The organism is Streptomyces lydicamycinicus (assembly GCF_000829715.2).
GTDB lineage: Bacteria > Actinomycetota > Actinomycetes > Streptomycetales > Streptomycetaceae > Streptomyces > Streptomyces lydicamycinicus.
Map to the genome: position 1 here is coordinate 320,142 of NZ_BBNO01000001.1, position 112,194 is coordinate 432,335.

The 112,194-nt window shown below is 71.0% G+C and carries 106 protein-coding genes and 1 riboswitch (1 of these 107 cut by a window edge); of the genes, 60 read left to right on the forward strand and 46 right to left on the reverse strand.

Going from position 1 to position 112,194, the window contains the following annotated elements; all coding sequences use genetic code 11:
• The 4 genes from TU31_RS01380 to TU31_RS36365 all read left to right on the forward strand — a co-directional run.
• Window positions 1-1,540: beta strand repeat-containing protein (locus TU31_RS01380; protein WP_181018509.1), on the forward strand; the 1,540-nt coding region annotated here is incomplete at its 5' end.
• A 292-nt stretch (window positions 1,541-1,832) separates the two neighbouring features.
• Entirely contained in the window at window positions 1,833-2,240 is a 408-nt protein-coding gene (locus TU31_RS01385; RefSeq protein WP_042147594.1) for a hypothetical protein, read from the forward strand.
• A 16-nt stretch (window positions 2,241-2,256) separates the two neighbouring features.
• Window positions 2,257-3,447, forward strand: a complete 1,191-nt coding sequence (locus tag TU31_RS01390; RefSeq protein ID WP_042147596.1) for a glutathionylspermidine synthase family protein — start codon at window positions 2,257-2,259, stop codon at window positions 3,445-3,447.
• A 112-nt stretch (window positions 3,448-3,559) separates the two neighbouring features.
• Complete coding sequence (locus TU31_RS36365) at window positions 3,560-3,841, forward strand: DUF6332 family protein (RefSeq protein ID WP_078885497.1); 282 nt, start codon at window positions 3,560-3,562, stop codon at window positions 3,839-3,841.
• Between the two features lie 44 nt (window positions 3,842-3,885).
• On the opposite strand, the gene TU31_RS38440 is transcribed toward TU31_RS36365, so the two are convergent.
• Window positions 3,886-4,428 carry a hypothetical protein gene (locus TU31_RS38440; protein WP_158894212.1) on the reverse strand — a complete coding sequence of 181 codons (543 nt, stop codon included), beginning with the start codon at window positions 4,426-4,428 and terminating at the stop codon, window positions 3,886-3,888.
• Between the two features lie 439 nt (window positions 4,429-4,867).
• Window positions 4,868-5,227: a hypothetical protein gene (locus TU31_RS01400; RefSeq protein ID WP_042147603.1), complete on the reverse strand. Its 360-nt coding sequence runs from the start codon at window positions 5,225-5,227 to the stop codon at window positions 4,868-4,870.
• A gap of 191 nt (window positions 5,228-5,418) precedes the next feature.
• On the opposite strand from TU31_RS01400, the gene TU31_RS01405 reads away from it, so the two are divergent.
• Window positions 5,419-6,759 (forward strand): NsdA family TPR-like regulatory protein, encoded by a 1,341-nt coding sequence (locus TU31_RS01405; RefSeq protein ID WP_078885499.1) that lies wholly within the window; start codon window positions 5,419-5,421, stop codon window positions 6,757-6,759.
• 98 nt (window positions 6,760-6,857) lie between these two features.
• Here TU31_RS01405 and rocD read toward each other — a convergent pair whose 3' ends face one another.
• The gene (gene rocD / locus TU31_RS01410) at window positions 6,858-8,063 is read right to left on the reverse strand and encodes an ornithine--oxo-acid transaminase (RefSeq protein ID WP_042147607.1); all 1,206 of its coding nucleotides are present in this window, start codon (window positions 8,061-8,063) and stop codon (window positions 6,858-6,860) included.
• 129 nt (window positions 8,064-8,192) lie between these two features.
• Window positions 8,193-8,284: riboswitch (ZMP/ZTP riboswitch) on the forward strand.
• Between the two features lie 57 nt (window positions 8,285-8,341).
• Between rocD and glyA the strand changes: the two genes are divergently transcribed.
• Window positions 8,342-9,613, forward strand: a complete 1,272-nt coding sequence (gene glyA, locus TU31_RS01415; RefSeq protein WP_042147609.1) for a serine hydroxymethyltransferase — start codon at window positions 8,342-8,344, stop codon at window positions 9,611-9,613.
• A gap of 65 nt (window positions 9,614-9,678) precedes the next feature.
• On the opposite strand, the gene TU31_RS01420 is transcribed toward glyA, so the two are convergent.
• A complete protein-coding gene (locus tag TU31_RS01420; RefSeq protein ID WP_042147611.1) occupies window positions 9,679-10,992 on the reverse strand; it encodes a cytochrome P450 family protein in 1,314 nt (437 codons plus the stop codon).
• A 138-nt stretch (window positions 10,993-11,130) separates the two neighbouring features.
• Here TU31_RS01420 and trpS point away from each other — a divergent pair, with 138 nt between their 5' ends.
• From trpS to TU31_RS01435, 3 genes are all read left to right on the forward strand, one after another.
• On the forward strand, window positions 11,131-12,144 hold the full coding sequence (trpS, locus tag TU31_RS01425) for a tryptophan--tRNA ligase (RefSeq protein ID WP_042147615.1): 1,014 nt from the start codon (window positions 11,131-11,133) through the stop codon (window positions 12,142-12,144).
• Window positions 12,145-12,326: 182 nt separating this feature from the next.
• The gene (locus tag TU31_RS01430) at window positions 12,327-12,911 is read left to right on the forward strand and encodes a 2'-5' RNA ligase family protein (protein WP_042147618.1); all 585 of its coding nucleotides are present in this window, start codon (window positions 12,327-12,329) and stop codon (window positions 12,909-12,911) included.
• A gap of 194 nt (window positions 12,912-13,105) precedes the next feature.
• Complete coding sequence (locus tag TU31_RS01435) at window positions 13,106-14,077, forward strand: YihY/virulence factor BrkB family protein (protein ID WP_042147621.1); 972 nt, start codon at window positions 13,106-13,108, stop codon at window positions 14,075-14,077.
• 57 nt (window positions 14,078-14,134) lie between these two features.
• Here the strand turns inward: TU31_RS01435 and TU31_RS01440 are convergent, their stop codons facing one another.
• A complete protein-coding gene (locus TU31_RS01440; protein WP_042147624.1) occupies window positions 14,135-15,550 on the reverse strand; it encodes a D-alanyl-D-alanine carboxypeptidase family protein in 1,416 nt (471 codons plus the stop codon).
• A 10-nt stretch (window positions 15,551-15,560) separates the two neighbouring features.
• Here TU31_RS01440 and TU31_RS01445 point away from each other — a divergent pair, with 10 nt between their 5' ends.
• From TU31_RS01445 to TU31_RS01480, 8 genes are all read left to right on the forward strand, one after another.
• Window positions 15,561-15,848: an SCO4848 family membrane protein gene (locus tag TU31_RS01445; protein WP_042147628.1), complete on the forward strand. Its 288-nt coding sequence runs from the start codon at window positions 15,561-15,563 to the stop codon at window positions 15,846-15,848.
• A gap of 22 nt (window positions 15,849-15,870) precedes the next feature.
• The gene (locus tag TU31_RS01450; protein ID WP_042147631.1) at window positions 15,871-17,226 is read left to right on the forward strand and encodes a metallophosphoesterase; all 1,356 of its coding nucleotides are present in this window, start codon (window positions 15,871-15,873) and stop codon (window positions 17,224-17,226) included.
• Window positions 17,227-17,442: 216 nt separating this feature from the next.
• The gene (locus tag TU31_RS01455; RefSeq protein ID WP_042147634.1) at window positions 17,443-17,754 is read left to right on the forward strand and encodes a hypothetical protein; all 312 of its coding nucleotides are present in this window, start codon (window positions 17,443-17,445) and stop codon (window positions 17,752-17,754) included.
• A gap of 69 nt (window positions 17,755-17,823) precedes the next feature.
• Window positions 17,824-19,224, forward strand: a complete 1,401-nt coding sequence (locus tag TU31_RS01460) for a hypothetical protein (RefSeq protein WP_245698371.1) — start codon at window positions 17,824-17,826, stop codon at window positions 19,222-19,224.
• A 115-nt stretch (window positions 19,225-19,339) separates the two neighbouring features.
• The gene (locus TU31_RS01465) at window positions 19,340-20,521 is read left to right on the forward strand and encodes a S8 family serine peptidase (protein ID WP_042147642.1); all 1,182 of its coding nucleotides are present in this window, start codon (window positions 19,340-19,342) and stop codon (window positions 20,519-20,521) included.
• A gap of 108 nt (window positions 20,522-20,629) precedes the next feature.
• Window positions 20,630-21,226 carry a hypothetical protein gene (locus TU31_RS01470; protein WP_158894215.1) on the forward strand — a complete coding sequence of 199 codons (597 nt, stop codon included), beginning with the start codon at window positions 20,630-20,632 and terminating at the stop codon, window positions 21,224-21,226.
• Window positions 21,227-21,380: 154 nt separating this feature from the next.
• Complete coding sequence (locus TU31_RS01475) at window positions 21,381-21,887, forward strand: FBP domain-containing protein (protein ID WP_042147645.1); 507 nt, start codon at window positions 21,381-21,383, stop codon at window positions 21,885-21,887.
• Between the two features lie 167 nt (window positions 21,888-22,054).
• Complete coding sequence (locus TU31_RS01480) at window positions 22,055-22,924, forward strand: hypothetical protein (RefSeq protein ID WP_245698372.1); 870 nt, start codon at window positions 22,055-22,057, stop codon at window positions 22,922-22,924.
• Here TU31_RS01480 and TU31_RS01485 read toward each other — a convergent pair.
• From TU31_RS01485 to TU31_RS01505, 5 genes are all read right to left on the reverse strand, one after another.
• Window positions 22,908-23,681, reverse strand: coding sequence for a succinate dehydrogenase iron-sulfur subunit (locus TU31_RS01485; protein ID WP_042147647.1), 774 nt, complete (start codon window positions 23,679-23,681; stop codon window positions 22,908-22,910). The two genes, TU31_RS01480 and TU31_RS01485, sit on opposite strands and share 17 nt — an antisense overlap.
• On the reverse strand, window positions 23,681-25,435 hold the full coding sequence (gene sdhA, locus TU31_RS01490; RefSeq protein ID WP_042147650.1) for a succinate dehydrogenase flavoprotein subunit: 1,755 nt from the start codon (window positions 25,433-25,435) through the stop codon (window positions 23,681-23,683). The genes TU31_RS01485 and sdhA overlap by 1 nt, the downstream gene beginning before the upstream one ends.
• Window positions 25,436-25,455: 20 nt before the next feature.
• Entirely contained in the window at window positions 25,456-25,941 is a 486-nt protein-coding gene (locus TU31_RS01495) for a succinate dehydrogenase hydrophobic membrane anchor subunit (RefSeq protein ID WP_042147652.1), read from the reverse strand.
• Between the two features lie 6 nt (window positions 25,942-25,947).
• Entirely contained in the window at window positions 25,948-26,328 is a 381-nt protein-coding gene (gene sdhC / locus TU31_RS01500) for a succinate dehydrogenase, cytochrome b556 subunit (protein ID WP_078885501.1), read from the reverse strand.
• A 204-nt stretch (window positions 26,329-26,532) separates the two neighbouring features.
• The gene (locus TU31_RS01505) at window positions 26,533-27,231 is read right to left on the reverse strand and encodes a 2-oxo-4-hydroxy-4-carboxy-5-ureidoimidazoline decarboxylase (protein ID WP_370682687.1); all 699 of its coding nucleotides are present in this window, start codon (window positions 27,229-27,231) and stop codon (window positions 26,533-26,535) included.
• A 235-nt stretch (window positions 27,232-27,466) separates the two neighbouring features.
• Between TU31_RS01505 and TU31_RS01510 the strand changes: the two genes are divergently transcribed.
• From TU31_RS01510 to TU31_RS01520, 3 genes are all read left to right on the forward strand, one after another.
• Window positions 27,467-29,191, forward strand: a complete 1,725-nt coding sequence (locus tag TU31_RS01510) for a beta-N-acetylhexosaminidase (RefSeq protein ID WP_181018510.1) — start codon at window positions 27,467-27,469, stop codon at window positions 29,189-29,191.
• 577 nt (window positions 29,192-29,768) lie between these two features.
• Window positions 29,769-30,560: an RNA polymerase sigma factor gene (locus tag TU31_RS01515; RefSeq protein WP_042147659.1), complete on the forward strand. Its 792-nt coding sequence runs from the start codon at window positions 29,769-29,771 to the stop codon at window positions 30,558-30,560.
• Window positions 30,560-31,591: a hypothetical protein gene (locus TU31_RS01520; protein ID WP_042147663.1), complete on the forward strand. Its 1,032-nt coding sequence runs from the start codon at window positions 30,560-30,562 to the stop codon at window positions 31,589-31,591. The genes TU31_RS01515 and TU31_RS01520 overlap by 1 nt, the downstream gene beginning before the upstream one ends.
• 261 nt (window positions 31,592-31,852) lie before the next feature.
• Here TU31_RS01520 and TU31_RS01525 read toward each other — a convergent pair whose 3' ends face one another.
• Window positions 31,853-32,725 carry a L,D-transpeptidase family protein gene (locus TU31_RS01525; protein ID WP_042149763.1) on the reverse strand — a complete coding sequence of 291 codons (873 nt, stop codon included), beginning with the start codon at window positions 32,723-32,725 and terminating at the stop codon, window positions 31,853-31,855.
• A gap of 137 nt (window positions 32,726-32,862) precedes the next feature.
• On the opposite strand from TU31_RS01525, the gene TU31_RS01530 reads away from it, so the two are divergent.
• Window positions 32,863-34,461, forward strand: a complete 1,599-nt coding sequence (locus TU31_RS01530) for an acyl-CoA mutase large subunit family protein (protein ID WP_042147666.1) — start codon at window positions 32,863-32,865, stop codon at window positions 34,459-34,461.
• Window positions 34,462-34,574: 113 nt separating this feature from the next.
• Window positions 34,575-34,787 carry a hypothetical protein gene (locus TU31_RS01535; RefSeq protein WP_026169541.1) on the forward strand — a complete coding sequence of 71 codons (213 nt, stop codon included), beginning with the start codon at window positions 34,575-34,577 and terminating at the stop codon, window positions 34,785-34,787.
• Window positions 34,788-34,873: 86 nt separating this feature from the next.
• On the opposite strand, the gene TU31_RS01540 is transcribed toward TU31_RS01535, so the two are convergent.
• Complete coding sequence (locus tag TU31_RS01540; protein WP_042147670.1) at window positions 34,874-35,575, reverse strand: FadR/GntR family transcriptional regulator; 702 nt, start codon at window positions 35,573-35,575, stop codon at window positions 34,874-34,876.
• 131 nt (window positions 35,576-35,706) lie between these two features.
• Here TU31_RS01540 and TU31_RS01545 point away from each other — a divergent pair, with 131 nt between their 5' ends.
• Both TU31_RS01545 and TU31_RS01550 read left to right on the forward strand, forming a co-directional pair.
• Window positions 35,707-36,225, forward strand: coding sequence for a gluconokinase (locus tag TU31_RS01545; protein WP_042147674.1), 519 nt, complete (start codon window positions 35,707-35,709; stop codon window positions 36,223-36,225).
• A gap of 76 nt (window positions 36,226-36,301) precedes the next feature.
• On the forward strand, window positions 36,302-37,699 hold the full coding sequence (locus tag TU31_RS01550) for a GntT/GntP/DsdX family permease (protein ID WP_042147676.1): 1,398 nt from the start codon (window positions 36,302-36,304) through the stop codon (window positions 37,697-37,699).
• A gap of 148 nt (window positions 37,700-37,847) precedes the next feature.
• On the opposite strand, the gene TU31_RS01555 is transcribed toward TU31_RS01550, so the two are convergent.
• Complete coding sequence (locus TU31_RS01555; RefSeq protein ID WP_042149766.1) at window positions 37,848-39,410, reverse strand: FAD-dependent monooxygenase; 1,563 nt, start codon at window positions 39,408-39,410, stop codon at window positions 37,848-37,850.
• Between the two features lie 38 nt (window positions 39,411-39,448).
• Between TU31_RS01555 and TU31_RS01560 the strand changes: the two genes are divergently transcribed.
• The gene (locus TU31_RS01560) at window positions 39,449-40,123 is read left to right on the forward strand and encodes a TetR/AcrR family transcriptional regulator C-terminal domain-containing protein (RefSeq protein WP_042147679.1); all 675 of its coding nucleotides are present in this window, start codon (window positions 39,449-39,451) and stop codon (window positions 40,121-40,123) included.
• Between the two features lie 12 nt (window positions 40,124-40,135).
• Here the strand turns inward: TU31_RS01560 and TU31_RS01565 are convergent, their stop codons facing one another.
• Genes TU31_RS01565 through TU31_RS01575 form a run of 3 tightly spaced genes read right to left on the reverse strand, consistent with a single transcriptional unit; the run spans window position 40,136 to window position 43,622 of the window.
• A complete protein-coding gene (locus TU31_RS01565) occupies window positions 40,136-41,293 on the reverse strand; it encodes an acyltransferase family protein (RefSeq protein ID WP_042147683.1) in 1,158 nt (385 codons plus the stop codon).
• Window positions 41,290-42,645 carry an alpha-2,8-polysialyltransferase family protein gene (locus tag TU31_RS01570; protein ID WP_042147686.1) on the reverse strand — a complete coding sequence of 452 codons (1,356 nt, stop codon included), beginning with the start codon at window positions 42,643-42,645 and terminating at the stop codon, window positions 41,290-41,292. The genes TU31_RS01565 and TU31_RS01570 overlap by 4 nt, the downstream gene beginning before the upstream one ends.
• Complete coding sequence (locus tag TU31_RS01575) at window positions 42,645-43,622, reverse strand: glycosyltransferase family 2 protein (RefSeq protein WP_042147689.1); 978 nt, start codon at window positions 43,620-43,622, stop codon at window positions 42,645-42,647. The genes TU31_RS01570 and TU31_RS01575 overlap by 1 nt, the downstream gene beginning before the upstream one ends.
• A 187-nt stretch (window positions 43,623-43,809) precedes the next feature.
• Here TU31_RS01575 and TU31_RS01580 point away from each other — a divergent pair, with 187 nt between their 5' ends.
• The 10 genes from TU31_RS01580 (at window position 43,810) to TU31_RS01625 (ending at window position 56,047) form a co-directional block, all read left to right on the forward strand.
• On the forward strand, window positions 43,810-45,129 hold the full coding sequence (locus TU31_RS01580; protein WP_370682688.1) for a DUF6716 putative glycosyltransferase: 1,320 nt from the start codon (window positions 43,810-43,812) through the stop codon (window positions 45,127-45,129).
• Window positions 45,130-45,161: 32 nt separating this feature from the next.
• Entirely contained in the window at window positions 45,162-46,454 is a 1,293-nt protein-coding gene (locus TU31_RS01585; RefSeq protein ID WP_042147696.1) for an acylneuraminate cytidylyltransferase, read from the forward strand.
• A 54-nt stretch (window positions 46,455-46,508) separates the two neighbouring features.
• Entirely contained in the window at window positions 46,509-47,435 is a 927-nt protein-coding gene (locus TU31_RS01590) for an N-acetylneuraminate synthase family protein (RefSeq protein WP_042147699.1), read from the forward strand.
• A gap of 31 nt (window positions 47,436-47,466) precedes the next feature.
• Window positions 47,467-48,675 carry a hypothetical protein gene (locus tag TU31_RS01595; protein ID WP_245698373.1) on the forward strand — a complete coding sequence of 403 codons (1,209 nt, stop codon included), beginning with the start codon at window positions 47,467-47,469 and terminating at the stop codon, window positions 48,673-48,675.
• A 150-nt stretch (window positions 48,676-48,825) separates the two neighbouring features.
• On the forward strand, window positions 48,826-50,085 hold the full coding sequence (locus tag TU31_RS01600) for an amidohydrolase (protein WP_042149769.1): 1,260 nt from the start codon (window positions 48,826-48,828) through the stop codon (window positions 50,083-50,085).
• A 303-nt stretch (window positions 50,086-50,388) separates the two neighbouring features.
• A complete protein-coding gene (locus TU31_RS01605) occupies window positions 50,389-51,420 on the forward strand; it encodes a BMP family lipoprotein (RefSeq protein WP_042147705.1) in 1,032 nt (343 codons plus the stop codon).
• Between the two features lie 220 nt (window positions 51,421-51,640).
• A complete protein-coding gene (locus TU31_RS01610) occupies window positions 51,641-53,197 on the forward strand; it encodes an ABC transporter ATP-binding protein (protein ID WP_107070598.1) in 1,557 nt (518 codons plus the stop codon).
• The gene (locus TU31_RS01615) at window positions 53,194-54,354 is read left to right on the forward strand and encodes an ABC transporter permease (RefSeq protein ID WP_370682689.1); all 1,161 of its coding nucleotides are present in this window, start codon (window positions 53,194-53,196) and stop codon (window positions 54,352-54,354) included. The genes TU31_RS01610 and TU31_RS01615 overlap by 4 nt, the downstream gene beginning before the upstream one ends.
• The gene (locus tag TU31_RS01620) at window positions 54,351-55,631 is read left to right on the forward strand and encodes an ABC transporter permease (protein WP_042147711.1); all 1,281 of its coding nucleotides are present in this window, start codon (window positions 54,351-54,353) and stop codon (window positions 55,629-55,631) included. Before TU31_RS01615 ends, TU31_RS01620 begins: the two co-directional genes overlap by 4 nt.
• Window positions 55,628-56,047, forward strand: a complete 420-nt coding sequence (locus tag TU31_RS01625) for a cytidine deaminase (RefSeq protein ID WP_042147715.1) — start codon at window positions 55,628-55,630, stop codon at window positions 56,045-56,047. The genes TU31_RS01620 and TU31_RS01625 overlap by 4 nt, the downstream gene beginning before the upstream one ends.
• Window positions 56,048-56,109: 62 nt before the next feature.
• Here the strand turns inward: TU31_RS01625 and TU31_RS01630 are convergent, their stop codons facing one another.
• The 3 genes from TU31_RS01630 to TU31_RS40515 all read right to left on the reverse strand — a co-directional run bounded on the left by TU31_RS01630 (window position 56,110) and on the right by TU31_RS40515 (window position 57,912).
• On the reverse strand, window positions 56,110-56,553 hold the full coding sequence (locus TU31_RS01630) for a GNAT family N-acetyltransferase (RefSeq protein ID WP_042147718.1): 444 nt from the start codon (window positions 56,551-56,553) through the stop codon (window positions 56,110-56,112).
• 67 nt (window positions 56,554-56,620) lie between these two features.
• Window positions 56,621-57,679, reverse strand: coding sequence for a cytochrome P450 (locus TU31_RS01635; RefSeq protein WP_042147721.1), 1,059 nt, complete (start codon window positions 57,677-57,679; stop codon window positions 56,621-56,623).
• Window positions 57,680-57,756: 77 nt separating this feature from the next.
• Window positions 57,757-57,912 carry a tryptorubin family RiPP precursor gene (locus TU31_RS40515; RefSeq protein WP_370682690.1) on the reverse strand — a complete coding sequence of 52 codons (156 nt, stop codon included), beginning with the start codon at window positions 57,910-57,912 and terminating at the stop codon, window positions 57,757-57,759.
• Window positions 57,913-59,299: 1,387 nt separating this feature from the next.
• On the opposite strand from TU31_RS40515, the gene TU31_RS01645 reads away from it, so the two are divergent.
• Together TU31_RS01645 and TU31_RS38445 are read left to right on the forward strand one after the other, a co-directional pair.
• On the forward strand, window positions 59,300-60,577 hold the full coding sequence (locus TU31_RS01645) for a thymidine phosphorylase (protein ID WP_042147727.1): 1,278 nt from the start codon (window positions 59,300-59,302) through the stop codon (window positions 60,575-60,577).
• 100 nt (window positions 60,578-60,677) lie between these two features.
• Window positions 60,678-60,851 (forward strand): hypothetical protein, encoded by a 174-nt coding sequence (locus TU31_RS38445; protein ID WP_158894218.1) that lies wholly within the window; start codon window positions 60,678-60,680, stop codon window positions 60,849-60,851.
• A gap of 74 nt (window positions 60,852-60,925) precedes the next feature.
• Here the strand turns inward: TU31_RS38445 and TU31_RS01650 are convergent, their stop codons facing one another.
• On the reverse strand, window positions 60,926-62,242 hold the full coding sequence (locus TU31_RS01650) for an MFS transporter (RefSeq protein ID WP_042147730.1): 1,317 nt from the start codon (window positions 62,240-62,242) through the stop codon (window positions 60,926-60,928).
• Window positions 62,243-62,337: 95 nt separating this feature from the next.
• Between TU31_RS01650 and TU31_RS01655 the strand changes: the two genes are divergently transcribed.
• Window positions 62,338-63,321: a LysR family transcriptional regulator gene (locus TU31_RS01655; protein WP_370682691.1), complete on the forward strand. Its 984-nt coding sequence runs from the start codon at window positions 62,338-62,340 to the stop codon at window positions 63,319-63,321.
• A gap of 119 nt (window positions 63,322-63,440) precedes the next feature.
• On the opposite strand, the gene TU31_RS01660 is transcribed toward TU31_RS01655, so the two are convergent.
• Window positions 63,441-64,256 (reverse strand): alpha/beta hydrolase, encoded by an 816-nt coding sequence (locus tag TU31_RS01660; protein ID WP_042147735.1) that lies wholly within the window; start codon window positions 64,254-64,256, stop codon window positions 63,441-63,443.
• 103 nt (window positions 64,257-64,359) lie between these two features.
• Here TU31_RS01660 and TU31_RS01665 point away from each other — a divergent pair, with 103 nt between their 5' ends.
• Both TU31_RS01665 and TU31_RS01670 read left to right on the forward strand, forming a co-directional pair.
• The gene (locus TU31_RS01665; RefSeq protein WP_042147738.1) at window positions 64,360-65,520 is read left to right on the forward strand and encodes an adenosine deaminase; all 1,161 of its coding nucleotides are present in this window, start codon (window positions 64,360-64,362) and stop codon (window positions 65,518-65,520) included.
• Window positions 65,521-65,661: 141 nt separating this feature from the next.
• A complete protein-coding gene (locus tag TU31_RS01670; RefSeq protein WP_042147742.1) occupies window positions 65,662-65,937 on the forward strand; it encodes a hypothetical protein in 276 nt (91 codons plus the stop codon).
• Between the two features lie 157 nt (window positions 65,938-66,094).
• Here TU31_RS01670 and TU31_RS01675 read toward each other — a convergent pair whose 3' ends face one another.
• The 5 genes from TU31_RS01675 to afsQ1 all read right to left on the reverse strand — a co-directional run bounded on the left by TU31_RS01675 (window position 66,095) and on the right by afsQ1 (window position 70,060).
• The gene (locus tag TU31_RS01675) at window positions 66,095-66,307 is read right to left on the reverse strand and encodes a PspC domain-containing protein (protein WP_042147745.1); all 213 of its coding nucleotides are present in this window, start codon (window positions 66,305-66,307) and stop codon (window positions 66,095-66,097) included.
• 44 nt (window positions 66,308-66,351) lie between these two features.
• Window positions 66,352-66,867: a VanZ family protein gene (locus TU31_RS01680; protein WP_181018536.1), complete on the reverse strand. Its 516-nt coding sequence runs from the start codon at window positions 66,865-66,867 to the stop codon at window positions 66,352-66,354.
• 105 nt (window positions 66,868-66,972) lie between these two features.
• Complete coding sequence (locus TU31_RS01685) at window positions 66,973-67,599, reverse strand: hypothetical protein (RefSeq protein WP_042147751.1); 627 nt, start codon at window positions 67,597-67,599, stop codon at window positions 66,973-66,975.
• Complete coding sequence (locus tag TU31_RS01690; RefSeq protein ID WP_042147754.1) at window positions 67,596-69,386, reverse strand: ATP-binding protein; 1,791 nt, start codon at window positions 69,384-69,386, stop codon at window positions 67,596-67,598. Before TU31_RS01690 ends, TU31_RS01685 begins: the two co-directional genes overlap by 4 nt.
• Window positions 69,383-70,060, reverse strand: coding sequence for a two-component system response regulator AfsQ1 (gene afsQ1 / locus TU31_RS01695; RefSeq protein ID WP_026169550.1), 678 nt, complete (start codon window positions 70,058-70,060; stop codon window positions 69,383-69,385). The genes TU31_RS01690 and afsQ1 overlap by 4 nt, the downstream gene beginning before the upstream one ends.
• Before the next feature lie 226 nt (window positions 70,061-70,286).
• On the opposite strand from afsQ1, the gene TU31_RS01700 reads away from it, so the two are divergent.
• A complete protein-coding gene (locus TU31_RS01700) occupies window positions 70,287-71,084 on the forward strand; it encodes a SigE family RNA polymerase sigma factor (protein ID WP_042147762.1) in 798 nt (265 codons plus the stop codon).
• A gap of 236 nt (window positions 71,085-71,320) precedes the next feature.
• On the opposite strand, the gene TU31_RS01705 is transcribed toward TU31_RS01700, so the two are convergent.
• Entirely contained in the window at window positions 71,321-71,980 is a 660-nt protein-coding gene (locus TU31_RS01705) for a nucleoside/nucleotide kinase family protein (protein WP_042147765.1), read from the reverse strand.
• A 156-nt stretch (window positions 71,981-72,136) separates the two neighbouring features.
• On the opposite strand from TU31_RS01705, the gene TU31_RS01710 reads away from it, so the two are divergent.
• Window positions 72,137-72,538 (forward strand): hypothetical protein, encoded by a 402-nt coding sequence (locus TU31_RS01710; protein WP_042147768.1) that lies wholly within the window; start codon window positions 72,137-72,139, stop codon window positions 72,536-72,538.
• Between the two features lie 131 nt (window positions 72,539-72,669).
• On the opposite strand, the gene TU31_RS01715 is transcribed toward TU31_RS01710, so the two are convergent.
• Genes TU31_RS01715 through deoC form a run of 3 tightly spaced genes read right to left on the reverse strand, consistent with a single transcriptional unit; the run spans window position 72,670 to window position 75,965 of the window.
• On the reverse strand, window positions 72,670-73,539 hold the full coding sequence (locus TU31_RS01715) for an aldehyde dehydrogenase family protein (RefSeq protein WP_042147771.1): 870 nt from the start codon (window positions 73,537-73,539) through the stop codon (window positions 72,670-72,672).
• Complete coding sequence (locus TU31_RS01720) at window positions 73,532-74,962, reverse strand: aldehyde dehydrogenase family protein (RefSeq protein WP_042147775.1); 1,431 nt, start codon at window positions 74,960-74,962, stop codon at window positions 73,532-73,534. The genes TU31_RS01715 and TU31_RS01720 overlap by 8 nt, the downstream gene beginning before the upstream one ends.
• 7 nt (window positions 74,963-74,969) lie before the next feature.
• Window positions 74,970-75,965 (reverse strand): deoxyribose-phosphate aldolase, encoded by a 996-nt coding sequence (gene deoC, locus TU31_RS01725; RefSeq protein WP_181018537.1) that lies wholly within the window; start codon window positions 75,963-75,965, stop codon window positions 74,970-74,972.
• A 214-nt stretch (window positions 75,966-76,179) separates the two neighbouring features.
• On the opposite strand from deoC, the gene TU31_RS01730 reads away from it, so the two are divergent.
• Window positions 76,180-76,803, forward strand: coding sequence for a PH domain-containing protein (locus TU31_RS01730; RefSeq protein ID WP_042147784.1), 624 nt, complete (start codon window positions 76,180-76,182; stop codon window positions 76,801-76,803).
• A gap of 316 nt (window positions 76,804-77,119) precedes the next feature.
• On the opposite strand, the gene TU31_RS01735 is transcribed toward TU31_RS01730, so the two are convergent.
• The 3 genes from TU31_RS01735 to TU31_RS01745 all read right to left on the reverse strand — a co-directional run bounded on the left by TU31_RS01735 (window position 77,120) and on the right by TU31_RS01745 (window position 80,499).
• Window positions 77,120-78,802, reverse strand: a complete 1,683-nt coding sequence (locus TU31_RS01735; RefSeq protein WP_042147787.1) for a phospho-sugar mutase — start codon at window positions 78,800-78,802, stop codon at window positions 77,120-77,122.
• A gap of 281 nt (window positions 78,803-79,083) precedes the next feature.
• Complete coding sequence (locus TU31_RS01740) at window positions 79,084-79,905, reverse strand: purine-nucleoside phosphorylase (RefSeq protein WP_042147790.1); 822 nt, start codon at window positions 79,903-79,905, stop codon at window positions 79,084-79,086.
• A gap of 156 nt (window positions 79,906-80,061) precedes the next feature.
• Entirely contained in the window at window positions 80,062-80,499 is a 438-nt protein-coding gene (locus TU31_RS01745) for a gamma-glutamylcyclotransferase family protein (protein ID WP_042147793.1), read from the reverse strand.
• On the opposite strand from TU31_RS01745, the gene TU31_RS01750 reads away from it, so the two are divergent.
• Both TU31_RS01750 and TU31_RS01755 read left to right on the forward strand, forming a co-directional pair.
• Window positions 80,498-82,084: an NAD(P)H-quinone dehydrogenase gene (locus TU31_RS01750; protein ID WP_349632449.1), complete on the forward strand. Its 1,587-nt coding sequence runs from the start codon at window positions 80,498-80,500 to the stop codon at window positions 82,082-82,084. The genes TU31_RS01745 and TU31_RS01750 overlap by 2 nt on opposite strands.
• 324 nt (window positions 82,085-82,408) lie before the next feature.
• Window positions 82,409-83,368, forward strand: coding sequence for a DeoR/GlpR family DNA-binding transcription regulator (locus tag TU31_RS01755; RefSeq protein ID WP_042147798.1), 960 nt, complete (start codon window positions 82,409-82,411; stop codon window positions 83,366-83,368).
• Window positions 83,369-83,425: 57 nt separating this feature from the next.
• Here the strand turns inward: TU31_RS01755 and TU31_RS01760 are convergent, their stop codons facing one another.
• Window positions 83,426-84,061 (reverse strand): TetR/AcrR family transcriptional regulator, encoded by a 636-nt coding sequence (locus tag TU31_RS01760; protein ID WP_042147802.1) that lies wholly within the window; start codon window positions 84,059-84,061, stop codon window positions 83,426-83,428.
• Between the two features lie 349 nt (window positions 84,062-84,410).
• Between TU31_RS01760 and TU31_RS01765 the strand changes: the two genes are divergently transcribed.
• A complete protein-coding gene (locus TU31_RS01765) occupies window positions 84,411-85,595 on the forward strand; it encodes an alpha/beta hydrolase (RefSeq protein ID WP_042147805.1) in 1,185 nt (394 codons plus the stop codon).
• Window positions 85,596-85,735: 140 nt separating this feature from the next.
• On the opposite strand, the gene TU31_RS01770 is transcribed toward TU31_RS01765, so the two are convergent.
• On the reverse strand, window positions 85,736-87,505 hold the full coding sequence (locus TU31_RS01770; protein WP_042147810.1) for an acetyl/propionyl/methylcrotonyl-CoA carboxylase subunit alpha: 1,770 nt from the start codon (window positions 87,503-87,505) through the stop codon (window positions 85,736-85,738).
• A gap of 481 nt (window positions 87,506-87,986) precedes the next feature.
• Here TU31_RS01770 and TU31_RS01775 point away from each other — a divergent pair, with 481 nt between their 5' ends.
• Together TU31_RS01775 and TU31_RS39495 are read left to right on the forward strand one after the other, a co-directional pair.
• Window positions 87,987-88,451, forward strand: coding sequence for a hypothetical protein (locus TU31_RS01775; RefSeq protein WP_245698374.1), 465 nt, complete (start codon window positions 87,987-87,989; stop codon window positions 88,449-88,451).
• A 220-nt stretch (window positions 88,452-88,671) separates the two neighbouring features.
• Window positions 88,672-89,160: a hypothetical protein gene (locus TU31_RS39495; RefSeq protein ID WP_042147816.1), complete on the forward strand. Its 489-nt coding sequence runs from the start codon at window positions 88,672-88,674 to the stop codon at window positions 89,158-89,160.
• A gap of 37 nt (window positions 89,161-89,197) precedes the next feature.
• Here the strand turns inward: TU31_RS39495 and TU31_RS01785 are convergent, their stop codons facing one another.
• The 7 genes from TU31_RS01785 to TU31_RS01810 all read right to left on the reverse strand — a co-directional run bounded on the left by TU31_RS01785 (window position 89,198) and on the right by TU31_RS01810 (window position 95,136).
• Window positions 89,198-89,761, reverse strand: a complete 564-nt coding sequence (locus TU31_RS01785) for a DJ-1/PfpI family protein (RefSeq protein WP_042147818.1) — start codon at window positions 89,759-89,761, stop codon at window positions 89,198-89,200.
• Window positions 89,762-89,812: 51 nt separating this feature from the next.
• On the reverse strand, window positions 89,813-90,643 hold the full coding sequence (locus TU31_RS01790) for an MOSC domain-containing protein (RefSeq protein ID WP_042147822.1): 831 nt from the start codon (window positions 90,641-90,643) through the stop codon (window positions 89,813-89,815).
• Window positions 90,644-90,736: 93 nt separating this feature from the next.
• Window positions 90,737-91,348 carry a Maf family protein gene (locus TU31_RS01795; protein WP_042147825.1) on the reverse strand — a complete coding sequence of 204 codons (612 nt, stop codon included), beginning with the start codon at window positions 91,346-91,348 and terminating at the stop codon, window positions 90,737-90,739.
• 43 nt (window positions 91,349-91,391) lie between these two features.
• Window positions 91,392-92,876: a peptidoglycan D,D-transpeptidase FtsI family protein gene (locus TU31_RS01800; protein WP_042147828.1), complete on the reverse strand. Its 1,485-nt coding sequence runs from the start codon at window positions 92,874-92,876 to the stop codon at window positions 91,392-91,394.
• A 161-nt stretch (window positions 92,877-93,037) separates the two neighbouring features.
• Window positions 93,038-93,166, reverse strand: coding sequence for a morphogenic membrane protein MmpB (mmpB, locus tag TU31_RS40180; protein ID WP_275451766.1), 129 nt, complete (start codon window positions 93,164-93,166; stop codon window positions 93,038-93,040).
• Between the two features lie 127 nt (window positions 93,167-93,293).
• Window positions 93,294-93,506, reverse strand: a complete 213-nt coding sequence (locus TU31_RS01805; RefSeq protein WP_042147831.1) for an acyl-CoA carboxylase epsilon subunit — start codon at window positions 93,504-93,506, stop codon at window positions 93,294-93,296.
• 40 nt (window positions 93,507-93,546) lie between these two features.
• Window positions 93,547-95,136: an acyl-CoA carboxylase subunit beta gene (locus TU31_RS01810; protein WP_042147833.1), complete on the reverse strand. Its 1,590-nt coding sequence runs from the start codon at window positions 95,134-95,136 to the stop codon at window positions 93,547-93,549.
• A gap of 131 nt (window positions 95,137-95,267) precedes the next feature.
• On the opposite strand from TU31_RS01810, the gene TU31_RS01815 reads away from it, so the two are divergent.
• From TU31_RS01815 to hutH, 5 genes are all read left to right on the forward strand, one after another.
• Window positions 95,268-96,212 (forward strand): biotin--[acetyl-CoA-carboxylase] ligase, encoded by a 945-nt coding sequence (locus TU31_RS01815; protein ID WP_042147836.1) that lies wholly within the window; start codon window positions 95,268-95,270, stop codon window positions 96,210-96,212.
• A 211-nt stretch (window positions 96,213-96,423) separates the two neighbouring features.
• Complete coding sequence (locus tag TU31_RS01820) at window positions 96,424-97,578, forward strand: adenylate/guanylate cyclase domain-containing protein (protein WP_078885504.1); 1,155 nt, start codon at window positions 96,424-96,426, stop codon at window positions 97,576-97,578.
• Window positions 97,579-97,751: 173 nt separating this feature from the next.
• Window positions 97,752-98,558, forward strand: coding sequence for an enoyl-CoA hydratase/isomerase family protein (locus TU31_RS01825; RefSeq protein ID WP_042147840.1), 807 nt, complete (start codon window positions 97,752-97,754; stop codon window positions 98,556-98,558).
• A gap of 306 nt (window positions 98,559-98,864) precedes the next feature.
• On the forward strand, window positions 98,865-99,989 hold the full coding sequence (locus TU31_RS01830; RefSeq protein ID WP_042149779.1) for a GGDEF domain-containing protein: 1,125 nt from the start codon (window positions 98,865-98,867) through the stop codon (window positions 99,987-99,989).
• A gap of 106 nt (window positions 99,990-100,095) precedes the next feature.
• Window positions 100,096-101,640, forward strand: coding sequence for a histidine ammonia-lyase (hutH, locus tag TU31_RS01835; RefSeq protein ID WP_042147843.1), 1,545 nt, complete (start codon window positions 100,096-100,098; stop codon window positions 101,638-101,640).
• 38 nt (window positions 101,641-101,678) lie between these two features.
• Here the strand turns inward: hutH and TU31_RS01840 are convergent, their stop codons facing one another.
• Complete coding sequence (locus TU31_RS01840) at window positions 101,679-102,071, reverse strand: hypothetical protein (protein WP_042147845.1); 393 nt, start codon at window positions 102,069-102,071, stop codon at window positions 101,679-101,681.
• 108 nt (window positions 102,072-102,179) lie between these two features.
• Here TU31_RS01840 and TU31_RS01845 point away from each other — a divergent pair, with 108 nt between their 5' ends.
• The 4 genes from TU31_RS01845 (at window position 102,180) to TU31_RS01860 (ending at window position 106,478) form a co-directional block, all read left to right on the forward strand.
• Window positions 102,180-102,518 carry a hypothetical protein gene (locus tag TU31_RS01845; RefSeq protein ID WP_042147847.1) on the forward strand — a complete coding sequence of 113 codons (339 nt, stop codon included), beginning with the start codon at window positions 102,180-102,182 and terminating at the stop codon, window positions 102,516-102,518.
• 268 nt (window positions 102,519-102,786) lie between these two features.
• The gene (locus tag TU31_RS01850; RefSeq protein WP_107070622.1) at window positions 102,787-104,052 is read left to right on the forward strand and encodes a L,D-transpeptidase; all 1,266 of its coding nucleotides are present in this window, start codon (window positions 102,787-102,789) and stop codon (window positions 104,050-104,052) included.
• A gap of 134 nt (window positions 104,053-104,186) precedes the next feature.
• Window positions 104,187-105,143: a GNAT family N-acetyltransferase gene (locus tag TU31_RS01855; RefSeq protein WP_042147852.1), complete on the forward strand. Its 957-nt coding sequence runs from the start codon at window positions 104,187-104,189 to the stop codon at window positions 105,141-105,143.
• 126 nt (window positions 105,144-105,269) lie between these two features.
• A complete protein-coding gene (locus TU31_RS01860) occupies window positions 105,270-106,478 on the forward strand; it encodes a DUF2786 domain-containing protein (RefSeq protein ID WP_078885556.1) in 1,209 nt (402 codons plus the stop codon).
• 52 nt (window positions 106,479-106,530) lie between these two features.
• On the opposite strand, the gene TU31_RS01865 is transcribed toward TU31_RS01860, so the two are convergent.
• The gene (locus tag TU31_RS01865; protein ID WP_275451767.1) at window positions 106,531-107,400 is read right to left on the reverse strand and encodes an AraC family transcriptional regulator; all 870 of its coding nucleotides are present in this window, start codon (window positions 107,398-107,400) and stop codon (window positions 106,531-106,533) included.
• 25 nt (window positions 107,401-107,425) lie between these two features.
• Between TU31_RS01865 and TU31_RS01870 the strand changes: the two genes are divergently transcribed.
• Window positions 107,426-107,998: a class I SAM-dependent methyltransferase gene (locus tag TU31_RS01870; protein WP_181018511.1), complete on the forward strand. Its 573-nt coding sequence runs from the start codon at window positions 107,426-107,428 to the stop codon at window positions 107,996-107,998.
• Window positions 107,999-108,012: 14 nt separating this feature from the next.
• Here TU31_RS01870 and TU31_RS01875 read toward each other — a convergent pair whose 3' ends face one another.
• On the reverse strand, window positions 108,013-108,654 hold the full coding sequence (locus TU31_RS01875; protein WP_107070599.1) for a response regulator: 642 nt from the start codon (window positions 108,652-108,654) through the stop codon (window positions 108,013-108,015).
• Entirely contained in the window at window positions 108,641-109,972 is a 1,332-nt protein-coding gene (locus tag TU31_RS01880) for a sensor histidine kinase (RefSeq protein WP_042147860.1), read from the reverse strand. Before TU31_RS01880 ends, TU31_RS01875 begins: the two co-directional genes overlap by 14 nt.
• Window positions 109,973-110,217: 245 nt before the next feature.
• Here TU31_RS01880 and TU31_RS01885 point away from each other — a divergent pair, with 245 nt between their 5' ends.
• Both TU31_RS01885 and TU31_RS01890 read left to right on the forward strand, forming a co-directional pair.
• Complete coding sequence (locus tag TU31_RS01885; protein WP_042147862.1) at window positions 110,218-110,772, forward strand: hypothetical protein; 555 nt, start codon at window positions 110,218-110,220, stop codon at window positions 110,770-110,772.
• A 251-nt stretch (window positions 110,773-111,023) separates the two neighbouring features.
• A protein-coding gene (locus TU31_RS01890) for an alkaline phosphatase family protein (protein WP_245698376.1) crosses the window boundary here: on the forward strand, window positions 111,024-112,194 show its 5' portion. 833 nt of this gene lie beyond the right edge of the window; 1,171 of the gene's 2,004 nt are visible here — the first part of the coding sequence; the start codon lies at window positions 111,024-111,026; the stop codon falls past the right edge of the window.

Genomic DNA, 112,194 nt, shown 5'->3' on the forward strand with positions numbered 1-112,194 from the left:
CGACGCGAACTTCTCGTCGTCGGTCGGTACGGACACCCAGACGGTGACCCAGGCGTCGACGACCACGACGGTCACCTCGGCCCCCGACCCGTCGGTCGTGGGGGAGACGGTGACCTTCACCGCGACGGTCGCTCCGGTGGCCCCGGGGGCGGGTACGCCCACCGGCACGGTCACGTTCGTCGCGACGGACGGGGTGACCACGGTGACCCTCACCGGCACCCTCAGCGGCGGCACCACCAGTGTCAGCACCAACGGGCTGGTGACGGCGGGCACTTACTCCGTCACGGCGACCTACAGCGGCGACGGAAGCTTCACCGGCTCGGTCGGCACCGACACCCAGACCGTGGGCCAGGCGGCGACCACGACCGCTGTCTCCACGGCGCCGGACCCGTCGGTCGTGGGGGAGACGGCGACCTTCACCGCGACCGTCACGCCGGTCGGGCCGGGTGCGGGTACGCCGACCGGCACGGTCACGTTCGTGGCCACCGACGGGGTGACCACGGTGACGCTGACCGGCACCCTCAGCGGCGGCACCACCAGCGTCAGCACCAACGGGCTGGTGACCGCGGGGGCTTACACGGTCACGGCGACCTACGGCGGTGACGCCAACTTCACCGGTTCGGTGGGCGCGGACACCCACACCGTGACCCAAGGGGCGACGACCACCACGGTGACGTCGGCTCCGGACCCGTCGGTGTTCGGGGAGACGGTGACCTTCACGGCCGTCGTTGCTCCGGTCGCACCGGCCACCGGTACCCCGACCGGCACGGTGACCTTCGTGGTCACCGGTGGCCCGACGCTGACCGCCACCCTGTCCGGCGGCACGGCGACCGCCACCACCAGTGCGGTGGGGGTGGGGACCTCCCCGGTCACGGCCACGTACAGCGGTGACGCCGGCTTCAGCGGTTCCACTGGCTCCGACACCCAGACGGTGACCCAGGCGTCGACGACCACCACGGTCACCTCGTCGCCCGACCCGTCGGTGTTCGGGGAGACGGTCACGATCACCGCCACGGTCGCCCCGGTGGCGCCCGGTTCCGGCACGGTGACCGGAACGGTGACCTTCACCATCGACGGTGCGGGAGGCGGGACGCAGACCGCCACCGTCTCCGGCGGCGTGGCCACCATCACCACCAGCACCCTCGAAGCCGGTCCGCACAACGTCTTCGCCATTTACAGCGGAGACGCCAACTTCACCGGTTCCACCGGCACCGACATCCACACGGTCAGCCAGAGCGCGACCACCACGACCGTGACCTCGTTCCCCGACCCGTCCAACGCCGGTGACACGGTGGCGTTCCTGGCCTTCGTACAGCCCGTGGCGCCCGGCAGTGGAACCCCGACCGGCACGGTGACCTTCACCGTCACCGACGGGGTGACCACCGTGACGCTGACCGGCACGCTCGACAACGACGGGGTCGCCTCCGCCAGCTCGCCGCTGGCCACGGCCGGCACCTACACCGTCACGGGCGTCTACGCCGGTGACACCAACTTCACCGGCTCCTCCGACACCGACACCCAGACCGTCCTCGGCGCCTGACGCGCCGCTCCCTGCCCGCCGCGCCGGGTCGTCCTCATCCGAGGGCGGCCCGGCGCCCGACTGTCGCCTTCCGACTGTCGCCTTCCGACTGTCGCCTTCCGGCTGCCGCCGTCCCCGGCCGCCGTCCGGTCCTGACCGCCGCCCGCCTCGCCCGTCCGCCCCCTTCGTCCGGGACCGTCGCGGATGCCCGGGGCCTCGTCGCGGAGCGGACCGCACCGCATTGCCATCGGTCCGCGGGCGCCGTCTACGCTGTCCGTGCTCAGACAAATGTTCCACGGGGGAAAGGTGAATCATGGCCGAGAAGGCACGCCGGAGGCTGCGGTCCAGCACGGTGATCCTGGGAGGCATGGGCACGCTCGCCGCCGCCCTGACGTCCTGCGGCTCCGAGCCCGACAAGCGCTGCGTCGACCGCAACAGCTACGACGCCATCAAGGGCTACCGCATCGTCGACTCCAAGAACTGCTCGGCGAGCGGCAGTTCGTCGTCCGGAAGCAGCGGTTCCAGCAGCGGCGGATACGGCAGCGCCGGCCGCGGCAAGCAGCGCGTCGACGGCCAGTGGTACTACGACCCGAGCAACAAGGGCGGCTCGTACGCCGACAGCGGCACGTTCAGCAAGAGCACGGCCGTCAACCGCGGCGGCTTCGGCTGCTCGGGATCGCACAGCAGCGGCGGCGGCCGGCACGGCTCCTTCGGCGGCTGAGCGGACACGGCACGGTATGCGACGCCACACCATCGAGCCGCGCCCCGGCTGGCAGCAGACCGTCGAGGCGCAGGGCCTGATCTACCCGCTGACCCGCTACCCGGACGATTCGCTACGCCCCTACTGGGACGAGAGCGCGTACTACTCCTTCACCCTCCCCGAGGTCGAGGCCCTGGAGGAGGTCGTCGAGGAGCTGCACGGCATGTGCCTGGCCGCGGCCGCGCACCTCGTCGACCAGAACCGCTTCGCCGACCTCGGCATCGACGACCCGCGACTGGCCGAGCTGATCGCCGAGTCCTGGCGCCGCCGCGCGGAACTGCCCTCCCTCTACGGGCGGTTCGACCTGCACTACGACGGCAGCGGCCCGGCCAAGATGCTGGAGTACAACGCCGACACCCCGACCTCGCTGGTCGAGGCCGCCAGCCCGCAGTGGTTCTGGATGGAGGAGCGCTTTCCCGGCGCCGACCAGTGGAACTCGCTGCACGAGAGGCTGGTGGCGGCTTGGAAGCGGCAGGCCCCGCTGCTGCCGCCCGGCGCACCGCTGCACTTCGCGCACTCCGCGGGCGACGAGCTCGGCGAGGATCTGATGACCGTCGCCTATCTGGAGGAGACGGCCCAGCAGGCGGGCCTGGAGACCGTCGCCATCTCCATGGAGGACATCGGCTGGGACCGGCTCTCGGGCCGCTTCGTCGACCAGCGGCTGCGCTTCATGCGGGCCTGCTTCAAGCTCTACCCGTGGGAGTGGCTGGCCACCGACGACTTCGGCCCGTACGTCCTGGACACCCTCGACAACGGCGGCGGCACCGGCTCCACCCTCTGGATCGAACCCGCCTGGAAGATGCTGCTTTCCAACAAGGCGCTGCTGGCGATCCTGTGGGAGCTCTACCCCGGCCACCCGAACCTGCTGCCCGCCTACCTCGACGGTCCGCGCGAGCTGGCGCACACACGGGGCTACGTCGCCAAGCCGCTGCTCGGCCGGGAGGGCGCCGGGGTCACCCTGCACGAGCCGGGCGCCGAACCGGCACTGCGGGCGCCCGACGACCCCTGCTGCTACCAGGAGCTGGCCCCGCTGCCGGACTTCGACGGCAACCGCGTCGTCCTCGGCGCCTGGGTCGTCGAGGACGAGGCGGCCGGGCTCGGCATCCGGGAGTCGGCGGGGCCGGTCACCGATGAGTACGCGCGGTTCTTGCCGCATGTGATCCGCTGAATCAGAGGTTGCGGGTCGCGGGGTGTGCGACTGAAGTGCCTCATGTTGGCCGGTGAGGACAACGTTTGCGTTGCCCGGTACGGGCAGCCAAGGACCGTGAAACACTGTGAGTATGCGTTTCACCAATGAAGATGGGACGGGGGGCCTAAGCTCGGAGGCTTCGTCCCGGCAGGCATCACGTGACACCGTAACAGTGGAGATCGTCTATTCCGTTTTCACCGGGGCGATCATTGCCGCACTGCTATTTTTTGCAGTTGCCTCTCCAGCATTCATCTGGGAATTAAGTAGAGGGTGGAATTCGGCTGTGATGGGGATGGCGTCGGCGCTTGCGGCGGCGGGTTTCGTCTACAGGGTGGTGTCGGTGCTTGTGCGGCTGAGGAAAGTGGCAGAGTGAAAGGCGCGGAGGCTCCAGTGAATGGAGCGCTCCGCGCCTCTTTGCTACGCTACGCCATTCCTGTTGATCCCACAGTATTCCAGTGCGCCGTTGGCTCCACTCTTCAGGCAGGTCTTGAGTATGACCTTGGTGCCCTCCGGGAGATCCACGTTCTCGCGGACCATGCAATCGCCGTTTGCGCCGTTCGTGTCTTCGATCGTCGACCAGCGGTTTTGGTTGCCGGAGTTCCAGTAGATGTACGTGATGACGCGCTTGCCATCCGCCTGGGTGTCGCAGGCGAGCGGCTTGTCCCCCTGGTTGACGAAGTGGCCTCGACCGCCTTTCGCCCCACTGTCCGTAGTGTTCACGGAGACGGTGATTCCTCGCATTAACGTGGACTGCGGGGTGCCTTCTGCTACAAGGCGGTCGGCTTCTTCGCTGGTGATTGACCGCTCGCTGCTGTCAACGATCATGCGGCTCGCTTGACGTGTGCTGATCGAGTGAGTCTTGTTGGAATCGGCAGATGCCGCGCCTGCCCCTATACCTAATGAAAGTGAGAGCGAAGCAATCCCCGCGATGATTCCCCCGGCGCGTCGCGCAATCTTCATCTATTCCCCCTGTGATGATCTCGTCGAGCAACGAAGGATCATGCTGTCGCACTCGGGATAGCGCAGCAAGGTGTTTTTTTGAGTCACCAGTTCCCGCCTGTGCGGTGGAGGATATTCCGGATTCAGATTCGGGACGGGAGGTTCCGGTTCCCTGCGCTTTATGGGCGTGTGACTTCTGGTTGGCCGGAATGGCCGTGGCGGAACTTAGGAACGGCGTGAGCAGCTCAGGGCCGTCATCAAGGTCCGTCCCCTGTAAGTTGATTTGCGGTGAGTGGGCTTCGCGGTCGGCGGGCTGTCGTTCCGGTGACTCAGATGGCCATGGCTTCGACGTCGTCCCGGTGGCGGAGGCCGCAATCGTGTACGACCCGGCACGCGGCGTCCCTCATGTGGTCGACGAACTCGCCTATGACGGCCCCGATTGCGTGGACAGGTGACTGCTTCATCCGAACGCCTCCGCCGGAAGCCGTGGCCCTTCGCCATCGGCATCGTCCGGGGCATCCTGGCCGAGGGCGGTCAAGCGCCCGCCCCGGCTCTTGGCCACCCGGCGGACATCGGCAAGGGCCGCGGTCAATTCAACGGCCAGCAGGTGCAGTTCCCCGGGCGTCCACGCCCGTGCGGCAAGCAGTTGGCGGGCTTCGTCGATGAGATCGTCGGCCGAACTGAGCTGCTGCTCCTCCTCCATCTGGTCGGCGATGCGGGAGACATATCCGGTCCCGTCGCCTGCCAGGAAGCACGGTTTGCCGTCCGGGCTGGTCCACGGCAGCAGCCGGACGAAGACCCGCGCTGTAGCGTTGGGCATGTCGTCAACTCCCTTGTAGTTGAGGGCCACGCCCCCGGGCCGTCCACCACGGTCGCGGGGGTCCTCTTCGTCTCGCGAGGAGGGCCTTCCTCGCTCTAGGCAACCGCTCCGCTACACCCAGCGGTACGGTGGCAGTGGAACCGGCTTTTAAGAGCTTTAAGCGCTCGTGCACACCGGGGAGTTGAGGGCTAGTGGGCACTCGGGAACCGAACCGGCACCTTGAACGGCTTTACCGGCAGACCGGCTGGACGCTGCGGCAGTTCGTCCAGGCCGTGAACCGCATCGGCACCGAGCGAGGAACCCCGCTCAAGTACCGCGAGCCGTCGGCCCATCAGTGGTGTCAGGGACACCTGCCGAAGGAGCAGGCCAGACCGCTGATCGTGGAGGCCCTGGCGCGGAAGCTGGGACGGCCGGTTACGCATGCCGAGGCCGGATTCCCCGCACCGGCCAATAGCTCCGATGCCCCACCGGGCACGGTTGAAGGACTGATCGATCTCGGTAGGGGAGATATGGACCCCTCGCGCCGTGGTGTTCTCGGTATAGGGCTCTTTTCCGTTGCGCTGACGGTGCCCAATTGGCCGGATGTGGTGGGACGGATGGAAGCCGTTCGAAGTGCTCGCCCCCGGCGCATTGGCATGCCGGAGGTCGACATGGTCATTGCCATGACCGAACGAGTGTCAGAACTGGACGACCAATTCGGCGGGCGCCACGCCCGTCCGATGGCAGCGGCTTTCTTGGTGAACACAGTAGCCCCGTATCTACGGGCTGACGCCTCCGAGCCGGTACGCAAAGCGATGATGTCGGCTGCTGCCGATTTGTGCTATCTCACGGGGTACATGGCGGTGGACGAAGGCGTTCACGGCCTTGCGCAACAGTATTACCTCAAGGCGTTGGAACTTGCCGGAGCGGCAGAGGATCACTTGACGTACTGCACAACGCTTCGGGGGATGAGTGTGCAGGCTGTTGACCTACGGCACGGCCGGCAGGCAATGCGGCTCGCTGACGCTGCGGCTGCCGCGTCTCCACAAGCCGGCCCGCGAATGCGAGCCTTCCTTGCCGGGCAGCAGGCGCACACCTCCGCGCAAATCGGCGACCACAGCAATGCGCTGATGTATCTACGAGAGGCCGAGGTGGCCATGGAGAGGGCTGAGTCCAGGGGAAAGGCGTTCGGCTCGTACGATCCGGCAGCCCTGAATTACCACACCAGCCAGGTCCGGTACGAACTCGGCGACGTTCCCGGCTCCATCAAGGCCATGCAGGAATCGGACAAGGTGCGCTACAGCGTTTACCGTCGCGCTCGCGTACGCCACCGTGCCACCTTGGCCGAGCGGCAACTGGAAATCGGCCACCTCGAAGCAGCATGCGCGACATGGCAGCTCGCCCTGGACGATTACCCTCTGGTGCAGTCGGGGCGGGCAGATCAGCGCATGCAAACAATGTTCAAACTCATCCGCCCCCACCTCAAGAACCCCGCCGCCCGCGAACTCCACGAACGCGCCCGGCTCGTCACCCCGGCCTCACTCTCTGCCTGAGGGCTGTCGCGTGCGACGGCGGCCGAGCAAGGTGCTTCCCACAATCAAACGTTCCCTGCCGGAGCCGACATCCTGAGGAGGACGGCAGGCGTCCCGCCTCATCCCTCCAGCACGCCCCGCAGTTGGTCGAGCCCCCAGTCCAGGTCCTCCTTGCTGATGACCAGCGGGGGCGCGATCCGGATCGTCGAGCCATGGGTGTCCTTGACCAGCACCCCGCGGGCCAGCAGCTGCTCGGAGATCTCCCGCCCCGTGCCGCGCGAGGGGTTGATGTCCACACCGGCCCACAGTCCGCGGCCGCGCACCGCGTCCACCGCGCCGCCGCCCACCAGCAGCCCCAGCTCACTGTGCAGATGTTCGCCCAGCTCCATGGCCTGCTGCTGGAATTCACCGGTCCGCAGCATCGCGATGACCTCCAGCGCCACCGCGCAGGCGAGCGGGTTCCCGCCGAACGTCGAGCCGTGCTCGCCCGGCGCGTACACCCCGAGCACCTCACGGGACGACACCACCGCCGACACCGGAACCACCCCGCCGCCCAGCGCCTTGCCGAGCACATACATGTCGGGCACCACGCCCTCGTGCTCGCACGCGAAGGTCCGGCCCGTACGCCCCAGGCCGGACTGGATCTCGTCGGCGATGAACAGCACGTTCCGGCTGCGGGTCAGCTCCCGTACGCCCGCCAGATAGCCCGGCGGCGGCACCAGCACCCCCGCCTCGCCCTGGATCGGCTCCAGCAGCACCGCGACCGTGTCGGCGTCGACGGCGGCCTCCAGCGCGTCGAGATCGCCGTACGGGACGATCTCGAAGCCGGGGGTGTACGGGCCGAAGTCGGCGCGCGCCTCGGGGTCGGTGGAGAAGGAGACGATCGTGGTCGTCCGGCCGTGGAAGTTGTTGTCCGCCACGATGATCTTCGCCCGGCCGTCCGGGACGCCCTTGACCTTGTAGCCCCATTTACGGGCCGTCTTCACCGCCGTCTCGACGGCCTCGGCGCCGGTGTTCATCGGCAGGACGAGTTCCATGCCGCACAGCTCGGCCAGCTGTGTGCAGAAGTCCGCGAAACGGTCGTGATGGAAGGCGCGCGAGGTGAGCGTGACCCGCTCCAGCTGTGCCTTCGCCGCGTCGAGCAGCCGGCGGTTGCCGTGCCCGAAGTTCAGGGCGGAGTACCCGGCGAGCATGTCCAGGTATCGGCGGCCCTCGACATCCGTCACCCAGGCGCCCTCGGCGGTGGCCACGACGACGGGCAGCGGGTGGTAGTTGTGCGCGCTGTGGGCTTCGGCGGCCGCGATGCCGCGTTCCGTGGACGTCACCGGTGACTCCGTTCGGTAGGCCGTGCGGGCGCGGGCACTGCCGCGTCCCTCTCCATTGTTGCGCCCGCCCGGGGCCGTGGGCCTGCGAGGATCCGCCGGACAGGGGCCCGGGGGTGTTTTAGACTCTGCGATGCGCACCGCGACTGGCGTACGGGGAAGCAACCTCGAGGAAGCGGTGTGCGGCAACCATCACGAGGTGCCGCCCCGCCTGGGCACCCCGGGACCACGACCGGCAACACCGATCGACCGCCCCGGAGGACGCCATGTCACAGCCCCGCATGTCCCAGTCCCTTTCGCATCCCGCGCTGAGCGCCGCCGACCCCGAACTGGCCGCGCTGGTCGGCGCCGAGGAGCAGCTCCAGGCCGACACGCTGCGGCTGATCCCCAGCGAGAACTACGTCTCCGCCGCCGTCCTGGAAGCCACCGGCACCGTCCTTCAGAACAAGTACAGCGAGGGGTACGCGGGCCGTCGCTACTACGAAGGCCAGCAGAACATCGACCAGGTCGAAACGCTGGCCGTCGAGCGCGCCAAGGCCGTCTTCGGCGTGGAGCACGCCAACGTCCAGCCCTACTCCGGCTCGCCCGCCAACCTCGCCGCCTACCTCGCCTTCGCCGAGCCCGGCGACACCGTGCTGGGCATGGCGCTGCCGATGGGCGGCCACCTCACGCACGGCTGGGGCGTCTCCGCGACCGGTACGTGGTTCCGCGGGGTGCAGTACGGCGTACGCCCGGAAAGCGCGCTGATCGACTTCGACGAGGTGCGCGACCTCGCCCGCAAGGAACGCCCGAAGATCATCTTCTGTGGCGGCACCGCCGTCCCCCGCACCATCGACTTCGCCGCCTTCGGCGAGATCGCCCGCGAGGTCGATGCCGTCCTCGTCGCCGATATCGCGCATATCGCCGGCCTGATCGCGGGCGGCGCCCACCCCTCGCCCGTGCCGCACGCGGACGTCATCTCCACCACCACCCACAAGACCCTGCGCGGCCCGCGCGGCGCGATGCTGATGTCCCGGGCGAGCCACGCGAAGGCCGTCGACAAGGCCGTCTTCCCCGGCCTTCAGGGCGGCCCGCACAACCACACCACCGCCGCCATCGCGGTGGCGCTGCGCGAGGCGGCCGCCCCGTCCTTCCGCGACTACGCGCATGCCGTCGTCGCCAACGCCAAGGCGCTCGCCGAGGCGCTGCTGGCCCGCGGCTACGACCTGGTCTCCGGCGGCACCGACAACCACCTGGTGCTGATCGACCTCACCTCGAAGGAGGTCCCCGGCAAGGTCGCCGCGAAGGCGCTGGACCGCGCCGGCATCGTCGTCAACTACAACACCGTCCCCTTCGACCCGCGTAAGCCCTTCGACCCCTCCGGCATCCGCATCGGCACCCCGTCCCTCACCTCCCGCGGGCTGGGCACGGACCGGATGCCGCTGGTCGCCGAGTGGATCGACCGCGGCGTCCAGGCGGCGGCGAAGGGCGACGAGGACGCGCTGACGGTGATCCGTGGTGAGGTCGCGGAGCTGATGGCCGCCTACCCGGCGCCGGGGCTGCCGACGGCCTGAACGGGCGCGTAACGGCGCCCCGTCCGGCGCCCCGTCCCGCACCCCGACCGGCTCACCGGCCGCGCTCAGCCGGTGAGCCGGACCGGCAGGATGTCGGTGCTGTTGCCGATGAAGCTCCGGTGCGGCGGCAGCTCCGCGTCCGGGACGGCGAGGTCCAGCGCCGGATAGCGGGTGAAGAGCGCCTCCAGGGCCACGGTCGCCTCCAGTCGGGCCAGTGGCGCGCCCAGGCAGTAGTGCGGCCCGTGGCCGAAGGAGAGGTGCCGGGTGGCGGGCCGCCGGGTGACATCGAAGCGGTCCGCGTCGGGCCCGTACGCCTCCGGGTCCCGGCCGGCCGCCGAGTAGGAGGCCAGCATCGGGGTGCCACGCGGTACGACCGTGCCGCCGAGCTCCAGGTCCCGGACCGGGTAGCGGAACGGGAAGTGGGCGACCGGGCTGTCGTGGCGCAGCGTCTCCTCGACCACGTCGTCCCAGGTCGCCCGCCCGGCCCGGACCAGCTCCAGCTGCTCGCGGTCGGTGCACAGGGCCCGCACCGCGTTGGTGATCAGATTGAGCGTGGTCTCATGCCCGGCGATGATCATCAGCAGCAGGGTGCCGACCAGCTCGCGTGCGCTCAGCCGGTCGCCGTCCTCCTCCTGGGCGGCGATCAGCGCGCTGGTCAGATCGTCGCCGGGGTCCGCCCGCCGGGCCTCGGCGACCTGCCCGAGGACGGCCGTGATCTCCCGGTTGGCCGCCTGCACCTCGGCCGCCGTACCGGTCGTGCCCACGATCAAATTCGACAGCTCGTGCAGCCGGTCGCGTAACGCGGCCTCCACGCCCAGCAGTTCGCAGATCACGCTCATCGGCAGCGGATAGGCGAAGTGCCGGCGCAGCTCCACCGTGCCGTCGGCCGCGGCGACGCCCGGCAACCGGTCCAGCAGCCCGGCCGTCAGCGCCACGACCCGGGGCCGCAGGGCCGACACCCGCCGGGCGGTGAACACCTTGGTCACCAGGCCGCGCAGCCGCCGGTGGTCCGCGCCGTCGGCCGTGGTCATCCCGTCGACGGTGGCGAAGGTGGTGAGCGGCCAGCCGGGCGGCACGGTGCCGTCGTGCAGGGCCGTGAAATGGCAGGCGCTCTTGGCGACTTCGGGGTGCGCGAGGACCTCCCGCAGCACCGCGTGGTGGGTGACGGCGACCGCGGGCACCTCCCCGGGCAGGACGACGGGGACCACCGCTCCGGCCTCCCGCAGCAGCGCGTCGGCCGCGGCCCGGCCGGCACCGCCGGGGGCGAGCCGGTGCGGCGCCGCGCCGCGGGGGTGTGCGGGGCAGGAGGTGCCGGGCGGGGTGAGGGGCGCGGGGCCGGGGAGGCGGGCGTCCCCGGAGATCGGCTGTCCGTCCGTCATCCGACCCACGATTCCAGCTGTCGCCCGCCCCGAACAGACCGCCGCGAACAGGCGCCGCGGCGCCGAGGGCCGACGGGTCCCGTCGCCGCATGGGCCACCACGCGCCGACTCCCCTCCCCGACCTGAGACAATCGAGGCATGGCTCTCCAGCGTCCACGTGTGCTCTCCGGCATTCAGCCCACCGCCGGCTCCTTCCACCTCGGCAATTACCTCGGTGCGGTACGCCAGTGGGTGGCGCTCCAGGAGTCCCACGACGCCTTCTACATGGTGGTCGACCTGCATGCGATCACCGTTCCGCAGGACCCGGCGGAGCTGCGCAGCAACACCCGGATCGCGGCCGCCCAACTGCTGGCCGCCGGTCTCGACCCGGAGCGCTGCACGCTCTTCGTCCAGAGCCATGTGCCCGAGCACGCCCAGCTCGGCTGGGTCATGAACTGCCTCACCGGCTTCGGCGAGGCGTCCCGTATGACCCAGTTCAAGGACAAGTCCGCCAAGCAGGGCGCCGACCGCACCTCCGTCGGCCTGTTCACGTACCCGATCCTCCAGATCGCCGACATCCTGCTCTACCAGGCCCACCAGGTCCCGGTCGGCGAGGACCAGCGCCAGCACATCGAGCTGACCCGCGACCTCGCCGAGCGCTTCAACAGCCGCTACGGCGACACCTTCACGATGCCGGCGCCGTACATCCTCAAGGAGACGGCGAAGATCTACGATCTCCAGGACCCGTCGGCCAAGATGAGCAAGTCGGCCGCCAGCCCCAAGGGCCTGATCAACCTCCTGGACGAGCCGAAGGTCTCCGCGAAGAAGGTCAAGAGCGCGGTCACGGACACCGACACGGTGATCCGTTACGACGCCGAGAACAAGCCCGGCGTCTCCAACCTCCTCACCATCTACTCCACCCTCACCGGCCTCTCGATCCCGGAGCTGGAGCAGAAGTACGAGGGCAAGATGTACGGCGCCCTCAAGACCGACCTCGCCGAGGTGATGGTCGATTTCGTCACACCGTTCCGGGACCGTACGCAGGAATATCTGGACGACCCCGAGACGCTGGACGCGATCCTGGCCAAGGGTGCGGAGAAGGCCCGCGCGGTAGCCGCCGAGACCCTCGCCACCACCTATGACCGGCTCGGATTCCTGCCGGCCAAGCACTGACGCCACCCCCTCGCGCGGCCGGCCACGGCCGGCCGTGCGGACCCCGCCGAGCCAGGGGGCCCCGCCCGTGGGCCCCTTGTCCGCTCGCAACAGGACCGAGGGCGCTCCCCGATATGGGCGCGCACCCGGCACACTAAGAGGGTGCGCGAGCGCGCCGCACACACGTCAGGAGGGAGAACGCAGTGGGGACCGTAACGCTGGGCGTTTCGATCGCGGTCCCGGAGCCTTACGGCAGCTTCCTCCAGCGGAAGCGCGAGAGCTTCGGGGACCCTGCCGCACCCGGCATCCCCACGCATATCACCCTGCTCCCGCCGACGGAGGTACGTGCCGAGGCGCTGCCCGGCATCGAACGCCACCTCGCCGAGGTCGCGGCCGGCTGCCGCCCCTTCCCGCTCCGCCTGGAAGGCACCGGGACCTTCCGCCCGCTCTCCCCGGTCGTCTACGTCCAGGTCACCGACGGGGTCGCGGGCTGCACCGCCCTCCAGGCCCGGATCCGCGCCGCCTCCGGTCCCTGCGCCCGCGAGCTCCAGTTCCCGTACCACCCGCATGTGACCATCGCCCACGGCATCACCGAAGAGGCCATGGACCGCGCCCAGGCCGGGCTCCGGGACTTCACCGCGACCTGGACCATCGGCGGCTTCGCGCTCTACGAGCAGGGCGCGGACGAGGTGTGGCGCCTGGAGCGGGAGTACCCCTTCGGGCCCCAGACGGCCGCCGTCCCCCGCCAGGCCGCCGATCTCTCCCGCCCGCCGGCGCCCTCCTGCTGACGGCCGCCGCCCGCCGCGGGGTGCGCACCCGCCCGCCCCGGCCCGCGATGGCCTGTACGGCACGTATGAGCGTGCGCGTTTCCGGGGTACCCGGACGCTAGTGTTCCGGGACTGCCGGAACCGCCGGAACACCCGGAGCGCCGGCCGCCAACCCCTGCCCGACCCGGCGGCCGACCGGGCACGAGGGGACTGCCATGAACTGGTTGAGCACACTCCCGGTCATCGGACCGGCCGTCCGCCGGCTGATGACCACACACCTCTGGCGCGCCTACGAACGCATGCTCCGGGTGCACTGGACCAGGCTCTCCGCCGCGATCACCTTCACCAGCTTCGTCGCGCTCTTCCCGCTGCTCACCGTCGCCGCCGCGATCGGCGCCGCGCTGCTCAGCGACGCCCGGCTGCACTCGCTGGAGAACAAGCTCGCCGAGCAGCTCCCCGGCCTCTCGGACCGGCTCGACATCGCCGGACTCGTCGACCACGCGACCACCGTCGGCCTGGTGGCCGGTGCCGCGCTGCTGCTGACCGGCATCGGCTGGGTCGAATCGCTGCGCGACTGCCTGCGCGCCGTATGGGAGAAGCCCGACGAGGACATCAACTTCTTCCTCGGCAAGCTCCGGGACGGCGCGCTGCTGCTCGGCGTGGGTGGCGTCGCCGTGCTCTCCCTGGCCTGTTCGACGTTCGCGTCCGCCGCGGTGGGCAAGGTGGCGGAGGCGACCGGCCTCCCGGAGGGCGGCATCGGCAGTGTGCTGCTCTCCGTCGCCGGATTCGTCATCGCCGTCCTCGCGGACTTCCTGCTGCTCGCCTACATACTGACCAGGCTGCCCGGCGTCCATCCGCCGCGGCGCGCCGTCGTCGTCGCCGGCCTGCTCGGCGCGATCGGCTTCGAGCTGCTGAAGCTGCTGCTCAGCGGCTATCTCCAGGGCGTCGCCTCGCGCAGCATGTACGGCGCCTTCGGCACCCCGGTCGCCCTGCTGCTGTGGATCAACTTCACCGCGAAGCTGCTCGTCTACTGCGCTTCCTGGACGGCCACGGACGGGGAGCGGCACGGGGAGGGCGAGGAGCTCAAGGTGCCGGAGGGGCCGGACGGGCAGCAGGGGCCGGAGGGGTCGGACGGGCCGGACGAGCCGGAGGGGGAAGACGGCCAACACCGGCCCCGGGCTGCCTAGCCGTAGCCGTGGCCCCGGCCCCGCCTCCTCCCCGTCCCAGCTCCCGCCCGCCGGCGGTCACTTGCGGGGCCGACGCCCTCGTACCAGCTCCGGCAGCGGCCAGCGGCGGTGCACGGCGAACGCCACGACGCCGAGCAGCGCCAGCGCCCCGGTGGTGAGGCCCAGCGCCGTCCAGGCGCCGCTCTTGGCGCCGGCACCGTCCAGCGCGGCCTGGGCGCTCCGGTCCCCGTTCTTGCCCTTGCCCTTGGCACTCACCGCGCCGGTGCCGTCGTCCTCGCTCCGGGGGCCGACGAGCCGGCCGACCGGCTCCACCTTGTCGGCCGCCGCGAAGCCCCAGTCGAGCAGCTTGGCGGCCTCCCGGTAGGCCTCGTTGTGCTCCTTCTTCTCCGGGTTCATGACCGTGACCAGGAGCTTGCGGTCGCCGCGCTGGGCGACGCCGGTGAACGTCGACCCGGCGTTCGTCGTCGAGCCGTTCTTCACCCCCGCGATGCCCGGATACGGCTTGATGTCGTAATCGCCGCTCAGCAGCCGGTTGGTGTTCTGGATGCCGAACGTCGCCCGCTTGCCGTCCTTGCCCTTGTCGCCGGGGAACTGCGCACTGGCCGTCGAGCAGTACTCGCGGAAGTCGGCGTTCTGGAGCCCCGACCGGGCGAACAGGCTCAGGTCGTACGCGCTGGAGACCTGGCCCGGCGCGTCATAGCCGTCCGGGGTCACCACATGCGTGTCGCGGGCGTTGAGCTCCTTCGCGTGCCGCTGCATCTGCGTGACGGTGGCCTTGGTCCCGCCGTTCATCGCCGACAGCGTGTGCACCGCGTCGTTGCCGGACCGCAGGAAGACCCCCAGCCACAGGTCGTGGACCGTATAGCTCAGGTTCTCCCTTATCCCGACGAGGCTGCTGCCGGCGCCCATCCCCGCGAGGTCGGCGGGCTTGACCGTGTGCTTCTGGTCCTTGGGGAACTTCGGCAGGACCGTGTCGGCGAACAGCATCTTCAGCGTGCTGGCCGGCGCCAGCTGCCAGTGGGCGTTCTTGGCGGCCAGCACCTTGCCGGACTCGGCGTCCGACACGATCCACGAACGGGCGGTGAGGGTGTCCGGGCCCGGGAGCTTCGGCGCGCCGGGCCTCAGGGCCACCTGGACGCCGGGCGTACCCAGCCGGTCCCCGCCGATCTGCGACATCTTCGCCGGCGGCTTGGGCGCCTTGGGGTCGGCGTGGGCGGTGCCGGCCAGGAGCGGGGTGGCCAGCAGCCCGGAGGAGGCCAGTGCGGCGACGGTGCGCAGGGGGAAGCCGTGTCGCGCCGCACGTCCGGCGTTGCCGGTCGTGGCCGAGGCATTCGGGGCGGTCGGGTCGGTGGAAGCCGTGGGAGCACAGAAGGTCGTCGGCACGTCGGTGAACGTACCCGGCTTTGCCCGGGACGCCGACAGCACCCCACGGAAGAGTGCCCCTGCCGACCGCCGGATGGAGCCGCTGCCCATACTGGGACGTATGAAGCTCTCGCGCCCCGTGTCCTGGTTCCTGCTCGCCTTCGGGGTGTGGAGCTGGTTCATCTGGATCACTTTCGTCAAAAACCTCTGGAAGGACGGGAGCGGTCTCGCCTTCGACGACGCGGGTGACCCGACCGCCTACTTCTGGGTCCATCTGCTGCTCGCGGTGGCTTCCTTTCTTTTGGGGACGGTGATCGGGGTGATCGGGTTCCGTGGTGTACGGGCCTTGCGCCGCGAGGCCGCGCACCGCACGCCCGAGCCGCCTTCCTCCTCCTCGTCCGCCTCCTGAATCACAGGCACGGGGAGACGCCGTGATCTTCGCGCTGATCGTGGTCCCGGTCCTCGGACTGTTCTTCGGCGTGCACCGCTATCTGTGGTGCCGACTCGTCCGTGACACCACCACCCCCGGCAGCCGGCCCCGCCGTACGGGCACCGTCGCCGCCTTCGTCCTCCCCCTGACCACCCTCGCCGCCCTGCTGGCCGGCCGCGGCGGCGCCCCCTTCCCCCTCCAGCAGGCACTGGCCTGGCCCGGCTATCTCTGGCTGGCCCTGGTGCTCTATCTCACACTCGCGCTGCTGGTGGGGGAAGTGGTCCGGGCGATCGCGCTACGGGCACTCCCCGACCGTGAGTCCACGCAACGCACCCCCTCACCCACCGGCCCGGCCCACGGGCCCGTCCCCCAGCCCCCACCCCCGTCCCCCGACCCGCCCCCTGCCTTTTCCGCGGAACTGCCCCCCAAGCCGTCCTCCACTCCATCCCCCGCTCCATCCCCCACCCCCTCCCCTTCCTCGACCCCCACGCTCCTCCCGCCCCGCACCCCCGCCCTGCCGCCGGTGGCCACCCCGCCCCGCCGCCTCTTCCTCGCGCGGGCGGTCGCCGCCGGCGCCTCCCTTGCCGCCGCGGGCGCTGTCGGCTACGGCACCGCCACCACCCTCCGCGGCCCCGTGGTCAAGCGCGTCACGATCCCCCTGGCCAAACTGCCGCGCACCGCCCACGGCTTCCGGATCGCCGTCGTCAGCGATATCCATCTCGGCCCGGTCCTCGGCCGCGCCCACACCCGGCGCGTCGTCGAGACCATCAACCGCACCCACCCCGACCTGATCGCCATCGTCGGTGACCTGGTCGACGGCAACGTCACCGACCTCGCCCCGGCCGCCGAGCCACTGCGCGAACTGCGGTCCCGGCACGGCGCGTTCTTCGTCACGGGAAACCACGAGTACTACTCCGGCGCCGACCAATGGGTCGACCACGTACGGGAGTTGGGCATCCACCCGCTGGAGAACGCGCGCACCGAACTCCCCGGCTTCGACCTCGCCGGCATCAACGACGTAGCGGGCCAGACCGAACACGCCGGCCCCGACTACGACCAGGCCCTCGGCGACCGGGACCCCGCCCGCGCCGTGGTCCTGATGGCGCACCAGCCGGTCACCATCCACGACACCGTCCGATACGGCGTGGACCTCCAGCTCTCCGGCCACACCCACGGCGGCCAGATGTGGCCCTTCACCTACATCGCCGACGCCACCAACCCCACCATCGCCGGCCTGGAGCGCTACGGCGACACCCAGCTCTACGTCTCCCGCGGCGCAGGCACCTGGGGCCCACCGGTACGCCTCGGCGCACCGCCCGACGTCACCGTGGTCGAACTCGCCTCCCTGCGCGCCTAGATCGCTACGCTGATCACCGCGCGGAGGGGTTGCGCCGTGAAGGTAACAACCCCTCTACAAAGTGCGGCACAATCCTGCGCTAAATCGGACAGATCCCGACTTTCGATCTTGCAACACAGGGGTGCAACTCCCTAGAATTTATTGACTTTACGTTGTCCTTACCGTGACGGCTGTGCGGGCGCGCGAGGGGGACGAGCGGGGAACGGGGAGAGCGTCATGGGCAAGCACTTCAAGGTTGATCTGGACGAGCTGGACGGCGTCGTACGTCAGCTTCGGCACCTTCAGCACGACATGAATGAAACCGGCCAGAACGTCGAGTACGGCACGAACATTCCGAAGTCGGCGTTCGGGATCAACTTCGGTGAAGCGGAGGAAGTCTCCAAGGCCCATGACCGCATGCAGACGTACCTGAAGGACGTCGTCAAGGCACTCCAGGACCTCACCCACAAGTTCGGCGAGAAGACAGAGGCGAGCCGCGGTGCCTATGAGGACCAGGATCACGAGACCAAGGTCTCGATGAACGGCTGACCTTCCACGGCGACGCAGGGATGAGGACGAGAGGGATGACGATGAACGGGGGTCGCTGTGGTTAGCGCCATGGAGGAGCGCGAGAGCGCCAAGACGGTTGAGAAGCAGCGGGACGAGGAAGATCGGGCGAACAAGCTGAAGTCCTTCAAGGGCGAGCGCTTGACCCCGCACTCTCCTTCCGACTTTCATCACCACGGCATCAACGAGCTCCGGCAGATGATCGAGAACGCCAAGCCGGAGACGCTCGAGGCCGCCGGCGACCACTGGCGCAAGTCCGCCGATCTGCTCGGTGGGCAGGACGGACACGGTGGCGTCCGCAAGAAGTTCATGGATGCCGTCGATCACGCGACGGCGCACTGGGAGGGCTCGGCCGCCGAGGCGTTCCGCAAGGAAGCCATCAAGGTGCTCGGCAAAATCGACAGGACGTATCAGCACGCCCGGAAGGCCGAGGCGTCGCTGATCGGCTCGCGTGAGTCGGGCCCGCAAGTCGGCCTCGCTCACAACCTGCGCGAGGCCATGACCGCCATGTCGAAGATCCACGACCCGGGCAAGTGGGATCGCTTCAAGGACGAGAGCGGCGACGACGCCCAGTTCCATCGGGACATGGCGAACCCGAAGATGGACGCCCGCCAGGCGCTGGAGCTCAACCGGGACAAGCTGTCCTTGACGAAGGAGCGCCAGGTCGAGGCGGTCATCGTGATGGATGAGCTGGCGTCTCACTACTCGGGGCGCGCGGAGATCTGGGTTGATGACGGCGACGACGGCCTCCACGGCGACTGGCCGAAGGAGCCCTCGAACACCCCGCACCCGCCTGCGGTACGGATGCCTGACACGGCCGACAGGTACCACCCGGATCCGTCGTCGGTCACACCGCACCAGCCCAATGGCGCGGGCGGCGGAGCGGTTCCGCCCGGTTTCGACGGTCCCAAGGTCAGCCGTCCGGAACTCCCGGTCCAGACCGGACTCGACAGCGTGCAGGGCGGCATCATGAATCCGCCCACGGCCTCCGGCGGACACAGCGGAATACCGTCCGGCGGCGGGCATGGCGTGGTCGGCGGTCCGGGCGGCGGGATGCCTCCTGGCCCCTTCGGCATGCCCGGGGGTATGCGGTCCGGTGGCGGCCGCGGTGCGCCGGGTGCCGGCGGTCTGCGTAGTGGCATGCCGGGTGCGGGCGGCGCAGGCGGAGCCAAGGGCGGCAAGGCGGCCGCGGCCGGACGCGGCGGTGCGCAGGCGCGTACACGTGGCGGCTTGGTCGGCAAGCCGGGTGGCCCGGCCGGCGGCGCCAAGCAGGGCGGTGCGGGTCTGCACCGCAGCCGTGGCGGCAACCAGGCAGCTATGGGTGCTGCCGGAGCCAAGGGCAAGGACAAGAAGGAGAAGGAGCGCACCACTGGTCAGCGCCCCGACTACCTGGTCGAGGACGAAGAGACGTGGACGCCGGAACGTAATGTGGCGCCCCGAGTCATCGAGTAGGACGCCGGCGCCGTCATACGGCGGCTGGTAAGGAGTGGCCCCGCGCCCGAGGGTGCGGGGCCTTCTCTTCTGATGGAACACTGCCGCCGGACAGCACAGCGAGAAGGAGCCAAGCATGAGGGTCACCCGAACACTGCGTGCGACGGTGGGTGCCGCGCTGACCGGCGCGCTGCTCATCACCGCGAGCGGTACCGCCTCCGCAGATCAAACACGCAAGGATCTGTGGCCGTTGGAGGCGTTCGGGGCCGAGCAGCTGTGGAAGGAGGCCACCGGTAAGGGTGTGACAGTGGCCGTGCTCGACACCGGATTTCGGCAGACCCATCAAGACCTGAAGGGACAGTTCCTTCCCGGGCCGGACTTCGGGAAGGCGACCCAGGAGGAAGGGGCCAAACACCTCAAGCCGGGTGAGAACGTCCTTGACCACGGCACCGGCATGGCAGCGATCATCGCGGGCCACGGCCACGGTCCGGGGGGCTCCGAGGGCGTCAAGGGACTGGCGCCCGACGCCAAAATCCTTCCTGTTCCGGAGTACAAGAACTCCGGGCTGGCCACGCGCTGGGCCGCCGACCACGGTGCTGACGTCATCAACATGTCCTATACCGAGAGTCGTTCCGCTGACACGTGCGATTCCATCCATTACGCGATTTCCAAGGGCGCCGTGGTGGTGGCCGGTATGGGTAATGAGTCTGCGACCGATAAAAACTATCCGGTGGGCTGCCCAGGGGTGATCGGTGTCGGCGCGGTCGATGAGTACGGGAAATCGGCCGAGTTCAACAACTACAACTCCGACATGGACCTGCTCGCGCCCGGGGTGAAGATCCCAGCCGCGACGGGCAAGAGCGACTCGAGCTACCACACCGAGAACGGCAACTCGGGTTCGACCGCCTACGTCTCCGCCGCAGCCGCCCTTCTCAAGGAGAAGTACCCCTCCCTCACTCCCGGCCAGATCGCCAACCGTCTGGTGAAGACGGCCGGTCTGCCCCAGGACCAGAAGGGCCTCAAGCTCCCGGACGCGCACTACGGCTACGGCTTCATCCAGCCCGGCCCCGCCCTGCGGAAGAACATCCCCGCGGGCGCCAAGGAGGGCCCCCTGCCGATGCCGAAGGGCAAGGCGTCCTCGCAACTGGACGCCGGCGCGCAGGACGCCGACCCGCCGATGGGCGGCAAGGAGATGTTGAACAGGGCCCTGCTCTACGGCGGCATCGGCGTCGGCGCTCTGGTGGTCATCGGGGCCGTCGTCACCATCGTCCTGAAGTCCCGTCGCCGTAAGAGCGCCGCCGGTCAGACCTGGAGCTGACCCCCAGCCCACACCGCGAAGACCCCGTTCGGCCGGTCGTGGCCGGATCGGAAGGAGAAGGCCGTGGTCCACGGCTCGCAGGCTTCGGCGCCACCCGAGGCTCCCGACGTGGCGCAGATACTGCGGGCCAATCGGCTTGCCCTGGCCCGGCTCATGGCGGTGCGTCTGCTGGTCGCCGGCCTTCTTGTGGCGGTTCCGGTGGTGATAGGCCGTCTCACCGGGACGAACTCGTTCTTCCTGGTTCTGCCCATTCCTTTCGGTGTGGGCGTCTTCATTCTCACGGTGTACCGCGCCCTTTACGGAATCCGTGTCTCCCAGTGCGCCAGAGTGCTCCGGGATTACCCGCTGGAGTTCCATCCCCGGGTGCTCAAGAAGCGTGAGCGGTGGACCGAGTACGGCAATGTCTTCGAGGTCCGGGTGACGACGCGCGGGCAGCACGGTGCGCCGCTGATGCGGGCGGTCAATGCGGCGGGGCGCCGTCGTTGGCCGGAGGGGGTGGAAGAACGTGGCGCGTGGCTTGCGGGGGACCTGCTCTTCGGTGGGGTCCTGGTGGAGCCGGGGAGTAACGCCATGCTGTTCCTGAAGCCGGCGGACTGGGACAAGACCGCGCGGAAGCGGGAAGAGGCCGGCGCCGAACGCCTCGCGAGGGCGCAGCGGGCGAAGCTCACGCACAGGACGAAGTACGCGGTGATGAAGCGGTCGTGACGCTAGGAGTCTCGTTGGCGCGCCCCCCTTCGTCCCTGCGCTCCACCCCGCTCCACCCCGCCCGTGCCCCGCTCCGCCCGCCCCCGCCCCTCCGACCCTGCGGGCGGAAAAAATCCGGCGACGCACTCGCCGCACCCTGTTAGCGTCCCAGGTCATGGACCCCGTAGGTGATAAAGCGATACGTGCCTCCTTTGTGAATTGCTCGAAGGGGGAGGCGAGCCGGATGAATTTGCCCGTGGGGCTGGCTGAACTCCCTTGGGAGGATCTGGACTTCTTGGGGTGGCGTGATCCGGGGGCGCCGGACCGGAGTTATCTGGTCGCGCCGCGGGGGGACGGCATCATCGGAGTGACGCTGCGGGTGCCGCAAGGGGTGCGGCGGAGCTTCACCAAGACGACGGTGTGTTCGGTGTGTGTGACCGGGCACCCCGGGTCCGGGGTCAGCCTGCTCGCCGCGCGGCGGGCCGGGGCGCCGGGGCGGCAGGGGAACACCGTCGGGACGTATTTGTGCGCCGACCTCGCGTGTTCTCTCTACGTCCGCGGGCGCAAGCGGTCCCAGCTCGCCGGGCGGCATGAGGAGACGCTGCCGCTGGAGGAGCGGATCGCCCGTACGGTGCGCAACCTGGATGCCTTCCTGGACAAGGTTCTTGAGGGCGAGCGTTAGCGGGATCGGGGGAATGGAGGGGGAGCGGGCCGCCGTTCCCCCTTTTTCATGGGCGCGAGCTGACGTCCCGCGCCGGCCCCAACGCCCCGGCGGACGCCTTTCGCCGGTCGACCGGAGGCTACCCGTGGGTTTCGGTTGCGGCGATCCACTGTGCGGACAGATCCTCGGTGCACGTCGCAGGGGAGGCGGCGGAGAAGCAGGGGGACGATGTGCTGCGAGTGCACTTCACCGCGCAGGATCTGGCGCGTACGCGAGTGGCCGAAGGGGCCGACCCGTTATGGGAGACGGTGCTGAGCCTGCATGCCCTACGGGAGAGCCGGACCGAACCGGCGCTGGCCGCCTGGCGGCAGCATGCCGTACGGCACGGTCCCGGGCCGCTGCGGACCTTGCTGCCGCTGGTGCCGCGGCACGGCTACTTCCCGGACTTCCTCACGCCGTTCGCGGGCCTGGACGGGGTCGAGCCGGGACTGGAGGCCGTGATGAGCACCCCGCGGCAGCGGCTGCGGTCCGAGCTGGTGCTGCTGTCCGGGCACCGGGCGCTGCCGGGCTGGGCGCGCGGGATCGCGGACGGGGAGCCGGCCGCGCTGCGCCATCTCGCGCGCAGTCTGCGGACGTACCACCACCGGGCGGTGGCGCCGAGCTGGCCGCGGATCGCCGAACGGGTCGGCGCTGACCGGGCGTTGCGCAGGCATGCGCTGGCGCAGGCCGGGGCGGAGGCGATGCTGCGGACCTTCGGGCCGGTGATGCGCTGGCGGCCGCCGGTGCTGGAGGTCGGCTATCCGGTGGAGCGGGACCTGTTCCTGGAAGGGCGGGGGCTGGTCTTCGTCCCGTCGTATTTCTGTCGTGAGGTGCCGGTGGCGCTGGTGGATGAGGCGCTGCCGCCGGTGCTCGTGTATCCGGCGAAGGAACGGGAGAGCGCGCACGCCGAAGGGCCCCGCCCCCGGGGATACGGAGGCGAGGCCCTTCGGGAGGTGCCGGCTCTGCTCGGCGGCCGGGTCGGGACCCGGATCGCCGCAGGGCTCAGAAGCGGCGGGTGATCAGCGCCCGCTTGACTTCCTGGATGGCCTTGGTGACCTCGATACCGCGCGGGCAGGCGTCCGTGCAGTTGAAGGTCGTCCGGCAGCGCCAGACGCCGTCCTTGTCGTTGAGGATTTCGAGCCGCTGCTCGCCGCCCTCGTCACGCGAGTCGAAGATGAAGCGGTGCGCGTTGACGATCGCCGCCGGGCCGAAGTACTGGCCGTCGTTCCAGAACACCGGGCAGGAGCTGGTGCAGGCGGCGCAGAGGATGCACTTCGTCGTGTCGTCGAAGCGCTCGCGGTCCTCGGCGGACTGCCGGCGCTCACGGGTCGGCTCGTTGCCGGTCGTGATCAGGAACGGCATCACATCGCGGTACGCCTGGAAGAAGGGCTCCATGTCGACGACAAGGTCCTTCAGCACCGTGAGGCCCTTGATGGCCTCGACGGTGATCGGCTTCTCCGGGTTGATGTCCTTGATCAGCGTCTTGCAGGCGAGACGGTTGCGGCCGTTGATGCGCATGGCGTCCGAGCCACAGATGCCGTGGGCGCAGGAACGACGGAAGGTCAGCGACCCGTCCAGCTCCCACTTGATCTTGTGGAGGGCGTCCAGGACGCGCTCCTTGGGATCGATCTGGAGCTGGAAGTCCTCCCAGCTGGCGTCCTCCGAGATCTCCGGGTTGAACCGGCGGATCCGGAAGGTGACCGTGATCAGGTGCGATGCGCCGGTCTCGGCCGCGTCCGCAGCCGCGGAGTCCTTGTCGAGAGTCGGGGTGCTCATCAGTACTTACGCTCCATCGGCTGGTAGCGGGTCTGCACGACCGGCTTGTAGTCGAGGCGGATCGACTCGACGCCGTCTGCGCCCACCTCGCGGTACGCCATGGTGTGCCGCATGAAGTTGACGTCGTCGCGGTTGGGGTAGTCCTCGCGGTAGTGACCGCCGCGGGACTCCTTGCGGGCCAGCGCGGACACCGCCATGACCTCGGCCAGGTCGAGGAGGTTGCCCAGCTCGATGGCCTCCAGCAGGTCGGTGTTGAACCGCTTGCCCTTGTCCTGGATGGACACGTTCAGGTAGCGCTCGCGCAGCTCGCCGATCTTCTCGACCGCGGACTTGATCGTCTGCTCGGTGCGGAACACCATCACATTGGCGTCCATGGTCTCCTGGAGCTCCTTGCGGATCTCGGTGACCCGCTCGCTGCCCGTGGAGTTGCGCAGTCGCTCGACCTGTTCGGCGACCTGCTTCGCCGGGTCCTCGGGGAGCTCGACGAACTCGGCCGTGGCCGAGTACTCCGCCGCCGCGATACCGGCCCGGCGCCCGAAGACGTTGATGTCCAGCAGCGAGTTGGTGCCCAGGCGGTTGGCGCCGTGCACGGAGACACAGGCCACCTCGCCGGCGGCGTACAGGCCCGGCACGACGGTGGTGTTGTCGGCCAGCACCTCACCCTCGACGTTCGTCGGGATGCCGCCCATGGCGTAGTGCGCGGTCGGCTGGATCGGAATCGGGTCCGTGTAGGGCTCGATACCGAGGTAGGTCCGCGCGAACTCGGTGATGTCCGGGAGCTTGGCGTCCAGCTGCTCCGGCGGCAGGTGGGTCAGGTCCAGGAAGACGTGGTCGCCCTCCGGACCGCAGCCGCGGCCCTCACGGATCTCCGTGTAGATGGAGCGCGAGACGACGTCACGCGAGGCGAGGTCCTTCATGACGGGCGCGTACTTCTCCATGAAGCGCTCGCCGTCCTTGTTGCGAAGGATGCCGCCCTCGCCGCGCGCACCCTCGGTCAGGAGGATGCCCATGCGCCAGATGCCCGTCGGGTGGAACTGGAAGAACTCCATGTCCTCCAGCGGAAGCCCGCGGCGGTAGGCCGCGGCCTGGCCGTCACCGGTCAGGGTGTGCGCGTTGGAGGTCACCTTGAAGAACTTGCCGGTGCCGCCGGACGCGAAGATGATCGCCTTCGCCTGGAAGACGTGGATCTCGCCGGTGGCCAGCTCGTACGCGACGACGCCCGCGGACTTCTTGACGCCGTCGACGTCCTGGAGCAGCAGGTCGAGCACGTAGAACTCGTTGAAGAACTCCACGCCCTCCTTGACGCAGTTCTGATACAGCGTCTGGAGGATCATGTGGCCGGTGCGGTCCGAGGCGTAGCAGGACCGGCGGACCGGGGCCTCACCGTGGTTACGGGAGTGACCGCCGAAGCGGCGCTGGTCGATCGTGCCGTCCGGCGTGCGGTTGAACGGCAGGCCCATCTTCTCCAGGTCGAGGACCGAGTCGATGGCCTCCTTCGCGAGGATCTCGGCGGCGTCCTGGTCGACCAGGTAGTCGCCACCCTTGATCGTGTCGAAGGTGTGCCACTCCCAGTTGTCTTCCTCGACGTTCGCGAGGGCCGCGGCCATGCCGCCCTGGGCGGCGCCGGTGTGGGAGCGGGTCGGGTAGAGCTTCGTCAGGACCGCGGTGCGGCTGCGCTTCGTCGACTCGATGGCCGCGCGCATGCCCGCGCCGCCGGCGCCGACGATGACGGTGTCGTACTTGTGGATCTTCATGGTTCCAGTCAGCCCCGGCTTCAGGAGATGTTCGGGTCGAAGGTGAAGATCACCAGCGTGCCCAGAAGGACGGTGAACACCGTCGCGGTGTACAGCAGCATCTTCAGCCAGAAGCGGGTGTTGTCCCGCTGTGCGTAGTCGTTGATGACCGTACGCAGGCCGTTGGCGCCGTGCAGCATGGCCAGCCACAGCATCAGCAGGTCCCAGACCTGCCAGAACGGCGAGGCCCAGCGGCCGGCCACGAACGCGAAGCCGATCTTGGAGACGCCGCCGTCGAGGACCAGCTGGATCAGCAGGTGGCCCAGGACCAGGACGACCAGCACGATGCCGGACAGCCGCATGAACAGCCAGGCCTGCATCTCGAAGTTGCCACGGGAGGCGCGCCCGGTCTTCTTGGTGCGCTTGCGCGGCGGCTCGATGACCGGGGCCGGGTGGTCCACGTCGTAGAGCGAGACGCCCTCCGTCCCGCCCGCCGCCGTGGTCTCTGCGGAGGTGGTTTCAGACATCTCGCGTCAGCTCCCGAACAGCGTGCGCAGGGTGTGCTGCAACACGGGGTAGAAGGCACCGGCCATCAGGACGACCCAGATACCGACAACGGTCCACAGCAGCTGCTTCTGGTACTTCGGGCCCTTGGACCAGAAGTCCACCGCGACGACCCGCAGGCCGTTGAGCGCGTGGAAGAGGATGGCGGCCACCAGGCCGTACTCCATCACGTTGACGATCGGCGTCTTGTAGGTCGCTACGACGTCGTCATACGCCTCGGGGGAGACGCGGACGAGTGCGGTGTCGAGGACGTGAACGAACAGGAAGAAGAAGATGAGGACGCCGGTGACTCGATGAGCCACCCAGGACCACATGCCTTCCCGGCCGCGGTACAGCGTTCCAGCCGGCACGGAAAAACCCTCCGGGAGCGGGGATTGGGGCCAGCCGGCTTCTCTGTCGGTCGGGCCCGGCCGGGTACGGTCCACCGGCCCTGGCCATCGTAGCGACGTGTTGTCGGTTCCTTGCGCCGGGGTCCTTAGGTGTGATCAAACAGGCACCAACGGGCTATCACACAAGCACGAACCGGAACGTTCCAGGTCACAAGCCACGATCCGTCACGGGCCGGAGGCCGTGAGCCGGGCCAGCCGCCCACGGGCCAGCCGGCGCAGTTCGTCCGCGGCGACCGCCCGCTCCTCGTCCGGCTCATTGCCCAGCCGGGTGCGGATCCCGGACAGCACCTGGTCGAGCAGCTCCTCGTCGCGGTAGCCGTCCAGGCAGATGACGAAGACATGGCGGAAGCGCCGCTCGTACTCGGCGTGCGCGGCGCGCAGCGCGGTGTGGGCGGCCAGTGTGCCGGGGCCACGGGCGCCGACGAGCGGCTGCGGCGAGAGCGACTCCTCGGCGAGCGCCTCGTCCAGCTCGGCCGCCGTCAGGTCGTAACAGGCCTCGTCGGCAGCGGCGAGCAGGGACTCCGGATCCGGGTACGGGCGGTGCGCGGCGACCCGCTCGGCCCAGCGGCGGCTGCCGCAGCAGCTCAGGAGCGCGGCCAGGGCGTCCTCACGGGGCAGGGTGTTGAAGCGGACGAGCCCGATGGCCTCGGTGCGGGGGTGCGGCAGCGCGGCGCCGCTGACCCGTGAAGATATGCCGCGCCGCGGGGGCTGCGGCGGGCGCAGCGTCGTCGGCCGGGCGGCCGGGGTGTCACCGGACAGCGTGGGCCTCCTCGGACGGGTGCGAATAGGTCGGTTCGACAGGTGCGGGACGGGCGACTGAAGGAAGCTGGGGGAGAAGCGGACCGAAGCCGGGATGCGTACCAAGCGGCGGCGGGTAGGGCGGTGGTGCGTGTGCGACGTCCCCCCGGCGGTATCCGGCGGATCCGGGAGTGCCCTGTGAAGGGGGTGACGAACGGAGACGCCACGCTAACGACGCTTGGCGACCACTGTCCGACGGATGCGCGAATTTCACCCGGATGGGAGAGCTTTCGCGCGTTCCATGGACGACCCGCTCCGCACACCTGGCAATGCCTTCGCCCCGAAAAGTGAGGATTGCACGATGTCGAACCCGATGCGGCCGCCGCGCGCCCCGCGGCCCTCGGCCTCCCTGCGCCCCGCGATGACGCCGATGAGGCGCACGGGCCCGGCGGCCCGGTCCGCGCTGCCGGCCGCGGCGCTCGCCGGCGCCCTGCTGCTCGCCGGCTGCTCCGGCACCGCGGACACCGAGCCGCCCGGGAGCACCAGCGCCAAGGTCAACCCCACGTCCGCCCGAGCCACCCCGACCTGGGCGCCGGTGACCGGGACGCCACAGGTCATCCCCGCCGTCCGTGACTTCCGCCGGGCCGACGGCCGGGGCTGGCGGCCCTCCAAGGGGGCCCGGGTGGTCGTCCCGGCCGGGGAGAAGAGCAATGTCGCCGACGAGGCCCAGCGGATGGCCCAGGACCTCGGACTGGCCGTCGTCTACGGCGACCAGACCGTCCAGCCGGGCGACATCGAGGTGAAGATCACGGGCAAGAACGGTGCGCAGCAGGCGAACAATGTGCCCGTCCAGAGCGCCGCCGACGAGGCCTACACCCTCACCGCCGACGGCACCCGGCTCACTCTCACGGCCCCCACCGACGCCGGAATCTTCTACGGCACCCGCACCGTCAAACAGGCCGTGCACGCGGCCGGCGGCCTTCCCGAGGGCACCATCGAGGACCGGCCGGGCCGTCCGCAGCGCGGCATGTCACTGGACAACGCCCGCAAGCCCTTCACCCAGGACTGGATCGAGGCCCGGATCCGGGAGATCGCCGATCTCAAGCTCAACCAGTTCCAGCTGCACTTCTCCGACGACCAGGGCTTCCGCATCCAGAGCGACACCCACCCCGAGATCGTCTCCGCCGACCATCTCACCAAGGCCCAGATCCGCCAGATCGTCGCGCTCGCCCGCAGCCTGCACATCTCCGTCGTCCCGGAACTCGACTCGCCCGGCCACCTGGGCGCCGTGCTGAAGCACTACCCCGACCTGCAGCTGCGCCGCGCATCGGGCAGCGTGGTCCCCGGTGCGATCGATATCTCCAACCCCAAGGCGGCCCCGCTGATCGACTCGCTGCTGAAGGAAATGAGCGAGCTGTTCACCAACCCCGAGGGCGCGCCCGCCTACTGGCACCTGGGCGGCGATGAGTACCAGGCCCTGCTGTCGTCCACCCCGGCAACCACCTATCCGCAGCTCACCCGGGCCGCACGGCAGAAGTACGGACCCAACGGCACCCTCCGGGACCTGGCGACCGGCTGGCTCAACGACCGGCAGAAGACCGTGGAGGCGAAGGGCAAGAACCGTATCGAGGCATGGAACGACGGATTCTTCTCCAGCCCGCGGGTGTCCGCCGACAAGAACCGGATGGTCGACTACTGGACCGGCAAGGAGGCCGGGCACCGTGACCCCGCGGAGTTCCTGCGCGAGGGCCGCAACGTCATGAACTTCAACGACGAGTACCTCTACTACGTCCTCGGCGAGCCCAACCAGTTCGTCTACCCGACCGGCCAGCGGATCTACGAGAGCTGGACTCCGCTGGTGATCCGCGGGACCCAGCCGGTGGCGGTGCCCGCGAACCTGACCGGCCCGGACCGGATTCCCGGAGCGCGCTTCGCGATCTGGTGCGACCGGTCGCAGGCACAGACGGCCGCGCAGGTGGCGGCCGGCATCCGGCTGCCGCTGGCGGCACTGGCGCAGAAGACCTGGGACCCGCGGACGCCCGCACTGTCCTGGACGGGCTTCAAGGCGCTGGCCGACCGCGTGTGAGCGGTGGCCCGGTAAGAAACGGGTGAGAGAACGAGGACGGCCGGGGCCGCCACCCCCCACAGGAGAGGCCCCGGCCGTCGTTCGCGAAGGGCCGGTGACGACCCTCTATCCGATACAGCGCCAGGCGGCGCGAAAGCGTCACACGGGGTACGGGCAGGCGTACGGCCAGTGGTCTGGACGCGGGCCAGGACAGGCCCGTAACGTGCGGATCCGCGCTGGTAGGCGCACTGTTCGCGCCGCTTGCCGCGGTCCGGAAAGCCGTCCTCCCCAGGAGTGCCCGATGGATCCGTGCACGCACGTCGCCGGGGTACCGGCGCTGCCGTGCGAGCCCGCCTTCCCGGGCCCGCCGGAGCGGGCGGTGCGCCCCTCCCGAGTACGGAGCGCGGCGGCGCACGGGTTACGGTCAGCAGGAACAATCCGGGTTACCGGGGGTTTTCCGGCCGACCGTGGCCGGCGGCAGGCAGTGGCCGGCGCAGCTCCGGTCACCGGGCCGAGCCGGGCCGGTGACGTGGCCGGGTGAAGCGAGAAAGCAGCAAGGACCGGGCGGCGGACATTCCGCGTGCGACAGGATGGACCCGTGCGAGGGGACGACATTCAGCCGGACGACCGTCGGCTGACGGTGGCCGTGCAGGCGGCGCAGGACGGCGACGAGGCGGCGTTCCGTACCGTCTATCGCGCCGTACATCCCCGACTTCTCGGATATGTACGGACCTTGGTGAGTGAACCGGACGTAGAGGACGTCACCTCCGAAGCCTGGCTCCAGATCACCCGTGACCTCGCCCGCTTCAGCGGCGACGCCGACCGCTTCCGGGGCTGGGCCGCCCGCATCGCCCGCAACCGCGCCCTCGACCACATCAGGATGCGCGGCCGCCGCCCGGCGATCGGCGGCGACGAAAGCGAACTGGCCGACACCCCCGGCGCGTCCGACACCGCGGGCGAGGCACTCGAAGCCCTGGGCACCGGCCGCACCATGCGGCTGATAGCCCGGCTGCCGCAGGACCAGGCCGAGGCCGTGGTGCTCCGGGTGGTGGTCGGGCTCGACGCCAAGAGCGCCGCGGAGGTGCTCGGCAAACGGGCCGGGGCGGTGCGCACCGCCGCACACCGCGGGCTGAAACGGCTCGCCGAGCTCCTCGGCGAGGAACCGGGCGGCGGCCGGGACACCCGGCAGGACAGCAGTCAGGACGGCGGCGAAGGCGGCGTCGGCCGGCAAGAAGGTGCCCCCACCGGCCGGCCCGCGGCGGGCTCGCGCCGAGGTGGTGGAACGGTGAGTGGGGTGCCCGTACAGGGCAGAAGGCGCCGCGACGGCATGACGGAATCGTACGTACCAGGTGTGACGGAAACGGCCGCACGAACGCAGAAGGACATGTGATGGCCGACGACCGGTACAACTGGCTCGACAAGGACACCGCGGAGCGATTGCTGCGCGGTGAACAGGTCAGTGCCCGGCACGGTGACGGCGCAGACGAGCTGGAGCAGCTCCTCAAGGCCGCCGCCGCGGTCGGCGCCAAGGCGCCCGGCACCGCCGAACTCCCCGGCGAGGAAGCCGCCGTCGCCGCGTTCCGGCAGGCCGCCCGCCGCGGCGCCCACCGCGCCGCAGGCGAACCGTCCCCGAGCGGCCGCACCGCACGCGCCACCGACTCCGTCGAACGCACCCGCCTCGGCCGCCCCTTCCGGCGCGGCTTCGCCGTGGCCCTCGCCGCCTGCGCCATCGGCGGCGTCGCGGTCGGAGCCGGCACCGGCGTGCTGCCCAGCCCCTTCCGCGGTGCCGAACCCGACCCCGCCTCCAGCGTCTCCGCCGCCGAGACCCCCGGGCCGTTCGACACCCGCGAACCCGGCGCCCAGACCGACGGCACCACGGGACACACTCCCGACCCCACCCCCGGCGGCAAGTCCGCCGGACCCACCGACACCCCCGCACCCGGCAGCAGTTCCGGCGCCACCAGGAACCCCGGCCGCGGCACCACCGGCGGCGGCAACGGGCGCGACGAGAGACCCGGCCACCAGGGCACCGCGCAGCCCGGCAGCGGCGACCGGAAGAACGTGCTGCTCGCCGTCTGCCAGGCCTATGAGTCCGGCAAACGGGACGGCATGGACCGCGACACGCTGCGCCGCCTCGAACGCAAGGCCGGCGGCCCCGACAAGGTGCACCTCTTCTGCCGTACCTACCTGGCGCGCTACCAGGACGGCGGCAGCTCGGGCAGCGACGACGGCTTCGGTGGCGGCACCGGTGACGCCGGCCAGAGCGGCGGCGGCTCGGGTGGCGACGAGGACGACGACGAACACCCCTCCCAGACACCCGGCACCACGCCCGGCTCCGGCACGTCCACCCCGGCCCCGACGCCCTCGGTGACCACCACGGACCCCGGAAACGCCGCCCCGAGTGACACCGCCACCCCGTAGGTGTGACGTTTTTCGAGCCGGTGACGCAGTACTGAATGAGCCGACTGGTCATCGGCTGCGCGAAGAGCCGGGGTTCCCCCCGTACCCACGGCTCAGCGCATCTGGCGCGGGCGGGGCACGTTCCCCCGGCCCTGCCCGCGCCGTCCCCCTCCTTTTGCGCCTAAGCCGGCGTTGCTCTCGCGGAGGTGGTTGCGCGGGGTGGGGGTGGAGCAATTTTCGCTTCGGTCAAAGCGTGGGCCGGGCCCGTGGACAGCGTGCGGCTCAGTGGTAGACGATCACCTTCGTGCCGCCCTTCACCGCCTGGAAGAGGGCGGCGATTTTTTGTTTGTCGCGGACGTTGACGCAGCCGTGGGAGGCGCCGCGGTAGCCGTGGGCGGCGAAATCCGCGGAGTAGTGGACGGCCTGGCCGCCGCTGAAGAACATCGCGTAGGGCATGGCCGTGTGGTAGAGCGTCGAGATGTGATGGCGGCTCTTGAAGGTGATGTGGAAGGTGCCCTCGCGGGTGGGGGTGTACTGCGAGCCGAAGCGGACATCCATCGCCGAGACGATGCGGCCGTCGACCACCCAGGCGAGGGTGTTGCTCCGCTTGCTGATGCAGATCACCCTGCCCCTCATGCAGCGCGGATCGGGGGCGCCGACCGGCCGGGCGGTGGGCGGGTGGAGCTGTGTCCGCGACGGCCGGTGGGTCCGTGAGCGCAGGGCGCGCCAGGTCGCGGGCTGCACGGAGCCCGTACGGGACAGGCCCTGCCGACGCTGGAAGGCGCGGACCGCGGTGGTGGTGACCGGGCCGTAGTAGCCCGTCGGGGTGCGGCCGAACAGGCCCAGCTGGGCCAGTCGCGCCTGGAGTTCGCGGACCTGCGCGCCGCGGGAGCCCGGCGCCATCAGTGGTCTGGGGGCCGACGGCCGGGGGTGGGCGGTCCGGGGGTGTGGCTTGGTGGCGTGCCGGGCGGGGGCGGACGGCGTGTGACGGCCGAGTGGCGGGGGAGCGGGAGTGGTCGGGGCGTAGCGGACGCCCTTGCTGTCCGGTGAACCGGCCCCGGTGACCGTCACCGGGCGGCAGCCCACCGCGACCGCCGCCACCACCAGCACCGCGGCCACCGCCGGCGCCGTACGTCTTCCACTGCTCCGCTGCATGCGCAACCCCCGGATCTCGGCGGCCCGACCGGCCACCGGTGACTCTTCCCAGTGCTGCGCGGCGGCGAACCTGCGGGCATGCTGTGAGCAAGGCGTAAACCCGGACGAACCGGTCACCCACTGGGAGGCGTACCCCCATGGCGCACGAGTCGGGCAGTGTGCGGCACAACGAGAGCGGTCTGCCCATCGAGCCTGTGTACGGGCCGGCGGCGCTGGACGGCTGGGACCCGGAGCGCCGGCTCGGTGCGCCCGGCGCCTACCCCTTCACCCGGGGGGTGTATCCGTCGATGTACACCGGGCGGCCCTGGACGATGCGGCAGTACGCCGGCTTCGGCACCGCGCGCGAATCCAACGCCCGCTACCGGCAGCTGATCGCCCACGGCACGACAGGGCTGTCGGTCGCCTTCGACCTGCCGACGCAGATGGGGCACGACTCGGACACCCCGATCGCCTCCGGTGAGGTCGGCAAGGTCGGGGTGGCCATCGACTCCGTCGAGGACATGCGGGTGCTGCTCGGCGGTATCCCGCTGGACAGGGTGTCGACGTCGATGACGATCAACGCACCCGCCGCGCTGCTGCTGCTCCTCTACCAACTGGTGGGGGAGGAGGAAGGGGTGGCGGCCGGTCAGCTGAAGGGGACCATCCAGAACGATGTGCTCAAGGAGTACATCGCACGGGGCACCTATATCTTCCCGCCGCAGCCGTCCCTGCGGCTGACCGCCGACATCTTCCAGTACTGCCGGGCCGAGATCCCCCGGTGGAACACCATCTCCATCTCCGGCTACCACATGGCCGAGGCGGGTGCCTCGCCCGCGCAGGAGATCGCCTTCACGCTCGCCAACGGCATCGCCTATGTACGGACGGCCGTTGCCGCCGGAATGGACGTGGACGACTTCGCACCCCGGCTGTCGTTCTTCTTCGTCTCGCGCACCACGCTGCTCGAAGAGGTCGCCAAGTTCCGTGCCGCGCGCCGGATCTGGGCCCGGGTGATGCGGGAGGAGTTCGGGGCGACGAACCCCAAGTCGATGATGCTGCGCTTCCACACCCAGACCGCGGGGGTGCAGCTCACCGCCCAGCAGCCGGAGGTGAACCTCGCCCGGGTCACCGTCCAGGGGCTCGCCGCCGTACTCGGCGGTACCCAGTCGCTGCACACCAACTCCTTCGACGAGGCCATCGCGCTGCCCACGGACAAGTCGGCTCGGCTCGCGCTGCGGACCCAGCAGGTGCTCGCGTACGAGACCGATGTGACCGCTACCGTCGACCCGTTCGCCGGGTCCTACGCCGTCGAGTCCATGACCGACGACGTGGAGGAGGCCGCCGTGGCGCTGATGCGGCGGGTCGAGGACATGGGCGGTGCGGTGGCCGCCATCGAGCGGGGCTTCCAGAAGGACGAGATCGAGCGCAATGCCTACCGCATCGCGCAGGAGACGGACGCCGGCGAGCGCGTCGTGGTCGGTGTCAACCGCTTCCAGCTGGACGAGGAGGAGCCCTACGAGCCGCTGCGGGTCGACCCCGCGATCGAGGCCCAGCAGGTCGAACGGCTCGCCACCCTGCGGACCCGCCGCAACCAGCGCACGGTCTCCGCGGCCCTCGGCGATCTCCAGAAGGCCGCCGAGGGCACGGACAACGTCCTCTACCCCATGCGCGAGGCACTGCGCGCACGGGCGACGGTGGGGGAGGTGTGCGAGGCGCTGCGGGGGGTGTGGGGGACTTATGTGCCGACGGATGCGTTCTGAGGGGGGAGTTGGGGCCGGTGGTGGGTGGGGTGGGGCAATGTTGCCGACGGGCGGGCCCGGTGGCGGGGGCAGGAGCTTGTGACCGGCGAGCCCGCCTGCGTCACACTGGTGCCATGTCGTCACCCCGCCGCGCGTGCCCCATCTGCACCCGAGAGATCGCCGTTGTCGGCGGCCGCTTCGCCCGTCATGACCCGCCCGGCCGGCGGACCGTGCTGGAGCTGATCTCCTGCCCGGGGTCGCGCAGGATGGCGCCGATGATGGCGCCCGCGGAGAAGCTGTTCGACCCGGAGGAGCCGCCGATCCCGGGGCAGCAGCCGCTGTTCTGAGCCGGGGGCGCCGGGCGGACGGCCGGTGACGGCCTGCCGGTACGCGGCGGGTGGTGTCGCCGCCGTACCGCCTGCCCTGCGCCCAACTACGGTGCCAGGACGTCCAGTTCGGCCATCGCGCCGGCGGTGATCTCGCGGGTCAGTGCCTCCGCCCGTGCCGCGTCGCCGGTCCGTACGGCCTCCGCGACCTGCACATGGAGGGTGACCGCGGCCGGGTCGGGGTCGGTGAACATCACCCGGTGCTGGGTGCGGCCGGTCAGGACGGCGGCGACCACATCGCCGAGCCGGGCGAACATCTCATTGCCGGAGGCGGTCAGTACCACCCGGTGAAACGCCATGTCGTGGACGAGATAGGCGTCGAGTTGCTGGCCGCGTGAGGTGGCGACCATGCCCATCGCTTCTTCGGTGAGCCGGGCGCACTGTTCGGGGGTGGCGTGCTGGGCGGCCAGGCCCGCGGCGACCGGCTCGATCGCCGAGCGCAGCACGGTCAGGGAGCGCAGCTGCCGGGGGCGGTCCCGGCCGGCCAGCCGCCAGCCGATCACCCGCGGGTCGTAGACGTTCCACTCCTCGGTGGGGCGGACGGTCACCCCCACCCGGCGCCGGGAAGCGACCAGCTGCATGGATTCCAGTACCCGGATCGCCTCGCGGATGACCGTGCGTGAGACGTCGAAGCGCTGCTCCAGCTCGTCCGTGCGCAGGATCGTGCCCGGAGGGTAGTCGCCCGCGGTGATCGCGGGACCGAGGGACTCCAGCACGCGGGCGTGCAGTCCCTTCCCCTCGTTTTCCATGGGGCAAGCCTACGTTCCCGGGCTCGGCGAATTAAGTATGACGTTTGCATCACAGGCTCTTGAATACGTCGTACCTAATGGGTTTCAGTGGGGGCCGCACGAGGTCGATGAAGACAGCGAGGTACCACGGGATGAGCACCCCCGACGTGATCGTCGTGATGGGCGTGGCCGGCACCGGCAAGACCACGATCGGCCCGCTGGTCGCCGACGCACTGGGCGTCCCGTACGCCGAGGGTGACGACTTCCATCCGCCGGCCAACATCGCCAAGATGTCGGCGGGCCGCCCGCTGGACGACGCCGACCGGGGACCCTGGCTGGACGCCATCGGAGCCTGGGCGCGCGAGCGGGCCGGGCGCGGCGGGGTGGTCAGCAGCTCGGCGCTCAAGCGCGCCTACCGCGACCGGCTGCGTGCCGCCGCCCCCGGCATCGTCTTTCTGCATCTCACCGGCGAGCGCGCGCTGATCGAGGAGCGGATGGCCGGGCGCACGGGCCACTTCATGCCGACCGCGCTGCTGGATTCCCAGTTCGCCACCCTCGAACCGCTCGGGCCCGACGAGGCCGGCGTCCTCGTCGAGGTGTCCGGCCGCCCGGAGGAGATCGCCGGGCGGGCGGTGGCCGCACTGCGCGCGAGGGACGCGGCGGACGACTAGGCCGCACCCTCCCCCCAACTCCCCCCACAGGTAACGCAGCACCCCCTTCCCCCTCCGTCGAACCAAGGGAATCGCCGTGACACATCTCAGCGTCGAGATGCTCGCAGCGGACGCGGCCGAGCCGATCACCACGGCCGGTCACGCACAGCTGGGCATCGCCGTCCTGGCCGGCATCGCCGTCATCGTCCTGCTCATCACCAAGTTCAAGCTGCATGCCTTTCTGTCGCTGATCATCGGCTCGCTGGTGCTCGGCGCGGTGGCCGGTGCACCGCTCGACAAGACCGTCACCAGCTTCTCGGCGGGCCTGGGCACGACGGTCGCGGGCACCGGCGTACTCATCGCGCTCGGTGCGGTGCTCGGGCGGCTGCTCGCCGACTCCGGCGGTGCGGACCAGATCGTCGACACGATCCTGGCGAAGGCGAGCCGGAAGGCGATGCCCTGGGCGATGGTGCTGATCGCCGGGATCGTCGGACTGCCGATCTTCTTCGAGGTCGGCATCGTGCTGCTGATCCCGGTGGTGCTGCTGGTCGCCAAGCGCGGCAACTTCTCGCTGATGCGGATCGGCATCCCGGCGCTGGCCGGACTGTCCGTCATGCACGGGCTGATACCCCCGCACCCCGGGCCGCTCGTGGCGATCGACGCGGTCGGCGCGAACCTCGGTGTGACGCTCGCGCTCGGCGTGGTCGTCGCCATCCCGACCGCGATCATCGCCGGACCGGTCTTCTCCCGTTACGCGGCCCGCTGGGTCGACATCCAGCCGCCGGAGAACCTGGTGCCCGAGCGCGCCTCCGACGACCTGGAGAAGCGGCCCGGCTTCGGGATCACCGTCGCGACGGTCCTGCTGCCGGTGGTGATGATGCTCGCCAAGGCACTCGTGGACATCGTCGTCGACAACCCCGAGCACCAGGTCCAGAAGGTCTTCGACGTCATCGGCTCGCCGCTGATCGCCCTGCTCACGGCTGTCATCGTCGCGATGTTCACGCTGGGCCGGGCGGCCGGGTTCACCCGGGGCCGGATCGCCGCCACCGTCGAGAAGTCGCTCGCCCCGATCGCCGGCGTGCTGCTGATCGTCGGCGCGGGCGGCGGCTTCAAGCAGACGCTGGTGGACGCCGGCGTCGGCCAGATGATCATGGACATCTCCAAGGGCTGGCACCTCTCCACGCTGCTGCTGGCCTGGCTGATCGCGGTCACCATCCGGCTCGCGACCGGCTCCGCGACCGTCGCCACGATCTCCGCCGCCGGACTGGTCGCCCCGCTCGCCGCGGAGATGAGCACCCCGCACGCCGCGTTGCTGGTGCTGGCCATCGGTTCCGGGTCGCTGTTCTTCAGCCATGTCAACGACGCCGGATTCTGGCTGGTCAAGGAGTACTTCGGGATGAACGTCGGCCAGACGCTGAAGACCTGGTCGGTGATGGAGACGCTGATCTCGGTGGTCGGGATCGTCTGCGTGCTGCTGCTGTCGCTGGTCCTTTAGGGCGGAACCCGTCAGGGACCCGGTCCGTCGGACCACTGCTCTTTCCGGGCGGATCACCGCCCCGGGCGCCCCACCCCCCTCAGGCGCCTGTCCCCGGCACGAGGCCGTATCGGCGGAGATCCGCTGGTACGGCCTCGTGCGCATGCGGTCAGCCGGCCGGCTGCGGTACGGCGGTGCCGACGCAGGCCGCGAGGGCGGCGGCCGTGGGGGCCGTGGCGTCCTCGGCCGGTGCGGCGAGGGCGAGATAGCCGTCGGGGCGGATGAGGAGGACGGCCGGGGCGCTGCCGTAGGCGTCGCGGACATGGCCGTCGGTGTCGAGCAGGTCGGGGGCCGGGCCGCCGACGCGGACGATACGCAGCAGCGCCGGATCGGCCGGCAGCGCACCGGTGTCGAGGTCGGTCGCACCGAGGGTGAGCAGGGTGAAGTGCGGGCCCCGGAAGGCGTCGAAGAGCCGGGTGGGGGTGCCGTCGGCCGTGGTGCACGGGGCGTCGGGGGCCCGGTCGCCCGCGCGGGGCACGCCCTCGGGGACGTCCGTGCGCAGCTCCCGGGTCAGCGGGCTGTCCGGGTAGCCGATGTCGAGCTGGTGCAGCTCGCGGCCGCGGTGCAGTGAGCCGGAGCGGTGCAGCCGGGTGCTGGTGTCGAGGATGTGCTCGGCGATCGGCCGCCGTTCGGTCTCGTAGCTGTCGAGGAGGCTGTCGGGGGCGCCGTACCGCAGCACCTGGCCGAGCTTCCAGCCGAGGTTGTAGGCGTCCTGGACGCTGGTGTTGAGGCCCTGGCCGCCCGCCGGGGAGTGGATGTGCGCGGCATCGCCCGCCAGGAAGACCCGGCCATCGCGGTAGGTGTCGGCCAGGCCCGCGTTCGGGCGGTAGAGGGAGGACCACAGGACCTCGCGGATCTGCCCGGCGTCGAGGTGGGTGTGGGCCGCGAGTTCGGCGCGGACCGCCTCGGGCGAGGTGTCGGTCGCGTTGGTCACCATGAGGGTCTGGAAGTAGTCGGTGCCGGTGAGCGGGAGCAGGGAGACGAACCGGTGGTCCGGCTGGATCCAGCGGTGCCAGTGGTCCCGGTCCAGGCCGTCCACCCGGACATCGGCGAGCACCGCGGCGCCCGGGGGCAGCGACGGTCCGCTCATCCCGATGCCCAGCGCCCGGCGTACGGTGCTGCGCCCGCCGTCGGCGGCGACCAGATAGGCGGTGCGCACGCTGCGCTCCACCCCGTCGGCGCCGCGCAGAGCGGCCGTCACCCCCTCCGCATCCTGGGCGAATCCGGTGAGTTCGGTGCCGAGGAGCACCGTGCCGCCGAGCTCCCGCAGCCGTGCGTGCAGCACCTCCTGGTTGCGGAACTGCGGCACCATCAGGGCGTTCGAGTACGGCCTGGCGGGTGTCGGGTCGACCCGCTCGATCATCTCGGCCGTCCGGGCGATCCGGCCGTCCTCCCAGAAGCCCAGCTTCGGGTAGAGCCCGCCGACCGCGTGGATCGCGTCCAGCACCCCGAGGTCGTCGTAGACCTCCTGGGTGCGCGGCTGCAATCCGGTGCCGCGGGCACCGGGCGAGAGGCGCTCCTGCCGCTCGACGAGCAGGGCGCGCAGACCGCGCCGGGTGAGGTCGACGGCGAGGGCGAGGCCGGTCGGGCCGGCGCCGGCGATCAGTACATCGACGGTCGTGGGGAGGTCGCCCGTAACACCGACGGACTCCTTAACGTTGTTAAGTTCCATGTTTCCGAGCATGGCTTTAACGGTGTTAAGTTGTCAACATGGTTTCCCGCATCGACCGGCGACAGGTTGTCGACACCGCCCTGCGGCTGCTGAACGAGGTCGGCCTCGACGGGCTGACCCTGCGCCGCATCGCCAAGGAGCTGGACGTCCAGGCGCCCGCGCTCTACTGGCATTTCAAGAACAAGCAGGAGCTGCTCGACGAGATGGCCACCGAGATGTTCCGGCGGATGGCCGAGTCGCTGACGGGGGAGGGCGAGGCGGCCGGCTCCGGACGGACCTGGCAGGAGACCCTCCGCGACGCCTGCCGGGGCATGCGCCGCGAACTCCTCGGCTACCGCGACGGCGGCAAGGTCTTCAGCGGCACCCGGATGACCGACGCGAGCTATTCCGGGCCGCTGGAAAGCCTCCTCACCCTGCTCACCGGCGCGGGCTTCACGCTGAGACAGGCGACGCAGGCATGGTGGACGGTCTACAGCTTCACCATGGGCCTGGTGATCGAGGAGCAGTCGGTCCACCCGGACCCCGGCGCGCCGCAGCACCGCGATCCGGCCTACGACGTGGAACTGCGCGCGCAGCAGATCGGCACGGGCTATCCGCTGGCGGCGGCCGCCGGCGAGGAGATGTTCGGCGACATCGAGCGGAACTTCGAGGCCGGGCTGCGCCTCATCATCGCCGGGATCGAGGCGACGGCCCGGCCGGAACAGCGGAGTTGAGCCGGCCGGCGGTCAGCGGCGCGGGTCGATCGACCGCTTCAGCACCGGCGTGAGCGGGCGCTCTATGAAGCGGTGCAGGACCCAGGCGAGCAGCAGCATCAGGCCCACGGTCAGCGGCAGCGTCGCGTACGAGGGCAGCCCGGCGCCGAGGTGCAGCGCCCGCACCACGACCCAGCCCAGGTGTTCGTGCACGAGGTAGAAGGGGTAGGTCAGCGCGCCCGCCACGGTCAGCCAGCGCCAGTCCGCCCATTGCAGCTTGCCCAGGGCGACGGCGGCGACCAGGGCGAAGCCCAGGGTGACGAGGGCGATGATGACCGCCGTCGAGCGGTAGGAGAACGCGGTGGCCGACGGCGCGTGCCACAGCCCGGCGACCGCGTAATGCTGGCCGATCAGCCAGCTGACCAGCACTATCGCCCAGGCGATCGGATCGCGGGCGCCATAGCGGTGCAGCAGATAAAGCCCGATGCCGCCGATGAAGAACGGGGCGTACTCGGGCATCAGGACGGTGTCGAGGAAGGGCTCGTGGGCGGCCTGGGCGAGCGCGGCGGCCAGCGTCCAGCCCGCGCAGAAGAGGACCACGCGGCCGCGGGTGGCGCCGGGCAGGACGACACAGAGCGCGAAGAGCGCATAGAAACGCATCTCCGCCCAGAGGGTCCAGCACACTCCCAGCACCCGGTCCACGCCCAGCGGCTGCTGAAGCATGGTCAGGTTGGTCAGCACCTCACTGGGCGGCAGCGCCTTGTAGGCGACCCAGGGGAGCGCGAAGACCGCGGTGATCAGCAGGATCGCGGCCCAGTAGGCGGGGTAGAGACGGGAGATCCGGGAGGCGATGAAGGCCCGGAGGGTGCGGCCCCAGCCGCTGAGGCAGATCACGAAGCCGCTGATCACGAAGAAGATCTGGACGCCCAGACAGCCGTACGCGAACAGCGGTGCGGCGGTGGGGAATTGCTGGGCGGGCGAACCGCCCCAGGCCTGCGCTATCTCGCCGCCGCGCCCCCCGAGGTGGTACGCGGCGACCATCAGGGCGGCGAGCAGCCGCAGCCCGTCGAGGGCGCGCAGCCGCGACGGACCGTTGCGGCTGCGCCCCCGTATCGCGGGCTGCGGTGCGGGTGTGACGAGGTCCGGCGCGGCGGGCGGCGCACCGGCCGTCAGCTGGGGGGCGGCGGTCATCCGAACGCGGCCCGCTTCTTCAGCCGCCGCTGGACCGCACGCGCCCGGCGCGCGACCCGGCGGACGGTGGCGTTGCGCGGAATGAACGACAGCTGCGACGGGATCGCCCCGGGCAGCGCCAGCGCGGTCAGCCGGCGGCGCTTGAAGTAGCGCCGGGTGAACGGATCGAGGTGGGCCGCGAGATAGCGCTCGGCGGACGGCCGCAGCTGCGGATAGATCTGGTGCTGCATCGCATAGCCGACCGCGGTGACCAGGCCCTCGATGCTCTCGGCGGTGGTATGCGCCCGCGGGCGCTCGCTGCGGTCGCCCAGGTCCGGCACCAGCGCGTCCACGATCGTGACCGGCATCCGGTTGCTGTTCTGATACGGCGTCAGCCGCTCCAGCAGCAGCCCGGTCCCGGTCCGCGCCGTCGGCAGCCCGTAGAAGGTGGCGGCCGTCAGCAGTGCGGTGGAGAAGCAGCCGACGACCAGCGCGGGCCGCATCCGCTGGTAGAGCACCTCGGCCAGCACCGGGCTGTCCAGCACGGTCAGCGCGATGTCCAGCTTCTCGGCCTCCCGCTCCAGCAGCCGCGACCAGCGGGCCGGCGCGGACGGATGTGGCTTGAAGACGATCTCGCGGTGGCCGCGCTCGACGGCGCCGCGCACCATCCGCACATGCAGCTCCTCTTCCTCCTCGGGAGTGAGGATGCCCAGCGCGGAGAGGTACTGGCCGAGCAGCAGCGCGCCGCCCTCCGGGACGGCCACCTCGCCACTGGCGTCCGAGAGTTCGGCCAGCACCTTGGTGAAGGCGTCGGTCGGCACGGTCTGCGGGGCGACATCGAACTCGGTGAGCAGCAGCGGTGTCAGGCCCGGCACCAGGTCCAGATGCAGCAGCCGGCTGATCCGGGTGCCGATCAGCGGATCGAGCTTGTTGCGGGTCGGGCCGTAGCTCATCAGGCCGTCGGCGTAGACATCGATCGGCGCGTCGGGGAACAGCTGGGCGAGCGCCAGCGCCGGGTTGACCTGGATGGACTCCACGACCAGCTCGACGCGGTCGTCGCCCAGGCCCCACAGCAGCCGCAGATGCCGCTCCCACAGCGGGACGTCGTCCGAACGCGGCGACCAGCCGCCCGGGTGGAACGGGCTGATCGTCTCGTTCCACGACAGCACCCGGTCGAAGCGGCCGCGCAGCCGCTCGAAGCCGGGCATGGTGTCCAGCGACGCGGTGGTCTCCGGGGTCGTCGCGTTGTTGCTGAGCAGCAGCAGCCGGCGCTCGGCCGGGGCGAAGCAGTCGGCGTCCAGCGCCGCGGCGAGGGTCGCCGCGCCGTAGAGCGTGGACGCCATGAAGATCTGGGTACGGGGTCGGGTGGACATCAGGCGGCGACCTCCGCCGGGACGGGGCGACGGCGCAGCCGCCGCAGCCGGGACGCGCGCTGCACATCCATCGAATCCAGGGCTTCCTTCAGTACGTCCTGCGGCATGCGTTTCATGGCCGCGGCGCTCATGGTGCGCAATTTACGGGCGACCTGCGGTTCGAACCGTTCGATCGAACCGAGGTGGTGAGAAATGATCGCGCAATAGGTGCGCACCGCTTTCGGCAGCAGACGATCCGCATCGCGGTCCTGTGCGGTTTCTTCGATCACCTGGTCGAAGGCGCGAATAAAGTCCAATTGCCGCACGTCACCGATCTGGGTCAGGGAAGAGGCCACACCGCGCCGGTAGAAAACACCGAGCAGTCCGACCACCGCCATGGACTTCGCCTCGCGGTGCAGCCGCCAGATCCACGGGCGGTCCTCAGCGGTACGCAGTCCGTCCTTGAAATGCAGTACCCCGTCGTCCAGCAGCCGCCGGTGGTACATCCCGGCCCAGGCGAACGCGTAGTCGACGGAGGTGGAGCGGTCGGCGGGCAGGATCACCTCGCGCGGGTCCATCACCACCCCGCGCCGGCCGTGCGGGACCCGGTGGACGGTGCGCGCGCGGGCGGTGCACTGGACATGGTCGGTACGGACGAAGTCACATCCCAACTCCTCGATGGTGGAGAGGAGTTCGGGGTAGTAGCCGGGGGCGAGCCAGTCGTCGCCGTCCAGGAAGGCGATGTATTCGCCGCGGGCCTCGTCCAGGCCGGTGTTCCGGGCGGTGGCCAGGCCGCCGTTCTGTTCGTGCCGCAGCAGTCTGGCACCCGGCAGCTCGCGCTCGGCGCGCGCGAGAATCTCCGGGGTCTCGTCGCGGGAACAGTCGTCGACGAGCAGGAATTCAAAGTCCTCGCGGGCATTGGCCGCCAGGCTTTTCAGGGTGTCGGGCGCGTATGTCTGCACGTTGTAGAACGGCACGATGACGGAGAGCTTAACCACCCGGGTGACGTTAGGTGCGGAGGCGGCATTCGTCTTTACCGGGTGCGGACCTCAAGGTGAACGAAGAATGGCGGGATGGTTAACCAGGCCGACTATCGGGCCGGTTCGCCATTCGTCGACCCGCTGTTAACCCTTTGTTGCGGCCCAGTTGGCCCGTCCAACGGAATGCCTTCCTAGCGTCTTGGACGTGCCATCACGTACCTACTCTTCGCCGCGGGTCGCCGTACTCGCCGACTCGGATACCCGGTGGAAATGGGGCGCTTTGACAGCGTACCGAATCCAATCGGACATCCGGCTCGACGGTTACCTCCTCCGCGGCCGCGCCACTCCCACGGTCCGCCAGCTCGACGAGGTCGGCGCCCGTGCGGACTCGCTGCGCGAAATCAGGGGCGTAGATTTCGTCCGGTCCATCGACCGTACGCGCTACGACGTCATCGTGCTGGCCTGCGTCGGCGGAGCGGTGCAGGCGATGCTGCACGGCCTCGCGCACGCCTGGCGAGGCGCGGAAACCCGCCCCGTCGTCGTCACCGGCTATGTCGGTGTCGTCTACGAGAAGCTCGCCGACGGGCTGCTGTTGCGGCACGGCGCGGATGTCGTTCTCGCCAACTCCCGGCACGACGCGGACCGGTTCCGCGAGGTGTACCGCGGGGTCGGCGCCGACGACAGCGGTGTCGTCGAATGCGCCCTGCCGTTCCTCGGTGGCGCGCGCTACACCGGCGAGCACACCCCCTACACCGTGGTGTTCGCCGCCCAGCCGTCCGTCCCGGAGAGCCGCGCCGACCGCACCTACCTGCTGCGCAGAGCGGTCGAGCACGCCCGTCGGCACCCGGACCGGGAGGTGCTGATCAAGCTCCGCAGCAAGCCGGGCGAGCACACCACCCATATCGAGGAACTGCCCTACCAGAAGCTCGCCGCCAAGGCCCCCGGCGGACTCCCCGCCAACTGCCGCCTGGTGTACGGCAACATGGGCGAGGTCCTGGACCGCACCGACCTGCTGGTGACGGTCAGCTCGACCGCCGCCCTGGAATCGCTGCACCGCGGCATCCCCACCGCCGTCCTCACCGACCTCGGCATCCGCGAGGTCCTCGGCAACCACCACTTCCTCGGCTCCGGCTGCCTGGCCTCCTGGGACGAGCTGGACGCCGGACACCGCCCGGAGCCGGACCCGCGGTGGCTCGCCCGCCAGGGCGTCGCCGCGGACGGCGACTACGAGCAGGCCTTCGACGTGGCCCGCGCCCGGGTCAGCGCGCTGCGCACCGCCGACCGGCTGCCGCCGGTCACCCCCTACTACACAGCCCGCACCGCCCCCGGCTACCTCCCCGGCATCCTCGCCCGGCACGGCCTGGACCCGCACGGCGAGCCGATCGCCGGCCACGTGGACGCCCCCGAGGAGACCGGCGGACTGCGCCGGGTCGCCCGCGAGACGGTCCGCGAGGCCGCCCGCGGCGCCTATCGCCACGGCGTCCAGCGCGTCGCCCCCGCCATCCGCCGCTGGGGACAGCTGTGACCACCCCGGCCAGCTCCCGGAAGGAGCCCGACATGCCGCCGAACCCGCAGAGCAGCCCCCCGACCGTGGTGGCCGTGATACCCGCCCGCGGCGGATCCAAGGGCGTGCCCGCCAAGAACCTCGCCGCCGTCGGGGGAGTGCCCCTGGTGGCCCGCGCGGTCCGGGAATGCCGTGCCGCCCGCCTGGTCACCGATGTCGTGGTGTCCACCGACGACGCCGGGATCGCGGCCGCGGCCCGCGGCGCCGGAGCGGTCGTCGTACGGCGCCCCGGCGACATCGCGGGTGACACCGCCACCAGCGAGGCCGCCGTCCTGCACGCCATGGACGCCTACGAGGCCGAGCAGGGCGCGTCGGTCGACGCGGTGCTGCTGGTCCAGTGCACCAGCCCCTTCATCGTCCGCGAGGACATCGACGGGGTGGCCGCCGCGGTCGTCGAGGGCGGCGCCGACAGCGCCCTGACCGTGGCGCCGTTCCACGGCTTCGTCTGGCGGGACGCGGCCGACGACGCGGGCATGGACACGGCGGACACCGGCAGCCCGGCCGCCGCCACGCTCCCCGCGCAGTCCACCGCCACCGCCCCGGCCACCGTCACCACCGAAGGCGGCTACGGCGTCAACCACGACAAGTCCTTCCGGCCGCGCCGCCAGGACCGCCCCCAGGACCTGCTGGAGACCGGCGCCGCCTACGGCATGGACGCGGCCGGCTTCCGCGCCGCCGGCCACCGGTTCTTCGGCCGCACCGAACTCGTGCGCACCGACCCGGCCCGGGTGCTGGAGATCGACGACCCGCACGACCTGGCCCGCGCCCGCGCCCTGGCACCGCTGCTGGACGCACCGCGGCCCGGCGCCCTGCCGACCCGCGACGACATCGACGCCGTCGTCCTCGACTTCGACGGCACCCAGACGGACGACCGGGTGCTGATCGACGCCGACGGACGGGAGATCGTCGCCGTCCACCGCGGCGACGGCCTCGGCATCGCCGCGCTGCGCAAGGCGGAGCTGAAGCTGCTGATCCTGTCCACCGAGACCAACCCGGTCGTCGCCGCACGGGCCCGCAAGCTCCAGGTCCCCGTGCTGCACGGCATCGACCGCAAGGACCTCGCCCTCAAGCAGTGGTGCGAGGAAGCGGGCATCGCGCCCGAGCGCGTGCTCTACGTCGGCAACGACGTCAATGACCTCCCGTGCTTCGACCTCGTCGGCTGGCCCGTGGCGGTCGCCGGGGCGCACGACGTGGTGCGCGGCGCGGCCCGCGCCGTCACCGCGACGCCCGGAGGCAGCGGCGCGATCCGAGAGATCGCCGCCTGGCTCCTGGGCCCGTCCCTGTAACCCACCCAGACCCCACCCCCACACACCCCCGTATCAACGCGAAGGAACCTCCCCATGAGCACCAACTCCCGCCTCCGCACCCTCGGCAACCGCGAGGCCGGCCCCGGCCGCCCCGTCTACGTCACCGGTGAGATCGGCATCAACCACAACGGCGACCTGGAGAACGCGTTCGCGCTGATCGACGCCGCCGCCGACGCCGGCTGTGACGCGGTGAAGTTCCAGAAGCGCACCCCCGAGGTCTGCACCCCGCGCGACCAGTGGGAGATCGAGCGCGACACCCCCTGGGGCCGGATGACCTACATCGACTACCGCCACCGCGTGGAGTTCGACGAGGAGGGCTACCGCGCCATCGACGAGTACTGCAAGAAGCGCGGCATCGCCTGGTTCGCCTCCCCGTGGGACGTCGAGTCCGTCGCCTTCCTGGAGAAGTTCGACGTGCCCTGCTACAAGGTCGCCTCCGCCTCGCTCACCGACGACGAGCTGCTGCGCGCCATGCGCGCCACCGGCCGCACCGTCATCCTCTCGACGGGCATGTCCACCCCCAAGCAGATCAGGCACGCCGTCGAGGTCCTGGGCAGCGAGAACATCCTGCTCTGCCACGCCACGAGCACCTACCCGGCCAAGGCCGAGGAGCTCAACCTCCGCATGATCAACACCCTTCAGGACGAGTACCCGAACGTCCCGATCGGCTACAGCGGCCACGAGACCGGTCTCCAGACCACCCTCGCCGCGGTCGCCCTCGGCGCCACCTTCGTCGAGCGCCACATCACCCTCGACCGCGCCATGTGGGGCTCCGACCAGGCCGCCTCCGTCGAGCCCGGCGGCCTGTCCCGCCTGGTCCGCGACATCCGCACCATCGAGGAGTCCCTCGGTGACGGCGTCAAGAAGGTCTACGAGAGCGAGCTCGGCCCGATGAAGAAGCTGCGCCGCGTCACCGGCGTGGTGGCCGAGGCCGAGGCCGCCGAGCCGGCCGCCGTCTGACCGCCCGGCCGACGAACCGACGGGAGCCAAGGTGACCTCACCTGAGGGGACCCGCGCCGTGCCCGGCACGCCCGGCGCCGAGGTTCCGCCCCCGGAGACGACGGATACTCCCGCCCGTCGTCTCCGGGGGGTGCCGCGGCAGCGTCACCGGACCGCACGCTCCGGTGAGCCGCGAGCGGCCGCCCGGGACACCGGCACCCTCGCGTTCGTCGAGAGCCCGGTGCAGCTGCTGAACGTCCTGGAGTGGGCGCACACCGCACAGGCCACCGGGCTCACCGTCGTCGTGCTCTCCCCGCAGGATCCGATGACCCGCGGCCAGCTGCGGCGGATGGCCGAACTCGCCCGCGACGAAGGCCATACGGTGCGCTGGGAGGAGGCCCGCGGTGGTCCGACCGCGCCGATGCGCACCATCGGCGGCCTCACCCCGCTGCTGCGCCGCGCCCACCGCGTCGTCATCGGCGACCCGTTCTCCCGCTACGTCCAGCTGCTGCTCTCCCTCGCCAGGGCGCGCGATCTGGTCGTGGTCGACGACGGCACCGCCACCATGGAGTTCATCTCCCAACTCGCCCGCGGGGAACAGCTGGTGCGCTGGCACCGCAACGGCAGCGGCCGCGGCCCGCGGGACCTGATCTTCGCCCCGTTCTCGGCCACCGCCCGGCGCCGGCTCACCCCGGCTCCCGAGGGCGGGCGGCGCACCGTCGGCCTGTTCAGCTCGATGCCCGTCGAGGCGCCGCCGGGCGTCGAGGTCACCACCAACGAGTTCGCCTGGACCCGGAGCCGCTTCGGCCCGCCCCGGCTCACCCGCGCCGCCGACATCGTCGGCACCTCGCTGGTGGAGACCGGGGTCGTGGACGCCGAGCGCTACCTGGCGGCGGTCGCCGGCCTGGCCCGTACGCACGGCGCCACCCGCTACTTCGCGCACCGCAAGGAGAGCACCGAGAAGCTGCGCCGGCTCGTGGGCGAGACCGGGCTGGAGATCGTCCGGCCCGATCTGCCGCTCGAACTGATCGCCCGGCGCGGGCCCATCGGACGGCTGATCGTCAGCTTCCCCTCCACCGTGGTCCACACCCTGCCGCTGGCGCTGAAGGGGACGGAGGTCAAGGTCGCGGTCTGCGACATCGATCCGGAGTGGCTGACGGCCAACGCCTCACCGCGGGCCCAGGGTTTCCTCGACGGGGTCACCGGCACCGCCCGCGACGTGCAGCGACTGCCCTTCACCCAGCCGATGGCCGCCGGATGAAGGAGCGCGGGAAGCCTTACTGCATACCCGTCGCATAAACCGTCCATGCGCCGAGCGGCCTGATTTTCTTCCCCTAACGGGCTGAACTTTTGTTGATCGAAGGACAGTTGCCCCCTTCGGGCCCGTAACCTTCCACAGGTGAACCACGTGATGTCCCGAGAGGTCAGTGCCGCCCGTACCCCCGCCGGGGATCAGCTCCCCGGCGCCCTTCCCGAGGCCCTGCGCGCCGAACTCAGCGCCTTCCGGCGCGACTTGCACCGGCACCCGGAACTCGGCAACCAGGAGTTCCGGACCACCGCGACGCTCAAGGAACGGCTGGAGCGGGCCGGACTGCGGCCCCGGGTGCTGGCCACCGGCACCGGCCTGATCTGTGACATCGGCACCCGGGACGCCACGGCCGACGGGCGGGCCGTAGCGGCCGCCCCCGACCGCCCCCTGCTGGCGCTGCGGGCGGACATCGACGCGCTGCCGATCCCGGACACCAAGACCGTCGACTACGCCTCGACGGTCGCCGGCCGCGCCCACGCCTGCGGCCATGATGTGCACACCACCGTCGTCCTCGGCGCCGGTCTGGTCCTGGCCGAGCTGGCCCGCACCGGCGCCCTGCCGCGCCCCGTGCGCCTGCTCTTCCAGCCCGCCGAGGAGATCCTGCCCGGCGGCGCCTCCGACGCGATCGAGTCCGGCGCCCTGGAGGGCGTCGGCCGGATCCTCGCCGTCCACTGCGACCCGCGGGTCGACGCCGGCCGGATCGGGCTCCGTACGGGAGCGATCACCTCGGCCTGTGACCGGCTGGAGGTCGAGCTGGACGGCCCCGGCGGCCACACCGCCCGCCCGCACCTGACCACCGACATGGTCACCGCCGCCTCCCGGGTCGCCCTGGACGTACCGGCGCTGCTGGCCCGCCGGGTCGACGCCCGCGCCGGTATGGCCGTCACCTGGGGCCGGCTGGCGTCCGGGCACGCCTGCAACGTCATCCCGCAGCACGCCGAACTCTCCGGCACCGTCCGCTGTCTTGATCTCGACGCCTGGCGGCGGGCCCCGGACCTGGTCCATGCGGCGATCGACGAGATCGCCGCGCTGCACGGCGCGAAGTCCCAGATCACCTACGTCCGCGGGGTGCCGCCGGTGGTCAACGAGCCGGTCACCGTCCAGCTGCTGCACTCCGCGATGGCCGCCCGCCGCGGCGAGGGCGCCATCGAGGACACCGAGCAGTCCCTCGGCGGCGAGGACTTCTCCTGGTACCTCGAAGACGTCCCCGGCGCCATGGTCCGCCTCGGCGTCCACCCGCCCGCCGACCCCACGCACCGGGACCTGCACCGCGGCGATTTCGACGTGGACGAGCAGGCGATCAAGGTGGGCGTGGAGCTCTTCACCGGCTGCGCGCTCCTCGACGGGGACCTCGCGGACTGAGGACGGACTGAGCACGGGCTGAGCGCAGTGGGTCCGGGCGGCGTCGCACGGCGACCGGCCCGGCCAGTCCCCCGCCCGACCCGTCCCCTATAGCGGGACACTGTCCGTAATGACTCCATAACGACCCGTTCCGGCAGCTTGCCGGGACGGGCCGCGCGGCCCGTCCCCCCGTGTTTCGTTCAGGTGCCCTACGCCTCGAATCGATAACGTCCACGCAGTGGAGGGTTTTGCGCCAGGTCTACGCGCGTTAATCTCCCGACAAGCCAGCGCCAATGGGGGCGCTTAGAGCGAAGGGAAGGCCCCGTGCGTCGGGTCATCAGGATTGCCGCCGCGGCCACCGCCACCGCGGGCCTCGCGCTCACCGCCACCGCGTGCGGTCAGAGCTTTGCCGAGGCCAACCGCGCCAAACACGCGGGGGTCGGGTTGGCCTTCGACATCGGCGGCCGGGACGACCACTCGTTCAACGAAGCGGCCGCCCGCGGTGCGGACAACGCGACCAAGAAGCTGGGCGTCAACGTCAAGATGCTCACCGCCAAGAACGGCGAGACCGAGGCGGACCGCGAGCAGCGGCTCACCTCCTTCGCCGAGGCCGGCTACAACCCGGTCATCGGCGTCGGCTTCGCCTACAGCCAGGCCGTGCAGAACGTGGCCAAGGACTTCCCCGCCACCACCTTCGGTGTCGTGGACGCCGTGCCCGAGGGCAAGAACGTCGATGCGATGGTCTTCGCCGAGCACGAGGGCTCGTATCTGGCCGGGGTCGCGGCCGCGCTGAAGAGCAAGAACCACAAGGTGGGCTTCATCGGCGGCGTGAACAACGCGCTGATCCAGAAGTTCCAGGCCGGCTTCGAGCAGGGGGTCCGTGACACCGACCCGAAGGCCAAGGTCACCTCGCAGTACCTGTACCCCAACAACGACAAGGGGTTCAACGACCCGGCGGCCGCCAAGGCCAAGGCCGGCGGCATGCTCGACAGCGGGATCGACGTGATCTACACGGCGGCCGGGCAGTCGGGCGCCGGGACCATCGAGGCGATCAGCAGGGTCAAGGGCGCCTGGGCGATCGGCGTGGACTCGGACCAGTACCAGCAGCCGGGTCTGGCCCGCTACAAGAACCGGATCCTCACCTCGGTCGTGAAGAACGTCGATGTGGCCGTGTTCGACCTGATCAAGAGCGCCGAGGACGGGAAGCCGCTGACCGGCATCCACTCCTACGACCTCAAGCACAGCGGGGTGTCGCTCGCCACCTCGGGCGGGTTCATCAAGGACATCCAGCCGCAGATCGATGCGGCCCGGAAGAAGATCATCGAGGGCAAGGTGAAGGTCAAGGAGACGCCGTAGCCCGGGACCACCGCCGCCCCGGGTCTCCGCAGCGCCGGACCCCGGGGGCGAGCCCCACGTCCCCCCTTGTGACCTTCCGGTCCCTGACTTTCCGTCCTTTCCGCTCCTTCATCCCTGAGGGGAGTGCGCCATCAACGCAGCATCCACGAGCAGCGGCCCCGCCGTCCCGGACGCCCCCGCTGTAGAACTCCGCGGAATCACCAAAAGGTTCCCCGGCGTCGTGGCCAACCACGACATCCATCTCACCGTGCGCCGCGGCACCGTCCACGCCCTGTGCGGCGAGAACGGTGCCGGCAAGTCCACCCTGATGAAGATCCTCTACGGCATGCAGAAGCCGGACGAGGGCACCATCGCGCTGGGCGGCGAGCAGGTCACCCTGCACACCCCGGGCGACGCCATCGCGCGCGGCATCGGCATGGTGCACCAGCACTTCATGCTCGCCGACAACCTCACCGTCCTGGAGAACACCGTCCTCGGCGCGGAAAAGCTGCACGGCATCGGCGCCGGCGCCCGCGCGAAGATAAAGGAACTCTCCGACGCGTACGGGCTGAACATCCGGCCCGACGTCCTGGTCGAGGACCTCGGTGTCGCCGACCGCCAGCGGGTGGAGATCCTCAAGGTCCTCTACCGCGGCGCCCGCACGCTCATCCTCGACGAGCCGACTGCCGTCCTGGTCCCGCAGGAGGTCGACGCGCTCTTCGACAACCTGCGTGAGCTCAAGTCCGAGGGCCTGACCGTCATCTTCATCTCGCACAAGCTGGGCGAGGTGCTCTCGGTCGCCGACGACATCACCGTCATACGGCGCGGCACCACCGTGGCCTCGGTCGAACCGTCCGAGACCACCCCCAAGCAGCTGGCCGAGCTGATGGTCGGCAGCGAACTGCCGTCACCCGAGACCCGCGAATCGACCGTCACCGACGAGGAGATGCTCCGCGTCAGCGACGTCCACCTCTCCGCGACCGACTCCGACGGCGTGGTCCGCACCGTCCTGGACGGCATCTCCTTCACCATCCACAAGGGCGAGGTGCTGGGCGTCGCCGGTGTCGAGGGCAACGGCCAGGCCGAGCTCGTCGAGGCCGTCATGGGCACCCGCCGCCCCGACCACGGCACGATCACCCTGGACGGCACGGACCTGTCCGGCGCCTCCACCCGCGCCCGGCGCGAGGGCGGCATCGGCTACATCCCCGAGGACCGCCACCGCCACGGCCTGCTGCTGGAAGCCCCGCTGTGGGAGAACCGCATCCTGGGCCATGTCACCGAGCGCCCCAACAGCAAGGGCAAGCTCCTCGACATCCCCGGCGCCCGTAAGGACACCGAGCGCATCGTCGAGCAGTACGACGTGCGCACCCCCGGCATCGAGGTCACCGCGTCCTCGCTCTCCGGCGGCAACCAGCAGAAGCTGATCGTCGGGCGCGAGATGAGCCACCACCCCAAGCTGCTGATCGCCGCGCACCCCACCCGCGGGGTCGATGTCGGTGCGCAGGCGCAGATCTGGGAACAGATCCGCGAGGCGCGCCGCGAGGGCCTGGCGGTGCTGCTGATCTCTGCCGACCTGGACGAGCTGATCGGGCTGTCCGACACCCTGCGGGTGATGTACCGGGGCCGGCTGGTCGCGGACGCGGACCCCGCCGTCATCACCCCGGAGGAGTTGGGCTCCGCCATGACCGGTGCCGCCAGAGGCCACCTCAGTGCTTCGGAAGACGGTGCGTCGCAAGAGGGCACACCAGAAGACGGTGCGTCGCACGACGCCGGTGAGCAGGAGGGCGACGAGCAGTGAGCACCTCCACCAAGAACCCCACCGTGGACGCCATTGCCAAGAGCGCCACCCGCGACAAGGTGATCCTCGCGATCGCCGCGCCCGTCCTGGCCATCGTCGCCGCGATAGTGATCTCGTCCCTGGTGTTCCTCGCCTCGGGCGAGAACCCCTTCCGGGCCTACGGGATCATGGCCGATTACGGCCACTACAGCGACAGCCAGGTCTGGATCATCAACAAGGCGGTGCCGTACTACCTTTCGGCGCTGGCGGTCGCCATCGGCTTCCGCATGAACCTCTTCAACATCGGCGTCGACGGCCAGTACCGCCTCGCGGCCTTCGCCGCCGCGGCCGTGGGCGGCGCCATCGCCCTCCCCGGCGCGCTCCAGATCATCCTGCTCATCGTCATCGCGATGCTGGTGGGCGCCATCTGGTCGGGCATCGCGGGTCTGCTGAAGACCACCCGCGGCGTCAGCGAGGTGATCACCACGATCATGCTGAACGCCATCGCCGCGTCGATCATCGGCTACTTCCTCCAGGACGGCCGCCTCGCCATCAAGGACGGCAACCTCCTGCACACCAGGTTCCTGCCGGAGTCCAGCCACTTCTTCTCCTTCCCGACCCACCCCAAGCCGGTCCTCGGCTTCGTGGTGATCGCGGTCCTGGCCGGGGCGCTCTACTGGTTCGGGATCAACCGCACCCGCTTCGGCTTCGACCTGCGCGCCGTGGGCGCCTCCGAGCCGGCCGCCGAGGCCAGCGGGGTCAGCGTCAAGCGGATGGTCCTGTGCAGCATGCTGCTGTCGGGCGCCGCGGCCGGTCTGGTCGGTATGCCCACCCTGCTCGGTGAGTCCTTCCAGTACGGCACGGACTTCCCGGCCGGTATCGGCTTCACCGGTATCGCCATCGCGCTGCTCGGCCGCAACCACCCCATCGGCATGGCCTTCGGTGCCCTGCTGTGGGCGTTCCTCGACCGCACCGGCTCCCGGCTGGAGTTCGAGGGCTACGCCCAGGAGATCGTCGGCGTCATGCAGGGCGTCATCGTCCTCTGCGTGGTCATCGCCTACGAGATCGTGCGCCGCTACGGGCTGAGCCTTCAGCAGCGCAAGGTCGGCGAGGAGCTGGCCGCCCTGTCCCGCACGACAAACTCTGACAAGAGCGACAAGCCGGAGGTGTCGGCGTGAGTACGGACCTCAAGACCGCGACGAAGCTCGCGGTCCCCGGGAAGGGCGGCCGGCGCAAGCTGACCTACCCCTGGATCCTGCTGATCATCGCCGTCGGGCTGGTCGCCGTCTCTGTCCTCCGGGCCGTCACCGGTGCCGGTGACCTCACCTCCACCGGCCAGTTCGGCGCCGCACTGAGCGCCGCCGTGCCGATCGGCCTGGCGGGTCTGGGCGGACTGTGGTCCGAGCGGGCCGGCGTGGTCAACATCGGCCTCGAAGGCATGATGATGCTCGGCTCGTTCGCGGCCGGCTGGGTCGGCTGGCAGCACGGCCCCTGGGCGGCGGCCGCGGCCGGCGTCATCGGCGGCGCGCTCGGCGGCCTCATCCACGCCATCGCCACCGTCACCTTCGGTGTCGACCACATCGTCTCCGGTGTCGCGGTCAACATCCTGGCGCTCGGTGCCACCCAGTACCTGGCCACGCTGTGGTTCGGCCAGGAGGGCAGCGCGGCCATGCTGGCCGGCGGCAACGACAAGCAGTCGCCGCCGATGCCCGACATGCCGACGTTCACCGTCCCCGGCCTGTCGGACGCGCTGAACACCCTGGAGGGCCACCACTGGTTCCTGGTCTCCGACGTCGCCGGCATCCTCGGTGCCGCGGTCACCAACGTCTCCTGGCTGACCCTGCTCACCGTCGGCCTGTTCATCGGCACCTTCTACGTACTCTGGCGCTCCTCGTTCGGACTGCGGCTGCGCTCCTGCGGCGAGGCCCCGATCTCGGCCGAGACCCTGGGCGTCAACGTCTACTCGTACAAGTACGCGGCGGTGCTGGTCTCCGGCGCCCTGGCCGGCCTCGGCGGTGCCTTCCTCTCCATCGGAGTGCACTTCTTCCAGGACGGCCAGACCGGCGGCCGTGGCTACATCGGTCTCGCCACGATGATCTTCGGCAACTGGCGGCCGGGCGGCGTCGCGATGGGCGCGGGCCTGTTCGGCTTCATGGACGCCATGCAGCTGCGCAGCGGCGGCCCGACCGTCCACGCACTGCTGCTGGGCCTGGCCGCCCTCCTCGCGGTGCTCGCCCTGCTCCGGCTGCGCGCCCTCAAGCGCACCCAGGCCGTGGTCGCCGGCATAGCCGCCGCCGTCCTGGTCATCTGGTACTTCCTGGCCGACACCGTTCCGCTCGAACTGGTCGAGGCGAGCCCGTACATCGCCACCCTGCTGGTACTCGCCCTCTTCTCCCAGCGGCTGCGGCCGCCGAAGGCGAACGGCAAGCCCTACCGCCGAGGACAAGGCACATGACACCACCGGTGCCGGTCGACTGGACCGCACTGCGCGCGCAGGCCCGGGACGCGATGTCCCGGGCCTACGCCCCGTATTCCGGCTACCCCGTAGGCGCCGCCGCCCTCGTGGACGACGGCCGCACCATCACCGGCTGCAACGTGGAGAACGCCTCCTACGGCCTGGCCCTCTGCGCCGAATGCGGCCTGATCTCAGAACTGTTCGCCGGCCGCCCCGACAGCACCGGCCCGGCCCCCCGGCTGACCGCCTTCACCTGCGTGGACGGGGCGGGCGAACTGCTCGTCCCCTGCGGCCGCTGCCGCCAGCTCCTGTGGGAACACGGCGGCCCGGAGCTTCTGGTGGACACGGCGGCGGGCATCCGCCCGCTGTCGGAGCTGCTGCCGGATGCGTTCGGGGCGGGGCATTTGAGGGGGTGAACGGGGGCGGGTGGGTGCCAGTGACTCCATCCCCGCCACCCACCGCCCCCGGCACCACCCGCTCACCGGGCAAGACGCAGGTCGATCCAGGGAATGCTGTCCCCCGGCAGCAGATAGCGCTCGATCTCGACAAACCCGTGCTTGCGCGCGAACCGCAGCCCGTCCTCGTTGGAGGACAGCACCACGGTCTCGATCACTTCGGCGCCCAACTCCCGCGCCCTGCTGAGCCCGCGCGCATACAGCTCCTCCCCGAACCCCTGACCACGATGAGCTTCCAGCACACGAGCGATCACGGTCACCGTCAGCGCGTCATCGGCGGGCGGGCGCACCGTGCTGCATCCGATGAGCTCGTCACCGGCATACGCGACCTCCAAGTGGTGACGCTGCGCCCGCTCCCGCACATCCTCCAGCGAAAGGAGGTGGGTAGGGATGATCGTGTTGTGGACGAACTGCCAGTCCTTGAGGGCGTCGTCGCCATCCGGCCGCTGAATACGAAGATCAGACATCGCAGCAGAACAGCCGAGTCCCTCCCGCACGTCAACTCCGTTTCAGGTGGGACGAATGGTCAGGCCGTCACGGTCGAGCCCTCGGTCGAGTCATCTGCACTTCGGACACTTCGAGCAATCCGTCGAGTTCGACCTTCCCCCTGGTCTGGCTCGGACTCACCACCAGGCCGTCCCGTCGCACGATGTCCAGGAGCCGTTCGGCCAGGGGCAGGACCATATGCCGGCCCCAGCATCGTTCGCTTACGTGGCCGAAGGGGAGATATCCGGGGTGGTTGTCTCCGTCCAGCTCTTCCCAGCGGTCGGGATGAAACGCGTCGGGCTCGTCCCAGAGCTTGGGGTCGCGGTGGCTCAGCAGGGGGAGCAACAGGACATCGTCTTTCGGGCCGATCCGTGCGTCCACGTCCGAGAACTCCGGAGAAGCCATTCGCAAGATGTTCCATGAGGGGGGAAGCAGTCGGAGTGCCTCAAGGAGGATGTTCCGATTCGATACGTCATCGCTGAACGGAGCCCCGAGCCACAGGGCGTTGGTGACCAGCGCGGATACGGTGAAGCACACCGGTGCTGCCACCCGCCGGTACAGGTACATGGCATAGCGCCGGTCACTGTAGGTCGTGGAATCGAGCACGAGAGCGGCAAGTTTTGACAGCGGCACGCCCTGCCCGGGCCTGCCCAGCAAAGCGGCACCGGAGGCGACGGCCGACCAGGTCAGTTTCGGTGTCAACTCCAGCCTGCGGTCGACCAGAACCCGGAATCGCAGACGTTCGTTCCCGAAAACGAGATTCCGCAGGTAAACATGCGCCACATGCGGCCAGCGGCCGGTCAGGTCGACCGCCTCATCGAGGGGACGTTGCAGCGCGTTCCGCACGTCCGAGCCCACGGCTTGCATAAAGGTGGACGCATCCGTACGGGTAACGAGCCGCCCCTGGACGGGTTTGAAGGTGGGCCTCTCCTCCGCGTTGGCCGGCCTGCTACGGAGTAAGCGGTCCATCAGCTCGGCGCCGGACACCCCGATCGTGTCGGGCTCCAGACGAAAAAGCGACGCACCACGATAACGACTTAACAGTTCGTCGATTCTCGGCGCGAACTCGATGACCCGATCGCTCCCGCCGACGCGGTGCACAGGCATAGGTGAACTCCGTGGGTAGGCAGCTCGCGCCGGCCAGAATTCCTGACCGACGCGATCCCGGCAGGGAAACTGTCTGGTTAAATCCAGCCGTACCAGGCGTATGCCTTGAGGCTCTTTTCCGGGCGGAACTTCTTGACGATGCGAACGAGTTTCATGAGCACCTCCATTTGCGTGGCGAACGAGATACTTATGCGACGGCAGAAGATGTAGAGACCGGGTGGAATTCCCGGCATTCATTTCAACTGCTGTGGAAAGTGAAGACCTATTCAGTGAATGTGTCAAGTGATCCACATCACTACCTGAATTGCCTCATTCACGTTTCGAATTCATCCGTATTCGCATCTCGGCAAATCGCCACTAATCCATCTATTGACACCCAATGTGGGCATCGAAAGGGGGTGGATGGCGTCGAATGGGGTGGTTTGGTCATGGATTATGTGACATGGACATGTTCTGTAGGGCGGGTCGAGGGCCTCCGGTCCCCGCTCCGGCGCGATGGCTCTCCCACACGGAGAATCGCGAAGCGGCGGTGAAGCCGGCGCAGTCGGTCGTCTCGGCACGGCTCGCAGCAGCCGGGGCGCAGATCGTCGGGCCCGGCGGGGTCGGTGCGCCGGCATCAGGGCGAGTTCGGCTCGGGCGAGGAATGGCACCTCGTCCTCAGGTCTGGGCGAGTTCCAGTACCTCGGCCACTGCGGGCAGTTCACGATGAGAGCCGTGAACCATCGACCGTCGAGCACGACCCGGGGGACCGGTACCGCGGTAAACCCGGTGCCTGCCCTGCCCGGACGTTGCTAGCTTCGACGCGTCGGAGACCGCGGGATCTCGTCCGAAACAGGGGTGCCGGCGACATGTCCGTAGCAGCTCCGTCCGGGGGAACGTCACCGGTACGTGACTACCTGGAGGCGGTCCTGGATCTGCTGGAGGAACACGCGCTCAACCGCGACCGGATGGACTGGGCGCGGGTACAGCGGGCAGCGGAGGCGCAGATCGCGGACGCGACCGCGACGGAACAGACCTACGGGGTCATCGACGCTGTGCTCGACCTGCTGGGGGATCCGCACACCTTCTTCCTCCGCCCTCAGGACGCCGAGAAGATGTGCGACCAACAGGCCACGCGGGCCGAGCCGGTGCCCACCGGACGGCTGATCGACGGGGGGGGGGCGCGCACCTCACCGTCCCGGAGGCCGAGGGGGTCACGGAGGCGGAGCGGCGGTGCTCGGCAGGCCGCGGGTACGGACCTTCGGGGCGCCCACTGCCGGACTGGCGACCGGGAACGTCGCCATCGACCTGACCGATGGCGCCGTTCTCGTTCTCACAGTGGCCCGCGAGGCCGATCGGACCGGCCGTCTCTACGGCAACACTCCCATCGCTCCGGACCAGCCCACGCCCGGGGATGCCGATGCGCTCACCGACGCCGTGGCGTGGCTCCGGTCCGTCCGGTCCCCGTCCGCAGGGGGAGCCGGGCGAACGGATGAGGCCGTCAGCTGCCGAAGCCGCGGTCTCCGGCCGGTGGCGGTGCCCAGCGCAGTCGCCCGCGGGCGACTGCCCCTCCCGGCCCTCCCTGGCCACCCCGGCATCTATGCGTGTAGAACGTACCTACCCGTTCGAAAGGAACCGTCCATGGACGCCATCTCCGTCATCCGCACCAAGCGCGACCGCGGTGAGCTGACCCCTGATCAGATCGACTGGGTCATCGACGCCTACACTCGCGGCGAGGTCGCCCACGAGCAGATGTCGTCGCTGGCGATGGCGATCTTCCTCAACGGTATGAACCGCACGGAGATCGCCCGCTGGACGGCCGCGATGATCGCCTCCGGCGAGCGCATGGACTTCTCCTCCCTGCCCCGCCCCACCGCCGACAAGCACTCCACCGGCGGCGTCGGCGACAAGATCACCCTCCCGCTCGCCCCGCTCGTCGCCGCCTGCGGCGCGGCCGTCCCGCAGCTCTCCGGCCGGGGCCTCGGCCACACCGGTGGCACCCTCGACAAGCTCGAAGCCATCCCCGGCTGGCGCGCGACCCTCTCCAACGACGAGATGCTGAACGTCCTCCGCGACGTCGGCTCCGTCATCTGCGCCGCCGGTGACGGCCTCGCCCCCGCTGACAAGAAGCTCTACGCGCTGCGCGATGTCACCGGCACCGTCGAGTCCATCCCCCTCATCGCCTCCTCGATCATGTCCAAGAAGATCGCCGAGGGCACCGGCTCCCTCGTCCTGGACGTCAAGGTCGGCTCCGGTGCCTTCATGAAGGACCTCGACAACGCCCGTGAACTGGCCTCCACCATGGTCGAGTTGGGCACCGACCACGGGGTGAAGACCGTCGCCCTGCTCACCGACATGGCCACCCCGCTCGGCCTGACCGCCGGCAACGCCCTCGAAGTCCGGGAATCCGTCGAGGTGTTGGCCGGTGGCGGCCCCCAGGACGTCGTCGAGCTGACCCTGGCGCTGGCCCGCGAGATGCTCGACGCGGCCGGTCTCAAGGACGCCGACCCGGCCAAGGCGCTGGCCGACGGCTCCGCCATGGACCACTGGCGCCGCATGATCGCGGCCCAGGGCGGCGACCCCGACGCGGCCCTCCCCGTGGCCCGCGAACAGCATGTCGTCACCGCCTCGTCCTCCGGCATCCTCACCACCCTCGATGCCTACGCCGTGGGTCTCGCCGCCTGGCGCCTCGGCGCCGGCCGCGCCCGTAAGGAGGACCCGGTCCAGGCCGGCGCGGGCGTGGAACTGCACGCCAAGCCGGGCGACACCGTCACCGCGGGCCAGCCCCTGCTGACCCTGCACACCGACACCCCGGAGAAGTTCCCCTACGCCTTGGAGGCCCTCGACGGCGGCGTCCTCGTCGGCCCCGAGGACGCGGCCTTCGCCGCCACCCCGGTGGTGCTGGAACGTATCGCCTGACCTGGGCCCGCGGCCGGAGGCCGCTGATGACACGGCTCGGATGGGTGAACGGGATCGGCGGACCGGCGCCGGTCCCGTTCGGCGTGGTGCAGTCGGGTGTGTGCTGAAGAGGAGGAGCCCGAAGTGGGCCCCGCGCGGCCCGGCGGTCACTCTCCACGGCGACCCCGAGGGCGATGCCTATCGGACGCTGAGCGCCGTCAGGTTCGGCGAACCGATGTATCTTCCCGCCCCCTTCGACGTCACCGTCGACACCGCACTCTTCCCCGCGGACTGAGGAACCGACGCCGAAGGCGAAAGGCCCGCCCCACCAGGACAGGTGGCAGGACGGGCCCTTCGGACTGCGGGTGGCTACGCGGCCTTCTCCAGGTGGAGGAGGCGGCGTTCGGCCACGGCCTTGCGGGTGGCGTAGAGGGTGATCGAGGCGGCGCCGAGCATCGCGGCGAGGCCGAGGAGGACGGTGCCCTCCCAGCCGACGGCGTGGAAGGCGGCGGCGCCGAGCGCGCCGCCCAGGCTGCTGCCGACGTAGTACGCGCACTGGTACAGCGCCGACGCCTGGGCGCGCGCCGTCTTGGCGGTGCGGCTGACCGAGGACGAGGCCACCGCATGGCCCGCGAAGAAACCGGCGGTGATCAGGATCAGGCCCGCCAGCACCGCGCCCACCGAAGCGGAGAGCGTCAGCAGCAGACCCGTGGAGGTGGTGCCGACGGCCAGGTACAGGGCGCCGCGGCGGCCCACCCGGGCGACCAGCTTTCCGGCCGCGGCCGAGGAGACCGTACCGACCAGGTAGACCACGAAGATCGAACCGACGATGCCCTGCGGGAGGTTGAACGGCTCGGAGACCAGGCGGTAGCCGATGACCGTGTAGACCGCGCCGAAGACCGTCATGAACAGCCCGCCGATGGCGTAGAGACGGCGCAGCAGCGGGTCGGCGAGGTGGCTGCCGAGCGTACGGGCCAGCGCCCGCGGGCCCACCGAACGGGACACGAAGTGCCGGGCCTTGGGGACCAGCAGCCGGAAGGCCACCGCGCACACCACGGCCAGCACACCCACCGCGGCGAGCGCCGCCCGCCAGCCCCACGCCTGGGCGACCCAGCCCGTCACGATCCGGCCGGACATCCCGCCGATGCTGTTGCCCGCCACGAACAGCCCGATGGCCGCCACCAGAGCCTTGGCCCGTACCTCCTCGGCCAGGAACGCCATCGCCGAGGCCGGCAGCCCGGCCAGTGCGACGCCCTGAATGCCGCGCAGCGCGATCAGCACACCGAGCGACGGGGCGAACGGCACCAGCATCGCGAGCAGCGCGGCCACCGCGAGGGACCACATCATCAGCGTGCGCCGGCCGAAGCGCTCGGAGACCGCGCTCAGCGGGATCACGCCGAGCGCCAGGCCGAAGGTCGCCGCCGACACGGTCCAGCTCGCCTGGTCCGGGCTCACCCCGAGGTCGGCGGAGATCGCGGGCAGCAGCGCCTGCGTGGAGTAGAGGAGGGCGAAGGTGGCCACGCCGGCGGCGAAGAGGGCGAAGCTCATCCGGCGGTAGCCGGGGCCGCCCGGCCGCAGCTTGCCCGCTTCGGGGTCGAGCGCGGCGGCGGTGGAGGAGTCAGGGGACGACTGGGGAGAGGCGGCCGCACGGTCGGTGACGGACGCCCCGGTATCAGCGGGAGGCATGTTTCGAAAGTAGGCCTCTGAGTTTCATGCGTCCAATGCATGGAAACGGCATAATCGATGCTGTGGCACATAATCACAGCTCACAAGGGCCTCTGTTGCAAGGTCGCAACAGAAAAGACACCGCCGGTTCGGGTCGCGCCGGGGTGGACACGGGGGAGGTGGCCGAACTCGGCGCCGATTCGTGGGCGGTGACGCTCGCCCCGCGGCTCGCCCAGTTCACCGCCGTCGCCCGGCACGAACACGTCACCCGCGCCGCGCAGGAGCTCGGCATGCCGCAGCCGACGCTCAGCCGGGCCATCGTCCGACTGGAAGAGGACCTCGGCGTCGCCCTCTTCGCCCGGCACGGCCGCACCCTCTCCCTCACCCCGGCCGGCCGGGCCTTTCTCGCCGCCACCGAGCGGGCGTTGACGGACCTGGAGCGGGCGACGGAGTCCGTACGGGCCGATGTCGATCCCGCGGCCGGGAAGGTGGCGTTCGGCTTTCTGCACACCCTCGGGTCGGAGACCGTGCCCGGCCTGATCCGCAGCTTCCGCGCCGACCACCCGCGCGTCCGCTTCCAACTCGTCCAGAACTACGGCGAGGCCATGATCGAGCGGCTGCGCGCCGGCGACCTCGATCTGTGCCTGACCTCGCCGGTGCCCGACTATCCGGACCTGGTCGCCCGCCGGCTCGACGAGCAGAAGCTGCGCCTGGTCGTGCCGGACGACCATCCGCTGGCCGCCCGTAAGCGGATCCGGCTCGCGGAGGCGGCCGGCGAGCTGTTCGTGACCCTCGAACCGGGCTACGGGCTGCGCCGGATCACCGACGCGCTGTGCGCCGAGGCGGGCTTCACCCCGCGGGTCGCGTTCGAGGGGGAGGAGGCCGAGACGCTGCGCGGGCTGGTCGCGGCCGGGCTGGGCGTGGCCCTGCTCCCCCCGCCGGCCGTCCCCCGCCCCGGCGTCGCCGAGCTCACGGTGACGGCACCGCGCGCGGTCCGCGAGATCGGCGTCGCCTGGCTCGACGGCCACCCGGACACCCCACCGGTGGCCGCGTTCAAGAAGTTCCTGCTGAGCCGACGGGGGCGGTTGTTGCCCAGGTGAGGGGCGCGGCCCTGGGGAGTTGTGGGGGGTGGGCTGGGGTGTTCGGAGCCGCAGCGGTGCTCCGGCTCCGACCGCTCGTCGCGAGGCGACGGGCCCGTCGCCGGGGCCCACCCCGGCCCTCACTGTCGCAATGACGCCCCGAACCCCGCCGCCAGCGGCATCCGCAGCCCCAGCGGCGGTGGTGCGGCCAATGCGTCCTTCACCGGCCGCGCGTAGCCCCGGGCGAACAGCGAGCCGAGCATGAAGTCCGTTGCCAGGGCCAGGACTTCGGCACGGTGCTGATGCAGCGAGTGGCCGTCGGAGTGCACCTCGAAGCGGCAGATGTCGCGGTTGACCTTCTTGGCACGCTCGGCGTAGCGGTAGGAGAGGTCGGGGTCGGTGCGTTCGTCGTTGGTGCCGTGGACGAGCAGGACCTGGCGGCCGATGAGCTGTTTCACCGGATCGGGCGGCTCGCTGTCCCGGTGCGGGTCGGGCAGCCAAGGGGCGATCGCCAGTACGGAGTTGACGGCCGGATGGCCCGCGGCGTGCAGGGCGGCGCGGGCGCCCATGCCCGTACCGACGAGGCAGACCGGGACATCGCCGTAGCGGCGGACCACCTCCTCCAGGGCCCAGTCCGCGTCCCGCGCCGGATGGGCCGCGGCCCCGTTCCAGCCGTGGCAGCGGTAGCGCACGACATGGGCCGTCAGGCCCTCAGGACGCCCCGCCTTCGCCAGCCGGACCGCCAGCGGGCGCACCGCCAGTGCCGCCACCGGCGACGGGCGCCGTACCCCGGTCGGTCCGCCGCCGGGCAGTAAAAGCGCGACCCCGCTCACCTCCCGGCCGGTGCCCCGCCTGCCGCCCTTCCACCGGAGCGCTTCGCGCGCCCCCTCCTTGCCGGCCGTTCCCAGCGGTTTTCCCAGCCGGGCCTCACGCACCGGCAGTGCTTGCTGAGCCATGAGCAGAACGATGGCAGAAGGAGGCTCGCCGGCCACCCCGCGGACGGGTCACTGTTAGGTATCGTTCGATGAGATCTACGCGCGTAGGGGCTAGAGTGCCGAGATGACGAGCGAGACCACCACCCTGCCGACCAGTGAACAGATCCGCCGCGCCCCCAAGGTGCTGCTCCACGATCACCTCGACGGCGGCCTGCGCCCCGCCACCATCGTCGAGCTGGCCCGTGAGATCGGCTACGAGGGACTGCCCGAAACGGACCCGGAAAAGCTCGGGGTCTGGTTCCGCGAGGCCTGTGACTCCGGCTCGCTGGAGCGCTACCTGGAGACCTTCGCCCACACCTGCGCCGTCATGCAGACCCGCGACGCACTGGTCCGGGTGGCCGCCGAATGCGCCGAGGACCTGGCCGCCGACGGTGTGGTCTACGCCGAGGTCAGGTACGCGCCCGAGCAGCACCTGGAGCAGGGCCTGACCCTCGAAGAGGTCGTCGAGGCGGTCAACGAGGGCTTCCGCGAGGGCGAGCGGCGGGCCCGCGAGAACGGCCACCGCATCCGCGTCGGCGCGCTGCTGACCGCCATGCGGCACGCCGCCCGCGCCCTGGAGATCGCCGAACTCGCCAACCGCTACCGGGACACCGGCGTCGCCGGCTTCGACATCGCGGGCGCCGAAGCCGGCTACCCGCCCACCCGCCACCTCGACGCGTTCGAGTACCTCAAGCGGGAGAACAACCACTTCACCATCCACGCCGGTGAGGCCTTCGGTCTGCCGTCGATCTGGCAGGCCCTCCAGTGGTGCGGCGCCGACCGCCTCGGCCACGGGGTCCGGATCATCGACGACATCGAGGTCGCCGACGACGGCTCGGTCAAGCTCGGCCGGCTCGCCTCGTACGTACGGGACAAGCGCATCCCGCTGGAGATGTGCCCGACCTCCAACCTCCAGACCGGCGCCGCCCCCTCCTACGCCGAGCACCCCATCGGCCTGCTGCGTCGCCTTCAGTTCCGGCTCACGGTCAACACCGACAACCGGCTGATGAGCCACACCAGCATGACCGAGGAATTCGAGCACCTGGTCAAGACATTTCGATACACGCTCGATGACATGCAGTGGTTTACAGTCAATGCGATGAAATCAGCGTTCATTCCTTTCGATGAACGTCTGGCCATGATCAATGACGTCATCAAGCCCGGTTACGCGGAACTCCGGGCCGAATGGCTGTTCCGTCCGGCGGCCACAACGCCCCCTGCGAACAGCACTTCTGACTCTGCGTAAGGGCTCACGCGAGCCTATAGCGCAACGGCCGGTGGAATGTCCACCGGCCGTTTTTTCTTTCGTCGTGGCTGTTTGCGGCGCCGGTTGCCGCCTCAGTAGGTTGATTTGCCGGTCAAGCCCCCATCACGAGGACGTAATTCGATGAAGCAGGGAACCATCAAGACTCTCGGTACCGTCGCGCTCGGTGCCGCTTTTGTCGTCACCGCCGCGGGCGTCGCCAGCGCGGCCCCGTCGGTCGACACCGCCGGGGTGCTGAAGAGCCTGCCGGTGAAGGACGCCACCAAGACCGTCTCCGGGCTCACGAAGTCCAAGCCGGCCGGCAACGACGTCAAGACCAAGCTCAACTCCCAGGGCAACAAGCTGCTGGGCGGCCTGCCGACCAGCGCCGTCACCAAGACCCTCCCCCTGGGTGGCTGATCCCGCCACGCGGCTCGTCCCCTAGGGACACCTTCTGCGCCGTGCCCCGGCCGAACGCCCTCGTGCGTACGGCCGGGGCATCGTCATGTGCCGACAGGGAACCGGGCGGCGGGCGCCGGACCGGGCCGTGGGCCAGGCGGACGGGCAGCCGGCCGGGTCACCAGGCGGCGGCGCCGGTGGCGGCCTTCTCCTCCGAGGGGAGGAGTATCCACAGCGCCAGGTAGACCAGGAACTGCGGGCCGGGCAGCAGACACGACACCACGAACAGCACACGCATCGTCTTCGGTGTCATGCCGAAGCGACGGGCCAGGCCCGCGCACACTCCGGCGATCATTCGGTTGTTGCTGGGGCGGACCAGTGCGGCGGCCATGACGGCGGCTCCTTTGCGACTCGATGGGGCGTTTGCCCGATGTCTCAAAGGTAGGTCCGGCTGCCGGAGAGAACATCAGCCTGCGGGGCCAGTTCAACCCTGGGGATCCTCGGGGTCGCCTCCCCGAGATCCCCGTACCGGCGACGCAGCCGGCGCCGCGCCCCGGGGACGACCGCCAGGTGCGCCAGGGCCACGCCGAGGGAGCCGAGCAGCACCGCGTCGATGTCCGGGACCCGGCCGGGTACCCCTGACTGGAGCAGCTCGATGGCCAGCGAGATCATCGCGCCGGCGAACACGGTGCGGGTCAGCGACACCAGCGGCGAAACGTTCAGCCGGCCGGCCGAGAGAGGCAGCAGCACGCCCAGCGGCGCCAGCAGCAGCACCGAACCGCCCAGATGCTGTACGGCGTCCCACGACGGGCCGTACGCCAGCTCGGCCCGGATCGTCGCCAGCGGTTCGAGATTCGTGGCGGACACCCAGGGCACCGTGCGGGGACGCAACGTCAGCCAGGCGACGATCAGCAGATGCGCCACAAGGAGAAGAAGTCCGGTGACGCGCATACGGGGAACGGCGGTGGTGCCGGGGCCATGACGCTGCACACAGGCCAGGACGCGACCAGCGGTGGCTGCGGTTCCGCCCAATTGAGCCCGTCTTGGTGCGCCGGGTCAGTCCTCTTCCGTCAACGGGTCGCCCCACCCGGCGTTCTCCGCTATGTCGGGATTGGCCAGCACATCCGCCGAGCAGTCGTAGCGGTGCGCGGTGGCATCGCCCGGTCCGCCGAGCACGGCCGCGTGCTGCTTGCCCAGCACCGGGCTCGCGCCGTACGTGCACACCAGCTGCGCCAGTGCGAACGACGGCAGGTCCTCCGGCCGGATGCTCAGCCGCAGCGTGTCCGCGGCATCGCCCGCGCGCGGTGCCGTGACCTTCAGGTCCTGGGGGAGCGCGGTGCTGAAGCCGGCCCGGTCCTCGTCGGACGACGGCTGCCGCTGGAGTTCCTTCAGCAGCGCACGGGCGGCCGGCAGCCGTGGATCGGTGGTCGCCGAGCCCTTGGGCAGCGACACCGCCCGCTCGACCTGGGCCAGCGCCGAGCCGCACACCAGGTAGACGGTGGCCTGGGACCTGCCGGGCGGGTTCGGCGCCGGCTCGCTCGCCGGGGCCTTGCAGCTCACCCGCGAGGGCGCGCCACCCGCGTCGACCGGTACCGACGTGCCCCGGATGCCGCAGCCCGCGGCGACGAGCGTGAGCGCCGCCACGGCGGCGGTGCGCCGCCCCGTCCGCCTGATCGGCGTCATCGCTCGTCCTCCGTGCCCTCGTCGGCCGCGCGGGCCGTGCCGCGGTCCCTGCGGTCGCCGTCCGTCAGCGGTGTGGCGTCCATCGGCAGCCGCAGCGTGAAGACCGCGCCGCCCTCGGGGAGGTTGGCCGCGGTGATCTCCCCGCCGTGGATATGTGCGTTCTCCAGCGCGATCGACAGGCCCAGACCGCTGCCCTCCGACCGCGGCCGGGACGCGCTCGCCTTGTAGAAGCGGTCGAAGACATGCGGAAGAACTTCTTCCGGGATGCCGGGGCCGTGATCCCGTACGCGGATCACCAGCTCGCCGCCCCCGGGCCGCCCCGTGTCCGACTCCTGGCCGGACCGCTTCGGACCCTCCTGCTCCGTACCGGCTTCCGGGCCGCCGGACGCGTGGGGTGCGGCCGGACCGCCGGTGACCGCCGTGCTGCCCGTCCTGCCGCCCGCACCGTCACCGGGCACCTCCTCGGTGTGCACCGAGACCCGGACCGGCGAACCGCCGTGCTTGAGGGCGTTGCCGATCAGATTCGCCAGGATCACATCGAGCCGCCGCGGGTCCAGACGGGCCACGATGCCGCGGTCCGCGTCCAGCTCGACCGCGTCCAGCCAGGCCCGGGCGTCGACACAGGCGGTCACCTGGTCCGCGACATCGACGTCGTCCAGCACCAGCCGGGCCGTCCCCGCGTCGAAGCGGGTGACCTCCATCAGGTTCTCCACGAGATCGTTCAGCCGCCGGGTCTCGCTGACCACCAGCTGCACCGCCGGCGCGATCATCGGATCGAGGGAGTCCGCCTCCTCCTCCAGCACCTCGGAGACCGCGGTGATCGCGGTCAGCGGCGTCCGCAGCTCGTGCGACATATCGGCGACGAACCGCCGGGACGCCGCCTCGCGCCCGCTCAGCTCCTCGACCCGGTGCTCCAGACGCTCCGCCGTACGGTTGAACGTCCGTGACAGATCCGCCAGTTCGTCCGTACCGGTCACCCGCAGCCGGGTGTCCAGCCGCCCCTCGCCCAGCTGGCGCGCGGCATGCCCCAGCCGCTGTACGGGCCGCAGCACGGTCGTCGCCGCGGCCTGCGCCAGCAGCGCCGAGCCGACCAGCGCGAGCGCGGTCGCGATCCCCAGCGACCAGGCCAGCGAGTTGAGGTCCTGCCGCTCGGTGGCCAGCGACTTCATCATGTAGCCGGTGGGCCCGCCGCCGATCACCTTCGCCCCGGCGACGAGATAGGGGGCGTCCCCGACCTCCTTGCGCTGCCAGTACAAGTGGTGCGCGTAGTGGTTGGACTCGTCGACCGGGCGCACCTCGTCGACCGCGGTACGCAGCGACAGGGGCACGCTGTTGAGCGTCAGCAGATTCTTGTTCGTGGTGGCCGCGCAGTCCTTGCCCTCGCGGTCGACCCCGATCAGCAGCACCGCGTAGTCCTGCGGCCCGGCCGCCATCTGCCGTGCCGCGTCCTGGAGTTCGGCACACCGCGGCCGCAGCGGCAGCGACCGCGTGCTGTCCTCCAGCGACTTGCGGAAGTCGTTGAGGACGGCGTTCTGGGTGCGCTCCAGAACGGTGTTGCGGTTGAGCCAGTACGCGATGCCCGACGCCGAGACCGCCGCGGTCAGCGCCACCAGCCCGAAGACCACGACCAGCCGCAGCCGCAGACTGGTCCAGCGCAGCAGCCCCGACGCCCGGCGCAGCCCCCGCAGCACCCGCCGCATCCTCTGACCCGCCGCGGGCCCGGACGCATCCCCGGCGTCGGCGCCCGCGCTGTCGTCCGTCGTATCGGCCGCGGAACGTTCCCTCACTGCGGCGAATCCAGCCGGTAGCCGACGCCACGGACCGTACGGATCAGGGTCGGCGAGGACGGCACGTCCTCCACCTTCGCCCGCAGCCGCTGTACACACGCGTCCACCAGGCGCGAGTCGCCCAGGTAGTCGTGCTCCCACACCAGCCGCAGCAGCTGCTGGCGGGACAGCGCCTGACCGGGACGGCGGCTCAGCTCCAGCAGCAACCGCAGTTCGGTCGGTGTCAGTTGCAGATCCTCGCCGTTCTTGGTGACCGTCATCGCCGACCGGTCGATCACCAGCGAGCCGAACGTCGCCGAATCACTGGACTCCCGCTCGCCGCGGCGCAGCACGGCCCGGATCCGGGCATCCAGCACCCGCCCCTGGACCGGTTTGACGACATAGTCGTCGGCGCCGGACTCCAGCCCCACCACGACGTCGATGTCGTCGTTACGCGCGGTGAGCAGGATGATGGGCAGCTGGTCCGTACGCCTGATCCGCCGGCACACCTCGAAGCCGTCGATGCCCGGCAGCATCACATCCAGCACGATCAGGTCCGGGCGCTGCTCACGCAGCAGCTTCAGGCCGTCCTCGCCCGTCGCCGCGGTCACCACACGGTGACCCTGGCGGGACAGCGAGAGTTCGAGGGCCGTGCGGATGGCGTCGTCGTCCTCGATCAGCAACAGGAAAGGCACGTCAGCCATTCTGGCCCATGGGACGCCGGGACATCGACCAGTGGCGCTCTCGTACACAAGGCCCACCGCGTGAGGCCCCCGCGACGCGCCGCCCAGACGCCTGTGACAGGCCTGTGACAGTCGACGGACAACGCGATGAAACTGGCTTGGCAGTCTTTTGGGCACCGGGAGAGATCAACAACCCGGAACACACCGAACGAGCTGGCTCTACGACGGGGGGCGCGAGATGAACACACTGCACGGCAGCACTTCCAGCGCAGTTATCACGCGACTCCACGATGTCGTCCGGTCCGGCGAGAAGTCCGGTGCCGTACGGGGCTGCACCCGCAGCACCGGGCGTCAGCGGCCGCCCTTCATGGTGGCCATCGACGCGATGACGGTGGAAATCGACCCGGGGCACGGGGGCAAGGCCGCCCACAGGGGAGAAAACGGGGGAAACGCCGGGGGAGCGGAGTACGGGGAGGCCACGGGGGAACGGCGTTCCGCGTCGGAGGCGGCCGAGGCCGAAGCGGCCTTCACCGCCTACGTCCAGGAGCGCCGCGCCTCCCTGTACGCCACCGCCTACCACCTGACCGGCGACCGCTACGAGGCCGAGGACCTGCTCCAGAGCGCGCTGTTCTCGACCTACCGGGCGTGGGATCGGATCAGTGACAAGGCGGCGCTCGGCGGCTATCTGCGCCGCACCATGACCAATCTGCACATCAGTGCCTGGCGCCGGCGCAAGCTCAACGAGTACCCGACCGAGGAGCTGCCGGAGACGGCGGCCGACGCCGACGCCATGCGCGGGACCGAGCTGCGCGCCGTGCTGTGGCAGGCGCTGGTCCGGCTGCCCGAGACGCAGCGCACGATGCTGGTGCTGCGCTACTACGAGGGCCGTACGGACCCGGAGATCGCGGACATTCTCAACATCAGTGTCGGCACGGTGAAGTCGAGCATCTGGCGCGCCCTGCGCCGGCTGCGTGAGGACGAGGTCCTCAGCTTCGGCCGTGACGAGGAGGAGTCCTTCGGCGAGCTGGTGGCCTGAGGACGGGGGGAACCCGGGGGCAGGGGGAACGCCCGAGGGGGAAACGGGGATACGGGGGAACCGGCCGAAGCGGAGTGATCCACGGAGGCCGGGCGTATCGGGGGATACGGGGGGAGTACGGGGGAGCAGGGGGAAGAAAAGAGCGGGTTCGGACGGCCGGGGGGTCTGTCCGAGCCCGCTTCTCCGTGTTTGCTCGTGGTGTCCGTGCAGGTGTCGTCGCGGCCCTGCCCCGCCCGTCAGGAATGGACGGCCGCGCCCACCGCGTCCGGCGCCCCCGCGGCCGATATACGGGCCAGTGCCTCCCCCTTGGCGCAGGCGTACGCGCCCAGGGCGGTGTGCCGGGCGACGACCGACCGCTCGGCGCGCAGCAGCCGCAGACCGCGACGGACGAGATACGGGGCGGACTTGCGGCCCTCGCGCAGATCCCGCGCCAGCCGCCGGCGGAAGGTGGTGGTGGGGCGGCCGCGCAGACACAGCGCGTCGGCCAGCAGTCCCGCGGCCCGGCAGTCCCCGATGACCTCGGCCGCGAAGATGCCCTCCGCGATGAACAGCGGGGCGCCGCCGAGGTCGAGCCCCGACGCGCCGACCCGGGCGCTGGTCGCGATGTCGTACACCGGGACATCGGCGCGCCCCGTACGGCACAGTGCGCCGATGGCCGCGAGGGCGGCGTCGGCGTCCCAGGACAGCGGTGCGTCCCAGTCGGTGCCGCCGCCGTCGGGCAGTTGCGGCAGTGTCGGGTCCGTCCCCTCCTTGTAGAAGTCGTCGAGGTTGAGGACGGGGAGGCCGCTGCGGGCGGCCAGGGACGTCTTGCCGGAACCCGAGGGACCGGTCAGCAGAACGACCCGGGCAGCAGGGGGCCGGGCGGCGGGCGGCCGGGTGGTGGTGTGGGAGCTCACGGGCACCCATTGTCGCGTATTGCGCCGTGTGGGGTACCCCTGGCGCGCGAGGTGGATCGACCCCCGCCCCTCAACTACGCTACGCAGTCAATTGATTACCCGATTGCGCTGTTTCGCACAGCACTTCGAACCCTTCGATCCACAGGCAGGTGGCACATGCCCTCCCATGCGCGTCCCAAGCCCAGCCGTGTTCCGCGCGCCTTGCTGCGGGCGGGACTGGTGATCTCCGCCGCCGGTGCGGCGCTCGCGGCGAGCGGTGCGGCGACGGCGAGCGCGGCGCCGGCCGCCTCGGACCTGGCCACCGACACCGGTGCCGCGGCCTCCGGACTGACCGGCGCACTGCTGCACTCCGCGGCCGGCGGCCTCGGCCCGGTCAAGAACCTCAAGCTGGACCCGCTGGCCAACACCTCCGTCGACCCGCTCGCCAACGCCGTGAGCACCCAGATCGCCGACTTCAAGCCGGTGGGCACCACGCTGCTGACCGGCGCCCTCTCGAACGGCGCCGCGCTCAAGGACCTGCCGCTGGTGGGGACGGTGACGAGGGTGCTGCCGGGGTGACGGGGCCCCGTTGAGGCGTTCGGCGACCTGGCCGGCCCCGCGTGCCGGCGCCACAACAGTGCGGGGCCCCGCCACGAAGGAGAGGCCCCGCACTGTCGTTCCGCGGACGCCGCCAGGGCGCCGGTGCGGTCCTAGACGCCCATCGGATGCCAGACCGTCTTCGTCTCCAGGAAGGTCAGCAGACGGGCGGTGCCGGGGTCGGCGGTCCAGTTGACCGGGGCCGGGCGGAGGACGCGCTTGAGGTTGTCGGCCGCGGCCGTCTCCAGGTCCTTCGCCAGCTCGTCGTCCGCGCCCGCGAGATCGAGGGCGTTGACGTCCTGGTGGGCGGCGAGTGGGGTGGACAGTTCCGCGGTGCGGCCGGAGAGGATGTTGACCACGCCGCCCGGGAGGTCGGAGGTGGCGAGCACCTCGGCCAGGGAGAGGGCGGGCAGCGGGGCGTTCTCGGCGGCCGCCACGACCACCGTGTTGCCGGTGACGATCGCCGGGGCGATCACCGAGACGAGGCCGAGGAACGACGACTCCTGCGGGGCCAGGACCGCGACCACACCGGTGGGCTCGGGGGCGGAGACGTTGAAGTACGGGCCGGCCACCGGGTTGGTGCCGCCGGCGATCTGGGCGACCTTGTCGGACCAGCCCGCGTACCAGACCCAGCGGTCGATCGCGGCGTCCACCTGGGCCGTGGCCTTCGCCTTCGACAGCCCCTCGGCCGCGGCGACCTCGGCGGTGAACTGGTCGCGGCGGCCCTCCAGCATCTCGGCGATGCGGTAGAGGATCTGGCCGCGGTTGTAGGCCGTGGCGCCGGACCAGCCGCCGAAGGCCTTACGGGCGGCGACCACCGCGTCCCGGGCGTCCTTACGGGAGGCCAGGGGCGCGTTGGCGAGCCATGTGCCCTTGGAGTCGGTCACCTCGTACACCCGCCCGCTCTCGGACCGGGGGAACTTGCCCCCGACGTACAGCTTGTAGGTCTTGAAGACGGAGAGTCGGCCAGTCAGCTCAGACATTGAGGTACGCCTCCAGACCGTGCCGGCCGCCCTCGCGGCCGTAGCCCGACTCCTGGTAGCCGCCGAAGGGCGACGCCGGGTCGAACTTGTTGAACGTGTTGGACCAGATGACGCCCGCGCGGAGCTTGTTCGCCATCCACAGCATCCGCGAGCCCTTCTCCGTCCAGATGCCGGCGGAGAGCCCGTAGGGGGTGTTGTTGGCCTTCTCCACGGCCTCGGCCGGGGTGCGGAAGGTCAGCACGGACAGCACCGGGCCGAAGATCTCCTCGCGGGCGATGCGGTGCGCCTGGGTGACGCCGGTGAACAGCGTCGGGGCGAACCAGTAGCCGGTGGTGGGGAGTTCACAGGACGGCGACCAGCGCTCGGCGCCCTCGGCCTCGCCCGCGTCGGCCAGCGCGGTGATCCGGGCCAGCTGTTCGGCGGAGTTGATGGCGCCGATGTCGGTGTTCTTGTCGAGCGGGTCGCCCACCCGCAGGGTCCGCATCCGGCGCTTGAGGGCGTCCAGCAGCTCGTCCTGGACGGACTCCTGGACCAGCAGACGGGAGCCCGCGCAGCAGACGTGGCCCTGGTTGAAGAAGATGCCGTTGACGATGCCCTCGACGGCCTGGTCGAGCGGGGCGTCGTCGAAGACGATGTTCGCCGCCTTGCCGCCCAGCTCCAGGGTCACCTTCTTGTCCGTGCCGGCGACCGTACGGGCGATGGCCTTGCCGACCTCGGTGGAGCCGGTGAAGGCGACCTTGTTGACGTCCGGGTGCGCGACCAGCGCGGCGCCCGTGGAACCGTCTCCCGTCAGGATGTTGACGACGCCCTTCGGCAGGCCCGCCTGGCGGCAGATGTCCGCGAAGAACAGCGCGGACAGCGGGGTCGTCTCGGCGGGCTTGAGGACGACCGTGTTGCCGGTCGCCAGCGCCGGGGCGATCTTCCACGCGAGCATCAGCAGCGGGAAGTTCCAGGGGATGACCTGGCCGGCGACGCCCAGGGGGCGGGGGTTCGCGCCGTAGCCCGCGTGGTCGAGCTTGTCGGCCCAGCCCGCGTAGTAGAAGAAGTGCGCGGCGACCAGCGGCAGATCGGCGTCCCGGGACTCCCGGATCGGCTTGCCGTTGTCGAGCGACTCCAGCACGGCCAGCTCGCGCGAGCGCTCCTGGATGATCCGGGCGATCCGGAAGAGGTACTTGGCGCGCTCGGCGCCGGGCAGCGCGGACCACTTCTCGAAGGCCTTACGGGCGGCCGTCACGGCGCGGTCGACGTCGTCGCCGGTGGCCTGGGCGACCTCGGAGAGGACCTCCTCGGACGACGGGGAGACGGTCTTGAAGACCTTGCCGTCGGAGGCCGGGGCGAACTCGCCGTCGATGAACAGGCCGTAGGACGGCGCGATGTCGACGACGGAGCGGGACTCGGGTGCGGGTGCGTAATCGAAGGTCATGGGAGCCTCAGTCCACCGTGACGTAGTCGGGGCCGGAGTAGCGGCCGGTGCTGAGCTTCTGGCGCTGCATCAGCAGGTCGTTCAGGAGGCTGGAGGCGCCGAAGCGGAACCAGTCGGCGGTCAGCCAGGGCTCGCCGAGCGTCTCGTTGACCATGACCAGGTACTTGATCGCGTCCTTGGTCGTCCGGATGCCGCCGGCCGGCTTCACCCCGACCTGCACGCCGGTCGTGGCGTGGAAGTCCCGGACCGCCTCCAGCATGAGGAGGGTGACCGGCGGGGTGGCGTTGACGGCGACCTTGCCGGTCGAGGTCTTGATGAAGTCGGCGCCCGCGAGCATCGCCAGCCAGGAGACCCGGCGCACGTTGTCGTACGTCTGGAGCTCACCGGTCTCGAAGATGACCTTGAGGTGGGCGGCGCTGCCATCGGGGCGGGCGCACGCCTCCTTCACGGCCTTGATCTCCTCGAAGACGTCCATGTAACGGCCGGAGAGGAAGGCGCCCCGGTCGATCACCATGTCGATCTCGTCGGCGCCGGCCGCGACCGCGTCCCGGGTGTCCGCGAGCTTGACCGGCAGCGCGGCGCGGCCGGCGGGGAAGGCGGTGGCGACGGACGCGACATGGATGCCGGAGTCTCCGAGCGCCTCCTTGGCCGTCGCGACCATGTCCGGGTAGACGCAGATCGCCGCAACCTTGGGGCTGGTGCGGTCCGTGGGGTCCGGGTGGACGCCCTTGGCGCACAGTGCCCGGACCTTGCCCGGGGTGTCCGCGCCTTCGAGGGTCGTCAGGTCGATCATCGAGATGGCGAGATCGATGGCGTACGCCTTCGCCGTCGTCTTGATCGAGCGGGTGCCGAGGGTGGCGGCGCGGGCCTCGAGGCCGACCGCGTCGACGCCGGGGAGGCCGTGGAGGAAGCGGCGCAGCGCACCGTCGTCGGCGGTCACGTCCGCCATTGACGCCAGACGCCCCGCGGCTTCCTTGCCGTATGCGGGAACAGTGATGGGCATGGTCACGAGGGGAGCATATCTACGCGCGTAGCACCATGTCATCCCCCTCAGCCGTCCGAATCCGGCCGGCCCGGGCCGCGCCGATTCCGGCAACGTGCCCGGTGGCGGGCGCCGGAGGAGGCCGCCACCGGGGCCCGGGGGCGGCCGCACCCCGCGCCCGAATGATGCCGTAACGCAATGTCCGGCATCCGGACGGTCGGGCAGAATCGGCCCCATGACGAGCCAGGACCGGACCTCCCCGCCTCAACAGCAGTACGCGGAGCGCAGCTACCGCTCGCCCGCGGCCCTCGTCGGCGGCGCGCTGCTCCTCCTGCTCGGACTCTGGCTCGGCGGTGACGCCCTGCTGCGGGGCGTCGTGCACACCAAGCTCACGGCGCTGTTCGCGCTGCTCCTCGGGGTGCCGCTGGTGGTCGCCTTCACCCTGCGGCCGCTGGTCAGGGCGGGCGAGGACCGGCTGACGGTGCGTAACCCGTTCCGTACGATCACGCTGCCGTGGGGCGCGGTCGAGGACCTGCGGGCGGCGTTCTCCGCCGAGGTGTTCACCAGCGGCGGCAAGTACCAGCTGTGGGCCGTCCCGGTTTCGCTGCGGCAGCGCAAGAAGGTCAGCCGCCAGGCGGCGCGGGGCTCCGCGTCCCGGCCCCGGTTCGGGCTCGACGCCGACGCCGGCCCGGTGCCGCGCGCCATGGCCGACCAGACCCTCGACGAGCTGCGCGAGATCAAGGAGCGCGCGGCCCACCGCGAGAGCGCCCAGGGCGAGCCGGTGGTGCGCTGGTCGTACGCGGTCCTCGCGCCGCTCGTGGTGGGCGCGGTGGGGCTGGCGGTGATGGTGGCGCTGTAGCCACCGCGGGCCTGGCCGTAATGGTGGCGCGGTAACCGCCTCGGGGTCCTAGGGGAGCCGGGGCCCTAGGAGGGTGGGGGCTGGGGGCGTGCCCCCCTAGGGTCAGGGTTGTTTCCCCGCCGCCCACCCAGGTGTTGTTGTTTCCCCGCCGCCCACCCCCCTTCGGGGGGTGGGCGGGTACGGGAGGGGCGATCCGGGGCCTGTCGGTAGTGGCGGGTACGCCGTCCCGCGCCCTCCGGAAGCGGGTACGGGAGGGGCGATCCCGGGCCCGCCTGGGGTGGCGGATACGGGGGCCGGGGCCCGCCGTGGTGCCCCCTCAGATCCCCGCTGCCCCCGCCAGATCCCGCTTGATCGACGCGAGCGCCGTGACGGCCTTCGTACGGGCCTCGGGCAGGGCCTCGGCCGAGGACACCGGGACCACGACCTCCAGGTAGCACTTGAGCTTGGGCTCGGTGCCGCTGGGGCGGACCACCACGCGGGCGGCCTCGATCCCGGCCTCCGGCGAACCGGACAGGTAGTAGCGCAGCCCGTCGGTCGGCGGCAGCGTCTCCGTGCCCCGGTTCAGATCGTCGGCGCGGGTCACGGTCAGGCCCGCCAGCGCGGTCGGCGGCTGCTCGCGCAGCCTGCGCATGGCGTCGGCGATCAGCGACAGGTCCTCGACGCGGACCGAGAGCTGGTCGGTGGCGTGCAGCCCGTGTTCCAGCGCGAGGTCGTCGAGCAGGTCGCCGAGGGTGCGCCCGGACTGCTTGAGTTCCGCGGCCAGCTCGGTGATCAGCAGGGCAGCGGTGATGCCGTCCTTGTCGCGGACGCCCGCCGGATCGACGCAGTAGCCGAGCGCCTCCTCGAAGGCGTACCGCAGACCGTCCACCCGGGCCAGCCACTTGAAGCCGGTCAGCGTCTCCTCGTACGGGAGCGAGGCGGCGGCCGCGATACGGGACATCAGCTGGGAGGAGACGATGGTCGTCGCGAACGTGCCGGCCGCCCGCTTGCGCACCAGGTGGGCGGCGAGCAGCGCGCCGACCTCGTCGCCGCGCAGCATCCGCCAGCCGTCCGGCGTGCCGGGGGCGGGGACGGCGACGGCGCAGCGGTCCGCGTCGGGGTCGTTGGCGATCACGATGTCGGGGCCGGCGGCGCCCTGCGCGCGGGCGGTGGCGAACGCGAGGTCCATCGCGCCCGGCTCCTCCGGGTTGGGGAAGGCGACCGTCGGGAAGTCCGGGTCCGGCTCGGCCTGTTCCGCGACGACCGTCGGCGCCGGGAATCCGGCCCGGGCGAAGGCGGCGACGAGGGTGTCCCGGCCGACGCCGTGCATGGGCGTGTAGACGACCTTGGTGTCCCGGGGGGAGCCGGGCGTCAACACCGCGTCCGTACGCGCCAGATAGGCGTCCAGGACCGTCTCGTCGAGGGTTTCCCAGCCGGTCTCCGGGCGCGGGACGTCGGCCAGCGAGCGGACCGCGGCGATCTCGGCGGCGATCTCGCCGTCCGCGGGCGGCACGATCTGGGAGCCGTCGCCCAGGTAGACCTTGTAGCCGTTGTCGCGCGGCGGGTTGTGGCTGGCGGTGACCTCGACCCCGGCCACCGCGCCCAGGTGCCTTATCGCGAAGGCCAGGACCGGGGTGGGCAGCGGGCGCGGCAGCACCGCGGCGCGCAGGCCCGCGCCGACCATCACGGCCGCCGTGTCACGGGCGAAGTCGGCGCTCTTGTGGCGGGCGTCGTAGCCGATGACCACCAGGCCGGAGCCGTCGCCCTGCGCCTTGAGGTACGCGGCGAGGCCGGCCGCGGCCCGGATGACCACGGAGCGGTTCATCCGCATCGGGCCCGCGCCCAGTTCACCGCGCAGCCCGGCGGTGCCGAACTGGAGGGTGCCGGCGAACCGGGCGGCCAGCTCGTCGGTGTCCTCGGCTGCGATGAGCTTGGCGAGCTCGTCCCGGGTCTCCGGGTCGGGGTCCTCGGCCAGCCATGCCTGGGCCCGGTGGGTCAGCTCCGCGGGATCGATAGCCACGTGATGCTCCTGACGGTGGATGCGGGTGGGGGGCGCGCTGAGGACAGCTGAGGAGGCAGGGCCCTCTCGGCTCGTCACGCATACCCGGTACGCGGGTACGGGGAGCCGCGAAACCGGCCAATGCCACTGGATGGCAGCGCGCGGAGGGGGGCCGCGCCGCGCGGTGGGGTGGACCGGCGGGCAGGCGGCGGGCCCGGTGCGGACGGGGCGGCCCGGCGGGTGGGGCACCCGCCGTGGCCGTCAGCCGTCGTCGTCCGGCGGCGCCGTGGCGCCGCGGTGGCTCAGAGCTTGCCGAGCACCTGGGCGAGCAGGCTGCCCATCCGGGTCGCGGAGTCGCGGCCGGCCTGCAGCACCTCTTCGTGGTTGAGCGGCTCGCCCGTCATGCCGGCGGCGAGGTTCGTCACCAGCGACAGCCCGAGCACCTCGGCACCGGCCTCGCGCGCCGCGATGGCCTCCAGGACCGTGGACATCCCGACCAGGTCGGCGCCCAGGGTCCGGATCATCTTGATCTCGGCCGGGGTCTCGTAGTGCGGGCCGGGGAACTGGGCGTAGACGCCCTCCTCCAGGCTCGGGTCGACCTCCTTGCACAGCGCGCGCAGCCGCGGCGAGTACAGGTCCGTCAGGTCGACGAAGTTCGCGCCGACGATCGGGGAGGTGGCGGTCAGGTTGAGGTGGTCGCTGATGAGGACCGGCTGGCCGGGGCGCATGCCCTCGCGCAGACCGCCGCACCCGTTGGTGAGCACGATGGTCTTGCAGCCGGCCGCGGCGGCGGTGCGGACACCGTGCGCGACCGCGGCGACCCCGCGGCCTTCGTAGTAGTGGGTACGGCCCAGGAAGACCAGCGCCCGCTTCGCGCCGACCTGGTACGAGCGGATCTTGCCGCCGTGCCCGGCGACGGCCGGCGCCGGGAAGCCGGGCAGTTCGGTGACGGGGAATTCGTGCTCGGGCGCGCCCAGGGCCTCGGCGGCCGGCGCCCAGCCGGAGCCCATCACCAGGGCGACGTCATGGGTCTCGGCGCCGGTCAGCTCACGCAGACGGGCGGCGGCGTCGGCGGCGGCACCCTGGGGGTCGCGCGCGATGTCCGGAGTAACAGATGCGTTCACGCGGACGAGGGTAGCCGGTATTCCCCTACGCGCGTAGATGTCGCTGCTCACGGTGCTGGGATCGGATTGTTGTGGCATCTGCCAAAAGCAGCTTCCCGGGCGCGTCGCGGCACCCGTACGGCGGCCTGCCCGCCCCGGTCGGCGCGGTGCCGCCCCTCAGCAGGGCCGCTTGCGCAGCTCCATCACATAGTCGTGCGGCGCGCCCGCCGACTCCGCGGCGTCCGCGATCTCGCCCAGATAGCGGGCCGACGGCAGACCGCCCTCATAGCCGTTGAGGACATAGATCCACGCCGCCTCGTCGCCTTCGAGGGTGTGCACCCGCACTCGCATCCGGCGGTAGATGTCCATGCCGACGCCCTCCCAGCGGTCCATGGACTCCTCGTCCATGGGCGCGATGTCGTAGAGCGCGACGAAGAGCTGGGCGCCGGGTGCTTCGACGACCGTCGCCAGCGCGCCCTCCCAGCCCATCTGCTCGCCGCCGAAGGTGAGCCGCCAGCCGCTGAGCCAGCCGGTGCCGCGCAGCGGCGAGTGCGGTGCGCGGCGGGACATCAGCCGCGCGTCGAGGTTGCCGGCGTACGCGGCGTAGAGCGACATGGTTCCGAGGGTACGGGAGGTTGCCCGCCGGGCTCGTGGTACCGGAGGTCCGGACGGGAGACCCGGCGCGGCGCGCTCCGGTGCTCGTCAGGGGCCAAGGACGCCCCCGGGCGAGAGCGACGTACGGGCGTGCGGGACAATGGAGTACGTGACTCGGATCGTGATCATCGGTGGCGGACCCGGCGGATACGAAGCTGCCCTGGTGGCGGCTTCTCTCGGCGCGGAGGTGACCGTCGTCGACTGCGACGGTCTGGGCGGGGCGTCGGTGCTGACCGACTGCGTGCCGTCGAAGACTCTGATCGCCACGGCCGAGGTGATGACCACCTTCGACTCCTCCTACGAGGAGCTCGGCATCATCGTCGAGGACGACACCCCGCACGTGGACCGGCCCGCCCGGGTCGTCGGCGTCGACCTCGGCAAGGTCAACCGACGGGTCAAGCGCCTCGCACTCGCCCAGTCGCATGACATCACCGCGTCCGTGACCCGCGCCGGCGGCCGGGTCATGCGCGGCCGCGGCCGGCTGGAGCCGGGTCAGGCGCCGGACGGCTCCCGCAAGGTGACGGTCACCGCCGCCGACGGCACCTCGGAGGGCCTGATCGCGGACGCGGTGCTGATCGCCACCGGCGCGCACCCCCGCGAGATCCCGGACGCGCTCCCCGACGGCGAGCGGATCCTGAACTGGACGCAGGTCTACGACCTCGACGAGCTGCCCGAAGAGCTGATCGTGGTCGGTTCCGGTGTCACCGGTGCCGAGTTCGCCGGTGCCTACCAGGCGCTCGGCTCCCGCGTCACCCTCGTCTCCTCCCGTGACCGCGTGCTGCCGGGCGAGGACCCGGACGCCGCCGCCGTCCTGGAGGACGTCTTCCGCCGCCGCGGCATGAACGTCATGTCGCGCTCCCGGGCCCAGTCCGCCAAACGGGTCGGCGACCGCGTCGAGGTCACCCTGGCCGACGGCCGCATGATCTCCGGTACGCACTGCCTGATGGCGGTCGGCTCCATCCCCAACACCGAGGGCATCGGCCTGGAAGCGGCCGGCGTCAAGCTCACGGACTCCGGTCACATCTGGACCGACAAGGTCTCCCGCACCTCCGCCCAGGGCGTCTACGCGGCCGGCGACTGCACCGGTGTCTTCGCGCTGGCGTCCGTCGCCGCGATGCAGGGCCGGATCGCGATGTACCACTTCCTCGGTGACGCGGTCACCCCGCTGAACCTCAAGACGGTCTCCGCCAACGTCTTCACCGACCCGGAGATCGCCACTGTCGGTTACTCCCAGGCCGACGTCGACAGCGGCCGGATCGACGCCCGGGTCGTCAAGCTCCCGCTGCTGCGCAACCCGCGCGCCAAGATGCAGGGCATCCGCGACGGCTTCGTGAAGCTGTTCTGCCGCCCCGGCACCGGCATCGTCGTCGGCGGTGTGGTCGTCTCCCCGCGCGCCAGCGAGCTGATCCATCCCATCTCGATCGCGGTCGACAACAATCTGACCGTCGAGCAGATCGCCAACGCCTTCACGGTCTACCCGTCGCTGTCCGGCTCGATCGCCGAGGTCGCCCGCCAGCTGCACACGCGCAAGGCCGCCAGCGAGTAACCGGGGGCGCCGGGCGGGCTGCGGCCGATTCAAATGTTTGTGCCCGCCGTGCGCACTGGGGATGAAACGTCCCTGCACCGGGCCGGGACCGGACCGCTCCGATCCCGGCCGCCGCGGGCCCCGTCAAGGCGACTGACCAGGGCTCAAGCGGCTCGTTCCGCCCGGTAGTTCGACATCCGCACGACATATGCATACCGCATACCACGTCACGCTCCGCGGTGCGTACAACTTCCGTTAATTGGTGCAACCTGCTGAAAACAGACGGTCGTTGGCGTTACTGTCAGTTTCGTGTTCGCTGCAGAACGTCGCCAATTGATCCTTGAAATGGTGCGCGCCAATGGAGCCGTATCGCTCCGGGAGCTCGCCCGCGTCGTCCAGACCTCCGAAGTAACCGTACGGCGGGACGTGCGGGCGCTGGAGGCAGAGGGACTGCTCGACCGCCGGCACGGCGGTGCGGTCCTGCCGGGAGGCTTTACCCGCGAATCAGGATTCCCACAGAAATCCCATCTAGCGACCGCGGAGAAGACGGCCATCGCCGATCTCGCGGCCGGCTTCGTCGAAGAGGGCGAGGCCATCGTCGTCGGCGCGGGAACGACCACGCAGGAGCTGGCCCGCCGGCTCGCGCGGGTCCCCGGGCTGACCGTCGTCACCAACTCCCTGCTGGTCGCCCAGGCGTTGGCCCATGCCAACCGCGTCGAGGTCGTGATGACCGGCGGCACCCTGCGCGGCTCCAACTACGCGCTGGTCGGCAGCGGTGCCGAACAGTCCCTCCAGGGCCTGCGGGTCTCCCGCGCCTTCCTGTCGGGCAGCGGGCTGACCGCCGAGCGCGGTCTGTCCACGTCCAACATGCTCTCCGCCAGCGTCGACCGGGCGCTGGTGCAGGCGGCGGGGGAGGTGGTGGTGCTCGCCGACCACACCAAGCTCGGCTCCGACACCATGTTCCAGACCGTGCCCACGGATGTGATCACGCGGCTGGTCACGGACGAGCCGCCGGGCCATGACGACCGCGCCGCCACGGAACTCCAGGCGCTGGCCGATCAGGGCGTCCAGATCGCCGTCGCCAACGGTTCGGGCGTGGGCCACGGGCCGGGGCAGCCGGGGCAGCCGGGGCGGGACGGTGGCCCGGGGGACCGTAGAGGACCCCGGCGGGACGTCCCGCTCCCGGGTCAGCGGCGCAGCCATGCGCCGGGCGGCGGGGCCGGTGGGCCACAGCTCCGCTCGGCACCGTCCCTGAGTGAGGCCTCCGGCGGCCGGGTCGCCGATCTGGCACCGCGGCGGCGCTGAGGCAGATGTCGGGGGCGCGTCACCGTGGCGCGCCGGCCCGGCGCGGGGGACCGCTGCTCAGTGGTTCTCCCCCTTCAGCCCGCGCAGCGTGAGCGTCAGCAGCCGGTCGGCGAGCTTGGGGTCGTCCGGGGATTCCTCGACGGCCAGTGCGATGCCGTTGGTCAGCTGCATCAGATCGCTGATGCTCACATCCGGGCGTACGGCCCCGGCCTGCTGGGCGCGGGTCAGCAGCGCACCGCCGGCCTCCCGCATCGGCACGCTGCACCGGGCCATGCCCGAGCTGTCGTCCGCCGATGCCGTCATCAGTGCGCGGGACAGCCCGCGGTAGGTGGTGGCGTGGGTGATGATCGCGCGCAGCCATTCGACCAGTGCGGCGCACGGCTGCGGCGCGTCGGCCAGTTCCCTGGCGTGCGCCAGGAGGGCGTCCACCTCTCCCTGGAAGACCGCGCCCATCAGGGCGGTCCGGTTGGGGAAGTGGCGGTAGAGGGTGCCGATGCCGACGCCGGCGCGGCGGGCGATGTCCTCCAGCGAGGTGTCCGTGCCGTGCTCGGTGAAGGCCGTACGGGCCTCGGTCAGCAGCCGCTCGTAATTGCGGCGGGCATCGGCCCGCATGGGGCGTACGTCAGGCGTCCGCGCCGGTGCGGTCGCCGCCGTGCTCGTCGTCTGCGGCTGCCCTGCCGTCTCGGTCGCCATCGCCGTCCTCCCTCGACCCGGCCGGTTGCGGCCCGGTGGCTCCAGGATGCCATTGCGTCCTCGGCGGCTGTCCCGGTGCGGTGGGCAAGGCTTATCGGAGAGTACCTCCGTATGGCTGGAACGCCCCCGTCGCGCCCGCCCGGTGGCCGTCCGGCAGACCGGGGATGAAGTCCCGGCATCCCCCGGTGGGCATGTGGCCGAACACCTCGGCGGCCCCGCAACGCCGGGCCGGCAAGCGCCATCAAACCAGGCGCAATGAGGTTTTCCGGGGTCTTCCGGAGGGCCGGGAGGACGCCGTGACGGACCGCCGGGGATGCGGGCGCGGCGCGGGACATCTGGGGAAGACGTCATGGGACTGACCAGCCGATCGCTGTTGTACGCCATGATCGCGGTCGCCGTGGTCTGTGTGGGCCTCACGCTCTGGCTGTGGCCGCGGTTCGCCGGGCGCGGGCCGCGGGCGCTGCTGGGGCGGCTCGGCTCGATCTTCGCGACCCAGCTGGCCATCGTCGCGGCGCTCGGCCTCGTGGTGAACGCCAACTTCCAGTTCTACGGGTCGTGGCACGAACTGCTCGGCCTGTACGACGACGCCCCGGCCGCCGTCGGCAAATGGGGCGACCAGGGGACGGCCGGGCCGGTCGGCGACCCGTCGAAGGGCCTGGTGCAGCCCTCGGGGCCGGAGGGGCTGGACAAGGTGCACGGGCTGCCGAAGGGGGCGCCGGAGCAGGCGGGGAAGGTCGAGACCGTACGGATCGTCGGGAAGCGGACCCGGGCGGTGAACCCGGCGTACGTCTATCTGCCGCCGCAGTACTTCCAGCACGGATACGACCGCCAGCGGTTCCCCGTCGTCGTCGCGCTCAGCGGCTACCCCGGCGGCATCTTCCTGCTGGGCCAGCATCTGCGGCTGCCGCAGACCGCCGGGCGGCTGATCCGGGCCGGCAAGATGCAGCCGACGGTCATCGTGATGCTGCGGCCCACCATCGCCCCGCCCCGCGACACCCAGTGCGTCGATGTGCCGGGCGGACCGCAGGCCGAGACGTTCTTCGCCCGCGATGTGCCGGACGCGCTCCGTTCGCACTACCGCGTCGGCCACGACCCCGGCGCCTGGGGCCTGCTGGGCTACTCCTCGGGCGGCAGCTGCGCCCTCCAGCTCGCCATGCGGCATGACCGTACGTACACCGCGGCGGCCGCCCTGTCGCCCGACTACAAGGTCAGCAACGACCCCACCACCGGCAACCTCTTCGGCGAGGGGCGGGACCGGGTGCGCCGCCGCCAGGAATACGACCTGATGTGGCGTCTGCGGCATCTGCCCGCGCCCCGGGTGAGTGTCCTGGTGGGCACCAGCCGCACCGGCGAGAAGAACTATCCGGCGGCCAGGGCCTTCCTCGATGCCGTCAAACCGCCGATGAGGGCGGAGTCCGTCGTCCTCAACCACGGCAGCCACAACTTCGCCACCTGGCGACGCGAACTGCCCGCCGCGCTCGAATGGATGGGCCGGTCGCTGAGCTTTCCGGATGATGTGGTGGGGAACTCCTAGGGCCTGTCCTCAAAGTCCCGTCGTTCGCCCGCGAGGCAGGCGGGACCTTGAAGACAGGCCCTAGGGTGCCCTGAACGGACGCGAGGGGCTTCCGGCGGTGTGCCGGGAGCCCCTCGTCCGTCTGGCGGAATGCCGTCGGGTCAGTCCTTGATCTCGCAGATCACCGCGCCGGACGTGAGCGCCGCGCCGACCTCGGCGGTCAGGCCCTTGATGGTGCCGGAGCGGTGCGCGTTGAGCGGCTGCTCCATCTTCATGGCCTCCAGGACGACGACCAGCTCGCCCTCGGTGACCTGCTGGCCCTCCTCGACGGCGACCTTGACGATGGTGCCCTGCATCGGGGAGGCGAGCGCATCGCCGGAGGCGGCGCTGCCGGACTTCTTGGCGGCCTTCCGCTTCGGCTTGGCACCGCCGGCGACCGCGGCCCGGGCCAGCGGCATGCCCAGCGAGGACGGCAGCGAGACCTCCAGGCGCTTGCCGCCGACCTCGACGACGACCGTCTCGCGGCTGTCGGCCTCGCCCTCGTCCGCGCCCGGTGCGGTGAACGGGGGGATCTCGTTGACGAACTCGGTCTCGATCCAGCGGGTGTGGACCGTGAACGGGTCGGCGGAGCCGGTGAGTTCGGGGGCGAACGCCGGGTCCTGGACGACCGTGCGGTGGAAGGGGATGGCGGTGGCCATGCCCTCGACGGTGAACTCCGCCAGCGCCCGCGCGGCGCGCTGGAGGGCCTGCTGACGCGTGGCACCGGTGACGATCAGCTTGGCCAGCAGCGAGTCCCAGGCCGGGCCGATGACGCTGCCGGACTCCACGCCCGCGTCCAGGCGGACGCCGGGGCCGGACGGCGCGTCGAACTTCGTGACCGTGCCGGGGGCCGGGAGGAAGTTGCGGCCCGGGTCCTCGCCGTTGATCCGGAACTCGAAGGAGTGGCCGCGGACCGCCGGGTCGTCGTAGCCGAGCTTCTCGCCGTCGGCGATCCGGAACATCTCCCGGACCAGGTCCAGGCCGGTGACCTCCTCGGTGACCGGGTGCTCGACCTGGAGCCGGGTGTTGACCTCCAGGAAGGAGATCGTGCCGTCCTGGCCGACCAGGAATTCGCAGGTGCCGGCGCCCTCGTAGCCGGCCTCCTTGAGGATGGCCTTGGACGCGCGGTACAGCTCGGCGTTCTGCTCCTGCGTCAGGAACGGGGCCGGGGCCTCCTCCACCAGCTTCTGGTGGCGGCGCTGGAGCGAGCAGTCACGGGTCGAGACCACGACCACATTGCCGTGCTTGTCGGCCAGGCACTGGGTCTCGACATGCCGCGGACGGTCCAGGTAACGCTCGACGAAGCACTCGCCGCGGCCGAACGCGGCCACCGCCTCGCGCACCGCGGAGTCATACAGCTCCGGAACCTCTTCGAGGGTCCGGGCCACCTTCAGACCGCGGCCGCCGCCACCGAAGGCCGCCTTGATCGCGATGGGCAGGCCGTGCTCCTTGGCGAAGGCCACGACCTCCTCCGAGCCGGAGACCGGGTCGGGCGTGCCGGCGACCAGCGGTGCACCGGCCCGCTGGGCGATGTGCCGCGCGGCGACCTTGTCGCCGAGGTCACGGATGGCCTGCGGGGGCGGGCCGATCCACGTCAGCCCGGCATCCAGGACGGCCTGGGCGAACTCGGCGTTCTCCGACAGGAAGCCGTACCCGGGGTGGATGGCGTCCGCGCCCGAATCGGCGGCGGCAGCCAGGACCTTGGCGATGTCCAGGTAACTGGTGGCAGGAGTGTCACCGCCCAAGGCGTACGCCTCGTCTGCCGCGCGTACGTGCAGTGCGTCCCGGTCGGGGTCGGCGTAGACGGCTACGCTGCCGATCCCCGCGTCCCGGCATGCACGGGCAACGCGAACAGCGATTTCGCCACGGTTGGCGATGAGCACCTTGCGCACGATGGGTCCTTCCTTGGCGCTTCGCCGCATCTATTGGATGCGGCGATTTTAGGGACTGGCGACACCGCGTGCCGACCCGTTCCCTGGGGTGAGCTTGCCCACACGGAGTGTGCCCGGGGCGCCAGTGAGGAACCTAAGTCCCCTGGTATCCCAGGGTAGGCCCGGATTCCTGGGCTCCGGCTCGGGGCCTGGTGTGGCCTAGGTCTCGAACTTCGGGCGTCCAGCGGATCGTCAATTCTTTGTGGAGTCCCTACGAATGGGCGAAGGAAACTTTGCGGTCGACTCCGTCCGTCGGCGCGCCGTCGCCCTCTTGCCCGCAGTCGTCCACACCGACCCGTGCACAACCCTTGCCCCAGCTATTACCCATTAGTAGCGTGCCCGATGTCTTCTGTACCCGCAGTAACCGGGGTAACGGCGGCAACAGGCGCCCACATGGCGCATCGGGCTGGGCGATCGGCGGAAGTGGGTGGACGGGGTGCGGGTGGCACGACGGCCGGTGGCCTTGGCCGCGGCGGTGGTACTGATCCTGGAGGCGTTCGGGATCGTGCTGCTGAACTGGATTCTGAGCATCGTCGTGGACCGCCAGCAGATGTCGCTGGCCGGACTCCAGCCCCGCGCGATGTCCACCGGCTCCTGGGTGGGGGGCATTCTCTTCGGCCTCTACCTGCTGTTCTGTGCCGTGGTCCTGCTCCGCTGCGCCCTGCGTGACCGCGCCCCCGGCGGTTTCACCCGTATCGCCCTCATCAGCTGCGCGGTGGTGCACGGCATGCTGGGCGCCTTCGCCGTCGGCCTGGTCGGCTGGGTCGCCTTCCTCGCGATGATGGCCGTGCTGGGGCTGCTGGTGCTGACGCTGATGGCGTACGGCGAGGGCTTTTCGGGGGATCCGCACGGAAACGCGGAAAACACCCCGAACGGCGCACCGCCGGTGGCCCCCACGTCCGCCTGACCCCCTCGCCTCCCGTCCGCCGACGGGGCCGAGCAGCCCCGGCCGGCCCCCAACTCCCCTTGCCCCGGGGCGGATCGCCCCCCTCGGGGCCGTGCGGCACGCCCAGGTAGGCTCTTCGCGCGATGTCGTAGGACACACGGGGGATGGGGTGCATGCCTGCATCTGTTGCGGGTGCGGGTGCGGGGGGCGGGCGCGCGGGAGCGCCATAGGCCCCTACACGGTGCTGCGGGGGCTGGATGACGAGGCGTCCGGCATACCCGTACCGGAACGGCGGTTCATCGGACGGAGCGTGGACGGCGACCGTACGGTCCTGATCGGCGCGCCGCTGCCGGGCGCCGACCCCGGCCGGTTCCTGGCCGGGGCGGAGACCTCGCGCTATCTGCTCGGCCGCTGGTCCCTGTACGTCACGAACCAGGGCTACAGCGACGACGCATCCTCCCTCCCCGACAAAGACGAGCGCAGCGACGGCAGCGAGGGCTTTCAGCTCCGCGCGACCTCCAACATCCACACGCCCGTCGTCGCCCAGGGGAACGCCCTCTGGGCGATCGCGGCCGACACGTTCAACGAAGTCAGTGCGGTGCGCATGGAGGACGGACACCGGATGGCGACGTATGAGGTGGGCGAGGCCGACCGCCAGTGGCTGGTGGCCGACGGCAACCGCGTCTTCGTCATGAACGACGACTCGCTCTACGCCCTGCCGGTGTTCTGACCCCCGCCCTCCAAGCGCCGCCCTCCCCGCCCGCCCGCTACTTCACCGGCGCATGCTCCCGCAGCACCTCCAGGAACGCGCGCATCCACTCGGGGTGGTCGGGCCAGGCGCGGGCCGAGACGACCTTGCCGTCGACCACCGCGGCGCCGTCGACGAAGGTGCCGCCGCCCAGCTCCACGTCCGGTGCGCAGGCCGGGTAGGCGGAGGTGCGGCGGCCCTTGAGGACGCCGAGCGGGGCCAGGGAGAGGGCCGCGTGGCAGATGTGGGCGACGGGCTTGTCGGCGTCGAAGAAGTGGGTGACGACGCGGCGGTAGTCGGGGTCGTTGCGGAGGTATTCGGGTGCCCGGCCGCCGGGGAGCACCAGCGCCGCGTAGTCGGCCGGATCGACCTCGGACAGCGCGAGGTCGGACGGCCAGGAGTGGCCCTCGCGTTCGACGTAGGTGTCGAAGTTGTCGACGAAGTCATGGACGACGAACTGGAGCTTCTTGCGGGTGAGGGCCGCGATGCAGGGCTCGTAACCCTCCTCCAGCAGCCGCTGGTAGGGGTAGAAGAACTCCAGGTCCTCGGTGGCGTCACCGGCGATGAGCAGGATCTTCGGCATGGTGCGGACTCCTCATGACGGACCCGACCGGGGCGATCGAGTCGTTTCGGGTCAATCGGTTCCCCACTCGGTGACCTCGAATGCGTCGCCCACCGCCACCTTTCCGGTCGCCAGCACCGAGAACTTCGATCCGAACGCCACCCCGCCCTCGGGCACCCGCCGGTACGCGGCGAGCGTGCGCAGCGGTTCGGGGCCGGCCTTGCCGCCCGTCCGCTGGTCGACGAGGGTGACCGCGCAGCGGACGGCGAGTTTGGTGAACCCCAGCTCGCAGCCGCCGACCGTGACCCGCCGCACCCGGTCCTCGGTCTGCGGTGTGTCCCAGCCGTCCACCACGATGTTGGGCCGGAAACGGTCCATCGGGACCGGTGGGCGCCCGGCGGCGGCGATCCGGCGGTTGAGGTCGTCGAAGGAGGCCAGGGAGAGGATGTGCAGGGCGCTGCTGTCGGCGAAGCCGGAGGTGCCGGGGGTGAGGCCGTCGGTCACCCGGTCGTGCTCCGGAGGTACCCGCACCAGCCGGCTCTCCGCGCCCAGCACGTCGGACAGCCACCCGGCCACGCGGTCCCCCTGGTCCACCGCGCGGTACGGCGTACCGAACATCTCGACCTCGGTCCTGGCCGTCGAGCCGGTCCCGGGGTCGATGTCCAGGCGGTGGGGGGCGCTGCCCGGCGCGTGCAGGGTGAGGTGCGCCCCGTCGGCGCTGACCTCCGGCCGGATCACCGCCAGCCGGGGGTCCTTGCGCTGGCTCCGGAAGACGCCTCCGGGGCCGACGACCAGGAAGCTGCGGTCGTGGGGGAGGCCGGCCGGGGTGAGTTCCGCCTCGGTCGCCGGGACGCCGGCGCAGCCCTTGACGGGGTAGCTGATCAGCTCGACAACGGTTGCCATGGGGGCAGCGTAGGCGCCGGACGCCCGCGAGTTCCGGTCTTTACCGCCGCCGGCCGCACCCCGGCGCGGGCCGCCCGGCGCAGCCTGCGCCGCTCAGGTCCACAGCTCAGTGATCGCCACGTCCAGGTCGGCGAGCAGCCGGCGCAGCAGCGGCAGGGAGAGGCCGATGACATTGCCGGGGTCGCCGTCGATACCGTCGATGAAGGGGGCGGAGCGGCCGTCGAGGGTGAAGGCGCCGGCGACGAACAGCGGTTCGCCGCTTTCCACGTAGGCGGCGATCTCCTCGTCGGACGGCTCGCCGAAACGGACCGTGGTCGAGGCGGTGGCCGCCACCCGGCGGCCGGTCGCGGTGTCGATCACGCAGTGGCCGGTCTGCAGGACGCCGGACCGGCCGCGCATGGACTTCCAGCGGGCGGTGGCGTCCTCGGCGTCGGCGGGCTTGCCGAGCGCCCGCCCGTCCAGCTCCAGGACCGAGTCACAGCCGACGACCAGGGCGCCGGCCGCCTCCGGGCGGCCGGCCACCGCCTCGGCCTTGGCCTCGGCCAGTACGCGGGCCAGCTCACCGGGCGTGGGCGCGGTGAGCGCGTCCTCATCGACCCCGCTGACGATGACCTCGGGGGCCAGTCCGGCCTGGCGCAGCAGGGCCAGTCGGGCGGGGGACTGGGAGGCGAGGACGAGGCGGCGGGGGCGGGACTCTTCGGTCATGCCCGCCATCGTACGGAGCCCCCGCCGCCGCGGCGGCCCCGGACTACTTGTTGAGCACCGCCTCCATCACCGACTTCGCGATCGGCCCGCCCAGCTTGCCGCCGGCGATCTCCGACCGGGGGATGTCCATGTCCGAGGGGTCGACGAAGACGGCGACCGCGACCGGGGAGCTGCCGTCGCTCTGCTTGGCGTAGGAGACGAACCAGGCGTAGGGACGCTCGTCGTTGACGTTCGCGCCGTGCTGGGCGGTACCGGTCTTGCCGCCGACGGTCACCCCGTCGATCGCGGCCTTCTCGGCGGTGCCCTCGTTGACGGTGTACTCCATCATCTCCTGCACCTTCTTCGCGGTGTCGGCGGAGACGGCCTGGGACATCATCTTCGGCTCGGCCTTCTCCAGCGTCGACAGGTCGGAGCCGCGCACCTCGTCGACCAGGTGCGGCATCATCACCTTGCCGTCATTGGCGAGACCCGCGACCACCATCGCCATCTGCATCGGCGTGCTGGTGAGGCTGCCCTGGCCCATACCGGTCAGCGCGGTCTGCGGCTTGTCGAGCTTCTCCGGGTAGAGGCTCTTGGTGGCCAGCAGGTCGCCGAGGTCCTCGTCGTAGACGTTCTCGTTGAAACCGAACTTCTGGGCGGTCTCGCGCATCTTGTCCTTGCCGACCTTGAGCGCGGCGTCGAGGAAGACGTTGTTGCAGGACCACTGCATACCGGTCTTCAGCGAGGCCTTGTCGCAGGGCGCGCCCGCGACATCGTTCCCGACCTTCGTGGTGCTCTGCGGCAGCTGGTACGGGGCGGGTGCGCCCGACGACGCGTTGATGTCGGAGACCACGCCGTGCTCCAGGGCCGCCGCCGCGGTGAGGATCTTGAAGGTGGAGCCCGGGGGGTAGGTCTCGCGCAGCGCCCGGTTGTTCAGCGGCTTGGTCTTGTCGGAGTCCAGCGCCTTGAACTTCCGGCCCTCGGCGTTGGAGATGCCGGTGAAGACCGACGGGTCGTAGGAGGGGGTGGAGGCGAGGGCGAGGACCCTGCCGTTGCGCGGGTCGAGCGCGACCACCGCGCCCTTGGCGTTGAGGTCGGTCAGGCCCTTGTACGCGGCCTTCTGCGCCTTGGGGTCGATGGTGGTGATCACATCGCCGCCGCGCGGCTTCTCGCCGGTGAGGATGTCCTTGGCGTTCTTGAGGGCGAGCCGGTCGTCCTTGCCGCTGAGCACCTTGTTGTAGATGCCTTCCAGGAAGGTCGTCCCCTGGGCCTGGGAGGCGAAGCCGGTGACCGGCGCGTACATCGGGCCGTCCTTGTACGTCCGCTTGTACTTGAAGTCACCGGAGGTCGCCACCGAGCCGGTGACCGGCTTGCCGCCGACGATGATGTTGCCGCGCGGGTAGGAGAACGCCTCGATCTTGACGCGGCGGTTGTGCGGGTCGTTGGCGAGCTCGTCGGCCTGGACGAACTGGACCCATGTCGCACGCGCCAGCAGGGCCAGCACCAGCACCCCGCAGAAGACGGCTATATGCCGCAGCGGCCTGTTCATCGCTCTCCCACTCCCGTCCGGCTGCCGCCCGTGCGGCAGGGCGCCCGAATTGCGCTGTCAAGAGAGAAAGAAGCGAAATCGGGGGAAGCGGTTGCAGAAGGGAACTGTGAGCGTTGCCTCTCCGAAAGCGGGAACAGCGAGGTGTCCGCATACGGGGACGGCTACCGCCCCGCGAGCAGGACCATCAGCACCACCACGGCCACGGCCAGCACGATGCCCATCCGGCGGAGCTTGGCCTGCACATCGCGCAGCTCCTCAGGAGGCTCATCGGGCGGATCTGACCACAGCATGTATCGATCCTGTGCCCATGACGCCCGTGGCGCCTGAGTACGCGTACTCAGGCGCCACGGTGTAAAGGGACTAGTCAATGCACTATGCACCGACCTGGCGGCCCGGTGGCCACCCGGTGTGAACCGGTCAGTGCGGCCAGTAGCTCGTCCGCCAGGCCCGCGGTCCCGGGTGCGGCATACGGGCCCGTGCCGGAACCGTGGACGCGGGGTCCGACCACTCGCTGCCGTGATCCGGCTTTCCGGGCGCGACGGCCGCGGCGGCCGCCGCGCGGGCCTGAACCACCGCCAGTGCGGCGGCCAGCTCCTCAGGGGTCGGATTGCCCCGTACGACCTTGATCATCGAGAACGGCTCCCTTCGCTGGTTCCGCTGGTTCTGCCGGTCAGAGCGGGATGTTGCCGTGCTTCTTCGGCGGCAGCGCCTCGCGCTTGTTCCGCAGGGTGCGCAGCCCGCGGACGATGTGCCGGCGCGTCTCGGACGGCATGATCACCGCGTCGATGTACCCGCGCTCGGCCGCGACGTACGGGTTGAGCAGGGTGTCCTCGTACTCCTGGATCAGCTCCTGGCGCCGCTCGTCCTGTGCGGCCGGGTCCTCGATCGCGGCCAGCGTGCGGCGGTGCAGGATGTTGACCGCGCCCTGGGCGCCCATGACGGCGATCTGCGCGGTCGGCCAGGCCAGGTTGAGGTCCGCGCCCAGGTGCTTGGAGCCCATGACGTCGTACGCGCCACCGAACGCCTTGCGCGTGATGACCGTGATCAGTGGGACGGTGGCCTCCGCGTACGCGTAGATCAGCTTGGCGCCGCGCCGGATGATCCCGTCGTACTCCTGGTCGGTGCCGGGCAGGAAGCCGGGCACGTCCACAAAGGTGATCACCGGGACGTTGAACGCGTCGCAGGTCCGCACGAAGCGCGCGGCCTTCTCCGAGGCCTTGATGTCCAGGATGCCCGCGAACTGCATCGGCTGGTTGGCGACCACCCCGACCGCATGGCCCTCGACCCGCCCGAAGCCGGTCAGGATGTTCGGCGCGAACAGTGCCTGGGTCTCCAGGAATTCGTGGTCGTCCAGGACATGCTCGATCGCGACATGCATGTCGTACGGCTGATTGGCCGAGTCCGGGATCAGGGCGTCCAGCTCGCGGTCGGTGTCCGAGGTCTCCAGGTCCGCCTCCTCCGGGAAGGCGGGCGCCTCGGAGAGGTTGTTGGACGGCAGGTAGGAGAGCAGCCCCTTGATGTACTCGATGGCGTCCTTCTCGTCGCCCGCCATGTGGTGCGCCACGCCCGAGGTGGTGTTGTGCGTACGGGCGCCGCCCAGCTCCTCGAAGCCGACATCCTCGCCGGTCACCGTCTTGATGACGTCGGGACCGGTGATGAACATGTGCGAGGTCTGGTCCACCATGACCGTGAAGTCGGTGATGGCGGGGGAGTAGACCGCACCGCCCGCACACGGGCCGACGATCAGGCTGATCTGCGGGATCACGCCGGAGGCATGGGTGTTGCGGCGGAAGATCTCGCCGTACATGCCCAGCGAGGCCACGCCCTCCTGGATGCGCGCGCCGCCGGAGTCGTTGATGCCGATGACCGGGCAGCCGGTCTTGAGCGCGAAGTCCATCACCTTGACGATCTTCTCGCCGAAGACCTCGCCCAGCGCCCCGCCGAAGACCGTGAAGTCCTGGGAGAAGACCGCGACCGGACGGCCGTCGACCGTGCCGTAGCCGGACACCACACCGTCGCCGTAGGGGCGGGTCTGCTCCAGCCCGAAATTGGTCGACCGGTGCCGCGCGAACTCGTCCAGCTCGACGAACGAGCCCTCGTCCAGCAGCAGATCGATGCGCTCACGCGCCGTCAACTTGCCCTTCGCGTGCTGCTTTTCCACGGCACGGGCGGAACCGGCATGGGTGGCTTCTTCGACCCGCCGTTGCAGATCCGCCAACTTGCCCGCGGTGGTGTGGATGTTTGCTTCCGGCTCGGACATCGGGATGCGGCTCCTGCTCGTCCTGGACTGGTGCTCGTACTGAGGGTGGTACGGGTTTGGCTACCGATCCGTAGCGTATCGGCGGGACTGCTCAGCGGCACTGCGTCGTTGACCACACCTAGGCTGATCCCATGACACCTCAACCACCGGAAAACCAGGACAAAGATGCCGGCCGCTGGAGCGACCTGAGCCGCCCGCCGCTGAACGCCACGGCGTTGCGCCGCGCCCTGGTGCGCCCCGGTGGGCTCTGGACCGCCCTGGACGTCGTCCCCGCCACCGGCTCCACCAACACCGACCTGGCGGCCCGCGCGGCCGAGGGGAAGGCCGAGGAAGGCGCCGTCCTGGTGGCCGAGGAACAGTCCGCCGGCCGCGGCCGGCTCAACCGCAGCTGGTCGGCGCCCCCGCGCTCCGGCCTCTTCTTCTCCGTCTACCTCACGCCCCGTGTCCCCGCGCAGCGCTGGGGCTGGCTCCCGCTGCTCACCGGAGTCGCCACCGCCACCGCCCTGTCCCGGACGGCCGGTATCGACACGTCCCTCAAGTGGCCCAACGACATCCTGGTCAGCTGCCCCGGGGACGCCGACGTCGCGGGCCCGGACGGGACCCCCGGCACCGGCGAGCGCAAGGTGGGCGGCATCCTCGCCGAGCGGGCCGGCTCCGGCGTCGTCATCGGCATCGGCCTGAACGTCTCCCTCACCGCCGGCGAACTCCCCGTACCCACCGCCGGCTCCCTGGCCCTGGCGGGCGCCCGCACCACGGACCGCGACCCGCTGCTGCGCGCCGTGCTCCGCTCACTGGAGGAGTGGTACGCCACCTGGCAGTCCGCCGTCGGCGACCCCGGCGCCAGCCGCCTCCAGGAGACCTACGCGGCGGGCTGCGCCACCCTGGGCCGCTCCGTACGCGCCGAACTCCCCGGTGACACCGCCCTCACCGGCGAGGCCGTGGCCATCGACGGTGACGGCCGCCTGGTCCTGGCCACCGCGAACGGTGTACGGCATCCGGTGGGCGCCGGCGACATCATCCATCTGCGCGCCACGGCGTCCCGGCGGCCCGGAGGCGACGACTCCCCGGCACCATGAGCCCGGCCGCGCCCGGCGCCCCCGGCTCGGGCCCCCTGTATCACGGCACCCGCCGCGCCGACGCGGGCCCGCCTCTTCCTTGGTCAGAGCCGACATGTGAGAGTGAGCCAGAGCACACCTGCCGTATCGTTGAGGCGGTCCGCCAGGGAGCGGGCCACCGGCGAGCAGTGATCGGAAGGGCAGTGCGCAGGGATCGGACAGGGAGCGGCCGGTGACCGCCGACGACTCGGGCGCCGCCTCGCGCGACACGGACACCGAGGACGAGGCAGTGAGCAACATCCCCGTCAACGACCCCCCAGGGGTCGGGGACGAGGGCGACGAGAACAACATCGCCGTCCGCCTCGAACAACTCATCCTCGGCGCCGACCGCCGCTACACGCCGTTCCAGGCGGCCCGCGGCGCCGGCGTCTCGATGGACCTCGCGGCCCGCTTCTGGCGCGCCATGGGCTTCGCCGACATCGGCCAGGTCAAGGCCCTGACCGAGGCCGATGTGCTGGCCCTGCGCCGCCTCGCCGGTCTCGTCGAGGCCGGTCTGCTCAGCGAGGCCATGGCCATCCAGGTCGCGCGGTCCACGGGCCAGACCACCGCCCGACTGGCCGACTGGCAGATCGACTCCTTCCTGGAGGGCCTCACCGAGCCCCAGGACTCCGGTCTGACCCGTACGGAGATCACCTATCCGCTGGTCGAGCTGCTGCTCCCCGAGCTGGAGGAGTTCCTGGTCTACGTCTGGCGGCGCCAGCTCGCCGCCGCCACCGGCCGGGTCGTGCGGGCCCAGGACGACGCCGAGATGGTCGACCGCCGCCTGGCCGTCGGCTTCGCCGACCTGGTGGGCTTCACCCGGCTGACCCGCCGCCTGGAGGACGAGGAACTGGGCGAGCTGGTGGAGGCGTTCGAGACCACCTGCTCCGACCTGGTGGCCGCGCACGGCGGCCGGCTCATCAAGACCCTCGGCGACGAGGTCCTCTTCGCCGCGGATGACGCCGGTATCGCCGCCGAGATCGGGCTGCGGCTGATCGAGACGATGGCCCATGACGAGACGATGCCGGAGCTGCGGGTCGGTATCGCGTTCGGCACGGTCACGACCCGGATGGGCGATGTGTTCGGCACGACCGTCAACCTCGCCAGCCGTCTGACGTCGATAGCGCCGAAGGACACCGTGCTGGTGGACCAGGCGTTCGCCGAGGAGCTGGGCCGGATCGGTGACGCCCCGGTCTCCGAGGCCGATGCCGCGGCGGCGGAGAAGGCGGCCGAGGAGGGCACCGGCGCCCCGCCCCCGACGTACCGCTTCGCCCTCCAGCCGATGTGGCAGCGCCCGGTGCGCGGCCTGGGCGTCGTCGAGCCCTGGCTGCTGAACCGCCGCGACTGACCTGGCGCCGGGCCACCGGGCACCGGGCCGGGATCGCCTCATGCGGCAGATCCCCGGTCCGCCACCCGCGCCGTGCCCCGGTTGTCCACAGCCGGAAGCCTGTCCTGTTCCTCCGGGCCGCCACCTGACATGATCCCCACGTCAGGTCAACGACCGTTAACAGGGAGGGCTGTATGCAACGGGAACGGCAGCTGTTCGGTGCGGACGGCTGGGTCGCCGTCGAGCGGCACGGCTTCGTGGCGGAGCTGGTCATGGACCGCCCCAAGGCCATGAACGCCGTCTCGACGGCCATGGCCGACAGCCTTGCGCAGGCCTGCGCCGAGCTGGCCGGGGACCGCTCCGTGCGGGCGGTGGTCCTCAGCTCCACCCATGAGCGGGCGTTCTGCGTGGGCGCCGACCTCAAGGAGCGCAACTCCTTCACGGACGCCGACCTGATGCGCCAGCGCCCGCACACCCGCGCCGCCTATACGGGCGTGCTGGAACTGCCGGTGCCGACCATCGCCGCGGTGCACGGCTTCGCGCTCGGCGGGGGCTTCGAGCTGGCACTGGCCTGCGATCTGATCGTCGCCGACGGTACGGCCGTGGTCGGGCTGCCGGAGGTGTCGGTGGGGGTCATCCCGGGTGGCGGGGGGACCCAGCTGCTGCCGCGCCGGGTGGGCGCGGCGCGGGCGGCCGAGCTGGTGTTCACCGCGCGCCGGGTGCCGGCACCCGAGGCCGTGGAGCTGGGGCTGGTCGATCAGCTGGCGGCGGACGGGCAGGACCGGGCCGAGGCGCTGGAGCTGGCGGCCCGGATCGCCCGCAATTCGCCGGTCGGCCTGCGGGCCGCCAAGCGCGCCATGCGGCTGGGGCACGGGCTGGATCTGCGGGCCGGCCTGGACCTGGAGGACGGCGCCTGGCGCAGTGTGGCCTTCTCCGGGGACCGGGCGGAGGGTGTGGCGGCCTTCAACGAGAAGCGGGATCCGGAGTGGCCCGGGGAGTGAGGCGGGTGGTCCGGTTGGCGAGGAGGGCGGGGGCGGTCGCCTGCGAGCGCCGGGCGTTCCCCGCGGTCCGTGCGTGATGACACAACGTAAACGCCGCTCCCGTGGCCCTTCCGTGCCTCCTCCCCGACCTCCGACCAGGAACGACGCGCATAACGCCCGGGTGTCGATCGCGCACGGAAAGGGGCGAAAGGGGTTAAACATTCCTACGCTGTAGTACAGAGCGTGCTCACGGTGACGGAATGCGAGGATCCGGTGACGGGCGAGGGCGATGCGAGGCTGCGGGCAGTGGTGGAGCTGGCGCAGGCGATGGCGGCCGCGCACACGCCGCGCGAATCGGCGCACGCCGCGGCGCTGGGGGTGCGTCAGGCCCTGGGCGGCTCCTTCGCCGCGATCTCGAAATGGGAGCGCGAGCTGGGGAAGCTGCGGGTGCTGGTCAATACCGGCGAACTCGCCGAGGACGAGGAGGAGTTCCCGGACGACGAGAGCTACCCCGTCCATGAATTCCCGGAGATCGTCGGCTTTCTGCACGAGCAGTGGGCGGGCGGTGGCGAGCCGAGCGCCTGGGTGGAGACCGCCGAGGGGGTGCACGCCCCGGCGCCCCCGGCACCGGAGGAGGGGCCGGCCGGGGCCGGCGGCGGCAACCGCCAGCGGATGGCCGCGCTGCGCCGCCGCGGCCGGGGCTGCTGTGTGGTCGCGCCGATCGTGCTGCACGGGCGGGCCTGGGGTGAGCTGTATGTCGCGCGGCGAACGGGGGAGCCGGTCTTCGGCCGGGCGGACGCCGACTTCGCGAGTGTGCTGGCCGCGGTGACGGCCGCCGGGATCGCGCAGACCGAGCGGCTGGCGGAGGCCCGCCGGCTGGCCTTCACCGACGCGCTGACCGGCCTCGCCAATCGCCGTGCCGTCGATATGCGGCTGGACGAGGCGCTGGAGCTGCACCGCCGGGACGAGGTGGTGGTCAGCCTGGTGGTGTGCGACCTCAACGGGCTGAAGCGGGTGAACGACTCCCGCGGCCACGCGGTCGGCGACCGTCTGCTGGAGCGTTTCGGCTCGGTGCTGTCGCTGTGCGGCGCGATGCTGCCGGGCACCCTCGTCGCCCGGCTCGGCGGCGATGAGTTCTGTCTGCTCGCGGTGGGGCCGCCGGCCGACGAGGTGGTCAAGGTGGCCGGTGAACTGTGCGACCGGGCGGGGGAGTTGGACCTCGGTGAGGGGGTCGCGGTCGGGGTCGCCTCGACCGGGGACCCGATCGGCCCGGTGCGCAGCGCCCGCCGGCTCTTCCGGCTCGCGGACGCCGCGCAGTACAAGGCCAAGGCGGCGCGGTCCGGCGAGCCGGTGATCGCCGGGCGGCACGGCGGCAAGGACGACCCGGTCGTCCGGCTCGCGGACGCCCCGGACCGCCGGACGGGGCCGGAGCGCCGGCGCTTCCGGAGGTGAGGAGGTCGGTCCGTATGGCGGCACCGGTCCGTCGCGGAGATCGGTAAGGGGTGATCACGAAATCCGGTGGTGACATCCGGCGATTCAGTCTCTAGGGTTCCTGAATATGGATATGCACACTGTGGTGCTGGGGACGTCCGGCACGACCGCACAGGACGTCATCGCGGTGGCTCGCGGCGCGGCCCGGATCGAGCTGTCCGAGGAAGCCCTCGCGGCCGTCGCCACCTCCCGCGCCTTCATCGACGAACTCGCCGCCAAGCCCGACCCCGTCTACGGCGTCTCCACCGGCTTCGGTGCCCTCGCCGTCCGCCACATCAGCCCCGAGCTGCGGGTGCAGCTCCAGCGCAACATCGTGCGCTCGCACGCGGCCGGGATGGGCCCGCGGGTCGAGCGGGAGGTCGTCCGCGCGCTGATGTTCCTGCGGCTGAAGACGCTCGCCTCCGGGCACACCGGCGTCCGCCCGCTCGTCGTCGAGACGATGGCCGCCCTCCTCAACGCCGGCATCACGCCCGTCGTCCACGAATACGGCTCGCTCGGCTGCTCCGGCGACCTGGCGCCGCTCTCGCACTGTGCGCTGGCGCTGATGGGCGAGGGCGACGCGGAAGGCCCCGACGGTGTCGTACGGCCGGCCGCGGAGCTGCTGGCCGCGCACGGCATCGAGCCCGTCGAACTGCGCGAGAAGGAGGGCCTGGCCCTCCTCAACGGCACCGACGGCATGCTCGGCATGCTCGTGATGGCCTGCGCCGATCTCGCCCGGCTGTTCACCTCGGCGGACATCACCGCGGCCCTCTCCCTGGAGGCGCTGCTCGGCACGGACAAGGTCCTCGCCCCCGAGCTGCACGCCATCCGCCCGCACCCCGGGCAGGCCGCCGCGGCCGCCAACATGGCCAAGGTGCTGGCCGGTTCGGAGTTCACCGGTCACCACCAGGACGATGCCCCGCGCGTCCAGGACGCCTACTCCATCCGCTGCGCCCCGCAGGTCGCCGGCGCCGGCCGCGACACCCTCGACCACGCCCGCCTGGTCGCGGACCGGGAGCTGGCCGCCGCCGTCGACAACCCCGTCGTCCTCCCGGACGGCCGGGTCGAGTCCAACGGCAACTTCCACGGCGCGCCGGTGGCCTACGTCCTGGACTTCCTGGCCATCGCCGCGGCCGACCTCGGCTCGATCGCGGAGCGCCGCACCGACCGCCTCCTGGACAAGAACCGTTCGCACGGGCTGCCCGCCTTCCTGGCTGGTGACCCGGGTGTCGACTCCGGGCTGATGATCGCCCAGTACACCCAGGCCGCGCTGGTCAGCGAGTTGAAGCGGCTGGCCGCGCCCGCGTCGGTGGACTCCATTCCGTCCTCCGCGATGCAGGAGGACCATGTCTCGATGGGCTGGTCGGCGGCGCGCAAGCTGCGCACCGCGGTCGACAACCTGACCCGGATCATCGCCGTCGAGCTCTATGCGGCGACCCGTGCCATCGAGATGCGGGAGGGCCTGACGCCGGCCCCCGCCACCCGCGCCGTCCTGGACGCGGTGCGCGGAGCGGGCGTCCAGGGGCCGGGCGAGGACCGCTTCCTGGCGCCGGACCTGGAGAGCGCGTATGCGTTCGTACGGGGCGGGAAGCTGGTGGCGGCCGTGGAGTCGGTCACGGGCACGCTGGCCTGACGACGGCCGGGCCGTCGGCTCGCGGCCGGCCTCGTCGCTCAGCCGGTCTCGCCGTGGGTGCGGCGGACGGAGTAGCTGACCAGGCCGGCGCCGAGCGCGAGACAGGCGACGCCGCCGATCACGTACGGCGTGGTGTCCGGGCTGCCGGTGTCGGCGAGGAAATGCGGGCGGCCGGCGGGCCGGCTCCCGCCGGTTCCGCTGCCCGCGCCGCTGTCGCCCGAGGTGGCCGTCGTGGACCCGCTGACGGTCTCCTGTGCCCCGCTGACCGCGCGGTCGGCCAGGCCGGGACCGTCCGGTGCGGACGCCACCCGCAGCGCGGAATCCGACGCACCGTCATCTTCCGCGGTGGCATTGGCGGACGGTACGAACCACAGGGCGAACAGCACCGATCCCGCGGCCGTGGCGGTCAACAGTGGTCGTCGTGCGGTCACGGAAGCGATCCCCCTTGTGGGTTCGGCAATTGGCCGTTGAGCTCAGATGTTAATGACCGCCGCGGGTCGCGGGGAAGTCGGGAGCCGTCCATGCCTAACCTCCGTGCTATGAGCAATGGTGAGACATCACGTTTTGTGCGCCTTCATGTCGAATTGATCATGGAGGTCACCGACGCGGGCCGGCTGACCGGCGCCGCCGTCGACCACATCGACGGGGACCCCTCGCTGCCCGGCGAGGAGCGCAGACAGTCCCTGGAGACCGTCCGGGAGGATCCGGCGGAGGCGCTGGCCCATCTGATCGACCCGTTCGACCTCGTCACCAAGGTGCCGGGCGCCGAACTCGCACAGGCCTCCTGGAGCAGCGAGGAGCTGACCGACTACGACCCGGACGCCGAGTGGGACGCGGCGGAGTGGGATCTGGCGGATGACGCGGACGGGGAGGGCTGACCGGAACCCCCGATGGCCACGGCCCCCGTACGGCTCCCCGCCGTACGGGGGTCGACTACGTGGCGGTGCGCCCGCGCCGGATGATCACGATTTGACCGGTCCGGGCCATAAGTGGCCTTCCCCACACTTTATGGACGCATGGAACGGGCGAAACGGAAAAGGCGTTCAAATGGCGTCGGCCGGAATGCCAGCGTCCATATGAGCCGGCGTTCAGTTGGCTGCTCGCTCGGGGAAACGTGCGAAATCGGTAGCAATGGAGATGCGTGTGATGACGGACAGCAAGCGCCGGAAGGGCCTCATAGCCAGCGCCGCGCTGCTCGGGGGCGTACTCACGCTTGCGGCGTGTGGTGGCAGCAGTGCGGCTGACCGAGGTCATGACGGTGCTGACGCCACCTGGCACGAGAACATCCGCCAGGTGGACGAGGCGGCGGCGAAGGACGCCTCCGATGCCAAGATCACGATCCTCCCGGAGGACGGCGCCACCGACACCGGTCTCAACAGTGACGCGAGTGTCACGGTCAGCGACGGGAAACTCACCGATGTCACCATGACCTCGGTCGAGACCAAGCAGCCGGTCGAGGGCACGCTGTCCGCCGACGGCAGCTCCTGGAAGCCGGACCAGCCGCTGAGCCGCTCGACGAAGTACAAGGTCACCGCGCACGCGGTGGACTCCCAGGGACGTAAGGCGGTGGAGAACTCCAGCTTCACCACCGTCGCCCCGGCGAACAGCTTCATCGGAAACTTCACGCCGGAGGACGGCTCGACCGTCGGTGTCGGCATGCCGGTGTCGATCAACTTCGACAAGCCGGTCAAGAACAAGACGGACGTGGAGTCCGCGATCAAGGTCGCGTCGAGCAGCAACCAGAAGGTCGTCGGCCACTGGTTCAACGACAAGCGGCTGGACTTCCGCCCCCAGACGTACTGGAAGGCGAACTCCGAGGTCACCATGGAACTCGGCCTGGACGGCGTCGAGGCGTCGCCGGGCGTCAAGGGCATCCAGAACAAGACCGTCAGCTTCCACGTCGGCCACGCGCAGATCAGCACCGTCGACACCAAGGCGCACCAGATGACCGTGGTGCGGGACGGCCGGACCCTCAAGACCATCCCGATCTCGGCCGGCAGCGACGAGAACGCCACCTACAACGGCAAGATGGTGATCTCCGAGCGGTTCAAGCAGACCCGGATGAACGGTTCGACGGTCGGCTTCAAGAAGCACAACGGCAAGGGCGAGTACGACATCCCCGATGTTCCGCACGCCATGCGCCTGACCAACTCCGGCACCTTTATCCACGGCAACTACTGGGGCAAGGGCATCTTCGGCAAGGCCAACACCAGCCATGGCTGCATCGGCCTGGAGGACGCCAAGGGCGCCAAGGACCCCAAGACGGACGGCGCCTGGTTCTTCGACCACTCGCGGACCGGTGACGTGGTCGATGTCGTCAACTCCCCCGACAAGAGCGTCAAGCCGGACAACGGCCTGAACGGCTGGAACATGGACTGGTCGCAGTGGGTGGCCGGCAGCGCGGTGCAGTGACGGCCCGCTGAGACGGCCGAGCCCGGCGCCCTGGGCGCGCGGGTGACCTGACCGCTCACCGCCCGAAGTGACCGATGCCCGGCGGCGCCGAAAATACGGCGCGCCGGGCATCGTCGCTGCGTACGGTCCGCCGTATGGACATCGACACCGACGCCTGGTTCGCCGTGCTCGCCGCCGCCCGTGCCCACGACCGGCCGGGCGGCCCCGCCCTCGAACGGGCCGCCGAGGCCGGCCGGCTGCGGATCCCCTCCCTGCACAGCCGTGCCGTCCCCGTCGCGCTGCCGGCCCCCGGCGGCGCCACCGGCTACGCGGGCGTCGCCCTGCTCCGCCTCCACGACACCGCGGAGAACGCCGGCAACGCCTTCCTCGACACCCTGACGGTCCACCCCGCCCGACGCGGCCGCGGGGTGGGCCGGGCCCTGTGGGAGACGGTGCGCGGGCGGCTCGCCGCCGAGGGCCGTACCTCGGTGAGCACGCTGGTGGAGCGGGGCGGCGCGGGTGAGAGGTTCGCCGTCGCCCGGGGCGCGGAGTGCGCGCTGCCGCTGGTGGCCTACGTACAGGACGTGCGGACCGCCCCCACACCGGCCACGGGCGTCCCGCTGCCCCCCGGCTACCGCTTCGCCACCTGGAGCGGCGTCGTCCCCGACGAGCATGCCGCCGCCCACGCCCGCGCCCATGACGCCATGCAGGACGCCCCGACCGGCGACCTGGACGACCAGCACGACCCCTGGGACACCGAGCGGATACGGGCCGCGGCCCAAGTCGTCCTGGACCGTGGCGGTGTCCTGCTGACCGTGGCGGTCCTCGCGGAGGCCGACGGCGCCGTGGCCGGCTACACCGAAATCGTGCTGCCCACCCCGGACTCCGTACAGGCCGTGCAGTACGACACCGTCGTCGTCCCCGCACACCGCGGCCGCGGCCTCGGCCGGGCCGTCAAGCTGCGGATGCTGGAGTACCTGCGCGCGCAGCGGCCGGACGTACGGGAGATCGAGACGACGGTCGCGGACGAGAACACCCCGATGCGGGCGGTCAACGCCGCCCTCGGCTACCGCGCGGAGCGGACCCTCGGCCTCTACCAAGTGCGGCTCTGACGCCGGGCCCGGCACCCGCCTCCCGGGAGGGTGCCGGCGGGCCCTCCGTACAGTGAACGGGTGAGTGAGCGCGGAGGAAAAGGGCGCGGCGGACAGTTGCCGTCGGCCGGTGAACTGGTCGGGCAGGTGCTCGGCAGCGTCCGTTACGCGCCGGACGGCGAGCGGGCCGAGGACGCCATCGAGGCGGGCGCCTCGATGCTGGCGGCGGCCGAGGCCGGCTGGGCGGCGGTGAGCGCGGCGGTGGTCGAGGCCGCCGTGGCGGGCGTACGGCAGTGCTGGGCGGGCGGCTGGCAACCCGCCGACCTGGCGCGGATCGTACGGCGTGAGACCTCCGGCCCCGACCTGGTGGCGCTGGTCGTCGACGCCGTCGCGGCCGAGGCGGCCCGGGCGCCGGCCGCCCGCCCGGCTCCGGACCCGCGCTGGTCCGAGCAGCTGCGGCACCTCGGCGCCGAGGTCTGGTGGCCCGCCGACACCGGCTACCTCGACGCGCTGGCCAAGCGCCGCCGCGCCTCCCGCTTCGAGACCGCGTACGACGTGCTGGCCGCGCTGCGCCTCCTCGCCCGGCTGCCCCGGATCACCCCGCTGCCGGCCCCGCCGCGGCCCGGCACCAGGAGCGGGCCCGCCGGTGACGCCGCGGCACGCGCCCTCGGGCGGATCCGCGGTCTGCTCGCCAAGGCCGAGGCGACCGACTACGCCGAGGAGGCCGAGGCGCTGTCCGCCAAGGCGCAGGAGCTGATGGCCCGGCACAGCATCGATGAGGCGCTCCTCGACCGCGCGGACGGCACCCCGGGCGGCCGGACCGACGGCCCGTCAGCGATCCGTATCGGCATCGAGGGGCCCTACGAACAGGCCAAGGCGCTGCTGCTCGACGCGGTCGCGGCCGCCAACCGCTGTCAGGCCGTCTGGGCCGCCGACGTCGGCTTCTCCACCCTCATCGGCTTCGCACCCGACCTGGAGGCGGCCGAGATGCTCTACACCTCGCTGCTGCTCCAGGCCACCGCCGCGATGAACCGCGCGGGCGACGCCGTCCACGCCCGCGGCCGCTCCCGCCGCACCCGGGACTTCCGCCAGACCTTCCTCGTCGCCTACGCCGACCGCATCCGCGACCGGCTCGCGGCGGCCACCGCCGACGCCACGGCCGCCGCCACCGCCGAGTCCGCCCCCACGGCCCCCGACCTCCTCCCGGCCCTCGCCGCCCGCGCCCTCGCCGTCGAGGAGACCACCGGTGCCCTCTTCCCCGACACCGCCCCGGTCCGCCTCCGTGGCGTGCGCGACGCCGACGGCTGGCACCAGGGCAGAGCGGCGGCCGACCGGGCGAGGCTGGGGGAGGGGTGACCTCGCGGGCGGCGGCGGGCCCGGCAGCGGGCACGCTCCGCGCCGTCCGCCGCTAGGGGGCGAAGTACGCGCCCGGCGGCACCCCGACCGCCCGTCGGAAGGCCGCGACGAAGGCACTCGGGGAGGCATAGCCCACCCGCGCCGCCACCGCCGCCACCGTCGCGCCGCCGGCCAGCAGCGGCATCGCCGCCTGGAGCCGGATCCGGGTGCGCCACTGCCCGTACGGCATGCCGGTGTCCGCCACGAACGCCCGCGCCAGCGTCCGGCCGCTCGCGCCCACTCGGGGGCCCCACTCCGCCAGCGTCCGCCCGTCCGACGGATCGGTACGCAGCGCCTCCGCGACCCGGCGCGCCCGCGGGTCACGCGGCATCGGCGCCTGCACCGTGGCCACCGACACCGGCCGCAGCTGATCGAGGACCACGGCCTCGGCCCGTTCGCGCGGCGCCGGGTCCAGCGTGCCGTCCGAGAGGTACGAGATCAGCTCGCGCAGCAGGGGTGAGACGCCGACGACGGTGGGCGCGGACCAGTCGACCGGGCAGCGGTCCGGCAGGAAGTACAGGCTCCGGAAGAGGGCCGGGCCGGCGGCGCCGGTGGCGTGCGGGGTTCCGGCCGGGATCCACAGCGCCATGGACGGGGGCAGCACCCAGGTGTTGCCGGTGGCCCGTACGGCCAGAACTCCCCTTCGCGCCCAGGCCAGTTGATGGTGCTCATGGCGATGGCGGCCGAACCACTGCCCCCGGTCCATCGCGAAGCTCCCGACGACGACCGCCGCCCCCGCGGGCGGCCCCGGCGGCGCCACCTGACCGTCCGCCGCCTCGCGCCCGGCCGGCGGCTCCGCCTCGCCCAACACCCCGCTCCCGTCCGGCTGTTCACCGCTGTCCGTCCTGCGATACAACATGTCCCCCTGTCGCGTGGTGGTCACCGCGGCCGCTCCCTACGCTCGCCGCATGACCTCCATGAATCGCTATCACCAGTGGTTGTGCAACTCCCGGATGTGGGCCCGCGCGGTGGAGAAGGACCTGCTGCCCTGGGCGCTCGAAGACGTCCCCCTGGGCGCCGACACCCTGGAGATCGGGCCCGGATACGGTGCCACGACGCGGGTGCTGGCGCGGCGGACCGGCGGCCGGCTGAGCGTCCTCGAAGTCGACGAGGGACCGGCGGAGCGACTGCGTGCGGAGTACGGCGACCGGGTCGATGTCGTGCACGGCGACGGCTGCGCGATGCCGTTGCCGGACGGCCGCTTCGACGCCGTCCTCTGCTTCACGATGCTGCATCATGTGCCGTCGCCGCGGCAGCAGGACCAGCTCTTCGCGGAGGCGTTCCGGGTGCTGCGGCCGGGCGGCGTCTTCGCGGGCTGCGACGGCCTGGCCGGCTGGGGCTTCCGCCTCATCCACCTGCGGGACACCTATGTCCCGGTGCCGCCCCGGACCCTCCCGGACCGGCTGCGCGCCGCCGGTTTCCCCACCACCGACGTCAGCCTCAGAAAGGACAACTTCCGCTTCCGCGCCGTCCGTCCGTGAGCGGGCGACACCCCCTACGCCAGCAACCCGCGCTCCAGCGCCGTGATCACGGCGGCGGTCCGGTCCGACACCTCCAACTTCTTGAACGCCCGCAGGAGATGGGTCTTGACCGTCGCCTCACCGATGAACAGCTGCCGGCCGATCTCGGCATTGGTCAGCCCCTGACTGACCAGCCGCAGCACCTCGCACTCCCGGCCGGACAGCAGCGGCGCCTCCACCGCCCGCGCCCGGAACAGCTTCGGGGCCAGTGAAGGCGTCAGCACGGTCGCCCCGCGCGCCGCACCGTGCACCGCGTCGATCAGCTCCGCCCGGGAACTGCCCTTGAGGAGATAGCCGGCCGCGCCCGCCTCCACGGCGCGCAGGATGTCGCCGTCGTCCTCGTAGGTGGTGACGATGACCACCTTGGTGCGCGGCGACCTCCGCAGGATGTGGCCGGTGGCGGCGACCCCGTCCATCGCGCCCATCCGCAGATCCAGCAGCACCAGATCCGGGGTCAGCCGCTCGGTCAGCGTCACGGCCTCCTCACCGGAACCCGCCTGTCCCACGACCTCGATGCCCGGGTCGGATTCGAGCATCGCGCACAGGCCCTCGCGGACGACGGGATGATCGTCCGCGAGCAGCACCCGCACCACGGCCGGGTCCTCAACGCCCTTCATGTGCCGCCTCCATCCGCCGTTCCGCCACGTCGGCCCGCGGTGCCGACGGCCCGTCCGGCCGCCCCGCCGCCCCGTCCAAGGGCACCTTCACCTCGACGACGGTGCCCGCTCCCGGCTCGCTCAGCACGCTCATCGCCCCACCGATCTCCGCCAGCCGGGCCGCCATGCCCCGCAGCCCGAACCCGCTGTCCTCGTCCCCGCCGCCGGGCCCGTCCTGACCGCCCTCCGCCGCACCGCGCTCCGCCTCCGTGGCGTCGAACCCCTTGCCGTCATCGGTGACTAGGAGCCCGACGTGGCCCTCGTCGTACCGCAGCACCAGGTCCACCGTGCGGGCGTCGGCGTGCTTGCGCACATTGGTGCCGGCCTCCTGCGCGGCCCGCAGCAGGACGACATTGACCGCCATCGGCAGCGGCCGCTCGTCCCCCTCGACGGTGAACCGCGCCAGCAGCCCGGTCTGCGCTGCCAGCCCGTCCGCCTGCCGCCGCAGCGCCTGCGCCAGGGAACTCTCCCGCAGTGAAGCGGGCGTCCGGTCGGCGACGAAGGAACGGGCCTCCGCCAGGCTCTCCTTGGCCATCCGCCCGACCAGCGCGAGGTGCTTCCGGGCCACGGCGGGGGCGCCTTCCACCTCCGCATCGGCGGCCTGCACCAGGCTGATGATGCTGGTCAGGCTCTGCGCCAGGGTGTCGTGGATCTCCCGCGCCAGCCGCTCGCGCTCGGCGGAGATCCCGGCCTGGTGCGACAGCCGGGCCACCTGCTCGCGGTTCTTCCGCAGCTCCTCGATCAGTTCGGCGTGCTCCCTGTTCTGCCGTACCACCCTCTTGATCCACAGCCCGAGGAGCACGGACAGGGCGATCCCGAGCAGCGACGCCAGCAGCACGAACAGCATCAGCGGGGCGGTGGCGCCGCCCTGTAGCCACAGCATCGTGACGGGGACGAGATTGCCGAGTACGCCCGCCACCACGGCCGGCCGGGTGTCCAGGCTCATCATCAGCATCGGGACGAGCGCGAACAGCGCGAACGCACTCGTCAGATCCACCGCGGTGGCGAGCCCGAACAGCCCGAAGAGCCCACCGGCGAAGACCGCGTTCCGCCGGTCCCGCTCATGACGCAGCATCAACGGCCGCCCGATCCCCGCGTACCAGGGCACGGCCAGCGTCAGCGCACCGATGGCGATCAACCGCCCGGTCTGCGGTACGGCGGAGGTGAACACCAGCCCCGTGGTGACCAGATAGCAGATCACGAAGTAGCTGTCCCACAGCCCGAACCAACGCACCCGTGCGTCGGGCGCGCGCCGCGCCTCACGCGTCACCGTGTCCATCCCCCTGCATTCGAACGGCCCCGCACCGGGGCGCGGGCGCCATCGTGCCACCGCGGCCCCAGTCCTATCACCCCCGCTTCCGCCTCGGCCGCGCTGTCCACCGACCGGTGGACAGCTGAATCCACCGGCCGGTCGTACCCCCACAACAAGGTGCCGCCATAACGTCGTTGACGGCGGTCGGCGGACAGCGCAGAAACCGCCGGAGCAACAGACCTCGCAGCATTGCGGAAAGGCCCCGGATTTCCATGAACCACCTGAGTCAGTTCGTTATCGCGCTGATTGCCAGCGCCTCCATTCTCACCATCATCCTGGCGACCGACCTGGGCCGCCGCCGGGTCACCAATATGCGGATGCTGCGCTCCGTACTCGCGGTCGCCGTCATCATCGCGATCTTCGTGGACTCCTTCCCGACCTCGGGGAACGCCCCGTCCTTCCAGCTCATCGGCGTCGGCGTGGGCGTGATCTGCGGTCTGGTCGCCGGCGCCCTGCTCCCCGCCCACCGTGGCGCCGACGGGCAGATCTACACCATCGGCGGATTCGGCTACGCCCTGGTCTGGATCGTCCTCTCCAGCGCCCGCGTCCTTTTCGCCTACGGCGCCGAGCACTGGTTCGCCGAGGGCCTGGTCCGTTTCAGCATCGAAAATGAGCTCAGCGGTCCGGACGTCTACTCCAACGCCTTTGTCTTCATGTCCCTCGCCATGGTTCTCACCCGCACCGCGGTGCTGGTGGCCAAGCGCCGCCGCATTCGCCTTTCGCCCGCGGAGCCGGCCGGCAAGGAAGAGCAGCCGGCCGCGGTCTGAGGGCTGTCCCGCGATAGATATCTGCGCCGTATGCCGCGAATGTGCTCGGGGATATCCCGGGCACATCCGCTTTTGGGTGAGATGGCGGTGGGCGCCTGTAGGGCGGTTGGTGGCGCGGCCGTCCGAGCGCGATCCCGACGAGGGACCAAGATTGAACCGAAGCCGCCGGCCGCACGTACAGATAACGGCGGCCGAATCCCCGGTTCCGGTCCGCCGTGCCACCACCGGCCTCGCACGGAAGGACCTTCGGGTTGCCGCACTCCACGCGCCTCAGCCAGCCGCCGAACACGAAGAAGGCAACCACGACAAAGGCCCCGCCGCCGGACGGCCCTCCGGAACAGACGCCGGACGGCCCTCCGGAGCAGACGCCGGACGGGACCGCCGCCGACCAGACGACTGCCGACCAGACCACCGCCGGCCAGACCACTGCCGACCAGGCGTCCGCGACCAGCGGTTCGACCGGTGACACCGCCACCGCCCCGACCGCTGACGCCGCCGCCGACCAAGAGGTCGTCACAGACGAGGAGGCCCTCGCCGGCCGCGGCTGGCGGGACCGGTATCCGGCCGTGGCGCGGGCCGTGGGGCGGACGGTCACCGCGCTGGCCGCCGTACTGGTGCTCTCCGCGCTCCTGCTGCCGAATCAGCTCACCCGCCTCACCCCCGCCGAGTTCCTGCGAATCCCGGTGGAGGGCATCTTCGGCGCGGCCCTCCTTCTGCTCCTGCCGCCCAGGGCGCGGCGGGTGGCGGCTGTGGTCGCCGGCGTCGGCCTCGGCCTGCGGACCCTCCTGAACTGCCTCGACATGGGCTTCTATTCGGTGCTCGCGCGGCCCTTCGACCCGGTGCTCGACTGGGGCCTGTTCGAGGACGCCGAGTCGTTCCTCAAGGACTCGATAGGTCAGGCGGGCGCGATCGGCGCCGTGGCCGGCGTCGTGCTCCTCGTGCTCGCCCTGCTTGTCCTCATGACCTTGGCGGTCGTCCGGCTCACCCGCCTCCTGGTGCGGCACAGCGCCGTGGCGACCCGTACCACCCTCGTACTCGGCACCGTCTGGATCACCTGCGCGGCGCTCGGTGTACAGCTCGCCGGTGTCCCGGTCGCCGCCACGAACACCGCCGACCTCGTCCGGGACAGCGCGCAGCGGCTGCGCGCGAGCCTGGCCGACCAGCAGGTGTTCGCCAAGGAAGCGGGCGTCGACGCCTTCCGCGACACCCCGCCCGACCAACTGCTGACCGGACTGCGCGGCAAGGACGTCATCTTCACCTTCATCGAGAGCTACGGCCGCAGCGCGATCGCGGACCCCGCGATGGCGTCACAGGTCGACGCGGTGCTCAAGGACGGGACCAAGCGGCTGCGCAAGGCCGGGTTCGCCTCCCGGAGCGCCTGGCTCACCTCACCGACGGCGGGCGGCGGCAGTTGGCTGGCCC

What these genes read in the sequence shown, in the direction of transcription:
- TU31_RS01385 (WP_042147594.1), top strand. Translation starts at nt 1,833, where the DNA reads ATGGCCGAGAAGGCACGCCGGAGGCTGCGGTCCAGCACGGTGATCCTG.
- TU31_RS01390 (WP_042147596.1), top strand. Translation starts at nt 2,257, where the DNA reads ATGCGACGCCACACCATCGAGCCGCGCCCCGGCTGGCAGCAGACCGTC.
- TU31_RS36365 (WP_078885497.1), top strand. Translation starts at nt 3,560, where the DNA reads ATGCGTTTCACCAATGAAGATGGGACGGGGGGCCTAAGCTCGGAGGCT.
- TU31_RS38440 (WP_158894212.1), bottom strand. Translation starts at nt 4,428, where the DNA reads ATGAAGATTGCGCGACGCGCCGGGGGAATCATCGCGGGGATTGCTTCG.
- TU31_RS01400 (WP_042147603.1), bottom strand. Translation starts at nt 5,227, where the DNA reads ATGCCCAACGCTACAGCGCGGGTCTTCGTCCGGCTGCTGCCGTGGACC.
- glyA (WP_042147609.1), top strand. Translation starts at nt 8,342, where the DNA reads ATGTCCCAGTCCCTTTCGCATCCCGCGCTGAGCGCCGCCGACCCCGAA.
- TU31_RS01420 (WP_042147611.1), bottom strand. Translation starts at nt 10,992, where the DNA reads ATGACGGACGGACAGCCGATCTCCGGGGACGCCCGCCTCCCCGGCCCC.
- trpS (WP_042147615.1), top strand. Translation starts at nt 11,131, where the DNA reads ATGGCTCTCCAGCGTCCACGTGTGCTCTCCGGCATTCAGCCCACCGCC.
- TU31_RS01435 (WP_042147621.1), top strand. Translation starts at nt 13,106, where the DNA reads ATGAACTGGTTGAGCACACTCCCGGTCATCGGACCGGCCGTCCGCCGG.
- TU31_RS01440 (WP_042147624.1), bottom strand. Translation starts at nt 15,550, where the DNA reads ATGGGCAGCGGCTCCATCCGGCGGTCGGCAGGGGCACTCTTCCGTGGG.
- TU31_RS01445 (WP_042147628.1), top strand. Translation starts at nt 15,561, where the DNA reads ATGAAGCTCTCGCGCCCCGTGTCCTGGTTCCTGCTCGCCTTCGGGGTG.
- TU31_RS01455 (WP_042147634.1), top strand. Translation starts at nt 17,443, where the DNA reads ATGGGCAAGCACTTCAAGGTTGATCTGGACGAGCTGGACGGCGTCGTA.
- TU31_RS01460 (WP_245698371.1), top strand. Translation starts at nt 17,824, where the DNA reads ATGGAGGAGCGCGAGAGCGCCAAGACGGTTGAGAAGCAGCGGGACGAG.
- TU31_RS01465 (WP_042147642.1), top strand. Translation starts at nt 19,340, where the DNA reads ATGAGGGTCACCCGAACACTGCGTGCGACGGTGGGTGCCGCGCTGACC.
- TU31_RS01475 (WP_042147645.1), top strand. Translation starts at nt 21,381, where the DNA reads ATGGACCCCGTAGGTGATAAAGCGATACGTGCCTCCTTTGTGAATTGC.
- TU31_RS01485 (WP_042147647.1), bottom strand. Translation starts at nt 23,681, where the DNA reads ATGAGCACCCCGACTCTCGACAAGGACTCCGCGGCTGCGGACGCGGCC.
- sdhA (WP_042147650.1), bottom strand. Translation starts at nt 25,435, where the DNA reads ATGAAGATCCACAAGTACGACACCGTCATCGTCGGCGCCGGCGGCGCG.
- TU31_RS01495 (WP_042147652.1), bottom strand. Translation starts at nt 25,941, where the DNA reads ATGTCTGAAACCACCTCCGCAGAGACCACGGCGGCGGGCGGGACGGAG.
- TU31_RS01510 (WP_181018510.1), top strand. Translation starts at nt 27,467, where the DNA reads ATGTCGAACCCGATGCGGCCGCCGCGCGCCCCGCGGCCCTCGGCCTCC.
- TU31_RS01520 (WP_042147663.1), top strand. Translation starts at nt 30,560, where the DNA reads ATGGCCGACGACCGGTACAACTGGCTCGACAAGGACACCGCGGAGCGA.
- TU31_RS01525 (WP_042149763.1), bottom strand. Translation starts at nt 32,725, where the DNA reads ATGCAGCGGAGCAGTGGAAGACGTACGGCGCCGGCGGTGGCCGCGGTG.
- TU31_RS01530 (WP_042147666.1), top strand. Translation starts at nt 32,863, where the DNA reads ATGGCGCACGAGTCGGGCAGTGTGCGGCACAACGAGAGCGGTCTGCCC.
- TU31_RS01535 (WP_026169541.1), top strand. Translation starts at nt 34,575, where the DNA reads ATGTCGTCACCCCGCCGCGCGTGCCCCATCTGCACCCGAGAGATCGCC.
- TU31_RS01540 (WP_042147670.1), bottom strand. Translation starts at nt 35,575, where the DNA reads ATGGAAAACGAGGGGAAGGGACTGCACGCCCGCGTGCTGGAGTCCCTC.
- TU31_RS01545 (WP_042147674.1), top strand. Translation starts at nt 35,707, where the DNA reads ATGAGCACCCCCGACGTGATCGTCGTGATGGGCGTGGCCGGCACCGGC.
- TU31_RS01555 (WP_042149766.1), bottom strand. Translation starts at nt 39,410, where the DNA reads ATGGAACTTAACAACGTTAAGGAGTCCGTCGGTGTTACGGGCGACCTC.
- TU31_RS01560 (WP_042147679.1), top strand. Translation starts at nt 39,449, where the DNA reads ATGGTTTCCCGCATCGACCGGCGACAGGTTGTCGACACCGCCCTGCGG.
- TU31_RS01565 (WP_042147683.1), bottom strand. Translation starts at nt 41,293, where the DNA reads ATGACCGCCGCCCCCCAGCTGACGGCCGGTGCGCCGCCCGCCGCGCCG.
- TU31_RS01570 (WP_042147686.1), bottom strand. Translation starts at nt 42,645, where the DNA reads ATGTCCACCCGACCCCGTACCCAGATCTTCATGGCGTCCACGCTCTAC.
- TU31_RS01585 (WP_042147696.1), top strand. Translation starts at nt 45,162, where the DNA reads ATGCCGCCGAACCCGCAGAGCAGCCCCCCGACCGTGGTGGCCGTGATA.
- TU31_RS01590 (WP_042147699.1), top strand. Translation starts at nt 46,509, where the DNA reads ATGAGCACCAACTCCCGCCTCCGCACCCTCGGCAACCGCGAGGCCGGC.
- TU31_RS01600 (WP_042149769.1), top strand. Translation starts at nt 48,826, where the DNA reads ATGTCCCGAGAGGTCAGTGCCGCCCGTACCCCCGCCGGGGATCAGCTC.
- TU31_RS01625 (WP_042147715.1), top strand. Translation starts at nt 55,628, where the DNA reads ATGACACCACCGGTGCCGGTCGACTGGACCGCACTGCGCGCGCAGGCC.
- TU31_RS01630 (WP_042147718.1), bottom strand. Translation starts at nt 56,553, where the DNA reads ATGTCTGATCTTCGTATTCAGCGGCCGGATGGCGACGACGCCCTCAAG.
- TU31_RS01635 (WP_042147721.1), bottom strand. Translation starts at nt 57,679, where the DNA reads ATGCCTGTGCACCGCGTCGGCGGGAGCGATCGGGTCATCGAGTTCGCG.
- TU31_RS40515 (WP_370682690.1), bottom strand. Translation starts at nt 57,912, where the DNA reads ATGCCGGGAATTCCACCCGGTCTCTACATCTTCTGCCGTCGCATAAGT.
- TU31_RS01645 (WP_042147727.1), top strand. Translation starts at nt 59,300, where the DNA reads ATGGACGCCATCTCCGTCATCCGCACCAAGCGCGACCGCGGTGAGCTG.
- TU31_RS01650 (WP_042147730.1), bottom strand. Translation starts at nt 62,242, where the DNA reads ATGCCTCCCGCTGATACCGGGGCGTCCGTCACCGACCGTGCGGCCGCC.
- TU31_RS01660 (WP_042147735.1), bottom strand. Translation starts at nt 64,256, where the DNA reads ATGGCTCAGCAAGCACTGCCGGTGCGTGAGGCCCGGCTGGGAAAACCG.
- TU31_RS01665 (WP_042147738.1), top strand. Translation starts at nt 64,360, where the DNA reads ATGACGAGCGAGACCACCACCCTGCCGACCAGTGAACAGATCCGCCGC.
- TU31_RS01670 (WP_042147742.1), top strand. Translation starts at nt 65,662, where the DNA reads ATGAAGCAGGGAACCATCAAGACTCTCGGTACCGTCGCGCTCGGTGCC.
- TU31_RS01675 (WP_042147745.1), bottom strand. Translation starts at nt 66,307, where the DNA reads ATGGCCGCCGCACTGGTCCGCCCCAGCAACAACCGAATGATCGCCGGA.
- TU31_RS01680 (WP_181018536.1), bottom strand. Translation starts at nt 66,867, where the DNA reads ATGCGCGTCACCGGACTTCTTCTCCTTGTGGCGCATCTGCTGATCGTC.
- TU31_RS01685 (WP_042147751.1), bottom strand. Translation starts at nt 67,599, where the DNA reads ATGACGCCGATCAGGCGGACGGGGCGGCGCACCGCCGCCGTGGCGGCG.
- TU31_RS01700 (WP_042147762.1), top strand. Translation starts at nt 70,287, where the DNA reads ATGAACACACTGCACGGCAGCACTTCCAGCGCAGTTATCACGCGACTC.
- TU31_RS01710 (WP_042147768.1), top strand. Translation starts at nt 72,137, where the DNA reads ATGCCCTCCCATGCGCGTCCCAAGCCCAGCCGTGTTCCGCGCGCCTTG.
- TU31_RS01715 (WP_042147771.1), bottom strand. Translation starts at nt 73,539, where the DNA reads ATGTCTGAGCTGACTGGCCGACTCTCCGTCTTCAAGACCTACAAGCTG.
- TU31_RS01720 (WP_042147775.1), bottom strand. Translation starts at nt 74,962, where the DNA reads ATGACCTTCGATTACGCACCCGCACCCGAGTCCCGCTCCGTCGTCGAC.
- deoC (WP_181018537.1), bottom strand. Translation starts at nt 75,965, where the DNA reads ATGCCCATCACTGTTCCCGCATACGGCAAGGAAGCCGCGGGGCGTCTG.
- TU31_RS01730 (WP_042147784.1), top strand. Translation starts at nt 76,180, where the DNA reads ATGACGAGCCAGGACCGGACCTCCCCGCCTCAACAGCAGTACGCGGAG.
- TU31_RS01750 (WP_349632449.1), top strand. Translation starts at nt 80,498, where the DNA reads ATGGTTCCGAGGGTACGGGAGGTTGCCCGCCGGGCTCGTGGTACCGGA.
- TU31_RS01745 (WP_042147793.1), bottom strand. Translation starts at nt 80,499, where the DNA reads ATGTCGCTCTACGCCGCGTACGCCGGCAACCTCGACGCGCGGCTGATG.
- TU31_RS01755 (WP_042147798.1), top strand. Translation starts at nt 82,409, where the DNA reads ATGGTGCGCGCCAATGGAGCCGTATCGCTCCGGGAGCTCGCCCGCGTC.
- TU31_RS01760 (WP_042147802.1), bottom strand. Translation starts at nt 84,061, where the DNA reads ATGGCGACCGAGACGGCAGGGCAGCCGCAGACGACGAGCACGGCGGCG.
- TU31_RS01765 (WP_042147805.1), top strand. Translation starts at nt 84,411, where the DNA reads ATGGGACTGACCAGCCGATCGCTGTTGTACGCCATGATCGCGGTCGCC.
- TU31_RS01785 (WP_042147818.1), bottom strand. Translation starts at nt 89,761, where the DNA reads ATGCCGAAGATCCTGCTCATCGCCGGTGACGCCACCGAGGACCTGGAG.
- TU31_RS01790 (WP_042147822.1), bottom strand. Translation starts at nt 90,643, where the DNA reads ATGGCAACCGTTGTCGAGCTGATCAGCTACCCCGTCAAGGGCTGCGCC.
- TU31_RS01795 (WP_042147825.1), bottom strand. Translation starts at nt 91,348, where the DNA reads ATGACCGAAGAGTCCCGCCCCCGCCGCCTCGTCCTCGCCTCCCAGTCC.
- TU31_RS01800 (WP_042147828.1), bottom strand. Translation starts at nt 92,876, where the DNA reads ATGAACAGGCCGCTGCGGCATATAGCCGTCTTCTGCGGGGTGCTGGTG.
- mmpB (WP_275451766.1), bottom strand. Translation starts at nt 93,166, where the DNA reads ATGCTGTGGTCAGATCCGCCCGATGAGCCTCCTGAGGAGCTGCGCGAT.
- TU31_RS01805 (WP_042147831.1), bottom strand. Translation starts at nt 93,506, where the DNA reads ATGATCAAGGTCGTACGGGGCAATCCGACCCCTGAGGAGCTGGCCGCC.
- TU31_RS01810 (WP_042147833.1), bottom strand. Translation starts at nt 95,136, where the DNA reads ATGTCCGAGCCGGAAGCAAACATCCACACCACCGCGGGCAAGTTGGCG.
- TU31_RS01815 (WP_042147836.1), top strand. Translation starts at nt 95,268, where the DNA reads ATGACACCTCAACCACCGGAAAACCAGGACAAAGATGCCGGCCGCTGG.
- TU31_RS01825 (WP_042147840.1), top strand. Translation starts at nt 97,752, where the DNA reads ATGCAACGGGAACGGCAGCTGTTCGGTGCGGACGGCTGGGTCGCCGTC.
- TU31_RS01830 (WP_042149779.1), top strand. Translation starts at nt 98,865, where the DNA reads ATGGCGGCCGCGCACACGCCGCGCGAATCGGCGCACGCCGCGGCGCTG.
- hutH (WP_042147843.1), top strand. Translation starts at nt 100,096, where the DNA reads ATGGATATGCACACTGTGGTGCTGGGGACGTCCGGCACGACCGCACAG.
- TU31_RS01845 (WP_042147847.1), top strand. Translation starts at nt 102,180, where the DNA reads ATGAGCAATGGTGAGACATCACGTTTTGTGCGCCTTCATGTCGAATTG.
- TU31_RS01850 (WP_107070622.1), top strand. Translation starts at nt 102,787, where the DNA reads ATGACGGACAGCAAGCGCCGGAAGGGCCTCATAGCCAGCGCCGCGCTG.
- TU31_RS01855 (WP_042147852.1), top strand. Translation starts at nt 104,187, where the DNA reads ATGGACATCGACACCGACGCCTGGTTCGCCGTGCTCGCCGCCGCCCGT.
- TU31_RS01870 (WP_181018511.1), top strand. Translation starts at nt 107,426, where the DNA reads ATGACCTCCATGAATCGCTATCACCAGTGGTTGTGCAACTCCCGGATG.
- TU31_RS01875 (WP_107070599.1), bottom strand. Translation starts at nt 108,654, where the DNA reads ATGAAGGGCGTTGAGGACCCGGCCGTGGTGCGGGTGCTGCTCGCGGAC.
- TU31_RS01880 (WP_042147860.1), bottom strand. Translation starts at nt 109,972, where the DNA reads ATGGACACGGTGACGCGTGAGGCGCGGCGCGCGCCCGACGCACGGGTG.
- TU31_RS01885 (WP_042147862.1), top strand. Translation starts at nt 110,218, where the DNA reads ATGAACCACCTGAGTCAGTTCGTTATCGCGCTGATTGCCAGCGCCTCC.